Origin of the sequence: Reinekea blandensis MED297 (genome assembly GCF_000153185.1) — a bacterium.
Taxonomy (GTDB): domain Bacteria; phylum Pseudomonadota; class Gammaproteobacteria; order Pseudomonadales; family Natronospirillaceae; genus Reinekea; species Reinekea blandensis.
Genome location: NZ_CH724152.1, coordinates 307,155 through 422,497 on the forward strand (window position 1 = coordinate 307,155; position 115,343 = coordinate 422,497).

Below are 115,343 nucleotides of genomic sequence, written 5' to 3' on the forward strand. Positions count from 1 at the left end.
TCAGGCAGACCACAGCAAGCAGAATTATCAGCCAGGTTTGGCGATGGGTCATAGAAGAAGGCCTTGTTTGGGTCGTCGTGAAACGACCCTTTATTTTTTCTTTCAGCGTGACGGAAGATTCCCGACGGGTCTATCCCCCCTTGGTCGAGGGAGATACGGACCCGTCGGAAACAGAACGTCAGGATTGAGGCGCGATCGTCGTTCGTGCATGAATCCATTTCTGCACGAGGTAGGCGATGACTCCGGCGCTGATGCCGGCAACATCGGTGACCAGGCCGCCTTCAATCATCAGGAACGCGGCGATGACCAGCAGTACCCGAAGATACCAGGGCGCCGCGTAGCGGAGGAACCATGCCTGAACGCCCGCCGACAGCAGATAGACGCCGACCAGAGCCGTCGCCAGCGCGCGTGCCACGGACAGGACATCGCCGTCCATCAGCAGTGCGCTGTTGTAGAAGAACATGAATGGCACAATGAAGGCCGCCAGCCCGATTTTGAACGACGCAACGGACGTGGCCATGGCCCGGGCCCCGGATATCCCGGCGGCGGCGTAGGATGCCAGCGCAACCGGTGGCGTGATGGCAGACACCACGGCAAAGTAGAACACAAAGAAATGAGCCGTCAGCATGGGAATACCCATCTGCACGAGGCCGGGCGCGACCACCGAAGCGGCAACGGCGTAGGCGGCGGTCGTCGGCATCCCCATGCCGAGCAGAATGGCAATGCACATGGCGAAGAACATCGCCAGCAGTTGACTGGCTTCGGCAACGCCGAGCAGCAGTGAGCTGAACCGGGCGCCGACGCCGGTCAGGGAAATGACGGCCACGATGACACCGGCACAGGCACAGACGACGATGATCTGAATCGACATTAATGCCGCCAGCTCCAGCGCTTTGAGGATTTCGTGAATGCCCATTTTATTGGGCGACAGCCAGCTGATAACCGCCGCCGAAACCGTGGCAAGCGTGCCAGCGCGAATGACCGAATACCCCATAAACAGCGCTCCGATCAGGATCATGATCGGGACGAACAGATACATCTGGCGGAGCAGCCGGCGCAGAACCGGCAACTCATCTTCACGCATGCCGCGCATCCCGGTGCGGGCCGCTTCCAGATCCACCATGAAGTAGACGGACGCAAAATACAGAATGGCGGGAATGACCGCCGCAATGGCAATTTCGGTATAAGGAATGCCGGTAATTTCGGCCATGATGAAAGCACCGGCGCCCATGATAGGCGGCATGATTTGCCCGCCGGTGGAGGCGGCCGCTTCAACAGCCCCGGCCGAGGTTTTGCTGTAACCGACTTTTTTCATCAGCGGAATGGTCAGCGATCCCGTTGAGACCACATTGCCGGCGCTGGTGCCGTTAATCATCCCCATCAGACCGGACGCAAATATCGACACTTTGGCCGGACCGCCGCGAGCGCGGCCCGCCAGCGCGAAGGAAAAGTTAACGAAGTAATCGCCGACCTTTGATGCCTGCAAAAACGCCGCAAAAATGATAAACAGAATGATGTACGTTGATGAAACGGCGGTCGTTGGGCCGAGAATGCCGGCGTCGGTGTACACCTGCGAAAAGAACCGCTGCACGCTCAACCCCGGGTAACTGAGGAAGCCGGGCAGTGACGGTCCGACAAAAACATAGCCCAGAAAAATCAGTGCAATTGCCACTAGGGCGTAACCGGCTAGGCGACGGGTTAACTCGAAAATAAGCATGGTGCCGGCCACGGCCGCAAAGGAAATGCCCACGGGCGCAAACGACGTACCGGTACTCATGCGAATGGACGTTGCAAAGACCGATACCAGGTAACTGGCGACCGATACGGCGCAGATAGCTAACACCAGATCCGGCACTGAAAACTGATGGCGCGGTTGCCGGTGCAGCCAGCTCAGCACAATGGCGCAGGCGGTAACCGCCACCAGGGGCCAACCGAAGTGCCACGTTTCAATGTTTGCCGGAATGCGCAGCGCGCCCCCGGCCAGTTGGTTTTGCATCAGCGCGGTCTGGACCAGAACGTAAATCGCCGGAATCAGTAACGCCAGACCTATCCAGGTGGTGATGCGTGATCGCCGATCGGACGTTGACGTTTCCGCGAACGCCCGTCCGGAAAACAAAATGAACCCGAGCACCGAGGCACCGCAAACGTGAATGATGCGAAACGCCCACGTCTCCAGCGGCGCGATGTTCAGGGTGTAAAGGTGGAAGGCTGAGTAAAAAATGCAAAGCAGCATCACGCCCAGCAACAGGGGCCCGCGAAACATCCGTCGGTTATCTTCAATCGGTTCGTTGTCGACGCCTTCGGCGATGACCGGCTCGACCAAGTCGTCCGGGCGGGCATGAGGACTTTGGTTATCGGAATGGGTCATAGGAACACTCATCTCATAGTCAGGTTGGGGTGGCCGACCGACCACCCGTACACAGGGCCGTTACTTAATCTGGCTGCTGTCGATGGTGTATCCGTTTTCGTTGAACCATTTCGCGGCACCGGGGTGCCAGGGGATGACGGTGTTCTTGTTGAAATTTGCCGGAACCGAAGAGCGGGCCGAGTTGTGAATGGACACCATCTGATCGTTGTTTTCCATGGTCAGTTTGGTGGCTTCATAGACAAAGCTGTCCGGCAGCGTGCAGTCCGCAATAGCGAAGTTCCACATTGACACTGCGCGCGCATCGCCGGTCAGAGTGGTGTAGGTGCTGGCGGGAATGGTGAACTCCGCGACCGGGAAGGCGGCGGTAATCTGGTTCAGTTCGTCTTGGGTGAACTCAATGATGTTCACGTCGGTCTGGACTTCAAGCTGGCTGACGGCCGGAATCGGAATGCCCGCAGCGAAGGCGATGACATCCAGCAGGCCGTCCTGCAGCTGGCTGCCGAGATCCGACCAGCCACCGTTACGACGGTCAAAGTTGACTCCGAGTGTTTCCAGCATGGCGGGGAAGTAAGTGTCGGACGTTGAACCGGCCGGTCCGAACCCGATTCGGGCACCGTCCGGAATGTCAGCAATGCTGGTAATGCCGGAGCTCGACAGCGCAGTCACTGAAAATGGCGTTTGATACATCGGGAACATCGCACAGACGTTGTCCATTTTCAGCCCCGGTGCCAGTGGGCTGTTGCCATTCATGGACTCTCGGGCCGGGCCCATGGTGGTCAGACCAAATGCCACTTCGCCGGTGTGCACCAGTGCCATGTTCTGCATCGGGCCGCCGGTGATTTCCGAGCCGCCCCCGACGCCCAGGTTTTCGGCCACAAAGTTGGCCCAGCCGGTGCCGTAGGCGAAGTAGGTGCCGCCTTGGCTGGCGGTGCCGACGGTGAACGATGTCGGCCAGCCTTCTTTGGAATGGGCATCGGCACTGGCCGAACTGACGCAAATGACGGATGCGGAAAGTGCCATGGCGGCCACGGATCGTAAGGTTTTCATAGGGTTCTCCGATATTGTTTTTGTTGTCGGTAGTCTTTGGACCTGTCATCAGGCCCGGGCTCTCTGCCCCGGCAGACCATGATCAACACGGTCTTTTCCGGGATTGCGGTTTGACGAATAGCAACGGCTGCGCCAACCCTCTGAACGGCCCGGCTGGTGGGCTTGGCGTGGTTTTAGGCAGGCGGAAATTGGTGGGAAATGACCAGTCGGTTGAGAGCGTTTGGGTGGAAACTGACCCATTTCAACTTGCGGGCCATGCGCTCCCTCTAACGGCTCCTGTTGGAACCGCGTTCCACTGAACGGATGACGATTTGACGTCGGCTGTACCCCTTCAGGAGTACTCTGGTTTTAATCGACCGTTCATTTTAGTGACACAGTCCAAATAAAAATCATTTGCAAGTTGAATCCCCTGTCTATACTGCGTTGACGTTCTTTTTGAACAGGTGAACATCGGGAATGGTCAGTCATCCCATGCGAGCACACGAGTTACTGCACCAGTTTCTGGTCAGCGACTCGGATCTGGATTTGATTGCTGAGTTTGGTCAGCACAGTGACGTGCGGGTGTCTGATCTGATTGACGATTTTTACCAGTGGCTCGCTAATCAGCTCTGGTATCAGGAATACTTTTCTGACGGCGTTCCCGGCCGGGTAAAAAGTTTGCAGCAAGCCTATTGGGAAGACTTTTTGACCGGGCATGTCAACGATGCCTACATCGAACGACGCATTCGTGTTGGTGAAATTCACGCGGCCATTAACTTGCCGGTCAGCGCTTATTTGGCGGGCATGAACTTCGCACAAAGCTGGTTTTTTGCCAAAGCTCGACATCTTTACCGGCGCAAACAGCGGTGTCTGGATGTGCACGGGGCCATCAGTCGTTTGATTCAGATGGACTCCAACATCGTTATGCAGGTGTACGCGGCCAAATCCATGCAGACCATTCGTGAGCAAGGCGAGTTGACCGAAGCAATTGTGTCGGAAGCCACGCGGGTTGCCTCGATTGCCGCCAAGGGTAACTTCAATGTCCGCTACGAGCGTCAGGCACCGGAAGACGGTTTGGAAGCGCCGATTAACCAGTTGATCGCGTCGTTGCATCAGGTGACGCAGCAGGCGTTGGAAATTGCGGAAGGCAATTACGAAATTCCAATCACACCGGCCGACGACGATGACGAGCTCGGCAAAGCCATGCAGCAAATGGTGCATTCACTGCAGGAAGTTGGTCAGATGGCCGGGGCCATCGCCAAAGGCAATTACGACATTGAGTTGAAGCCGCGTGGCGCTAAAGACACGCTGACCAAATCGCTGAACCAGATGGTTGAAAGCCTGCGCGAGTTCCGTCGCTTCAGTGAACGTGAAAAATGGATTAAAAGTGGTGTGGCTGAGTTAGCCGTTGCCCTTCGTAATACACAATCCATTGCCGGTTTGGCGGAGGAAACCATTCAATTTGTTACCCAGTATGTCGATGCGGCCGTGGGTCTGTTTTATCAGATCGATTCAGAGCAAACCGCGACCATCACCGCCGGCTATGCCTGTCCGGCATCGGTCGCATCACGCCGGGTTCGGCCGGGGGAAGGTCTGGTTGGTCAGGTATTAAAAGACAAAGCTCCGATTCGGGTCAGCGATGTTCCAGCCGAGTATCTACCAATTGCTTCCGGGTTGGGCTCAGCTGATGCGGCTCAAGTGCTGGTGTTTCCGGTCATCGTCAACAACGCGGTGCAGGGCATTCTGGAACTGGGCACCATGGGTTCCTTTAGTGATGACCATGTGGATTGGCTGTATCAGATTTCAGAATCCATTGGTGTGGCGATTCGTACCGCTGAGGATCAGGCGACCGTGCAGTCGTTGTTAGAAACCACTCAAGAGACATCCGAAGAGCTGAAACTTCAGCAAGCGGAACTGCAAAGTGCAAATCTGCAACTGGAAAAGCAAGCCCTGGCCCTGAAACATTCCGAAGAGGCGTTAAAAGAACAGAAGTCACAGCTCGAACAATCCAACCTCGAGCTGACGAATAAAACCGATGTACTGGAGCAGCAAAAGGCGGACCTGGAACAGGCGAAGTTGGCATTGCAGGCCAAAGCCGATCAGCTCTCATCGACCAGCCGATACAAGTCGGAGTTCCTGGCCAATATGTCTCACGAACTGCGGACACCACTGAACAGTCTGTTGCTGTTGTCGCAGTCGCTGATGAAAAACCGCGAAGGCAATTTGTCCGAATCGCAACTGGAAGACATCGGGATTATTCATCGCGGCGGGCGCTCACTGCTGGATCTGATAAACGACATTCTGGATCTGTCCAAAGTCGAAGCCGGTAAGCTGCGTTTGGAGTACACGGACGTCGATGTGCATCAACTGGTTGAGGAAATTACTGCGCAGTTTAAACCGTTGGCCGATGAAAAAGATCTGGCTTTTAACGTCGACGTGGCGATGCCCGAAACATTTCGTTTGCATACCGATCGACAGCGCTTGCGGCAAATTCTGAACAACCTGATTGGGAATGCGATTAAGTTTACGGCCGAAGGTTCGGTCACCTTGACGATTGCGGAAAACACCGATGGCCAACTGGCGTTTACCGTCGAGGACACCGGCATTGGTATCGAGCAGGCACAGCACGACTCTGTGTTCGAAGCTTTCGCACAGGTCGATGGCACCACAAGCCGGCAACACGGTGGAACCGGCTTAGGGCTGACCATTTCGCGGGATCTGGCCAGTTTGCTGGGCGGTTCCATTCACCTGACCAGCGAAGCGGACGAAGGCAGTCGCTTCAGCCTGGTATTGCCGCAGGATTCGAAACCCCTGGCCGCCAGTGCGCCTGCGACGGATCTTTCCCGGATTGACAATCCGACGCTGCGGCCGTTACCGAACGATGAATACCTATTAATCATCGAAGACGATCCGTCGTTTGCGGCCTATCTGGAAAAGGCGGCCCGTAAGCAGGGGATGTCTGCACTGGTGACCGGTTACGGTTTGCAGGCGTTGAGCTATTGCTTGCGCAAACCGCCCGGTGCGGTAATTCTGGACCTGGGCTTACCGGATATCGATGGTTGCGAGATTCTTCAGGTACTGCAAAACCTTCAGCATCACCGGAACATTCCGGTACATGTCATTTCTGCGCTGGATGACCCGGCCCGGGCGATGCAACTGGGTGCCGAGGAATATTTGGCGAAACCGATCAATCTTGAACAGTTAAATCAGGTTTTTGAGACTATTTCAATCGGCACGCGAGACACCCTGTCCGCGGCTTATGCCGAAGCCGATGCTTTTATCCGCAACCTGACTACAAACGGGCAGCCGTTACCGGCGACGTCAGAGACGCCGGTGTCTGAGCCTCAGCCATCGTTACGGAGTGAACCTAAAGTTCTGGTTGTCGATGATGATTTAAGAAACACCTACACCTTATCGAAAATTCTGAGCAACGAAGGTTTTCGTGTCTCCATTGCGGACAATGGTCAGTTGGCCCTCGATAAACTCAGCAAAGACAGCAATATTGCTCTGATCCTGATGGACATCATGATGCCGGTGATGGATGGCTACGAAACCATTGCGCGCATCCGAGCCCAGCATTCAGAGACGCTGCCCATCATTGCCTTAACCGCGAAAGCCATGCCGGAAGATCGACAAAAGTGCCTCAGCGCCGGTGCGGATGATTATCTGCCGAAGCCTGTGGATCTCGAACAGTTGTTGGTTAAAGTTCGCGGTTGGATTGACGGAACGGATGCATCGAAACGGGCTTGATGTGACAGAAATCCGTCAGACTTTACGTCAATTTTTACGGTAAATAACAATGCTTCCCGTGTCCATCTTCTAAACTTTTTAATGCCAACACAACAGAGATCCGACAGCATGGAACAACCTCGGTTGCCCCGCAGTGATTCAACGGTCATACCGATTCGTCCACAGGTCCTGGTCGTTGATGATCGCCCGGATAATCATCGTGCTCTGGAACACACACTGGCGGCCATGAAAGTCGACATTGTTCACGCTTACAGCGGACAGGAAGCGGTCTCTCTGAGCTTGCGAACACAATTCGCGGTGATTCTGATGGATGTGATGATGCCGCAGATGGATGGCTTCGAAGCCGCCGAACTGATTCGGCTGAACGATGAAACGCGCTTAACGCCCATTATCTTTTTGACCGCCGCCGACCCGAACTCTGAGCTGGAAGATCGTGGCTATCAACTCGGTGCTGTCGATTACATTTGCAAACCGGTGCGCGAACCGATTTTACAGGCAAAGCTTCAGGTGTTCCTGGAACTGGCGAATCATCGTCATTTGATTTACCAGCAGTTGACCGATCTGGAACGGTTGGAGAAACGCAACCAGTTGTTATTGAAGTCCATTGGCGAAGGTATTCTCGGGCTATCGACGGATGGGCAGGTAACTTTTTCCAACCCGGTAGCTCAACAAACGCTTGGCATGAGTGAGCAGGAACTGGAAGGGCGTTCATTCAGTGACATTGTCTACCACGGCGATGCCGAACAACCGCTGGTGACCTGGGAGTATTTGCCGGCCCGACTGGCCTGTGAACAGGGGCAGGCGTATCACGAGCGCATCGGTGTGTTCTGGGATCGCGCCGGACAGTTGCTCCCGGTTGAATACAAAGCCACACCAATGATGGTCGATGACGATTTAGCCGGCATTGTCATCGCTTTTCAGGACATTACGGAACGACGCCGCACCGAAGAACAGCTGGCGCGACTGGCGCAATACGATGCACTGACGGGGCTGGTCAACCGCAACGCCTTTAACGGCTTGTTAAAAAAAGCTTTGTCGCGTTCGGCCCGTCACGAACAACCGTTAGCTTTGTTGTTCATCGACCTCGATCAGTTTAAAACCATTAATGATAATCATGGCCATGAGATCGGCGATAGCCTGTTGCAGGAAGTCGCCATGCGCTTGACCGATTGCGTTCGTAATGGCGATATCATCGGGCGACTGGGTGGTGATGAGTTTGTCATCATGTTGGAGTCTTTGCAGGCCACCAAAGATGCCGCCCGGGTATCGCAATCGGTATTGGACGCACTGGAAGCGCCGTTTACGATTCGTGGGCATCAGATTTTTATCGGCGCCAGCATCGGTATTGCCGTTTACCCGGATTCGGCATTGACCGCACGGGAACTGTTGCGCTGTGCCGACATTGCTATGTACCGCTCAAAAGAAGAGGGGCGGAACCGGTATCGATTCTTCACCGATGAGATGCAGGAAAGTGTTCGTGAGGCGCTGCAACTGGAAATTGATTTGCGCCGCGCTTACCGTCAGCAGGAGTTTGATATTTACCTGCAACCGAAAATATGTATGGCGACGGAATCGGTCATCGGCGCGGAAATTCTGATTCGCTGGCCGCGACCGGATGGCTCTTTTTTACCCCCGGATGTGTTCATCCCGAAAGCTGAAGAGATGGGGCTTATTCACGACATTGGTGAATGGGTGTTCCGGGAAACCTGCGATACCATTCGCAGCTGGCAGCAACAAAACCGCATACCGCTGGATTTCACATTCGCGATCAACATCTCCATGCGACAGTTACATACCGGACACCTGGCGGAGGACATCGCAGCCATTGTTAAAGAGGTTGGTATTGACCCGAACTGCCTGGAAGTGGAAGTCACTGAAAGCATCATGATGCAGGACCCGAGAGTGACCATCGACGCGTTGAACGCCTTGCATCAACAGAAGATAAAGATTTCCATTGACGATTTTGGCACCGGGTATTCGTCGTTGTCGCACCTGCGACAGTTACCGATTGACGCCATTAAAATTGACAAATCGTTTGTGCAAGCGCTTGAGTCCGACGGGCAGGCGGACGCCATTGTGAACACTATCATCAGTCTTGGTCATAACCTGGACATGCGCGTCATTGCCGAGGGCATCGAAACCGAAGCAAACCGGCAAGCGTTAACGGCGGCAGGGTGCGATGTGGCGCAGGGGTACTTTTATGCGAAGCCTATGTGTCGCGAGGATTTTCTTGACTATTTAGATCGCTATTCGGCCTCCTCCAGCCACTCAAGTGATTAGGCTTGTTCAGTGAGGGCCCATAAAAGGTACATTTCTGCGTTATTCATGAACTGTGGTTGCTCCAATCTATTTCATTTTTTTTGAAACAAATCAGTGCCGATGTTTTAAAAATTTAATCCCAGAAATTTTTTATTTTATTCTGAAAGTTCCTTATCTGTTAAGTTAGCTACTTTATCCATGTTGTGTTCTTTTCTTGATCGGTCATCTCGAGCGTATCTATAAAAAATCGATTTTTTTACTTATTAAAGCTAAGCAAAAGTCTCGCCGTGGCGTTAATTTTCTGCAATCTTATGAATCAGTTTGTGCGCCCTATCGAAAATATTGAAATTAAAAAATTAACCTGTTTATTCCAAGTTGGAATGGTTTTATGTTGAAGCCCGTGCTCGGTTTTATTGTCTGGCTGAGCATTCGATCAATACGAGTTCAGCAGTAAAATCGGAACACTCACAAACGCCTGAGTCGATGATCTTTGTTCAACGGATTGAGAGTTGAGCCCTATTGCTTGAGCAGTTGCCTGTTACCAGCTCGGTGTGCATGACTTACATCGAAGTCTGCGTAGTTGTCATGGAGGTATAAAAACAGTCATTTATTGAAGAAGGATTTGGGAACAATGAAACAACAATGTCCTCATCGTTCTTTGCCCTCGCAATGCAAAGACACAGTGAAATTATTAAGCCTGAGTATGGGGGTTGCGCTTGCGACCTTCGCCATGAATGCCCAGGCCGAGTGTACTTACTCGGTTCAGGATGATTGGGGCTCGGGTTTTGTCGCCAACATTACGGTGACAAATGACACTGACAGTTCGGTCAGTGGCTGGGAAGTTGCCTGGCAGTATGACGGCAGCACCAGCATCGTCAACGCCTGGAATGCGGCGCTGTCTGGCTCGAACCCCTATACCGCGATGGATATGGGTTGGAATGGCACACTGGCACCCGGTCAAAGTGCCACCTTTGGTTTTCAGGGCAGTGCCGGCAGTACTGTATCTGATGTCACCGGTGATTTGTGTGGCGATACCGATCCGACAGACCCAACTGATCCAACGGACCCGACCGATCCAACAGACCCGGTCGATAACACGGTCTTCCGTGTCGAAGATGGTAAGATTACGAAAGATGGCGAACCCTACCCGATGCAGTGTGGCGCTTGGTTTGGCCTGGAAGGTCGGCATGAACCGTCCGATGATGCCAGCAACCCGAGTGGCGCACCGATGGAACTGTACATGGGCAACACCTTCTGGGCGAATGGCAATCAGGGTACGGGCCGTACCATTCAACAGGGTATGTCTGAAATCATAGCCAAAGGCATTAACACCATTCGCTTGCCGTTGGTTCCACAGACGTTGGAAACGGACAATCCTCAGGGCGTGTCGTCAGTCTTCAAGAACCACCCAACGGTTCGCGCGGATAACTCTCGTCAGGCGTTGGAAGATTTCATCAAACTGGCCGATGAGAATGACCTGAACATCATTCTGGATATTCACTCCTGTTCTAACTATGTCGGTTGGCGCGCCGGTCGTTTGGATGCGACACCACCTTACGCCGATAAAGATCGTGATAACTACGATTACAAACGCGAAAACTACGCCTGTTCTGCGGCCGGACCGGGTGTGACGGTTCATGAGTACAACGAAGAGCTCTGGTTAGATACGTTGCGTGAACTGGCGGGTCTCTCTGAGGAACTCAACGTCAACAACATTCTCGGGATCGATATCTTTAACGAACCGTGGGATTACACCTGGGACGAATGGAAAACGCTCTCCGAAAACGCTTATCAGGCCATCAATGAGGTCAATGAAGATGTGTTGATTTTCGTTGAAGGGGTGGGCAGTGAAAAGTCGGACGGAACGGAAATAGCCCACGGTAATCCTGACCTGAACCCGAACTGGGGTGAGAACTTCTTCTCGGCCGGCGATAGCCCATTGAACATTCCGAAAGAGCGCTTGGTTCTGTCGCCACACACATACGGACCGTCCGTCTTTGTGCAGCCTCAGTTTATGGATCCGGCACAGCCACAGTGTGAAGGATTATCTGGCGATGAAGCCGGCGATGCGGATTGCAATGTGGTGATCAATCCAGATCTCATCAAACAGGGCTGGGATGAACACTTTGGTTATCTGAAAGACGAAGGCTATGCCATCGTAATCGGTGAGTTTGGCGGCCACTTTGATTGGCCGGAAGTCGCACCGATACGGGATCAGGATCGCTGGGGTCATGTTGCCGCCGGGGTCGATGAACAATGGCAGAACACCTTGGTCGATTACATGGTCGAGAAAGACATCGAAGCCTGTTACTGGTCCATCAATCCGGAATCCGACGACACCGGAGGCTTGTATCAGCATGCCTATGACCCTCGCACGAATGAATCCGGTTGGGGCGAATGGTTGAGCTTTGATGAAGAAAAATGGAACCTGTTAGAACGACTGTGGGATTAAAAGTCGTTTACTAAATCCTCTGTACCTTTAAGCGAGTTTGGCCTGCATGACGCAGGCCTTTTTTGTGCCTGTCGTTTTTGTATTGAGTCTCCTGATTCAAAGACATGGCTTAGCGATAACTTTTGAAATCGATTGTAACGCACCATCAAACTGGACGCTGTTTTTGCTCTGTAGTGTATTAAAAATCTTTGATCGGCATTGTGGTTTGAGGTGTTGTTTACTTTGGACGATGTGGCTTTTCATCCAGGCAGTGAATTCTCTGGCTCAGGCCTGGTCGGTTGTGGGATGGAACGATGGCTTGAGTGTGAAATGGTCGTGAAGTGACGGGATGCTGAATGGTAAAGGCGCGGAGTCTGACTCCGCGCCTGTAATGATGGCTAAGATTGATTACTGGCCGAGACAGGATGGAATGGTGAAGTTGCCACCATGGCCGCCCTGCAGGCCGAAGGTGGTGCTGCCACCTGACGATAATGTACCGTTGTAGGAGACATTGCTGGCCGTCAACGTCAGCCCGTCGCTGGACAGTGAGGTGTTAGCGCCCCAGCTGTTGACGACGGTGATCGGTTGGTCGAACTGTAAGGTGACGGTCCATCCGTCAACCGGTTCATCGCCGGCGTTGGTGACGGTGGCGGCACTGATCACAAAGCCTGTGTTCCAAACATCGGCGCCGGGGACTTCGCATTGAATGTCCTGATCCGGAACAACAACGTCTTCAATCTGGAGGGTCAGGGTATCGGTGGCGCCGATTTCCTGTCCCTGCTCATCGGTGGCCACAACGTCAACGACCCAGGTGGTTGGCTGGCTTGGCGTATCGAGTGTAACCGGGCCGTCTCCGACTCGGCTAGACGTTAACTGATTGTTGACGTAGACGTTGACACCGGCGGCATAGCGGATGTCCAGCATCAGCGTGACAGTGCTGTCCACTGCGACGGTACTGTTGTCCGCCGGTGAGGTAATGACGACAGCGGGAACCATCGGTTCATCGACATTGATGGTCACCTCGGCCGGAGCGGAGTCGGCTCCGTCATTGTCGGTTACCACATACTGGAATTGATCAGTCCCGAAAAAACCTGAATCTGGTTGATAGGTCGCGCTGCTTCCGGACAGTGAGACTGAGCCATTCGATGGCTGACTTGTGAGTCGAACGTCGGTGACGGTGCCATCACTGTCTTGCCCGCTCAGGGTTAGGGTAACGGCAGACTCAAATGCGGTGTCGACCTGAATGGCATTGGCCGTTGGAGCGCAGTTGATGCCACTGTCTGCGCCGCAGCCCGGTGAGGGTTCCTCACCCCAGACCAGCGTATTGCCATCGTACAGGGCGATTTTATCGGCCAGCACAAAGCTGTTGCTGTAGTTATCCCAACTTGGGTCTGAAGTGTTATCCCATTCGGCAGCGTTGGTGTTGGTTGGCAGCGACAGACGGAACTGCACTTCTTTTTTCGACTCTGACTGCCCACCGGGGTAAATATCGACCCCGGCAAAACTGACTTCAGCGTAGTACAGATTGTCGCGCCAGTGGGTCAGCCCGGTGACTGAGCTCGCCTGGTTGTAAGCGGTCGATACTGAAACGTCCGTTGCCTCGTAACCGGCCGCCATTTCCTCGGTAAGGTCGACCCAGTAGCGGAACTTAAGTTGATCGGTATTACGTGACGGCCAAGCCGAGCGGTTGTGCGTCAGCGTGGCGATCTCGATATGACGCGGACCACTGGCATTCACCTTGGCTTCAACAAAAAATTCGTTGTCGCGTGGTTCGGGCATCGGGAACTGGGCGTCATCTATCGGCTGCCCACCAAAGTCTTTCCACAGTCGGGCGAGGGCACCGGTAAAGCCGGCGTTGTAATCGGTGGCGACTTCGTTCTTCACGTAATCGCCGCGATCGTTTTCAAAGGAGTCATCCAACCCGGGTCCTCCGACCAGCGCACCGACCAGCGTATGCCGGTTGTCCGTGGGCACCGACAAGCTGTCCGCCCAGGCGCCGTGTGCCGTGCGGTGGTGCGGTGCGGTCGGGTAGACATCACCATAACCGATCAGGTAGCTCATGTTCATCGGGTTATCACCGAGCAGATACTCGATCTGAGATCGCGCAAAGTCGTAATAGGTGTCGGCCTTAACAGGCTTTTTGTTGGCGTTTTTCAGGTAATCGGAGTACACCAGTGCCAGAAACGAGGTGTTTGAGGTGTAGCGCGCCGCACCCCAGGTATCGAGGAAGGCGAGGCCGCCGGGTGTGTAACGAATGCGTTCACCGTTGTAGCCGGTGGTCCAATAGTCGAGCCAGCGTTCCGCATCGGCTTCGTATTGTGCATCACCGGTCAGTTTGGCGAGCAGCACGTAGGATCCATAGCCTTTGTCATCCCAGGCCTGTCCCCATTTATAGCTTTTGATGGTACTTTGCGGTTCGGTATTAAGGTTGTCGTACTCGTTGATGGCTTTGGTCAGATAATCCGGGTTGCCGGTGGCCTGATACAACCAGGCCGCACCCCAGACCAGTTCATCCTGATACCCACTCCAGGAATTATAAAACGCCTGCGCATCGGTGATTGAATCGGAGTACTTTCCGCGATAGGTGTCGGCGAACTGATACAGCTGTTCGGCATGGGTCAATAGGTTTTGGGCGTATGCTGGATCTGTCGTTTCAAACACCATGGCGATGGCCGCCAGCGCCGCTGCAGTTTCGCCTGCCAGATCGGTACCCGGATTGGCTGCATCGATTTTATAACTCGGTCGGGCCATCGGCATCACTTCGGCTGAACCCCACCAGGCGTGATCGACTGAACCCTTACCGACCTGACCGTAGAACTCGTTCGGGCCGGTGTGTGCTTTGACAAAATAATCGGCCACAAACCGAAGGTTATTTTTAATGTGGGGCAGTTGTCCGGTTTGTTCATAGGCGTCCGGGTTTTCAATCACACCCCAGGCTAGCATGGTGGCGGTCGCGGCCATCGGGAAGCCGAACTTCACATGATCGCCGGCGTCGTACCAGCCGCCGGTCAGATCGACGTTGTTGTCGGCACCGTCTGTTAAGGCGCTGTCTCCACGCCATTCAACACGGTTCCAGTCCGGGAGCTCTCCGCTCTGTTGTGCTTCGTAAAAGTAAATGGACTTTTGCAGCGCTTCGCCGTAGTTCTCAGCGTAAGCATAAGACGTGCTGGCAATGGCGATTGCTAAAGCCAGTGTAGGTTTGTAGTTCATATCGCATCTCGCAAAATTTCTTGTTGTTTCGTGAGTGCCGTTGTTGCGAGGCATTCACCACTGTGTTTGAGCGATAAAACGGAACAGGCCGTTGTTTTTTGGGGTCCTTCCAATGACAGCCTGTGCAATCGCTTGCCTTGCGGTCGACCGTGACATTCATGGCGGTCGCACTATATCAACAGCTAATAACTGTTCCAACTTGGAACTATTTTCGTGAGGTTTTATGGTTGTAGTCTGAAAAAATCTAATTAAATCAAAGTCTTGGGACCTGATGGCGGGTTTGCTTTTAGAAACAGGGCTTAATAATTATCAGGAAAAACAAAGGCTTGGCGATGTCGCGTGCAACATCGCTTTTTATCAAAAATGAGGACTCTATCTAAACCGTACCTGAGTAAGTTATAAAACTGTGCGGCAGGTTACGGTATGAATGTGAACCGGGAAGGCCGTCGTTCTGCTATTCATTTATCGAAAAGAATGACGTCAGTTGTGCGGCCGAATCCGGGTCGGATAAAACGTCCAGCACGGCTTTCATGTACTTGAGTTCCACCTTTAAATGATCGAGCGACATATTGTTCAGCAATGGGGATAGCGGACTTAACGTCGCCGTGGGTTTGTTACGCCGGATAATGCGTTTCAAATGCCGGATATCTTCTTCCAGAAGCTCGATGTGACTTTTCAGTTGGCTGATCGCCAGATCTGTCGGCAGGACATGCAGAAAAGATAATCCCAATGTTCTGGGGTCATCGTTAAACCCGCTGATGAACTGCTGTACCTGCTCATACAAACGTTCTTTGCCCTTTGAAGTCAGCCGGTACTCGTTACGCTGCGGTTTGCCGGCAGAGGGCGCTTTATTTTTAATGTATCCGTGATCAGCCAGCCAGCCTAATCGATGATAAATGCTGCTGACGCTGATGTTGGCCCAGCGATTCAGTTCTCGTTCTTCAACAAAGCTTTTGATTTCGTAGCCGTGCTGATCGTTGCTGAACAACTGACCAAGGATGATGAGATCGCATCGATTCATGTCTGTTCTCTGCTTAACGGATGTCTGTTTTTATTTTGCAAGCAGCTTAATCAGTTTTTATCGTAAAAGACAGGATCAATCCTGAGTCTCTTCTGGTGCATAGCGCATCAACTGCTCGTGCAATCGTTCGTACCTAAATGGTTTTGCTAGGAAGGCATTCATACCAGCGGCTATGGCCTGCTGACGCATGTCTTCGCTGCTGTTCGCAGTGATGGCAATGATGGGGGTGTGAGTATCAAAATGTCGGATCAACTGTGCGCATTCAAAGCCGTCCATGCCGGGCATTTGAATGTCCATGAGGATCACGCGGTAGTGGCCTGACTTTGCACAGGCTAAAGCCGTTTCGCCACTTTCCGCGATATCGACGGTAAAGCCGATGCGTTCGAGCATGGCGTTGGCGATTTTTTGGTTAACCGAGTTATCTTCCACGAGTAACACCTGGCCTTTGCCGCCCGCGGCTACGGATTCGGGTTCTGCAGGCGGCGGCGTTGAGACCGGCCTGGCAGGAGGCAATGGCAGTGTCAGCGTAAAATCGGTGCCCTGGCCAGGCTTGCTCGTGACGGTTAACGATCCACCCATCAGTTCCGCCAGACGCCGACTGATGGCCAGGCCCAAACCAGAGCCACCGTATTGCCGCTGCGTGTCGCTCTCGGCCTGTTGAAACGATTGGAAGATCGCCTCCAACTTATCTGCGGGGATACCGATGCCGGTATCACTGACGCGCCATTGAAACTGACCATCTTCCTGCTTTTGTACCGCCAGGACGATCTGGCCATGCTCAGTAAATTTAAACGCGTTGCTCAACAGGTTAAGCAGTATCTGACGGATTTTGTGACCATCCGCCATGACCCAGCAGTGTGATGACCAGGTATCAGGCAGTAACACTCTTAACAGGAGCTCGGCGTCGACAGACTGGGGGTAAAAGACAGCTTCGATGTCCCGGATCATTTGTATGAGATCGCAGGGTGCCGGCTCAATACTGATTTGACCGGACTCAATACTGCTGAAGTCGAGCACATCGTTAATCTGCGTTAACAGGGCTTCACTGCTGACCGCAAGAGAGTTCAGCCAGGGCGATGGTTGCTCTGCTTCATGCTGCATGAGTTGAACGGAACCAATGATGCCGTTCAGTGGCGTCCGCAGTTCGTGGGACATCGTGGCCAGAAACTCGGACTTGGCTTTGCTGGCCTGCTGTGCGCGATCCGCTAAACGGCGACTGTAGGACGCGACCAGTCCCAAAAACAGCATCAGTATCAGAATGGTCAAACCAAGTGTCACCAGTTGAGCACGGATGCCTTCATACTCCACGACCACATTGTCGCTCATTCGCAGGTAGTCCGCGTAGCTGACGGCATACAGATTAACGATGTCGTCCTGAAAGGTTTGGCTCCACTTGCTGACCGCCGTTAACAACGTTTGTTGGCTGTCAGCGGGTAACTGATAAAGCATTGCTTCATGTTGTTCAAAGGTCTCGATAATTTCGGACAGAAACGGCGAAATCTCTTTCATGGTCTGGGTGTTGGGCAGCAGATTTTCCGCCAGCAGAATATCAGCGCGGTTCCAGACCAACTCCAGTGCCAGGCTGGCGTCCAGTTGATGCTCCGGTGTATCGTCCATGGTCAGTTCGTGCAGTTCGAAGCGCAACCGTTCCAGCTCAGTTTGCAGTTGCGACAGATGCCAGGGCCTATTGTTCAGATACTGGTTTGACAGGTTATTGATCTCGCTGCTCAGCTGAAAAACCGTAAAAATCAGCCAGGTCAACGCCAGAGTGCTGAGCGATACTGTGAGCCACAGGGCAAGGTTAACCCATTTGCGTGGCAGTTGAGGAAGGGCCGATATCTTCATCAATCAGTCAAGCACCTCAAGGGTTTGCAATTGCCAGACGGCCCAGGGGGTCAGGACATTAATCGGAGTGGCCTGATCGTCTGCAAAAAACGGAAAAATCAACCAGTAGGGGCCACGATCCCGGATCGGCATGGGTTCACCATTTCGTAGAACGGCAACGAACGCCTGCGCCTCAATTGCTTCTTTAAACGGGATATCCGAAGAGTAGCGGTTCAGCGCGATGGCGCGTATCTGATCCGGAGATTGCGCCACTTCAGCAAACAGATCTTCCAGATAGATGCCCTGATAGGTCGCCGGTGGTTCGTCCCCATCCCAAGGTGTGGCTGTCGTCAGCTCTGCCGGTGCCATGGACAGAAGGTCTTCCTTACTGAAGGCGATTTGGTTTGTGTCGTCGACTGCAATAACCAGATCGACTGCGTGCACGATTCCGGCGCCGAGCAACAGGCAAATGGCGATCGCAGTTCTTAAGATAGCCATGATTTCGTCTCCAGAGTCTTTTTCAACCTGGCCAGTACCTCGACCGGTTGAGTTAAATGTTTTTCTTTAGTGTAGTGGGTGAAGTAAAGCAGAAATCGGGCCCTGTGAGGTACTCCAGATGAGATCGGTTCCGATTATTGGTCTGTAGCGAAGTCGATACAGGCGATATTCTGCGCATTTGATCTTCTTAGTTATAAATGATACCTGTTATCATGACTTTAAACAGGTCATTTTTGCAATGTCGAACTGAGTCCGGCCTTCGATGCCGGGCATGACATTCACAACTAGATCTTCCGTCCGGAATGACGGACGTCATACAGAAAAGGATTCTCAACGTGCGAGCGGAACTCAGAGCCACCATTATCGATGTCTGCAATCGGAAAATTGCCGCCAAAGGCGAGTCGGTGGGGGTGTCATTTTATGCTTTTTTCAAGAATCGGAATGATCAACCGGCCTTGCTCATGGAAGCCGCACGCTGGTGGATTGAAGCGCATCAACTGGACCATTTCGAAAAAGCCACCAAGGTAAAAGCCTTGGTTGAATCCGGAGCCTGAGCAGGCTACATCGCACACCAACTCAACACAGGAGTCATGGACATGAGTCGTCAGTTTTACTCGTTGGATTCCACCTTTGAAAAGTTACTGAATTATTCGCGCGTCGTTGTCGACGATGAATGGGTGTTTGTTTCCGGTTGCTCGGGTTTTGACTACAGCGACATGTCCATCGCCGACACCATGACCGAGCAGGTTGAGCAGACCTTTAAAAACATTCAATGGTGTCTGTCACAGGCGGGCGCCGTCTTTGAAGACGTCGTCCGGATTCGGGTGATAGTCGCCGATCGCGACCATTATAACGAAGCCGCGACGGTGATCGGTCGCTATTGTGCACAAGCCAAACCGGCCAACACGACCTGGTTTGCAGAGTTACCCGACCCGCGCATTAAAATTGAAATTGAGGTGACGGCGAAAAAACGACGATGAGTCACAGGCACCGGTAACACAGCAGGGAGGTCGATGATGGACAGTATTGGATTGGTTTTTGGCGTCATGGGGATGTCGCTGGGCACCATGGGCTTTGTCTTCGGGCTCGTCGCCTTCAACAAGGTGGCGCACCTTGAAAAGAAAATAAAAGAACTGGAAGCGGATTCTGACCGGAGAGATCTGGATTAATCCGACAGCCTGTCATTTTAAAAGTTCGACCGCGAATTGGGCGGGTGCTGGATGAGTGAGACGAAAATATGATCGAAAAACATCTGGTTTGGGATGCACACGCCTGTCTGCCGCTGCTGCATGACACCGATGTGACCGCGCTGCTGCAACACCGCGATGCCGGGGTGGATGTTGTCTCGGTGAATGTTGGTATGGACTTTAATCCGGTCGCCGACATTCTGCGGATCATTGCCTGTTTCCGGAACGTCATTGAACGGCGCAATCAGGATTTTTTGTTTGCCGAGTCGCTGGCGGATGTCGATCGCGCTCAGGCAACCGGCCGGTTGGCGGTCAGCTTCGATCTGGAAGGCTCGATGATGCTGCAGGATCGTCCGGAGTCTGTGGACAGTTTTTATCGACTGGGCGTTCGTCAGATTCATCTGGCGTACAACCGCAATAATTCTGTTGCCGGCGGTTGTCACGACAAGGATAGTGGGCTCACACCGCTGGGCCGAGAAGTCGTCAGCGCAATCAATGACGCGGGCATGATCATGGATTGTTCTCACATGGGTGAACGCAGTGCGCTCGACGTGATGGCCTGCTCAACAAAACCGGTCAGCTTCAGCCATACCAATGCCGCCGGTATCTTTTCGTTCGGGCGGTGTATCTCCGATGATCTCATGCAGGCCAGTGCCCGGACGGGCGGCGTTATCGGCATCAGCGGGGTGAACCGATTTTACGGTCAGGCGCTGGTGACTCCGGCGTTACTGGTCGACCAGATCGATTATGTCGTCGACCGCGTCGGGATTGAGCACGTCGGTATCGGGCTCGATTACATGTATCCGTCTGAGGTTGATGATAACCCACCCGGATTAGACCGTGGCTACTGGTGGCCAAAGTCAGCCGGATATTTTTCCGGCCTGCAGGCCATTGATGTGTTGCACCCATCCCAGTTAGGTCAGGTCGTAGGCGAAATGGTCGCTCGTGGCTACACCGCCGAGGCTATCTCGGCGGTGATGGGCGGCAATTTCTATCGAATGGCACAACAGAGTTGGTGTTAGTGACTGAACTGCCCGATCTGGCGATAGATATCAAGTTTTTCCAGCGACGCCTGTTGTTGCTGCTGAATGTCTTTCAGGTCTTCCACCAACTGTTTCAGGCGCGTTAACAGCGGGTCTTCACTGGTTTGATCAAAGTTCCATCCGTCGGGCAGGTTATCCAGAAAACGATGTTCTGCGGCGTCGGGTGTCCAGACATAGTGCGTTTCCTGCACATTAACGCGGGTGCTGACATCGAGTTTTGCCTGCATTCGCTGAACAATCAGTTGTTGAGTGTCCGAGCTGAACTGCTGCACCGAACGCTCGATTGTGCGTTCCGTCTGTGTCTCGATTTCACCTTGCATGGCAACGGTAAAATCGGGCGCATTCTCCTCGTTACGACGCTGCAATGGCCGTTCTTGGCCCGCCATTGCCAGCAGGTTGTTTCCCTCGATTCGGACGCGGGTCTGATCGTTACGGTTTTGGATGCGTTCATCCGTTGACGCCTGAAAAAAGCCCAGCGGGTTCATGCGGGTGAGTTCGACGCCATCGTCATCGATGAAGCCCAGCTCGGTGTGAGTCACAAAGTTACGCAGATTCAGCTCTTGCATGACCGCTACGGCACCGTCTTCCATCAGAGCGGCTCCGCTGTTTTTCACCTGTGCCATCAGTTCACCGTCATCGCTCAACAGGTTGTACTCGGTCGAGGCTCTGCTCAGGGATAAAGCCCCGAGCCCAACGTCGGAGAGCGAGCGAATACTCGACTGCCCCTGATCATCGAACTGCCAGAATCCCAGCTTCTGGAAGGCGGCATCGCCTTCATCAATCCAACCGTTGCCGTCATCATCAAGCTCGGCCAGCTCCTGATAACCATAGCCGCTGGAAGGACCGAACATCTCAGTGCCGTCATCAATGATGCCGTTCCCATTGCGATCAAACACCAGATAGCCGGAACCGGACGACGTCTTGGCAATGCGGTCCATCGTGCCATCGGCATTCAGATCGAAGTCGAACACTTCATCACTGAGTTGAACGCTCTCACCGTTCAGATTGATGGCCAGAGGATCGATCAGATCGACATCGCCAACAAACCGGTTGACCTGCTCGCGCTCGGTTAAACGGTTGAAATCGAGTTGCATCAGGAAGTTGATTTCACGTCCGTCGGCGGTCGTGACAGTGCCTTGTGTGTTCATCTGAATGGCGTTTTCAGTCGTCACTTTTTCGATGGTTGTGATGTCAACATAGGTGACGTCCGCTGACTCACCGAGCGTGCCGGACGGTCCCGCTCGTCTGATTGTAAAGTCACCCTGCAGGGTATGTTCGCTGACGGTACTGAGAAGTGATTGACCAAGGTGACTGAGCGTGGTGCCGTCGGCTTGAGAGACCAACGATGCGGTTTGTACGCCAAGCTGGTCACTGTGTTTGGTGGTCAGTTCGAGTGTGACACTCGCTTCCCGATCGGCTGATCGGCTTCGCTGTAACAGTGTTTGCTGCTGTGCATCCAAAATATCCGCTCCCTGATCCAGCATTTGCTGAGTTTCTTCCCGGGTGAGCGTCGATATCTGTTCCTGGCGCACCTGTTGCCGTTCGGTAGTTCGCTGTTGGGCCGCCTGGCTGGTGACATCGCTGCTGACAATACGCATGAGCTTTCCTTGGACGTAACGATACAAAAGGGGTATCGACCCGTTCCCGGAAAAGCTTGATTCATTTTGAGTATCATTTTGTAAAGCGAGGCTTTATCGGCCCTTCAGCGCTGGTTCGGCGTCTGGCAGGCAGCAATGAAGGCTTGAAACAGACGTTGATCGGCCTCGATGCGCTGGAACTCTGGATGCCATTGCACACCCAGACAAAAGCGGTGTCCGCAGGACTCGATGCCTTCAATCACGCCGTCCGGGGCGACCGCGTTGATTTTCAGTGTTTCCGGAAAGCGCTCGGTGCTGACCGATTGATGATGTGAGCTGTTCACGCCAAACTCATCCGCCTGGCAAATTTGGTGCAGCCGTGTCCCCGGCATTATTTGAACGGAATGGGCCTGCTGATACCCATTGGGGTTCTGGAGCGATCCGGAAGGGCTATGCTCCAGCGCCTGAGGATGGCTTTCCGGGATGTCCTGAATCAGGCTGGCACCCAACACGACGGCAATCAGCTGTTCGCCACCGCAGATACCCAGCACCGGCTTGTCGTCTCTCAGTGCCCCCTGGACCAATGCCATTTCGAAAGCGGTTCGTTGCGGTTTTAACTGAACACTCGGGTGGGTGTTGTTAGCACCATAGAGTGCCGGGTCAATGTCAAAGCCTCCGCCGGTAATGAGCAGACCATCGCAAACCGATAAATAGCGTTCCACTGAGTCGAGATGGGCGGGCAATGCCAAAGCGATAGCGCCGGCATCATGAATGGCATCGGCATAGTTTTCCCGCAGGGCATACCAGGGCGTATGGGCGTAACCGCCGGCCGGTTCTTGATCGAGTGTGATACCGATGATCGGGCGCATGAGTAGCCTCGTTTACTGTGCCAAATTGGCGCGTTTAGATGAAATTGCGTGCTCTTTTTTGGTGCGCCACGGCTATTCTGGTGCAGGTTATTCGTCAGAGTCAAAAATGTTATACGACTGATCCACGCGTCGTCCGGTCTTACCGGCGCGCAACGCCGCCTGTTCCTGAAAGTAAACCTGAGCCGGTTTTCCGTACAGCACGAAATTAATCAGTAACAGAATCAGAATGGCCGGAAAGAGCGGGGAGGCTGAGTGAAACTGCCACATGTTCAGCAATAGATAAGTCACTGCCCACGCGCTCCAGAGCCGCCGTCCGGATAAATAACCATTGAGCATGGCAACGGCACTGCCAATGGTGATCAGCGAATGGAGAAACGATAGGGCAATCTGCAGTTCAAAATCAAAACGATGTTCCGAAGAAATGTGCAGCAGGTCGATGCCCTGACTGGCAATCAGGGTGACCAGCAACAACGCTACCGACGACGCGATCAGAAAGTAGCATACCGCACCAATGCCTTTCATCTGTCAACCAAATCTCCGAGGGTGTGTCACTCGTGTTCCAAGAAGTATGCCAGACTGATCGCTTCGGTATCAGATTGTGAGCGGGTGGTTTGTTGGCGCCAGGCGAATGTGCGGCATGTCAGAACAATCTGACTTTTCTCTTGTCAGTGGCTGGACATGCTGCCTATAGTCTGCGAAGGGCCAAAAGAAATAACAAAAGCAGACCTTAATTCACGCAGTTAGCAGGACGCCATATGGATTACAAAAACCCTCGATACGTCAGCCGGATCACCAAAGATACCTTTGCCTTGGTGCTGGCAGGCGGAAAAGGCTCACGACTTCACGAACTGACCAACTGGCGGGCGAAACCCGCACTGTATTTTGGTGGCAAATACCGGATTATCGACTTTCCGCTGTCGAACTGTGTCAACTCCGGCATTCGGCGGATTGGCGTGCTGACGCAGTACAAGGCACATTCTCTGGTTCGGCACCTGATGTCAGGCTGGGGCCACTTCCGGCGAGAGCTCGGAGAGTTTGTTGAAATCATGCCGGCCTCGCAACGGTATTCGGAAGACTGGTATCTGGGCACCGCCGATGCCATTTATCAGAACCTCGATATCATTCATGCGGAGATGCCTAAATATGTGATGATTCTCTCGGGGGATCACATCTATAAAATGGACTACGGCCCGATGCTGGTGGCCCATGTTGAAAGCGGCGCCAAAATGACCGTCTCCTGTTTAGAAGTGCCCACCGAAGAAGCCGCCGGCGCTTTCGGGGTAATGAAGGTCGATGAGAACAACCGGATCATCGGTTTTGAAGAAAAGCCCGCACAGCCCTCAGAGATTCCCGGACAGCCGGGGATGACTTTGGCCTCCATGGGTAACTATGTTTTTGATACAGAGTTCCTGTTTGAGCAGCTGCAGATTGATGCCGCCGATCGGAACTCAACCCGGGACTTCGGTAACGATGTCATTCCGCGGGTCGTTGATGAGCACCATATTCTGGCGTATCCGTTTCGGGATATGGAAACCGGCGCTCGTGCCTATTGGCGTGACGTCGGCACGCTCGACTCGTTCTGGGAAGCAAATATGGAACTGGTGCGGACCACGCCTTCGTTGGATATGTACGGGCCCGACTGGCCGATCTGGACGGCACAATCGCAACTTCCGCCGGCTAAATTCGTGTTTAACTCGGACGAGCGTCGGGGCATGGCTGTCGATTCGATGGTCTCCGGTGGGTGTATCATTTCCGGTGCGCACATTAACCGCTCGATTCTGTTTTCACAGGTGCACGTGCATTCTTACAGCGAAATCGACAATACCGTGATTCTGCCGCGCGCAAGCATTGAAGAAAACTGTCGGATACGTAACGCGATCATTGATCGCGGATGTCATGTGCCTGCCGGATCGGTCATTGGCTACGACAGCGAACAGGATCGAAAAAATGGATTTAGGGTCACTGACAAAGGTGTAGTACTGGTAACTCGAGGTATGTTGGGTCAACCGGAAGGTTTTGCCTGATTCCATCATTTAGGTGCGGCGTTAACGTCGCACCTTTGGTTATTTTTCCTGCCTCTTCCTGAAAAAGTTTCAATCAAACGGTCTTTCGCCATCGTTTTTTTCGGTTTTTGGTTTGTTCAAAGTCGGTGTTGAACTCATGCCGTCAGAAAACGATTAGCCATTCCTTTTATAAAATTTCATACGGTTCTTTTTGCTCAGGTTGTTCACTGGCTGGCGTCGTACCATGCCGGAAAAATGGCGATTAGGTAACCCTAAAGAGATAGCTTACTGGCGTTTCGTTGGCGTTTTTTGTCAGGGCGGATTTGAACGTCTGGTAAAAGTTGACAATCACACAAGTGACGTCTTCATTTAAGACACGGATTTCCTTTATCGCAGATGTTCTCAGGTTTTTGGGCACGATGACGATAACAAGGTTAGTTTTCGGTAATGCAGTCCGTGGTTGCTAAACCGAAGTAGGCGTGTTTCTGGAGGCACTATGAACCTGAACTCAATCAGAACAAAATACACAACCGGTTTCATCGTCATTGCCGCGATCATGGCGATCAGCGGTTTGTTCAGTTTTAATCTCATTCGTACGCTGTCCGAGGCGAACGTTGAGTTTTCGCAAAAGTTTAATCCGGCCATTTCTGCGGTATTAAATGCGGACCGAGATTTATATCAGGCACGAGAAGCGGTATTGATTACATTGCTCGAACCTGAAAGCGCTGGCGACCTGTTCTCTACGTACAAAGAAAATGCTCAGCAGGCTTATGATCGCATGTACGCCTACCGAGATTTTCTGATTGATCACCCGGATGTGATCCAGGTGATCGAAGGGTTTGATGACGCATACAATGAATGGAAGTCCGTCAGCACAGAAGTCTTTAACCTTGTTGCTTCAGGAAACCTTGAGCAGGCGAAAGCTCTCAGCAAGGGAGCGTCAAGCGAGGCGTTCGAGCAGGTTCGAGAATTTTATAATGTGGCTGGCGAAGCGGCGGATGCTCGTGGCTTGGAAATGGGTGCTGAGGTGACCACCTTGGCAGAGCGGCGATCCACCAATGTCTTAGTTTTTTTATTGTTTACCTTTGTTCTAACGGTTGGAGCTGGCTATTACGCGCCGCGTAAAATGTCGTCGGCGATTACTAAACTGACGTTTGAACTGAAAGGGTTAAACGGTGGTGATGGGGATCTTACCCGACGAATTCGCAGTCAGCGTAAAGATGAAATTAAAGACCTTGCCGATGAAATCGATACGATGTTCGATGGACTGGTCGATCTGATAAAAGGTGTTGCGGATCGTTCTACGCTGATGACTGAGAATGTCGGGGAAATGGGGGTGAGTGCTGAAAAAGTACAGGCTTCCAGTCGTGAACAGCAAGAATCTATCGATATGATTGTGACGGCGGTGAACGAAATGTCTGTGGCGATCAAAGAAGTGGCGCAATACGCGCAAACCACGGCATCGGATATCGGCGAGGTTAATTCTCTTTGTGAAGAGGGTAAAGGCGTCACGGTTGATTCGGTAAATCAGATTCAAACGGTATCGACGGTCGTCCGTGAAGCGTCCAGTTCTATTGAAGATTTATCAGCCAGTTCGGATCAGATTGCGTCGGTTCTGGACGTTATTCGCGGCATTGCTGAACAAACCAATTTGCTTGCACTGAACGCCGCCATTGAAGCCGCACGCGCCGGTGAGCAGGGTAGAGGGTTTGCGGTGGTTGCCGATGAAGTTCGTACGCTGGCCAGCAAAACCCAGGCATCGACCGATGACATTCAGAAGATGATTGAGTCGTTACAGAAAGGGGTTGCGGGAACGGTAAAAGCGATTGAGAACGGATTAACGGCAGTATCGGCCTCCGTTGAAAAGACCGAATCGACGATGGCTTCATTGGAGCAGATTGTCGAGGCTGCGCAGCGGGTGGAAAGTGCCGCGATGCAGATTGCCACCTCTACTGAGGAGCAAAGTCAGGTCGCTGAAGATGTGAATACAAACCTGGTTCGGTTGTCAGACCTGGGTAGTACCAGTTTCGAACTGGCGTCATCGAACTCGGAACGTGCTCAGATTGTCTCACAGGCGGCAAATGAGTTGCACAGCAGTGTTTCCCGCTTCAAACTGGTGGACTAATGCCGCACAGTCGTTAGGTTTTTAACATGCTAACACGCCTTTGGTTGGTGATGCTTTTAACCTCGGGGGTGACGCTGGCCGAGGTTATTCAATTAGGGACCAATGAAGACCCCCCTTACCAGATGGTTACCGATGGGGGGTTGACCGGACTGGTGACGGAGTTAATGACTTGTGGACTCGACCATGTCGGTGCTGAATGGCAAATGAACCTCTATCCTTGGCGTCGATTACTCATGGATTTGAGCAACAATGAGTTGGACATTGTGTTCAGCCTCGACGACGGTATGTTTGGTGACAACGGTTTTCTAAGCAGTGTGCCATTGGTTCTGGAAAAGTGGTTCTGGTACAGCCAAAGTGGTGGTCAGCCTGAGTTGGGAGACAGCATCGCTGTCGTTGTTGAGTCAAACCAATCCCGATGGTTATCTGAACAGGGATACTGGAACCTGTTTTCGGTTTATTCACTGGAAGCGGCGCTCAAGTCGTTAATCGCCGGGCGGGTCGAATACGTGTTGGCGGATGCAGGTTCGGCTAAGGTACTGCTCAATAAATCTTTGGTGAATCATCAGTTGGAAGCCGAGTTTTACCGTTTCTCCACTCTGAGTGCTTATTTCTCTCCTGAGTTTTCTTCGACAAAAGGTGACCTGATCAGCGAGTTAGACGAAGCGCTGCTCGACTGCGAACCGGTCGGTATGATTCTCGATTCCGAAACCCTGGGCCGTTCGGAAGCCTTGACGGCGCGATTGAGTCATCTTTCAGCGTTTGCGGGAGAAGTGGATCGATTGCAGTCGGTTGATGCGGTGTCTGAAAATTTGGCTGAATTGGATGAAGACTGGAAGCAGTCAGTCGACAATGGTCAGCAGACGCCACTGATGAAAGCGGTGTTAAATAATGCACTGTCCGTGCAACTCAAAGCACTCAATGAAAAAGAGGGTGGGTTGATTACTGAGATTCTGTTGACGGATCGGTTCGGGCAGTTGGTGGCAACCAGTCAATTAACATCTGATTACTATCAGGGCGATGAGGCGATCGTCATCTCTGTTTTGGAAGCGCATCAACCGTACATCAGCCCCTTGTATTATGATCGCTCCACGGAACAGTTTCAGGTCCAAATCAGTTTGCCCCGTTTCCATGATAATCGGTTGTTGGGGGTATTGGTGTTCGGAGTCGATGTGCAGCGGTTGTTTCAGCTCACAGACTGACAACAATCGGCTAGCTGTTCGACTCTTCTGTGTTGACCGTTTCCATCGAGCATGGACTGGTGTCTTCCATCCGGAACTCGACGCGTCGGTTTAATGATCGACCTTCTTCCGATTCGTTGCTCGCACGGGGTTGAGATTCACCATAACCGGTCGCCGTCAGGCGTTGTTCGTCGATGCCCAGTTCAATCAGATAGTCGCGAATAGCTTGCGCCCGCTGATCCGACAGCGACAGGTTATAGGCTTCAGATGCCGTACTGTCGGTGTGCGCTTCAATCTGGATGTTGATGTCCGGGAACTGACGAAGGGTGTTGGCCGCCTCCTGCAAACGTACACGGCTTGTGTCATTCAGTTGCGCCGAGTCAACAGCGAACTGAATGGCATCAATGGCGCCATTGAACTCTGCACATACCGGCTCTGGAGGGGTGATCGGTTCAGGTGCAGCCGGTTCCGGTATTGGCGTGGGTTCTGGTAGCGCGCGATGGTCGGGGTGGCGGGTAAAGTAACGCCCGAGGGAAATAGCCAGCATACTGGCATCGTTGTCGAAGCCGTCGTAGGCCGCCCGGGCAAACCAGGTTTCATTAATTCGCCATTCCACGCCAATGCCCAGATTCAGTTGCACCGGTGTCTGTTTCTCATAAGGAATGCGATCATCAGAAACGGAGTTCGTAATGGCGGATAAGCCGACTCGGCCAAAGACATCCAGCGGATGTTCGGCTCCACGCAAGTAATAACTCGCGGCCATGGTCGGAATCTGATACCGGATGGTGGCATCGGCAATATCATCCGCAATCGCGGGATTAACGTTACCGAGACCGGCTTCTCCTGTGTAAACGTAAGAAATTTCTGCACCCCAATGCGACATGAAGCGCCAGCCTGCAAAAACCTTGTACCCCCAGTCCCGATCGTCTTCAACATAAAAACCACCGGAGCTGCCTTCGGGGGATACTTCGGTCAGTCCGGTGCCACCACCAACATACCAGCCTGATTTAAACTGAGCGTCAGCGGTCTCCAATGGACCATCTTCTTCGGCATCCCAAGCTTTCCAGACCAGTTCCGGATCGGCGACGACCATTTGCGCTGCGATGCTGTCATGGGCAAACGTATGGACGGACGTCAGTCCGATCAACGACATCAAAAAAGGAGCTCGTAACTTCATGAATGCTTACCTGCGACGACGCAACAACAGCAACAGTGGTAACAACAGGCTCAGTACCGGTTCAAAACTGCCCACGCCGGACACGGCCGTCTTAAGGCCTTCCTCCGGTTGCAGACGGTCGTTAATACCGTCGTTGTCGAAATCACCGTTTTCCAGTTTGTCGTTAAACTGATCTCCGTCGCTGTCGACGTCTCGATAGTTGTACAGGCCATCGTTGTCCAGATCGAGCAGTTCATGTGGTTGACCGGGAACGGTACCGTTGGGCACAGTCGGGTCGACAGCATCAAACAACCCATCCTGATCCCGGTCGGTCGGATCATCCAGAATACCGTCGTTATTGGCGTCGATTTCAGCCAGCGAGAGCAGGCTGGACAATGATTCCTGCAGATCGGTCAGCGTGTCGCTGTCACTGTCGTAGTCGTGAATGTCCGGCCAGCCGTCATTGTCGGTATCCACCGGGGCGAGGGTCAGCAGTGGCGCGTTTGGTTGGTCGCGCAGACCGTCCATGTCTTGATCGACCGACTGGTCGCCTTGGTATTCCACGCTATCCGGGATGCCGTCGTTATCCGAATCGAGATCGTACATATCAACAATGCCGTCTCCGTCAGTATCCGGCTGCTGTCCATCGGGCGCTTCAATGCTGTCTGGAATGCCGTCGCGGTCGGCATCCGGTTGATCATCATTGTCGGGCAACGAACGTAGACTGCCAGCGCGCAGAAACGCCCAGGAATCGAGTTGATTGTCCCCGAGGTCGGCCAGTCCAATAATGAGGTGATTCACTTCGCCTGGGTTGACGGTCGCGGTGCAGCGAATCAACCTGGTGAAACCGTCCATTTCTGTTGGATAAACCGCACTGGAAGGTGACTCTCGGTGACCATGGTCATTAACGCTCAAACCCGGATCATTATTGATGTAGAGCTCCGGGTTTACGGATGGTTTCTGTTCACCGAAAAGTGGTGGGTATTGAGTCGAGTCGTTTACCGTGTTGATGCTGAACAGTTGTCCGTCAGGCGTGCGGGCACAGTTCTCGCCGTTGACCAGAATCTGCAGGCGATCATTGTACCGGGAGTGAACATACTCGTTGTACTCCTCGGAACCAAAAATGAAGTCCAGCGTTAAGGCATCAAACTGGGGGGTGAATTCAATTTCCAGTTTGGCCAGATCGTAAAGCTCTGAGCCTAAGTCTTCATCGTCCACCGGGCTGTCGGACAGCCGGGTCGTGGCTTCGTCGTCGTTGTTTGGGCTGGCAACAACTCCTTTCACCTTGCCTGTACTTAACAGAATACCTGTTTCGAACGTCGGATCGAAAAGGTTGCCAAAATCCGAAAACACGCCCAGTTGGACGGGCTTGCCGCTGAACTGAAACGTCTCAATGTCCAGATTGCTGCCAAGCAGTGTGCCGATCGTTTGTTCCAGCGTGAGGGAGTCGGAATCGAGGTCGGTAACGGTTTGTGCTTGAGCGCCAAGGGTCAGTAGCGCAGCAAGCGGAGCCAGGGCAAAAATCGGGAGTTTCACTGAAGGTGTCCATTTTTCAGAATAATCGGCGAGAGAATACGGTTAAATTGTGATCTAAACCGCAAACTGCTTCACGTATTGCGAAATGTGTCATGGTTTTGTCGTGAAATCATTCATTTCGAGACTCTCATGTCTGATTCGCTGTCGTGTTTGTTAAATTATGTAAATTAAGCGGCGGTAAACCTAAGGAATCTTTGCACAAGTCAGGCTTAATACCGCGCAACGCTGCTGAACTGACTCTCCTTGTTCGACAAGGTATGCTGGCAATCCTAAGCTTCCTGTTGATCCGTATAAGGCATACCAAACTCGGCAACTCTGAGGCAGCGTGAATGAAACGATCATTGATGTGGTTTACCCAGGATCAGCGTCTGGATGACAACCCCGCACTGCGATTGGCCGCTGAGGCTGACGAAATGCTGTGCGTGTTCGTTGTTGAACAGGGGTGGTTTCAGTCCCGTCGATACCAGTACCCGCAGATGGGGCCGCACCGATGGGTTTTTCTGCAACTGAGCCTCAGTGAACTGAATCAACGCCTGCAATTGCATGGTCAGCGGCTACTGGTGGTCTATGGTCAGGCCGAGGTGGAGATCGGTCGGCTCGTTGAACGCTATGATATTAATCGCGTGGTACGTGCGCGTTCGCCTGGCACCGATGAACTTAGACAGTGGCGTTGGCTGGAAAGCCAGTTCCCGGAAACGGAGTGGTGCCAGGCCGATGCTGCAACCCTGTTCGAAGACGACCAGGTTGCCGGTCTGAGCCGTTCCTGGCCCATGTCTTTCTCGGCATTTCGACGTCTGGCAGAACGATGGGTGGTACCCGCTGTGACGGCCATGCCTCAATTGCCAAACACAATAACCCAACAGATCAGCCAACTGACTTTACCCGATTGGCTGCCGAATGCTCGCGCCTCACACTCGATGTTTGATGGTGGCGAGAGCGAAGCCCTCCGACATCTCGACTGTTACCTGGCTTCAGATTACCCGCAAACCTACAAGCGCGATCGCAATGCCATTGACGACTGGGACAGTTCGTCGAAGATGTCCCCCTGGTTAAACGCGGGAAACCTTTCAGCCCGACGACTGAAACAGAAACTGGATGAATACGATCAACAGCACGGCGCGAGTGACGGAACGCATTGGCTGTTTGTCGAGCTGCTTTGGCGCGAGTATTTTCAATGGTTGGCCCAATCCATTGGCACTAAGCTGTTTCATTTCCAGGGCTTGAGTGAGCACAAGCCGCTGACCAGCTTTTACAGCGACCGTTTTCGCAATTGGCGCGAAGGCAACACGCCCTGGGCGATAGTGAATGCTTGCATGCGACAGTTAAAAGAGACCGGCTATCTCTCCAACCGTGGGCGACAGATTGCCGCCAGCGCACTGGTTAACGAACTGGCCTTAGATTGGCGATATGGTGCCGCCTGGTTTGAGTATTGTCTGGTGGATTATGACGTGGCGTCCAACTGGGGGAACTGGCAATACATCGCTGGCGTGGGTACGGACAGTCGCGGTGGTCGGCACTTTAATATCGATAAACAAACCGAACTGTTCGATGCCGACGGATCGTTCAGAGCTCGCTGGGCCGCTGACGCTGAGCCACAACCCCTCGACACACTGGACCCAACCGGATGGCCGATAGCCTATCGTTAAGCCCAAAATACCAAGCGCTAAATAAACAACGGCACTTGACGGCGACCCAACTGTCACTGACGATACTGACTTGCAGCCCGCAGCCCGCAGCCCGCAGCCCGCAGCCCGCAGCCCGCAGCCCGCAGCCCGCAGCCCGCAGCCCGCAGCCCGCAGCCCGCAGCCCGCAGCCCGCAGCCCGCAGCCCGCAGCCCGCAGCCCGCAGCCCGCAGCCCGCAGCCCGCAGCCAACCCAACAAGGACTTTCATGGACATCATTCGAGCAAAAGACTTTACCGCTGAGCGTTCCTGGGGCGCGAAAGAAATCGCAAACATGAACGGGATTACCACGCGACTGCATTGGACAAAAGAGCCTTATCGCTGGCACGTCAATGATGGCCAGGAAGTCTTTGTCGTGCTCGATGGCGTGGTCGATATGTTCTACAAAGAGCAGGGTATTGAGCGTTCGGTAACGTTAGAAGTCGGCGATATTTTCTACGCATCGGTGGGTACCGAGCATGTGGCTCACCCGAAGGGCGAAGCTCGGATTTTGGTGGTTGAAACCGAGGGCAGTGTTTAGAGCGCTGTGATCCAGCAGCTTCGATGCTCGCTAGTCTCCTTAACATTGATTTGAGTACCGTAAACACCTCGGTTTAATCCCATTGCCTCGGGCCTGTTTGCTAAACTTCTGATGTGCGAGATTCAGTTTGTCCTGAGTTTTCAGGGCATGATCTGGTAGAGGAGAATAACGCCATGATAAAACTGACCCGACTGGTGCTCGATGTGTTAAAGCCTCATCAACCCAACTCGTATGCCTTTGCCACCCGGCTGGCCGAAGTTAAACCCGGGCTCGTCGTGAACCTCATGGTAGTTGAAATGGATGAGCATACCCATACGATCCAGCTTGAAATTGTCGGTTCTGATATTCCCCTCGATGAGATCGAAGATGCCATTAACGAGTTAGGTGGTTCGCTGCACAGTATCGATGAAGTCCAGGTTGAGAACACTACTGATGACTCATCGGTGGGTGATGCCTGAGATGATGACTTGGCGAGCGCTGCAGCAGGCTTTGGAGATCTCCCAAAGCGATGGTCTGATTCGCCGCTATTTTGTCGTTAACGGGTTTGATGGCGCACTGACGATGCTCGGGATTCTGGGTGGGTTTTACATGAGCCACACCGAAGATCTGCACATTGTTATCAGCGCCTGCCTTGGCGCCGCCATTGCGTTGTTTATGAGTGGACTCAGTGCGGCCTATATCAGTGAAGCCGCCGAAAGTCAGAAGGCCTTAGCCGAAACTGAGCAGGCGATGGGGAAAAGCCTGAAAGATTCCGCTCATGGCCGAGCGGCACGATGGGTGCCCTGGCTGGTGGGCGCCGTGAACGGCTTATCGCCTTTGGTCATTGCGCTGATAATTCTGATACCCGTGTTCGTGCATCAGCCCGGCATGGCCTACTCACCTCTTGTGCTTTCGATAAGTGTTGGGTTGGGGTTAATGTTTTTGCTGGGCTTTTTTCTCAGTCGGGTTTCGCAGACCCATTGGTTACTCGGTGGTGTAAAGGCGCTCAGTGTCGGCTTACTGACCTTGGCGATTATTTTGCTTTTGGAATGATTGGCTGGGTTTTCGAACACGCTGACAGCTCGCCTTGAAAACCCCGAGCGGCGCACCAGATTGTACAACAGCGCCTTTTTAGAACGATTCCGCTCTTTGATTGGCCCGCTGTTCTGAAATCTCAAAAAAAGAGTCCTCAAACCACAAAACCTGCCCCCACACAAAACACCACCACCCAAAGCGGCGACCAACGCGCTACACGTAAAATACTCAATCCAATTAGAACCACCGCCAAGTCTTCGGGTTCTGCAGCCGCGCTGGTAAAAATCGGGTCATAAAGCGCCGCGCCCAGTATGCCGACTACCGCAGCACCGATGCCGGCGAGTGCGTCCCGTGCCCCGCTCATCGCTGAGACTCGTTGCCAGTAAGGCAATACCGCAGCCAGTAAGAGAAAACCGGGTAAAAAAATGGCGAGTACCGCGACGGTGATGGTTGCGCCGCCGCCCATGTCTGCGCCTAAAAAGGCGGCAAAGGTAAATAGCGGCCCTGGTACGGCTTGTGCGGCGCCATAGCCGGCCAGGAACGTATCTGCACTGACGTGTCCGGTTGCCACGACTGACGATTCCAGTAACGGTAGTACCACATGACCACCGCCAAACACCAATGCTCCGGCCTGATAAAAACTCTGTGTTGCAGCGATCAATGGATTCAGATCACTGATCAGCGGCAACAACAGAAGCATCAGTGCAAAGAGCGCGGTGAAAATACCACTTAGGATTGGCTTGGGTTTTATTAAGAAGTTAGGTGTGGCTGTCTCTATGGGGATGTTGAGTAAAAAGCGGCCGAAAACCGCGCCGCCAACAATGGCGATTAACTGCCACCAGGGCGAATGGGTCAACAGCAGCAAGGCGGCTACGGCGATGGCGAGGAGCTGACGTTCTCGGTCCGGGCACAGGTTGCGGTGCATGCTGAGCACCGCATCAGTGACGACCACGCAGGCCACCAGTTTTAACCCGTGAATAACGGTGTCGGCCAATTCCGCCGGTAATCCGGGTAGGGCATAGTAGAAAGCAATCAACAGTAATACAGAGGGTAAGGTAAACGCCACAAAGGCGGCCAAAGCACCTGCCCAACCGGCTCGTAGCCAGCCCAGACCAAACCCGACCTGGCTGGAAGCCGGCCCGGGCAAAAACTGGCACAACGCAACCAGTTGGCTGTACTGGGCTTCGCTCAGCCATTGTCGTTTGTCGACCAGCTCGCGCCGGAAGTATCCGAGGTGCGCAATCGGTCCGCCAAAGGCGGTCAGACCCAGTCTCAGGAACACCAAAAATACTTCCAACACACGGGGCTTCTGTGGCTGAGTGGTTGATGGCATCGCGTGCTCCGGGTTCAATCCGACGGTCGAACCGACCAGTCTAGGGCATCAAGATGACGGTTTTATGTGCCCGAACGGTCTGCGGCCATCGTTTCGGCCTTAGCCAGCAGGAGGCGATCAAACACAAAGGGGCCAAATGGAAGCACGGCACCAACGATCCCCGCCGGCAACGCCCAGATGGGTAAGCGGGTCGCAAGGGTTACGACGGCCAACAGCACAACATACCCGAGGAAGAGTACGCCGTGCGCCATACCCACGATGGAGACCGCCTGGTCGATTCCGAACTGATACTTCAATGGCATGGCCACGCCGAGCAACAGTAAAAAGGAGAGGCCTTCAATATAGCCAACGCGGGCCAGGAATCGGATCATGAGGGGTGCCTGTGAGTCAGTTATTTAGGGGTCGCAATGATAATGGATGTCATTTCCAAACGCGAGTACAGGTCGTAAGCGGAGTCAGTCGCATTGCCAGCCTTGCAGCTTGGCGATAGACTGCGGGTTCGCCCGATCACGGTGCTCAGAGGGAGGGGGTATGTCCGAGTTCAATGCTTCAATCATGCGATTACCGCAACAGGGAATGGCGCACCACCATCCTTTCCATCAGATTGTGATCGGCGTGTCGGGTCAGGCAGAATTTGAGGTAGAAGGTCGTGGAGACATCGTCGACATTCGCCGTGCCTGTCTGGTCCCTTCCTGTTTTGAGCATCATTTTTGCGGCATCGACGATAACCGCGTTCTGGTGCTCGATATTCCGGAGCTGGATACCACCTACGTGCCCGAGCCGGTGGTGAATGCGCTCTTTGAACGGGCCGGTTATCTGCGCTTTGACCCGGATCTGACGGCGCTGGTACAAAGCGGCGTCCGTGAGTTGCAGCGATTCCCCGACGATGTAGAGTTGACACGTCACCTCAGCGCCACCTTGCTGCTCAGTGCTTATCATCGTCTGGCCGATAAAACTGACCTGCCCATTTCGCAGGGAAGGCTCGATCAGGATCGGTTAATCCAGTTTGTCGAAGATCATCTGCACGAGCGCATCAGCATTCATCAATTGGCGGCGCTGGTACATCTCAGCCCCAGCCATTTCCAGGTCTGTTTCCGTGATGCCTTCGGTGAAACCCCGCACCAATATGTGCTGAAACGTCGGTTGGATCGGGCTCAGCAACTGATTCTCGACAGCCGGCAAAGCCTGAGTCAGATCGCCGAGCAATGCGGTTTTTCCAGTCAGGCTGCGATGAGTAATGCCTTCCGTAAACACCGCCAAGTCACGCCAGGCCAACTGCGCCGCCAATGATCGATACTAAACGTACCTAACAGATCAGTGATCGAGTTTCTCTGACCTCACTTCGGAGTCTTCCGACTTCCCGTGTTTTTTGTAAAACCGGCGAAGTTTTTTGCAATACAGGTCATCAAACCTTCATTACCTTGGTGCCTCCAAGACAATAATAACGACCCGTTGGTGAAAACTCTGCGTCATCCGGGTCTGGAACGGCCATCTTCTATACTGGGCCGTGTATCCATTAACTGGAGAGAAAACCATGTTTCATCCTTCAGATGCGTTTCAGGCGACACGCACCGGGCAGACCAGTGCCGACCTGAAAGCGGCCATTACGTCAAACTACGCGATCCCGGAAGACGATTATGTCCGGGCCTTGTTAGAACTGGAAAACGATCAGCATACCGATCACGCCACCGTTGCGACTCAGGCTACGTCGCTGATCGCACAGGTACGCGCCTCCGACAGTGCCGTTCATATGGTCGATGCCCTGTTGTTGGAGTACAGCCTGGATACGCAGGAAGGCATTTTGCTGATGTGTCTGGCAGAAGCGTTAATGCGCGTGCCGGATGATGCCACCGCCGAAGCGCTGATCAGTGACCGGTTAGGCATTGCCGATTGGAAAAAACATTTAAAAAGCAGTGATTCCGTGTTGGTGAACTCAGCCACCTGGGGGCTGATGTTAACCGGTCGGGTGGTCACGCTCGATAACAGTATCGATGGGCGTCCGGGACCGGTGATCAATCGTCTCGTTAAACGACTTGGGGAGCCGGTCATACGTCAGGCCATGAACCGCGCCATGGGCATTATGGGCAAGCATTTTGTGCTGGGTCGTACCATCAAGGAAGCGTTCAAAAACGGTCGCAAGAACTTGAAAGGCGGGTACACCTATTCCTTCGATATGCTGGGTGAAGCGGCGCTGACCCGTGACGATGCCGAACGCTACCGTCAGGATTATCTGCAGGCGATTCAGTTTGTCGGTTCACAGAACCGAGCTGCGGGCGCGTCCGGTGTCGAGCAGCCGTCCGTCTCCATTAAGCTCAGTGCATTGCATCCTCGTTATGAAGTGGGCCAGCGCCAACGCGTCATGACGGAACTGGCCGATGCGGTTATGAGTCTGTTGGTCGAAGCTCGCGAACAGCAGGTGGGCATTACCATCGATGCTGAAGAAATGGATCGATTGGAACTGTCGCTGGAATTGTTTGAAAGCCTGTACCGCGATGAGCGCGTCCGCGGTTGGGGCAACTTTGGCTTGGTCGTTCAGGCCTATTCAAAGCGAGCGTTGCCGGTGCTGGTCTGGTTGGCGGCGTTGGCACGGGAGCAAGGCGACCGTATTCCGATTCGTTTGGTCAAAGGCGCTTATTGGGACAGCGAGATCAAGCTCTGTCAGAAAGCCGGGCTTGCTGAATATCCGGTGTTTACCCGCAAGGAGTCAACGGACTTGTCGTATCTGATCTGCGCTCGTTTCCTGTTCAGCGATGCCGCTCATGGTCACCTGTACCCGCAGTTCGCAACTCACAACGCGCACACCGTGGCCAGTATTCAACTCAGTGCAACGCATTCCGATTTCGAATTTCAGCGTCTGCACGGCATGGGCGATGCGTTGTACAACGTGGTATTGGAACAGATGGTTCAGCAGGAAAAATGCAACCCGATCCGGATTTACGCGCCGGTCGGTGCGCACAAAGATTTATTGCCCTACCTGGTACGTCGATTGTTGGAGAACGGCGCCAACTCATCGTTTGTACACCGGCTGGTTGACGCAAAAACGCCGATAGAAGATCTGGTTCAGCACCCGGTCGAGACGTTGATGAAGCGAACGAGTCTTCGCAACGGGCTGATTCCGTTGCCGGAAGACATTTATGGCGACGTGCGTAAAAACTCCAAAGGCGTGAACATCGATATTGACAGTCAATGGGGTCCGTTCAAACAACAGATTGATGCTTTTATGACGGAGAGCTGGCAAGGCGGCGTGATCGTAAATGGCGACACGCCAGACGATCGCGAACCCGCGCCGATTCATTCACCCTACGATCGCCGTGAGCAGGTGGGCAGCGTGCGCTGGGCAGACGAAGCCGACGTGACTCGAGCCATTGATAGTGCGCAACAGGCGTTTGAGGGGTGGCGACGAACGCCTGCCGAAACCCGCGCGGCCGCATTGGACAAAATGGCAGACCTGATGGAAGCTGACCTCGCGTTGTTTACGGCCCTGTGTCACCGCGAAGCCGGCAAGATCATTCAGGACGGCATCGACGAAGTGCGCGAAGCGGTCGATTTCTGTCGTTACTATGCCGACCAGGCACGACAGAATTTTGCCGAACCGATGGTTATGCCCGGGCCGACCGGTGAGTCGAATGAACTTTATCTGGAAGGTCGCGGTGTCTTTGCCTGCATCAGCCCCTGGAACTTTCCGCTGGCGATTTTTATCGGTCAGATATCGGCGGCGCTGGTGGCGGGTAATACCGTCGTGGCTAAACCGGCCGAGCAAACCACATTGATCGCGTCCCATGCCATTCGTCTGTTTCATCAGGCGGGTATCCCAACGGACGTGCTGCATCTGTTACCCGGCGTCGGGCCGGTCATTGGTCAGGCGATTATAGCGGACAAGCGCATTGCCGGTGTCGCCTTTACCGGGTCGACCGGAACCGCCCAGCGCATCCATCAGACATTGGCATCGAAGCCCGGACCGATTGTGCCGCTGATTGCCGAAACCGGTGGTCAGAACGCGATGATCGTCGACTCTACCGCCTTGCCGGAACAGGTTATTAAAGACGTCGTGCATTCGGCGTTTACCAGTGCCGGTCAACGTTGTTCCGCATTGCGCGTGCTCTATGTGCAGCAGGACATCGCCGACAATCTGATGACGCTGTTGCAGGGCGCGATGCAGGAACTGACGCTCGGTGATCCATCCTTGCACGAAACCGATATCGGCCCGGTGATTGACGAAACGGCCCGACAGAAACTGCAAGCGCACATCGATGACATGCGCGCGAATGCGGAACTGATTTTTGAAACCCCGATGCCTGACGATTGTGCGCAAGGCACCTTTGTTGCGCCCATCGCGTTTCGTATTCAGCATCTGTCGCAACTGGACGAAGAGCATTTCGGACCGGTTCTGCACGTCATTACCTATAAGGCAAGCGAGTTGGATGACGTCATTGCGCAGATTAACGACAGCGGTTATGGCTTGACGCTGGGGATTCACACCCGTAACGAAACCACTGCGCGGTATATCGACGAGCGCGTTCGCGTTGGTAATGTTTATATCAATCGAGATCAGATTGGTGCTGTTGTGGGTGTGCAGCCCTTTGGTGGTCAGGGTTTAAGTGGCACCGGCCCGAAAGCCGGTGGGCCGCGCTACCTGTATCGGTTTGCGACGGAACGTACCCGAACAATTAACACCACCGCCGTCGGTGGCAACGCGACGCTGCTGTCTCTCGAGTCAGAGCAGGTCTGATCGCAACCCATTCGGACGCAGATCCGGATGAATCCAAAGAGTCGTGATGTGTCTCGGCGCTTTGGATTCTCATGAGGGCCTGTCAGCAGGCCCAAAAATCATAAGAAGAAGAGAGTACAAAGCTATGATCGAAAATTCCCTGGCGATTACGCTGACGTTTATTGTTTATCTGGTCGGGATGCTGGCCATTGGGTATGTCGCCTATAAGCGCACCACCAGTTCATCGGATTATTTTTTGGGTGGCCGTTCTTTAGGGCCGTGGCCGGCGGCGTTAAGTGCCGGGGCATCGGACATGAGTGGTTGGTTGCTGTTGGGCTTGCCGGGCTATGCGTATCTGGCCGGGTTTGAAGCCATTTGGTTATCGGGCGGTTTGCTGGCAGGTTTCTGGTTAAACTGGTTGTTCATGGCTAAGCGATTACGCACCTATACCATCGTGTCGAACGACTCGCTGACGTTACCAGAGTTTTTTGCTAACCGTTTCCGCGACAACAGCAAATTGCTGCAGACGATTTCAGCGTTCTTCATCCTGCTGTTCTTTCTGTTCTACACCAGCTCCGGTTTGGTGGCCGGCGGTAAACTGTTTGAGACCGTTTTTGGTTTGAACTATTCCTGGGCCGTCATCATCGGCACAATCTGTGTGATTTCTTATACGCTCTTTGGTGGTTTTTTAGCGGTGTCCTGGACCGATTTGGTACAGGGGCTGTTAATGGCCGCAGCCTTGTTGATTGTTCCGGTGGTGGCGTTGACCAGCGGGGATACCGATGTCGGCATTTTTGCCGGCATGAAAGCAACCAATCCAGAACTATTGAATATGTTTACCGGTACCGATGGATCGCCACTGGGGTGGATCGCCATTGTGTCGCTGGTTGCGTGGGGGCTGGGTTACTTTGGTCAACCACACATCTTGGCACGTTTTGCCGCGGTTCGGTCAAACAAAGATATTCCAACGGCACGTCGTATTGCCGTCATCTGGTCGGGTGCCTCACAGATTGGCGCTTTGTTTGTCGGGTTTGCGGGCCTGATGTACGTGAACGCCAACATGGGTGGTCAGATCGACGATGCCGAAACCATCTTCATGGTACTGGTTAATGCCCTGTTCCATCCGATTGTTGCCGGTGTGTTGCTTGCTGCGATTCTGGCCGCCGTAATGTCCACCGCGGATTCTCAGTTATTGGTGTCATCGTCGGCGTTAGCGGAAGATTTCTATAAAGCACTTTTCAAAAAAGACGCCAGCCAACAGGATATTGTCCGTGTCGGTCGTGCAGGCGTGATTGTGATTTCCCTGATCGCACTGTCATTGGCCCTGTCGCCGGATAACACGGTACTCGGATTGGTGTCTTATGCTTGGGCCGGTTTTGGCGCCGCATTCGGTCCGGCCTTGTTGTTGGCTTTATATTGGAAACGCATGACACGTAATGGCGCACTGGCGGGCATTGTTGTTGGCGGTCTGACCGTGGTGCTGTGGAAGCAGTTCGGCGGCGGTCTGTTTGATGTTTATGAAATTGTGCCGGGCGTTCTGTTCAGTACGGCGGCCATCGTCATCGCTACCCTGGCCGGTGGTGAGCCGGACGCAGATGTCCAGGCTGAATACGAAGCGATGGAAAACAACCTGGATAATGACGGTGATATCCCGGTGACGGCGCGTCACTGAGTATTGATTGCACATCCAATCGAGCCGGGCTGAGTCCCGGCTTTTTTGTGTCGCCTCAGGTTTGTTGTTCGGCGTGCTTTTTAAAGTTCTCTAAAATTGCTTGCCAGCCGGCGCGTTGCATCTCAGGATCGTTTTCGGTTTCACTGTCGAACTGCGTGGTTACCTTGATGTGATCACCGTCTTGGACAAACTGAGTCGACACCTTTCGGCCGTCCAACAACGTATAACTTAGGTGTGACCCTGAAGCGACCTCTTCGTAAATGGCTTCAAAATCAAATCCCATGCTGCCGTCTTTGGCTTCCATGCGTGACACCATACGGCCACCCGGTGTCAGTTCCACTTTGGCCCAAGGGCAGCACCAATCGTCGCTCGCGAAGTTCCATTGTGTGATGTGTTCCGGCTGGGTATAGCATTCCCAGACGGTCTCCATCGGCGCGTATACCAGGGTGCTTATTGTGAGTAGTTCAGATGTGTTGGCCATCTTAATATCCCGGTGGTTTTGGAAACAGCAGTATAGACCCGAGTTCCTGCTGTCTACCATATTTCCATAACCAGGGTATCTGAGTTGAAGTCTTATGATGCTTCACTAACAACGGCTTCGGGTCGGTTTGATTTATGACGTTCTTTTTTTAGTGGCTCGATTTTACTGTGTTTTTCATATAGAAAACTCAGTACCTGAGATCGCAATTGATAGTAATCGGTCGACTCCGCCATGGCGATCCGATTACGGGGGCGGGGCAAGTCGACGGTTAAGATCTCGCCAATAGTGGCCGCGGGACCATTGGTCATCATCACTATCCGGTCCGACAACAGCACCGCTTCGTCAACATCGTGCGTGATCATGATGATGGTATTGTTCAACTGTTCCTGAATCTCCATAACTGAATCTTGCAAGTGGGCTCTGGTCAGAGCATCGAGTGCGCCGAATGGCTCATCCATCAACAGAATTTCGGGCTTCATGGCCAGCGCCCGTGCAATTCCGACGCGTTGTTTCATCCCTCCGGAAATTTCTGAGGGACGTTTGTCGGCGGCATGAGTCATGTGTACCAGATTCAGGTTGTGATGGATCCATTCTTTCATTTCGCCTTTGGACATGGTGGATTTGAACACGGTTTTTACCGCCAACTCTATGTTCTGGTAAGCCGTCAACCAGGGGAGTAACGAGTGGTTTTGAAACACTACCGCCCGTTCAGGGCCGGGCTCGGTGACTTCCTTACCGTGCATCACCACGCCACCACGGGTGGCTCGGTTGAGCCCGGCCACCATGTTCAGGACAGTTGATTTGCCGCAACCGGAATGTCCGATCAATGAAATGAATTCGCCTTTTTTAACTTTCAGGTTGATGTCCTGAACGGCACAGAAAGGGCCATTTTCGGTCGGAAACTCGATCCCGACTTGTGACAGTTCTAATAAAGTGTGTTCCATGCTGACCTCGCAGAATTGGAATGAATGTGTTCAGCGTTTGGGTGGATGTTTTATCGCAGCACCTGGGATTTATCCCAGGACGCGGCTTTTTGTAACCAGAGCATGGCACGGTCGAGTAAGAAACCGACCAAGCCGATGACTAACACCGCTGCCAGAATACGCGACAACGATTCTGAACTGCCATTTTGAAACTCATCCCAAACGAACTTCCCCAAGCCCGGGTTTTGCGCGAGCATTTCAGCGGCAATTAAGACCATCCAGGCGATACCGATCGACAGCCGCAAGCCGGTAAAAATCATTGGAACGCTGGCGGGCAGTACAATTTTGCGCACGTGCGTCAGGCTTTTGAGCTTGAGTACGCGAGATATGTTATTGAAATCGGATTCAATGGAAGCAACACCGACAGCGGTGTTCAACAACGTGGGCCAGAGGCTGCACAAAGTGACGGTAATCACGGAGGTCACAAACGACTTTTCAAACATCGGGTCATCAGAGACATAAACCGCACTGACAACAATGGTCACCAAGGGTAACCATGCCAATGGTGATACCGGTTTGAGTACTTGGATGATCGGGTTGGCCGCCATGTACACAAACTGATTCAACCCAATCAGAATACCCAGCGGAATAGCGATGGCACTGGCCAACAGGAATCCACTGAGCACAGTAATCAAACTGGTCCCGATCTGACTGATAAAGGTTGGCCGACCATTAAAGTCACGGATGCGTACTTCATAGTTAGGGTCTTCAGCCAAACGGGCAGCGTTGCGTTCTTCCTGTCGTTCATAAAAGGCTTGTTCCCGAACCTGCTCATCGCTGTGTTCTTGCCACAGTTGCCCGAATTGCTGGAATACAGCCTGCGGTCCGGGAAATGAGCCCAGCGACGTTTCAATATTGGCGGCAGCGGCCGACCAGAGCAGTAAAAACACACCGATACCCAATAAGGGCGCGGTCACGTTCAGTAGCCGTTTTGAAAGTCGGTTGAGCAGCCGGGGCAGTCGTGAAGGTAGGCTGATGAGTTGAGATTGAGTGGTCATAGTGCACCTGTTCCCGTGGCAGCGATAGCACTTGGGCAATCGCTGCCTCTGAATGAGTTAGAGTGTTTCGTCCGTCAGTCCGATATCAAACTGCCTGAGATAATTCACCGGCTGGCGACCATCAAAGGTAATGCCATCAATGAACTCATTTTGTGGTGGCTTAAAACCGGTTTCCGTTTCAAAGTCCGGGAACTCACTGGCGACGAAATCACCTTCTTCGAGTAACGCCCTTGCGGCCGCGGCGTAGATGTCGGGTCGATAAACTTTTTCAGCCGTCTCGAAATACCAATCATCGGTTTTAGGTTCGCTGATCTGTCCCCAGCGGCGCATTTGTGTCAGGTACCAGATGGCATCAGAGTAGTAGGGGTAGGTGGCATTATATCGGAAGAAAACGTTGAAGTCGGGTACCGATCGTACATCGCCTTTTTCATACTCGAAGGTGCCGGTCATGGAGTTAGCGATCACATCATAATCTGCTCCGACGTAATACGACTGGCTCAGAATTTCGACAGCCTCCGGGCGATTTGCGTTGTTGTTCTCATCGAGCCATTTGGCTGCGCGTATCAGGGCTTTGGTAAGCCGAATGGTTGTGTTTGGATAGGCTTCGGCAAACTCGGCTGTGATACCGAATACTTTTTCCGGGTTGTTTTTCCATATTTCATAGTCGGTGATGACCGGGACGCCAATGCCTTTGAAAACGGCCTGTTGATTCCAGGGTTCACCAACGCAGTAACCGTAAATAGTGCCGGCTTCGAGGGTTGCTGGCATTTGCGGTGGCGGCGTGACTGACAGCAGAACATCGGCTTGCAGTTGTCCGGTGGTGTCTCCCTGATGAGGTGCATAGTATCCCGGGTGAATGCCACCGGCGGCCAGCCAATAGCGCAGTTCATAGTTGTGTGTAGAAACGGGGAAGACCATGCCCATGTTAAACGGTTTACCCTCAGCGGTATAAGCATCGACTACAGGTTTTAAGGCACTGGCTGGGATGGGGTGTACAGGGCGGCCATCGTCTAGTTTTTCGATGTACGGCAGCATGTCCTGCCAGACATCATTCGATACGGTAATGCCATTGCCATTCAAGTCCATTGAAAACGGGGTAATGATGTGGGCTTCCGTCCCGTAGCCGATCGTCGCCGCCAGGGGTTGGCCGGCCAGCATATGCGCGCCGTCGAGTTCGCCGGTGATGACGCGGTCGAGCAGTACTTTCCAATTGGCTTGAGCTTCCAGTTCGACATACAGCCCCTCATCTTCAAAGAAGCCTTTTTCATAGGCGATAGCCAACGGAGCCATGTCGGTCAGTTTGATAAACCCGAACTTCAACTCTTCTTTTTCGGGCCAGCCGACGTCAGCCCAGGCACTGGTTAACACACCGATGGATACAGCACAGAGGGCGGCGATTTTTTTGCTCAGCATTTTCTCTCTCCAAAAAAAAAAGACGCCAATAGCCCATCGCGCGGATGAGGTATTGGCGTCTTTGCCGATTTTTTTAATTCTTGATTTTGACTCTCAGACATCGTTGTCTGGGTTGACGAGTTCAAAGCAGAAGCTATGCCAATGTTTGAAATCCTCAACTGACGGGTAGTTTCGGCGAAAGTTGATTTTAATTGTGTGCTATTAGTGAACATTGCCACGGAAAGGCGCACTAACTTGTCGCGTCTTTTGCTGGGGTTTGTTCCCTTTTTTGCATCAGTTTGCTGTGGGAAACCTGTAAAACCGTCCTCTCACGTGTATGGCATAAGCTGTGCTTTCTATTAACGATACAAAACTATCGAGCAATGACGCTCATCCGGAATGGTGTTAACCAACAACATTCGGGATGGGCGTTTTTTTTATTGGGTAAGGTTATGGATTCTCAAAAAACGACAACGCACACCACCTGTCCTTATTGTGGTGTTGGCTGTGGTGTCAGTGTGCGTGGCGGCGGCAGTCAACGCCGTCCGATTATTGATGCAACATCGGACCATCCAGCAAACCAGGGTCGATTGTGCAGTAAAGGCAGCCAATTGTCGGCAACGTTGGAGGATCGTCCTCGCCTGCTTACGCCGATGGTGAATCATCAACCGGTCACTTGGGATTCGGCTCTGGATTCTGTAACTGAGGCTATCCGCGACTGTGTGGACAATTACGGGCCGAACTCCGTTGCCTTCTATTTAAGTGGGCAGTTGTTAACAGAAGACTACTACGTTGCTAATAAGTTAATGAAAGGCTTCATTGGCAGTGCCAACGTCGATACTAACTCCCGGCTGTGCATGTCGTCCGCAGTGGCCGCCTATAAGCGGGCCTTTGGATCGGACTCAGTACCTACCTGTTATGAAGATGTTGAACTGACCGATTTGTTGGTCGTGGTGGGTTCCAACATGGCCTGGACGCACCCGGTATTGTATCAGCGCATCGAAGCGGCTCGAGTGAAACGTCCTGAGTTGAAAGTTGTGGTCATTGATCCCAGAGCAACCGCAACGGCGTCGCAAGCAGATATGCATCTTGCCCTGAAGCCCGGAACCGATGGTTACTTGTTTACAGGTTTGTTGACTTACCTGCATGAACAGGGGTTGGCTGATGATGAGTTCATTGCCAATCACACAAAAGGATTTCGTGAAGCCTTAAAGCAGGCGCGTTATTCGGTAGTGGAGGTGGCGCAGCTCTGTCAACTCCCGGAACATCAGGTGCGTGACTTTTATGAACGATTTATAACAGAAAATTCTGTCGTCTCTCTATATTCAATGGGCATCAATCAATCCAATTCCGGTACAGATAAATGCAATGCAATCATCAATGCCCATCTGGCCAGCGGTAAGATTGGTAAGCCCGGGTCGGGGCCGTTTTCTATTACCGGTCAACCCAATGCCATGGGTGGGCGTGAAGTTGGTGGGCTTGCCAATATGCTGGCTGCGCATATGGATTTCTCCGATGAGCATTGCTCTCGGGTGGGCGCCTTCTGGGAGGCAACCAACATGGCTCGCCAGCCGGGTTTAAAAGCACTCGATATGATCGACGCCATCGAGCAGGGAAAGATTCGGTTTATCTGGATAATGGGAACCAATCCAGCGTTATCGTTGCCAGACAGTCAGCGAGTTAAAAAAGCGCTTTCACAGTGCAACACCGTTGTTGTCTCTGATTGCATTGCCAACACCGAAACGACGGCACTGGCTAATATTCTGTTACCGGCAACCACCTGGGGAGAAAAAAATGGCACTGTGACTAACTCGGAGCGACGTATTTCTAGACAGCGACCGTTTCGTACCGCTCCCGGCGAGGCTAAGCACGACTGGTGGGCCATTTGTGAAATCGCCAAGCGATTGGGACATCAGTCGGCGTTTTCGTATTCTCACCCCAGTACCATCTTTGATGAACATGCTCGGTTAACTGCTTATGACAATAACGGCCAGCGGGATCTCGATCTGAGCGGGCTGGTGGGACTGACGCAACAGGCATATGACGAACTCACTCCCATTCAATGGCCGGTGAACGCCGAGCACCCAAACGGTTGCTCCAGGCTGTTCACCGATCATCAATTCTTTACGCCGGACAGAAAAGCGAACTTTGTGCCTGTTTCTCCTAAGCTACCTGAACTGTCAGGTGAAAACGAACCGCTGGTGTTGAATACGGGCCGATCGCGAGATCAGTGGCATACCCGGACACGCACAGGATTGGCTTCAAAACTGAACAGCCATGAGCGATGGCCGACGATTTATTTAAACCCGGATGATGCAACCACTCTGTCAGTAACCTCTGGGCAGCTCGTGATTCTGGAAAACCAACGGGCTCGGGCTTTTGGATTCGCTGAAGTTGATTCTGCACAGTTGCATGGGTCCGTGTTTTTGAGCATGCATTGGCATGATCAGGTCGCTTCTCGGTCTGGCTGCAACGCCTTGACGGATTTCATTAGCGACCCACACTCGGGACAGCCACAGTTCAAACAGACCCGGGTTTCCTGTAAACCAGCGACCATGGCCTGGTGGCGCATTCGGTTGAGCCAACTGCCTGAGCTATCCGATGATCGTGATTATCACTGGATCATTCCGATTAAAAATGGTGTGGTGACGATCGAAGCCTGGCAAAAAAAACGGCCCGTTATGAACGAAGGTAATCTTGAAGACGACAACCATCAAAGATTCCAAACGGCCTGGGTTGAACCGGAAAAACAGAAAAATGCCTATTGGCTCGACCAATCCGTCACTGCAATCGTCATTGAATCGCGAGAACTGAATTTGGCCGAACTGAATCAGTTGATCCTGAGCTATGAGCAGTCAACCTCGCCAGCGCGGATCAGTGGTGAACTCATTGCATCGGACGGTCATGAACTAGGACGCAGAATCTGCACTTGTTTCGAAACGCATGAAGCGGATATCGACGCCTTTCTGGCGGACCATCCGTCGGCACAGATGGACGAGTTAACGAGGTCGTTAAAATGTGGCAGTCACTGCGGCAGTTGTCGACCGGAGCTACGCCAACGAATACGGGCATCGGAACACAAGAGCTTTGCTGATTCGCTTGCTGCTAAATAACAATCGGATCGTTTCGGTATCGTGGTTTTTAGAGGGAACTCTGTAAGTTACCCCAATTGATACCAATGCTTACCATCCCCGGCGGGTTGCCATTTTTGCTTTTTCGCCAGCTCGGGTTTCAGGTAGGGGTACTCAGCCGCGCTGTCTACAGACTCTCGCACAAGCGCCATGTAATCTCGATGATCCATATCCCGCCATAGTCGAGGAGGACGATTGTGTTGTTTGTCCCATTCACGAGTGGTTGGGTCTAAGTGTCGGTAAGGCTCCAGTTCGGGTACATCCGGTAATGGTCGTGAAACGTCCATAAAATGCTGAAAGAATTCCCAAAGCAGGCCCACGTACCAAGCCTGTTTATGCGGCGCGCCATAGACAAGACCTTCTTTGCTGTACTTGTGTGACAGATACAGCTTACACATGGCACGGTTGCCCCCATCCCACATCGTTGTAGTGCGTGCTTCGAGTTCTTCGAAAGGAATGTCTTTGGTGTGACCGTTTTTATCGAGTGAGCGAAGGACACCAAGGTCTCGACGTAGAGCGGAACCCGTCATGAAGGGTGGATCAAAGAAATGAGAAAGTCCGGATAGCTGTAGGAGTTTGAAAAAAGCATAGTAGATCGGCGTTAGGCCAAAAAAAACGAGATAGGCCTCGTCACTATAGAAATCTAGATAATATTTGAAAAAGTACTCTACCCCTCCTCCAATAAAAATAGCAGCTATTGAACCGCCAAATATGATAAATATGTATATTACTAGAGCTGTTAGTCCCGTTAGTACTCTAAATAACCAAAACCAAAATGAGGGTAAAAGAAGTACATTAGGAAATAGGAACTTTGCCGGTGAAAAACCGATGAGCTCGTCAGTATTGATAATCTGTTGGGTTTCAAGGCGACTATGAGGCGTCGTCAGTTCCTTATTGAGATGTTCATGAACCCCACCCAAGCTATCTAGAGCAAGATATTCATGGCAGTGACTTCCTTTTGGAATTGGTGTGCCTCCAACCGAGAGCACTGTATGGCGGGTACTGTGTGTTGCCGAACCAACGTTCGCCTGTCGACTGTGAGGGTTCCCGGTCAGGGTCTCGTAGCCGATAGCCGTGGATCGATAACTGACCTCCGGGAACTGTTTAATGCGTTCTTCCAGCGTTTTACCTTTGCGGCCGAGCATTTTTACCCGATCGAAAAAGGTTAAGTTCGGCTTAATAGCAGCTACTTTCCGGCTCTGGCAGAGCATTCTGTGTGCCATTATCCCAATTGATACCAGTGCTTACCTTGACCTGATGGTGCCCATTGTTGGGTTTCCGCAGTCTCTGGTTCCAAAAACGGATAGGCTTTCGCAGCGGTAATCGCCTCATCAACCATCTGTTTGTAGGTCTCCGAGTCCATATCCCGCCAGTAGCGGCTAGGTCGGTTGTGGGTTTTATCCCACTCCCGGGTGGTTGGGTCTAGGTGTCGATATGGCTCAAACTCCGGAACGTCAGGCAATGGCCGAGAGACGTCCATAAAGTGCTGATAAAACTCCCAAAGTAACGCTGGGTGCCAGCCGTCGACGCCGCCTTCCCCGACTAAAAGACCGACACCTGTAGGTCGATGCACCATCGAGAGTTTGCGTGTCTGACTGCCGCGACCGGTCGGAATCATGGTGTTGAAGCCTCCGAATTCTCGGAACGGAAGATCGGCCCACTCTTTGTTGTTATTGAATAATCGGATCATGCCGGTATCGCGCTTGATGGCACAGAACATCGGAGTCTTTTTTGGATCAAAGATTCGGTGAAAGTCCATCTTTTGAGCTTTGTCCAGAAGCTTGTCCAGTGGATACAGCGCAATGTAGCCCCAAATTGGCCACAGGAATTCATCTTCTAAAAAGAATAAAAGTCGTAGGGTAGGTATCACGCCATCTAAAAAGAAATTTAAGAGTAAGGTTCCACCAAGTATGATCGGCATGAAAATTACCAGACCTTTAATAGGTAAAATAAAAAGTATGGATAGCCAAAGTGACGGATAGAGCCCTATGTTAGGGATGATAAACGTACCGGGGAAGAAGCCATGCTCTGCCTCTTCATACCTTTCATTCACAAAGGTTCTTCGATTTGTTTTGTGCTTTGCTAAGTCTAGAAGGTGTGATTGTTTAACTTTTTGCACATCGAGCGCGAGGTACTCATGACAGGCTGTGTTGTTTTGAAGCCTCTGACCACCCAAACCTTTGTGTTTCTTGGAAACTTCGGCCGGCTTTAGCGGAGGGTGTGGCACCTCGACGTCAGGATGTTTTCGGTTTACCGGCAGTTGGTCATAACCCATCGCTGTATTTGAATAGCGAATGTCGGGAGTGATTGACACCCGATCTTCGAGTGAGAACCAGAGTTTGGAGGGAATAGATAACGACTCGGTCATGTGCCAGCCTTTTGCTGTGAAACGAGAGTGTTTTTTTAACGTCAACTGGTGCTAATTTAGCCCATCTGAAACCAGTGCTTACCTTGACCTGATGGTGCCCATTGTTGGGTTTCCGCAGTCTCTGGTTCCAAAAACGGATAGGCTTTCGCAGCAGTGATCGCCTCATCGACCATTTGCTTGTATGTCTCCGGGTCCATATCCCGCCAGTAGCGTTCAGGTCGGTTGTGTTGTTTATCCCACTCCCGGGTGGTTGGGTCCAGGTGTCGATATGGCTCAAACTCCGGAACGTCAGGCAATGGCCGAGAGACGTCCATGTAGTGCTGATAAAACTCCCAAAGTAACGCTGGATGCCAGCCGTCGACGCCGCCTTCCCCGACTAAAAGACCGGCACCTGTTGGTCGATGCACCATCGAGAGTTTGCGGGTCTGGCTGCCACGTCCAGTCGGGATCATGGTGTTGAAACCTTCAAACTCTTGGAAGGGCAGGTCGGCCCATTCTTTGTTGTTATTGAATAATCGGATCATACCGGTGTCGCGTTTGATGGCACAGAACATTGGTGTTTCCTTAGGATCGAATATTCGGTGCAAATCTCTTTTTTGTGCTAAATCCAGCAATTTATTTATGGGGATGATGGATAGGCAGCCCCAAAAAAACCAATCAGGCGTGTCTGATAGAAAAAGAATGTCTTTTATCGTTGTGCTAAGACCTACAGTGGTAATAATGTAAAAATAAGTAACCGGCATCACTATCGGTAGTAATAACAGTAGTCCTTTCACAGGCCAGCTGGTCAGCATTAGAATCCACAATGAGGGGTACATCGTAATATCCGGAATAATCTGAGTCCCTGGCATAGAACCATGCTCTTTTTCTTCATGCCTCTCACATAAAAAAACTTTTCTTAATACCTTTTTTTCAAGCGATTCTCGAAGATGAACGAGCTTGCTCATCTGTACATCTAAAGCTAAGTATTCATGACAGCGAGTACCTGGCTTCAATAACTGTCCGGATAGCCCTTTATGTTTCTTATTGACCTCGCTCGGTTTAAGCGGGGCTTCTCTAGATGTTTTATTTCCAAGAATAGGTTTTGTTGACAGGTTGTTATAACCAACAGCAGTGCTGGCATAACTAACAATTGGTGTAGCGTCTACTCGATCTTGAGTGGTGTACCACGCTTTAACTGGAATGTTAGTCAAGTGAACCTCGCAAGCATATTAACTTATTGAAAAAAAATACAAGTACAATCATTTTTCAACTTCTAACTCATGCCGGCCAACAACCCAACCGATATCGTCATTCCAGCTATCGTCGTTGTCACTGTTGTTAATGGGTAAACTTGTACCATTTGGCATGATGTGTCGAACAAACAACCGGAACTGGAAGTTGTGTATGATGTCTATCCATAAAAATGAAGATACATCGGGTAGGTTGAAATTATAACGGATTCGAAGTCCGGTGGGTTGCTCGTTGGATCCCAGCAATGTGATTTCTTTCAATTTTTGCTCTAGCTCTTCTTCGGTAAAGTCTTTGTCATGTCGATAACTGCCATACCTCCGATTGTTGGAAACATCCGCGTAACTTGCTGTAAGTCGCCATTCTAGTGAGCTTTTTTCGTTAACAAAGGCCGGGTGACTGATTTCGACGGTCACTTCATAAGTCTCTGAATGCACTTCGCGATGTGAAAAGCTTACCGACGGACAGAACAACAGGTCCTGCAGTTCGTTAAACACTTTTTCGGCACTATTTAGATCGTCGTGATCAAGTCGATTTTCTTTATCTTTTGCGAATGGACAGTGTTTTGCCCAGGCTTCAAATCGACTATCGGTTAACCAAGTTGCAATGAGGCCGGCGAGTACAGCAGCGCCCGCGAGTATCCATCCCCAAACCGGTATCCAAGCTGCTACCGGGACAATGGCATTGCTGGCAATAAAAAAACAAGCCAGAGAAGCTACACCTAAGAGTCCAGAAAGAGCCGTTGCGATTGCCGCATCATGATCATGTTTATGAGTTAAATCTATGGTGCTAATTGCACAGTCCACGGCGGCAATGGCAGCAACACCAAGACCCATAAATCGATACATGGGGAAGGATAATGGAATCCCTTTGATTGACACGGTCACGGTTCGACTAGCTAGCGCACCGATATGTCCACCTCTGGACGATAACATTAAAATTAAACGGTCAGAGCCTTTCCAGGCTTCGAGTGCTTCAAGTGTGGCGGCGGCAACAAAAGCGGTATGTTTTGCCAGTAAGTACTTTGCACTTCTATTGTGTCGACTTTCGTTTTGGAGGCCTTGAAGGGCTTGCCCAAAGCTAAAAACTTCAAGTATCAATAAGGCCGATGGGATGCTTCGATAAATATTTCGAAGCGCACTTTGACTTTTCGCTTTCTGATGCAGCCGATTCGCCATGTCTTCAGTCCAAGATGTCTCGGGTACAACGATCATGCGCACTTTGGACGTATATCGAGTAGCGGAACCATCAGTGTTAGAAACCTGTTCACGAAAAACATCGGTCCACCGCAGATCTGGTGTGTCGAGATTTGGACCGCGATAGGGTCGCAGATCGGTCAGTGTGTTGCTGCCAAGTCGATTTCCGGCTTCGTCGGTCACGTCAATCCAGCGCATACTGCCACTTTTGACTTCACTACGAGTTTGAGCTCTGGCTTGACGTCGCTGGAGGTTAGTTGTGTTCTCCAGACCGAAGAGCTGTTTTATGCGGTATTCACCCGGAGCGATGACACCGTCCATCGCTGCAGCTTCTTCCAAAATATGCACTTTGGATAGTACCGGTAAGCCGGTTGCTTTGCTGACTTTAGTAAACAAGTTGTCGATATCGATCGTCGAAGGACTGCTATTTTTCAGATCATAGTGTTTTTTGTAGTTGGAAAGAACTAAGAGGAACCGATCGACGACATCCGGGACACCGACGCTGGGTTTTTTCATCAGCCCAGCGACGGTTTCGGCGTTAGGGGCATGTGCGCTTAACAGCAGGTCGATCGAAGCTTGGTAATCGCCGACTCGCATCTCGGGGCTGTCGATTGAATCGGATTTTTCAGCGGTGAACACGTCTGGTGAAGTGACATCGATATCGCTGTCACTAGGGAATAGCCAAGTATGTGCCTTGTGGTCCTGACAGGCAAGCGCTTCGATTAAGTCGAGCCCATTGCTCTGTTCTTTTCTTTCCGCTTCAACGGTTTCCGGCAGATCATAACTGTAGTCCTGAACATTGGGATCAGTCAAAACCAAGCTTAATGCTTCACTGGTTTTTGCCCATAGCTGGCTGTAGGTTAGAGCTGGTAACCATGCATAGTCTTCCAAGCAGTCCCAGAACGTGAGCGCGTGGCTGCAAGACTCATATGGATTTTCCTCGTCCAATAGGTATTTGATGAGGCTCTTTTGTACATGCCTGAAGTTGTCACGATACTGCTTACGGACATCAACATGTAGCCAACGTTTAAGCGCATCCGAATCAATGTTTTCCTTGGCATCATTCAGATAATCGCGCGCGTCTGAATCGAGCTTTTCAAACGATTTCTCATCAAACAACATCGGGTAGATGATTTGTGCCATTTGCGTTGTCTGTGCAAAATCGTTATGAGTGGCCGAGGCATCGAGTCCAAACTGTGTCGCATTGATGGGTTCATAGTTTGAAGCGTCTTCGGCTAACGAATCTTTGCGCAAAGACTGCTGAAACTGCCCCTGAGGCGTTTGACCAGCACCATTCATATCGCTAATGATTTCTTCTATTTTAAGGTGCGTGGTGACCATGGCGGCATTGAGTAAGTCGACATATCCCACGGGGTCCTGAACGGTTAAGACACCATCGGTCATGTTGTTTTGGTCACACAGAGGGGCCCCCATGCGTTGTTGGCGCTGAGTATCGACGTCGCCGATGGGAGTATCTGGGTTTCGCAGAGTTAGCCATTGACCTACCTTAATATCGCTAGGGTTGCCTAATCCGTTTCGGTCAGAAAGTGCCTGATAGCCCTTACAAAATGAGTATCGTTGCGCGATGCGGCTGAGATTTTCGCCATCGCGTACCCAGTGTTTCAGTCGCGGATCCTCAGGGTTCATTCCACCCAGACTGCAAATGCGAGCCCAGGACCATTGTGTGTGTGAAAAGGCCACCTGTATTTGGGCAGCTTCACCTTCCATGATCGTAGGCAGGGTAATGTGGTCAACACTTAGACCAGTCGCGGGTCGATGATCAAGCGTCTGTTGTATCTGAAGGTCAATACCCCGGAGTTGCTGTGCCTGGTCGGTCACCTCGTATTCGTGCCATAAGTAGCCGTTGATAAAGATGTAAAGCCAACCTGGCGGCAGTGGAACATCCAGAGCTTGGCCTTCTTCAGCATCCGGTGCCTGTAATGCTACGCGGGTGGACGTCAGGGTAAGCTCTGCGGAACCCTCGACTTCGTCATCGGGTTTGGATTCATAGAGTCCGAGAGGTAGTAGAATCTTTCCTCCATCCTGGGCTGGTTCGCTGAGCATTTTGTAGTAGCGGCCTCGGCGGATCTGACGGATCGTATTGGTTATTATGGTCACGAGGCGCCTCCATCGGTTAGGGTTTGGCTATACGCGCTGTGCTCGTCTTCAGAGTCGGACAGAATTTCTAATGTCGTTCCGGGGGTTATTGGCCCTTCGGTATTCCACTCAAAACCATCTGGACCGTCTCGGGATTCCAGCTCATCAGAAGCCTTTGTACTTTTGGGGAGGGGCGGTAGGCCAATGTCTTGAATCAGAGGCATAGGCGGCGTGTTTTGATTATTAGAGACCATCATGTCCATCGCTCGGGCCGCTGGGACACCTTCAATAAAGACATTACTGCTACCCATGATGAATGAGGCTTCACCACCTTTGGTGCCAGACTTAACGCCTTTCTTGTTGCCCGGCTCATCGCCCCGGCTTTTACTGAATGTGCTGTCTTTGGTGCAGGCCGGCTGTCCGTTGATGAAGACAGTACTGGCGGTGTTGGCGGCGTCTTTGCTTTCTGCCACATTCGGATAGGGAATCGGTACGACGGAGTTACCTATTCGGGTCAGGCAGACATCAACGGTGTTCAGAATACCGCCACTGTCAGCATGGACGGCGGTACGGCCGTTTATCAGGACACTGTTTTTACTCATCTTCTCTCCTTGACTCGGTTACGAAGCCGTTCGGCTCCAGGTGAATCGCTCCATTCCTTCATGAGCGATACACACGGGTAGTAGATGGCCGTTCCAGTAATGATGAAACAGCATGGCAAGTGGCAGGGCGCAAACCCCTGGAGTACCGATTGTTGCGGCCAGTGCGATGTCATTCTGACTATCCGGGTCCGGCCAAACCCTATTGCCGTTCGGTTGAGCATTGTTCGCCTGCCGAAATCGATAAAGCTCAATTTCGGTCGCAGCGGAAACTGGAAGGCCATGGAGCAGCGGACGGGAATAGGCATCGTGAAGTGACTGCGTGATCGCCCTCAGCGCTTGTGGTGTTTTCTGTAAAGGATCGTCGCTGGCAGGTTCGGTTGCCTGAGCGACGAAATAAGCTGGTTGGTCTTTGTGTTCGAACATTATCGCTGTGATGAGATCGGTGCTGTAAATTCCCTCACTGCGAGCACTGCAGGCAAGTTGTGAGCGGTTCGCTTTCAATAATTGGTTGCCGCAACCAACGTGGGATGACAGCCAGAGCCAAGTGCCTCGTCGGTCTGCACAGTTGGCTTCCCATTGCTGGAGGGTTTCGGCCAATGTGACTGAGCGAATACAGTCGTTGGTTGAGAGCTTTAGTGCGCTCTGCAGGCTGCTGACTATTAGGTCCGGCCAGAACCCGGTCAGAACCAGATGCGTCTCTGGCGTAAGTTCCATGGCGACAAGTTTGGGGAGCAAATCCTGACACAGCAGGCTCAGTCTTGCATGATCATCCATCACGGCTGCGTCAACAGTCGGTGCGGCGAGTATCGGGTACTCACTGCCATCGGCTTCGGTTAACCAGTTATCCATTTCGGTAAAACCGCACAGCCCGGCTTGTGCGTTTGCCAGGCCAATGTCGATACGATCGGTTTGAGGGAGCACCGCGGCACCATCGGTGATATGCAAATGGGACAGTTGAGCATAATGAGTCTTCGAATCGCTCATGCTGAGACCTCGGTTGCGGTTTCGTATTTCAGATCGATGTTTTCGGCCGTTAATCTGAACTGCACGGATTGATCCGAGAGTGGGTTCCATTCGATGGCCGCGCGCCAAACCAATGCGATGGTGTTCTCATCGGTATCGATTAACAGGGTGTCGCAGATTGGTACGAGCCTCTGTATTGACGATCCTCGCTTGACCAACAGACGTATCTGATCGGTCAGATCTGGCAGTTCAAATTCCTGAACATGTTCATGAAAGCCATTAAGTCGAACCCTGGCACCGGCAGGGTAACTGTTGAGCTGTTGATCGCGGGGTGCGCAGTTAAACAATCTTTCCGATACGTTGGTGGGATAGGGGCATCGGCCTTCCAATGCCGCATCCGCATCGAGTGAACTAAATGCTTCGGCTCTGGGTGTCCAGAGCATACTAACGGCTCCGAATCCGGCAGGGTCGGGTCGATCGTTGATGCCTTTCAGAAACGGCGACGTCTCAAAACAGGGCATCTGGTACGAAGCGTTGTGTTTGGCGGCCGGGAAAAAACCACATCCAATCGGGTTGGCATCGTACTGTTTGGTTTTATCGTTTTGGCTGGTAAAGCGACCGCCAAAGGCATGTTCCCATGTCACCGGTGTGGCCTGAACCTGAGCGGGTTTGCCCGGAACCCAGCCAAAAAGCGTGCGCTGCCATTGTCGCGGACCGAACACGTCAATGGATTTCTGTATTTTGGGTTGCGTGTCGATGCTTATTGAGAGTGTTTGTTGTGTCGCGCCCTCAGTGGGAAAGACCGTTCCGGATAACAGCCATTCGAAACCCGATTTAAACGGAACCGTGTCCGCGACCGATTCCAGGCTGCCGGATTCTGGATCGTCGCCCCGATACGTGTCAGCCTGAACAATCGGGCAGTCATCAGCGGACAAAGGATAGAGTTTGCCTTGTTCATCCCAGCGGAACCCGATTTTAACGGTACAGGTGAGTTGTTGTGTTCTGTTCTGCCCCCAACCGGGTGTCACGTCTGCGGCCCAGGGGCTGAGATTATCAAGCTGCATGGCGATCCTGTGTCAGTAAGAGGTTGTCGTTGAGGTAACGTAGTTGCGTGTGCAGCCAATGAGTCGATAAGTCCGGCCACAGGCGTCCGGTGAGCTGACCGAGGTGTAGCCAACCGGTTTTTTGCCGAGTCGCCGACTGCGTCATCAGCCAGGCAGCAAATGCCGCGGGAGTTTTGTGTTGTCCGGCGGTGAGCGGTGAGGACGGCAGGGGGTAATCGGTTGGCAGTATGAAATGAAGCGGTGCGTTATCCGGTGCCCGGTGACTGTCTGCATCGGCCACAGCGGGTTGCTTTGGTAATGCCTGTCCGGTCCATTGTTCGAGTACCCAGGCCGAGTGGGCGTTAAAGTGCGGTATCGACAGTTTTTTTAAGAGTTCCGCTTGCATGGCCGGTGAGGGATCAAAGACCGCAGCCCAGAGATGTTCGGGTGATTGGTCGCAGTGTTGCAGAAAGACAGATCGACATGACTCCGTGGCCGGGAGTGCACTGAGCAGCCAATCGTCGTGACCCGCCGCATCGCTTTGCAGGTGTTGCAGCAGGTGGGTGGCGGCGGATTCTGGTGCTAACACCAGAGTGCGCTGAATGTTGTCACTCGCATTCAGTTGTTGCTCTGGTGTAACCAGGCGAACCGGCCAGGCGAGCTTGCTATGATCAGCGCAGTAACGCAGCGTGCTGTCATCCCACAACAAGCTATTAAGACATTCAGGCAGGCGAGGCAGTAGCCCGGATGCAATGACTTGATCGCGCTGGTTGTTCGACAAGTTCGTCGATGAGGCAAGTATCAGCGGTCGCAACGCTAACGGCGGATCTTCGTCTTGATCCAGCATGGCTTGTAAATCTTGCAGGGCCACCTGGTACGCATCGGTCGACTGACTTTGCAGGCAGGCAATCTGCGCGATGGTGCGTTGTTCAGGCTTTTCTGGCCACTGAGTCATCAGATAATCCTCTGCCGTTGATGACAGAATCTTCAGACTTGCAAACAGACGTCGCTCAAGGGTCAGTAACGGGCGTAAGGCGCCTCCCGTTGCCCAAAGTTGATCGCGTTTTTTAAAGAGTTGAGCCGCTTGCTTCAAATGACGATCAAGCTGAGAACTGTCCTTAGCACTCAACATGGTCAGTTTAACTCGACTCGGCCGCCTAACAGGCGATTGTTGCCGCTGGCTTGAGAGGTGATGTCCTCACCTTCCAGGGTGATATCACCATCGCTGCTGAGGCTCAGGGTCTGCTTGCCAACTTGCAGTTTCAGGTGATTTGGGCAGTTTAGCACCCAGCGCCCGTCAATCTGGCGAAGGGTTGGCTGTGGTTCATTACGTTGCTGGAAATGTTGTATGACAGCCAGGCGTCCATTGAGTGGCTGAACCATCACCGGGTCGCCAATGCTGAACTGATGTACAGACTGCATACAAGCTTCGATGGCGTATTCCGAGCCTTGCCAAAGAACATGAGTGACAAAGTTGTTGTCAACGGTTGCGACTTCAGCCAGTACAGGTTGATTCAGAGGAAATGCAGTTGATAAAGGTTGAGCAGCCATGAGGATTCCTTCTCGGCATTAACAAATGAGCGTGTTTCGGGACGCGTACTGAACGGGAGTGGGTTGGGCGGCACTGAATCGGTCCCTAAACTTCCTCTGTCCAGGACGGTTGGCGTGAAAGGTCCTGCTCGCACGCCATGCGGCGTACTGTAAAAGGTCGCGAGTCGGTTTTCCAATGAGATGTTCAAACTTGCGGCCTGGCTCTCAGAACTGAGGTCGAATCGTGTGAAAGTTGCTTGCGCAACGACCGGTCCACTTTCCAGACAATTGATGACAGGCATCTGAAGGCCTTCCGGTCTTGGACAGCAAACGATGCGAATAATGAGAGCCTGCACTGTTTAGACAAGTCTCACAGTTTGGAGGCGTAAATCTTTCCAATCCGCTGAACTCGGTAGATTATTCTGGAAATTGAATAACACTGAGTTCAGGGATGTTCCCTGACCTGCGCGTTATCACTCTTGTCGACGAGCCAGCATTCCGTTCAGCCAGATTGATGCAGATATCTTAACCTGTAAAAACTGGAGGTCTTTATGGCCATAGGCGACGAACTGTCGAGTATTGATTTTGAATCGATGATCGGCGGTCCTCTGAATGCGGTTGTCCGTGCACAGGCACAATCCGCACAAACGTCCGTTGATTTCATTAAATCAGTTGGATTTGAAGAAGACAGCAACACCCCCACCATGGTGACATTCAGCTACATGAAGCCGATCGAATCGAAAGACGAACAGGGCAATGTCACCGTGACCCCGACAAAATACGATCTGACCGTCCCCTTGCTGACGATGCTGCCGATACCCTTTATCCGGGTCGAGGAAACCACCATCGCATTTAACGCGAAGATTAACTCGGTGCAGGAATCGACAACATCCAGTTCCCACGATCTCAATACCTCCCTGTCGGCTAAGGGCGGCTGGGGACCGGTATCGGTGAAAGTCAGCGCGAGCTACAGTTATAAAAAATCGACCAGCTCGACGTCCAAGGTGGAAAAAACCTATTCCCTCGCGGTTAATGTGAAAGCCGTGCAGGATGAACTGCCGGCCGGAACTGAGAAGCTTCTGAGTATTCTGGAAAGCTCCATCGGCGAAGTACCTGCTGCCTGATCTGAGCCCGAAAGGGCTCTTTCCCTAACTAAAGAGAACGCTTATGTCCGATTTAAGTGAAGTGCTCGGTTCACTGATGATCTCGCTGGTGCACGCCCGTCGCATGGCGGATGAAGAAACCGCGGCCGTTGCGGAGTATTACAAAGACCACCCGTTGTTGGAGGGAATGAGCCTGCCCCGCGTCCGGGTGCCTGAGTTGACCATTGACCTGCCAGTGACCATCGACGAGTACATCGCCCCAAAAGATGCGGCGTTTGATACACCCGGCAACATTCATAAAGCTCTGATGAGCCAGCTGAAAACGACATTGGACGATGAAGACATTCTCAGTCGTACCGGGTCCTTTCAGAATATTTTTGATCGCGAAGTCAAAAAGAAACTCGATCGGCTGTCGGAGCAGCAAAAGAATGTACAAGGCAAAGTAAGCCGTGAAGCCATGGTCAGAGCCGTTGATGATGCCTTGCAGGCGTCATTAGCCAAGGCGGATATCGATCGCGAGTTGCCGCCGGAAAAGAAACAGACGCTGACCCAGGCGATTCGTCATCGGGTGTCGTCGGTTGCCCTGAAGGCCTGGCCATCGCACAGTAAGTTTAAAACTTCCGCTGTCACCAGTGACGTGAAAGAACGTGCGAACCATGAACTGGCGGTAAGGTTGAACGTCACCTTGCGTGAAGAAGGCCTGGAATGGTCCTCTGGGCAAACCCGGGACGGTGCTGTTCACAGCCGGTTGATGCCGGAATAATGAACTCGATTATCCGGGAAAAAATCCTGTCGCAGCTCGCGATCGTGGGACGGCTGGTGGATCTCTATCAGCAAAAGGACGCTCGCTTTGCAGTCTCGGTGATCGACTGGGTCGAGCAGACCGAAACCGAGCTGGCGCCGTTTCGACTGCCACTGGTGTCCGAGTTGTCCGGCTTGCGAGGGATGATGGCGGCCACGGCGGACGGCTATGTCGAACCATCCGTCGCGCAAACCAACAGCCGCTCAACGCGAAAGCAGATCTCGGCCACTTATATGGTGTTGTTGCAACAGGCGGAACAGCGTCTGCGTGAGAAAGTCCTGACCATCGATGCGGAGCTTGATGAGTATCGCGACAAACTGTCGCAAGTGCTTGCCGTGGCGTCGGAACAGCAACCACTGCCGGCGCCGGACGTGATGTCTACCCAGTACCTGGATCAACTCTGGCACCAGGTCAGTGCCAGTCAGAGCAATAAAACGCTGGTGTTGTATCTGCAGGCACGGATGTCCGAAACGGATCGGCGGTATCTGCTGCAGGATCTGGTGGGTCATCTTCTGGGGCAGGTGAGCGCACAGGCGTGATCAATCTGAGTGCGAGTCGCTCCTTTATTCTGAGTTTAAGCATCATTCTGAGGCGATTGTTCGTTAATATGCACTAAAAGTGCGCTTTATTGGTGAGTGCGCGATAGCAATGTCCCGTTTTTAACGCCTAATCGGAGTTGGCGGGTTTGTTGCATTATCTGTCCAACTGGACAACTTTTAGGTTTGCTCATGGACTCAGTCACTTCTCATCTGCGCAGCACCGCCGGGTTCTGCGAGCACGGTCCTTCAAACTGGCAGTTACACCCGAAAGGGGCGCTGGCAGGTGTGCGGCTGGCCGTTAAGGATCTGTTTGCGGTGGCCGGCTATACCAACACAGCAGGCAATCCGGACTGGCTGCGTACACATGGTCCGGCGACCAAGACGGCCGATGCGGTGCAGCGCCTGATGGATGCGGGATCGGTCTTCTGTGGCTTTACCCAAACCGATGAGCTGGCGTACGCGCTAGAAGGTAACAATGAGCATTTCGGTAAGTCTGAAAACCCGAAATTACCCGGGCACGCCTGTGGCGGCTCCAGCATGGGTTCGGCGGCGGCGGTTGGGTCGCGTTGGGCGGATGTCGGACTGGGAACGGACACCGGTGGCTCCATTCGTGTCCCGGCCAGTTATTGCGGCTTGTATGGTCTGCGTCCATCTCATGGCGTGGTGTCGACGGATGGATTGATTGGCTTAGCTCCACGGTTTGATACGGTCGGTTGGTTTGCCGGTGATGCGGCATTGCTGCGGCAAGTCGGTGAGGTCCTGTTACCTGCGGACCGGCCAGTTGGCAAACCTGATACGCTGAGTGTCGATCCGTATCTGATGTCACAGGCGTTAGGACATTGTGGTGAAGCGCTAAACACAGTGATTGATCGGTTGTCCGGTGTTTTCGGCCAGACTCGCACGGTTGATCTGGGTCTGCAACAGCGGTTCGCCAACCTCAATGACGTGTTCCGGGTGTTGCAGGGACGTGCTATTGCTCACTATCACGGCGATTGGCTGAATGCGACACAGCCTACGTTTTCGAAACCAATCACGGAGCGCTTGCGAATGGCACTGGCTTTGACCGATGCTGAGGTTGAGCAAGCCGAGTCTCAGCGACAGGCCTTCCATGCGCATGTTCAGGAGCAGCTTGGCGACGATGGTGTTCTGTTGTTGCCAACCACACCGTCGACGGCGCCAAAACTGGGCGAAGATACCTCGGAGCTGCGTCCTAAACTGCTGACATTGACCGCCATTTCAGGCCTGACGGGCAGCGCACAAGTGCATTTGCCGCTGATGCCGCTGGCCCGAAAACATCATCCATCCCGACCGTACGGATTTTCACTGTTGATGCCGTCCGGTCAGGATCACACGCTTTTGCGTCTGTCCGAAGCCGTGACAGATGCCTGGAACCTGGGAGTCTGATGCCATGACCCAACAAATCGCTTTTACAGCACCTCATTGGGCCGCGACCGAAGCCGGACTGGAAATACTGCAACGCGGCGGCACGGCTACTGAAGCCATGGTGGCTGCAGCCGCGGTCATTTCAGTGGTGTATCCGCACATGAACTCCATTGGTGGCGACAGTTTTTGGCTGGTGCACACCCCCGGTGATGAGGCGCCACTGGCGATTGATGCCTGTGGTCGTGCGGCCACGAACCTGTCGGCTTACTCCAAAAAAACGCAACTGAAAAGCCGCGGCGGCGAGGCATGTATTACACAGGCCGGCACCATTGCCGGTTGGCAGACCGCGCTCGATCAGGATCCACGAGCGTCACTTGAGCTGTCGGTGCTGCTTGAGCCGGCCATCCGTTGGGCCGAAGGCGGTATCATCGTGACGCAAAGTCTTGCCGATGCGGTACGCAAAGTGCTCGATGAAGGTCAGGCGCCGGAGAGTTTTCGCGAGCTGTATGCACCGGACGATAAGCCGCTGGCACCGGGCGACAAATTCATGAACCCGGCGCTGGGTGCGACCTTCAGAACGCTTGCCGAAAATGGGCTTCGGGATTTTTACCAGGGCTCTGTCGCTCAGCGGATTCAGCAAGCGCTGAAAGCCATGGGCAGTCCGTTGTCTGAACAGGATCATCGCCAGACTCAGGCCGATGTGGTAACCCCTTTAAGTGTGTCATTGACCGGACTGCGGTGCTTTAACTTGCCAGCGCCAACGCAAGGTGTGCACTCGCTGCAGATTCTGGCACAGGTCGACCGACGACGATCGGAAATGACCTCGAAAGCGGATTGGGCTCATCTCATCATTGAGGCAACCAAGCAAAGCTTCGCCGATCGCCCGGTGATCCTGGCCGATCCACATACTGTGCCCAGTGCGTATCACGACGCCCTCAGTGATGCCGTTCTGCAGAGTAAAGCCGACCGTATCGATATGGAACGCGCCCGTGAATGGCCTTTCCCGAGTGAACTTGGCGATACCGTCTGGATGGGTGCTCGTGATGCCAGCGGCCAATTGGTCAGCTTTATTCAAAGCATCTATTGGGAGTTTGGTTCGGCCAATGTAATTGAAGATGCTGGCTTTGTCTGGAACAACCGGGGCATCAGCTTTTCGCTGGATGCCGGCGATATCAATGAGCTGCTACCCGGCAAAAAACCACGCCACACGCTGAACCCGGCTATGGCCCTGTATGACAATGGGCAGCGGTTGAGTTACGGCACCATGGGCGGGGAAGGGCAGCCGCAAACGCAGGCAACGTTGTTTTCCCGCTTCGTTTGGCAAGGGGCGTCCTTAAGTCAGGCCATTGCCGAAGGCCGTTGGTTGTTGGGGCGTACCTGGGGGGATGTCGATGACGATCTGAAAATTGAAGCCGACCTGGCTGATGAAATTGGTGAAGAACTGACCCGGCGCGGCCATCGCTGGCGTCAGGTTCCGGCCTGTAATGAGATGATGGGACACGCCGGGGCGATTTTCGATTCCGGCTCCGAAGTGAGTGCGGCGACCGATCCGCGCTCCGATGGTCGAGCGGAAGTGGTCTGACTGCTTCCATGTACAATCAAGAAACAATAAATCTAATTAAAGAACCGTGAAGAGAGTCTGATATGAATGAAGTACTGAGTTCCTGGCCCATTGTTTTAGCGCTGACCGGAACGGGTGTGTTGGCTGGCGTTCTGGCCGGTCTGCTTGGCGTCGGTGGCGGCATTGTGATTGTGCCGGTGCTGTATTTTCTGATGCAGGGGTTTGGTGTCAGTGCGGCCTCGGCCATGGCCATTGCAACCTCCACCAGTCTGGCGATTATTGTTCCGACGGCCATTTCTTCAGTTCGCGCGCATTATCGCAAGGGCAATGTGGATGTCGAGTTACTGAAGTTCTGGGGCGCCATCATTCTGCTGGCGGCCATCTTCGGCAGTCTGATTGCCAATGCTGTGTCTGGCACCTTCCTGACCTGGATGTTCGGGATTATCGCGGTTCTGGTCAGCATTAATATGCTGTTTCGGTCGGGTGCGCCAGCATTGTTTCCGACGCTGCCGGGTAAACCCGGACAAGCGTTAATGGCCACATCGGTTGGCGGTTTGTCGGTGATGGTCGGCATCGGCGGTGGCACCATCGGGGTGCCGCTGCTGACCTCTTTTAACGTGGCAGCGCACCGTGCGGTTGGCACAGCGGCCGCCTTTGGCTTGCTGATTGCCCTGCCCGGAGCCTTAACCTTGATGGTGGTCGGTGAGACGCCGATGGATGCGCCGGTCGGCACCTGGCGGCTGTTAAACCTGCCAGCACTGGCGTTAATTGTTCCGCTCACGGTATTGTTTGCACCGGTTGGCGCCTGGTTGGGTGCTAAGCTGAACGCAAAAGAATTGAAGAAAGCCTTTGCGGTTGTGCTGTTTTTCACCGGCACCCGCATGCTGATTCAAGCAGCCGGAGTTTGAGCATGACCGATCCAAGAACATTGAATCCACCGCCCCGTTTGTTGATGGGACCAGGCCCCATTGACGCCGACCCCCGGGTTTTACGAGCTATGTCGGCACCGTTGATCGGCCAGTACGATCCGGCCATGACCGGTTTTATGAATGAAACCCAGGCACGGTATCGTCAGGTGTTCAGAACCCAGAACGCAGCGACGATGCTAATCGACGGAACCTCACGCGCTGGCATCGAAGCGGTACTGGTCAGTGCGCTTCGTCCAGGCGATCGGGTGCTGGTCCCGATCTTCGGTCGCTTCGGGCATCTGCTTGCTGAAATTGCTCAACGTGCCGGTGCAGACGTACATACCATTGAAGTTCCCTGGGGCGAAGTGTTTGAACCAGAACAGATCGAAGCCGCCATTCGTAACGTTCAACCACGAATGCTGGCCATCGTTCAGGGCGATACCTCAACCACCATGTGTCAGCCACTGGAAGAGCTGGGGGCGATTTGCCGGGCGCACGACGTGTTTTTTTATACGGACGCCACAGCTTCCATCGTGGGGAACGATCTGCGTGCAGATGACTGGCAATTGGATGCCGTGTCCGTCGGCTTGCAGAAATGTCTCGGCGGGCCATCCGGTTCCGCACCGGTTACTTTAAGCGACCGCCTGGTCGATTGGATGCGGCAACGCCGAAAGGTCGAAGCGGGCATTCGTACTGAAGCGCATCAGGATGGCAGCGAGCCGTTTATCCGATCCAATTATTTCGATTTACCGATGATTCTCGATTATTGGGGCGAGGAGCGTCTGAATCATCATACCGAAGCCACCACCATGTTGTATGGTGCGTCAGAATGCGCGCGTCTGGTGATTGAAGAAGGGCTCGATCAGGCCATTGAACGTCACCGCCAACACGGTGACGCCATGTTGGCTGGTGTGCAGGCTTTGGGCCTGAAACCCTTTGGTGATCTCAACCATAAAATGAATAACGTGGTGGGCGTGGCCATACCGGACAGCGTGGATGGTGATACGGTACGCGCTCAGATGCTTACCGATTTCGGTATTGAAATCGGCACCTCCTTCGGACCCTTGCATGGAAAAATCTGGCGCATCGGGACCATGGGTTACAACGCGCGGAAATCAGCCGTGTTACAGACTCTGTCTTGTCTGGATAACTGTCTGGCTGTGAATGGTTATCGAGGACCGCGCGGGGAGGCGGTGCAAGCCGCCTTGGAGAGCTATGCGCATGCGTGATGTCAAACATCGAGCCATCGCCGAAACCATTCTGGATCGTTGCGATACTCTGGCGGCGATCAGCGAGTTGCCCGATGGCATCCTGCGCCAGTATCTGACCGATGAACACCGCCGCGCTAATCAGCAAATGGCTGATTGGTTTGCATCGGCCGGGTTGCAGACCTGGCAGGATGCGGTTGGAAATCAATGGGGACGGTTACCCGCTGCTGACGAGGATGCGCCGCGGTTAATCATTGGTTCGCACCTGGACACCGTACCCTATGCCGGCGCTTACGATGGCATTCTTGGTGTTCTGCTGGGGTTGTCTCTGCTGGAGTATTTCAGAGAACAACCGGCCTTACCGTTTCATCTGGACGTCGTCGGTTTTGCCGATGAAGAAGGCTCGCGCTTTGGTACCACTCTGATCGGCTCGCAGGCACTGGCCGATCAATTTCAGCCCGCATGGCTCGATATCCCAGACCGCAATGGGGTTCGCATGGGTGAAGCCATGCAGCAGTTTGGCTTGGACCCGGCCCTTGTGCGTGAGGCGAGGCTCGATCCGGAGTCGGTACTGGCCTACTGGGAGGCGCACATCGAGCAAGGCCCGGTGTTGGAAGCTCAGGGTTTATCCTTAGGCATAGTGACCGGGATTGCCGGTGCCAAACGCGCGCGGGTGCAAGTTCGGGGTCAGGCGGGACATGCCGGCACCACCCCGATGCGATTGCGGCGCGATGCACTGGCCGGGGCGGCGGATCTGATCGGTGTTATCGAACGCATCGGGCAACAGGGCGTATCGGGCGATGTTGCAACGGTGGGCGATGTGGCCGTGCGACCCGGCGCTGCGAATGTCATCAGCGGCCAGTGCGATTTGCAACTGGACGTACGCTCCTTAGATGATGCCCGCCGTGATGCCATGATTGAAAAGATTGAACAGCAAGCCGAAACGTTGGCACGCAGTCGTCGGTTAAGCATCGAGTTTGATTGGTATCACCATGCACCGGCGGTACTGTGCGATGACACTGTTCGCGAGCGACTGACCCGAGCCGTCGAGCTTACCGGGACCATTGCCTTTCCATTACCGTCCGGCGCGGGACACGATGCCATGGCGGTGGCTTCTGTCGCGCCGGTGGGCATGTTGTTTATGCGCTCGCCCGGTGGCATCAGTCATCATCCGGATGAATCGGTCATCGACGAAGATGTTGCGCGTGCGTTTGAAGTGCTCATCGAAGCCGTGCATCAGCAGGCTCAACGCTCTTAATGGTGCATGACGTCGAAGAAAAAAGCGCCACTCAGATCCTGTGCTATAGTCATTTGAATGTTGGTCAACCGGCGTCAGAATATTGCAACGGAACGCGCTTCTGAACAATGGCGTTGCAGCCCTGGTGTTGCTTCTGGTCTTTTCTTTCCTACTCGTCCTGTTGGTCTACTGGTCGCGGGGCGTTGCGCTGTTCGAAAACAACCTGGCTGACGACTATCAGCTTCGCTTCGAGTATTTGCTGGACTCCGACGCAACGACCCTTGAGCAAATATCTGAATCTGTCTTTACCGAGGGGCAGATGAATAAAACACCGTCATCCTTCGGTGTGCACAACCACTGGTATCGGCTGACGCTGAGCAACGATGATCTAGATCGTGTTGATCTGCGCCTGATTTTTGATAACCCCACGCTCGATGCTTTGACCATTTATGTAATCGATCAAAATCCATCTGATTCAGCCTCTGCGCGCCTGGGTGATTCAGTGGATAACGTTCCGCTCGCACAGCGTGCACTGCCGAGTTTCGCGTTTCAGATTTCCGCCGGAGAAACCACCCAGGTTTGGTTGCATCTGCAGACGGTTGGCTCTTCACAACTGTCGATGCGTTTGTTGACGGAAGATCAATTTCATCAGTTTGAGAAACGAATTTATCTGTTGTGGGGCCATTTTGTTGGCATCCTGATCATCATGGCGGCCTATAACGCGGTGCTGTACTCGGGTGTACGCGATACCACCTTTCTGCACTACATCGGCTACCTGGTTAGCATTATGTTAATGATGGGGACGATTCATGGGTATGGATACCTGATACTTCCTGTGCCCGTACAACTGTTCCTCAGTCACTACATCGTAGCCGTGCAGAGTGCCGTTGGATTGGCCACGCTATTGTTTGCGCGCACCTTTTTGCGTATCAAACGCGACTCATTGCGCCCTTATCAGTGGTATCGATTCATTTGTGGTGCGTTGTTGGGGTTGATTGTTCTGTCGTTTCTGTTGCCGGAAAATCTATCGGCGCGAGTTCTGCTGGTCATGCAGTTGCTGATCTATGTCTCCGTCGCGATGATGATTGGGTATCGGTTTCGTGAACGTTTCCGCTGGACCCGATATTACGTGATTTCATGGCTGCCGTTTTTTACCGGTGCGTTGATCGGCATGTGGCTGTTCGGGGGGCTTGTCGAGTATTCTTTCATCACTCGCCATGCACTGATGTTCGGAATGATTCTGGAAATGATCCTGATCTCAATGGCCTTGGCTGACCGGATGAGTGAAGCGGAACGTTTCCGATTGTACAACGCGACTCACGACAGCAAAACGGGTTTGGCTAACGACTATTACCTGGCGACGAAACTTGAACAGTTGGCGAAGGAGTCAGCCCGTGGGCTGGCCTTAGTTGGGGTTAAGCTGACTAACTATGAACAGATCGGCTCGTACCTGAAAGAAGATCAGCGGGTAACGTTGCTGGTGTCATCAGCGGAATGGTTTGAACAACGTATTGATGAGTATAGCGAGCTGCTGACACTCGATCCTCGGAATGAAGTCCGCACGATTTTGTATAACGATTCATTGCTATTGTATTTGGTGGCTCTGAACAACGAAGATGAACTTAGTGAGGTCTTGCATCGGCTGGAGGGCCAGCGAAGTGTCCAGAACGATGTCTTACCCTTTCGATTGAGTTGTGTGTTTGTTGGCCGTTTTCTGGATCATTGGGATGGGAACTATCAGGCCGCTATTAACAGCATTCGTCAGAGTGTTACTACAGCCATCGAATCAGATCAGCGCGTCGTCATTTATTCTGAAGCCAATCAGCAGGCCGGTTTACGCCGACTTCAACTGGCTCAGGATCTTGAAGATGCATTGGAGCAAGATGGTCTGATGTTGTATTTGCAACCTCAGCAATATATTGACGGACGTCAACAAGCAAACTGTGAAGTGTTGGCCCGTTGGTCACACCCGGTGTTGGGGATGATCCCGCCCGATGAGTTTATTGGCATCGCCGAGCAGACAGGATTGATTGGCTCATTAACTCAATGGGTCATTGGCGAAAGTTTTGCCATCAGTGAACAACTCAGGCGGGCAATCGGTGAACCGGTACAGTTGTCGATAAATATTTCAGCCAGTGACCTCTCGCATCCGGAATTTTCCGAGTGGGTGATCCGAGAGGCCGTATCGAGAGGTATTAACCCCGGCAACTTTATACTGGAAGTGACAGAGACTGCGCACAATCAGAATCAGGCGATGTTTCAACGCAATCTGATAAAGCTGAATGAGGCCGGGTTTATGTTGGCCATCGATGATTTCGGCACCGGCTACTCATCGCTGACCTATGTCAGTGATTTCCCATTCTCAGAACTGAAAATTGATCGCTCATTGATATCTGAAATGGCCTCGTCGGCCCGCCAGCAAAAGATCATCCGGGCCACCATCGACATGGCACACGGTTTGGGTCTGGTGGTGACGGCCGAAGGCATAGAAGATGAGGCGACTCTGAAGGCCCTGGCAACCATGCACTGTGAAAAAATTCAGGGCTACTATTATGCCCGGCCAATGCCGGTTGCTGATTATCTGGCCTGGGTTCAAACCCGCATTGAGGCTCTGTAACAGCACCTTATTAATGTATTACGGTAACTGCAGTCTCGAGCAACAAGGAAAACAGATAAGAAGTAAGCGGATTATTATATAAAAGGGCAACTCAGGTAGAGTGCCCATTTTATAGCAGTAGATGTCTGAGTTACTTTACAAATTAAGTGATGCGTTATTGTGTAAACTCATATTTAAGATAAAACTTAAAAATATGCGGATCGTTATAAGAGTTCGGTACTGCTCGGTCAATCGTTTTACTGGTGCTGTTGTCTACTCCGTCACCTAAGCCCGAAATCAAATTAAGTTCATATTCCTTAATTGAAATGCCATCACTATCGAAAACCTTTTTACCATAAAGGATTCCCATGTCAGTAAAGTCGATGTTCCTTCGCCAGTCCACTTTTTCTGGCTCGATTTCTTTCATTTGAATGGTGCCTGAATCGATATTTGAACTGACAATTTGAAAGCTATCACCTTTTTGGATGGCGCTGACAATTTCATCATCATAAAGATGACTGTCATACCATTCATCAAACTCAACTTTGTTGATTAGACTAAGCTCATCATTTGCCCATTCATAAATCATGAGCTCTTTTTGAGTGGCATGTAAAAGATCGGTCACAAGAAAGCTGCGTTCTTCGTGTTGAAATAACTTGAGGTTTGGCCTGGTTTTATGATCTTTAAAATCGCTCAGGCTTTTTAATGTCGTGATTTCAGTGCTGTTCCATTGACCATCAATATTCTCGACGAGTTCAAACTTAGAATCTTTATTAACAATAAACTGTGGCTTTGCAGCGTTCACCTGAAAGGCGAAAGTGACATCGTCCTGATAAACAATATCGCCGTTGTCAGAGTAGATGACGAGTTCATTCGCTAGTGGTTCATAATAAGCGGTACTTAAAGATATTAAATAGAACCAACTGGAGCCTGCCCGTCCAAAATCCGAATCGAAAGCTTCTTTTGTCTCAAATACTTTGGTTAGTTGAAGCTCATTGTTCACCACTTGTGCTTTGCCAATGGCGATCCTACTGGTCTTTCCAGGATCATAACCAAACAGATAGTCGTCACCTGAGGAGTGCAAGTTTAGTCTTTGCCTTCGGTCATCGTAACACGGCGCATTTATCAATCTGGGTTGGGCAATAGACGCCAGCTGCCCCGATTGATTGTCAATAAATACAAGGTGTTCGCCTCCAGACTCCCAGTGATCAATCATGCCGAGATAATCCGTTCCTCGATGGCAGCTGCGATTCCAATACACATCTTTTAATGCATTACCGTTGCTGTCGAACAGTTTTAGATCATTAATGTTGCCATTCGCATCGATAAATTTAGCCTGATCTTGATTCAGATAAACCAGAGTGGCGTTTTTAAGGTTAGTCGTGCTGATCCAGTGGTCCGGGGTGGAATCTACTTCCGTTTCTTGGCAACCAAACAGTGTAAGGGTGAGCGCAAGAGTGAGACTGCGATTGATCAAAGTTTGTTTTCCTTAACAGGGAGCTTTAGAGGGTGGCTTTTGCCAGTAACTTAAATGTTCTTGCGGAACTAAAAGCGGCGCGGATTCTATCAGTTTGTTGGTTTTTCGGTACTGAGAAATGGAAACTTTTTAAACGCAGTTCACATTTCCTTTGCTAACAGCGTATTAACCCAAAAAGGCCTGCTGAGTTGAGTGTGGTGTGACCAGTTCAAGGCTGTGTTTTTGGAGGCTTCCAAAGCCTGTCTAGCTTTACATCTTTGTGAAGGTCGAAGAGCAACGAGTGACATCTCTGGTCAGGATGCTATTCTGATTTGACCTGACCGCATGGTCAGCTTATTGGTACGGTAAGTGCTAAGAGAATAATAACAATGATTAGACAGCCATGGACCACTAATGCAGGTTCACCCAGCTAAAATGGCTGCAGGCTGTCGCCGGAGAGAATCAACGTGATCACATTTCTATTGAATCAGACACCGGTCCAGATCCATGAGGCGGCACCATCGCTGAGCGTTTTGGATTGGCTGCGCACCAAAAGCGCACAACGCGGCACCAAAGAGGGCTGTGCCAGTGGCGATTGTGGTGCTTGCACTGTCGTCATTGGTGCACCGGGTGACCATGGCGTTGAGTATCGGCATGTTAATGCCTGCCTGATGCTGGTCGGACAACTGCATGGTAAGCATTTGATTACCGTGGAAGGACTAAGCGAGCCGAGTGCTCAAACACCGGAGCAACTGCATCCGGTACAGCGAGCGATGGTGGAATGCCATGGCTCGCAATGCGGGTTTTGTACACCCGGCTTCATCATGAGCATGTTCGCACTGTACATGAACTTTGACCAATGCCCGCCGCGTGACACTGTCATTGCGCATTTAGGCGGTAATCTGTGTCGCTGTACCGGGTATCGCCCCATTCTTGATGCCTGTGAGCGCATGTACGAGTACCCCCGCAGCAGTGACACCTTCCGCCCTGCGGCTCAGGCCTTCTTTGACGCTCGTCAGCCGACGCCGGCGGTAATGAGCGAAGGACCTCGTCAGTTTACCGCACCGGAATCACTGGCCGAGTTGCTTAAGTTGCGTCAGCAATGGCCGGACGCCCGCCTGATTGCCGGCGGAACCGATCTGTCACTGGCCTTTACTCAGGCGTTGGAAACGCCCGCACAGGTGATCAGTCTGACGGACGTTGCCGAGCTTCAGCAGATGACCGAACACAACGACTGTCTTGAGATCGGCGCCGCCGTCTCTTACGAGCGCTTCCTGCCCACGCTGTTACAGCATTACCAGGAAGCAGAAGAAATGTTTCACCGTCTGGGCTCGAAACAGATTCGTCACAGCGGCACGCTGGGCGGCAGTCTGGGCAATGCCTCGCCTATTGGCGACCCGGCCCCATTGCTGTTGGCATTACAGGCCGATCTGCAACTGGTCGGTCCCGGCGGTTCGCGTTGGGTGCCCGTCAGTGAGTTTTTCCTGGCTTATCGCGAGACGGTATTGAAGGACGACGAAGTGATCGCCTCGGTTCGTGTACCAAAACGCCGTCCTTCACAGGCGCTGTACTGCTATAAAATTTCTAAGCGCATTGAAGATGACATTTCAACGGTCTTGCTTGTGCTCTCTTTCGATATCACCGACGGCCACATGCACAACGTTCGCTCCGGTTTTGGTGGCATGGCGGCGATTCCGATGTCTTCGGAGTCGCTGAATGCAGCGCTGGAAGGACAACCCCTGACACTCGATACCCTAGAGCAAGCCGGCCAGGTATTAGCCGATGACTTTAACCCGATGTCCGATGTGCGGGCGACTCGCCAGTACCGATTGCAGGTTTGTCAAAATCTGTTGCTGCGTGTCGGTTATGAACAACAGGCCATGGCTCAGGTGAGGATTCAACATGCGGCACTTTGAAACCCGACTTCCCAAGTCCTCACACAATGCGGTAGGACGACCCAGCCCCCACGACAGTGCCGTCACGCAGGTGACCGGCCGGGCACATTACATTGATGATCAGCCTCTGCCGGCGGATGCCCTGCACGCCTATCCGGTCTTAGCACCGGTGGCCCAGGGCACTTTGAAACAGATTGACTCTGCCGAGGTTGAGCAATGGCCCGGAGTACTTGCGGTACTCACCACCGAAGACATTCCCGGTCGACGGGACATCGGTCCGGTGTTTCCCGGAGACGTCTTGCTGGTGGAAGACCGCATTCACTACCACGGGCAGCCGGTGGCAGTGGTGGTGGCCGAGTCCTATGAACTGGCGCGTCGTGCCGCTCGCGCGGTGTCGGTTGAAGTGGACGCCGAAGCCGCACAATTAACGGTTCAGAAAGCCGTTGCCGACCAGCGCTGGGTGCGACCGCCCTTTACGCTGACCCGAGGCGATATTGATCAAGGTTTCGCCGGCTCTGACCATGAACTGGCCGGCGAAATCAGCCTTGGTGGCCAGGAACACTTTTATTTGGAAGGCCAGGTTGCTCTGGTCTCACCGACCGACGATGGTGGCCTGTTTGTGAAATGCTCCACCCAGCACCCGAGTGAAGTTCAGCATCTGGTTGCGGATGTGCTGAATAAGCCGATGCAGGCGGTTACCGTGGAAATGCGACGCATGGGTGGCGGTTTTGGCGGTAAAGAAACCCAAGCGGCACAATGGGCCATTCTGGCGGCCATGGCGGCCGACGTGACCGGTCGGACCGTAAAGTTGCGGTTAGCGCGTGCGGACGATTTTCGATTGACTGGTAAACGACATCCCTTCTGGAATCGGTATCGGGTGGGCTTTGATGACGAGGGTCGCATTCAGGCCGCCGACATCGAGGTCAATGGCAACTGCGGTTACTCACCGGACTTGTCCGATGCCATTGTCGATCGCGCCATGTTTCACGCTGATAACACCTATTTTTATGAGCAGGTGCGCATTACCGGGCACCGTGCTAAGACCGATACCGTCAGCCATACCGCCTTCCGCGGCTTTGGTGGTCCGCAGGGCATGATCGTCGCCGAAGCGATTATGGACGACGTTGCCCGGCATCTCGGAAAGGACCCGGCTGACATCCGGCGGGTGAATCTTTATAGCCCGGGTCGGGATCAAACCCCTTACCATCAAACCGTCGATCAGTTTGTCGTCGGTGACATGATGCAGAAACTGATGGACGAGGCGGATTACACCTCCCGACGACAGGCCATTGCCGAGTTCAATCGAACCTCTCCGATCATTCGTAAAGGGTTGTCTATCACTCCGGTGAAGTTTGGTATTTCTTTTACCGTTCAGCATCTGAATCAGGCCGGTGCGCTGGTACATGTCTACACCGACGGTTCGATTCATCTGAACCATGGCGGTACCGAAATGGGGCAGGGGTTGAACGTTAAGGTTCAGCAAATAGTGGCGCAGGCATTTGGTGTGCCGCTGGCGTCCGTCGGTGTTTCGGCAACTCGTACAGACAAAGTACCGAATACCTCCGCGACAGCGGCGTCGTCAGGTTCCGACCTCAACGGCATGGCGGCCTTAAATGCAGCCAACACCATTAAGCAGCGGCTGATAGAGTTCCTGGTTGAACGCGACGGCGCGGACCCCGACTCGTTTGTGTTTGAGCAGGGGCAGGTGCAGTACGACCAGGGCAGCCTGACGTTTAAGGAGCTTGCCAAGGCGGCATACGAAGCGCGCATCAGTTTGTCATCGACCGGTTATTACGCGACACCGAAAATTCATTTTAATCGAGCAGAAGGCAAGGGCCGTCCGTTTTTCTATTTTGCGCATGGCGTGTCGATGACGGAAGTCGAAGTCGACACCCTGACCGGCGAACAGGCCGTGACGCGCGTCGACATTTTGCACGATGTCGGACATTCCCTGAACCCGGCCATCGACATCGGCCAGATCGAAGGCGGTTTTGTTCAGGGCATGGGTTGGTTAACAACGGAAGACCTGCGTTGGGACGACCAAGGCGCGCTGGCCAGCTTTGGTCCGGCCACCTACAAAATTCCGGCGATCGGCGATATGCCCGCCGAGTTCAACGTGCGCCTTTATGACTCAGAGAATCCGGAAACGACCGTGTTTCGTTCAAAGGCGGTTGGGGAGCCACCGTTCATGTTGGCCAACAGTGTCTGGTGCGCCATTCGCGATGCAGTCTCGAGTCTCTCGGACTACCGATTCTCGCCACCCTTAACGGCGCCGGCGACGCCGGAATCGATTTTGGCGGCGGTTACCGCAACTCGGGCATGGAGCTTGCAAAAGCAGGAGCATGACGATGCTGAATAAACACACTCAAGGGTTTCACCCTCAAACCTGGTCGCAGGCAATTGCACAGCTCGAAACGCAATCGGTGCCGTATGTTTTGGTGACGATTCTGGGTACCGCCGGATCCACACCTCGTGAACAGGGCACTAAGATGGTCGTCACCGCTGAGGATATTTTCGATACCGTCGGTGGCGGACACCTGGAGTTTCGCATTGTGGAACAGGCGCGGGCACAGCTGATCGAAGGTCAGTCGGCGCAGGATCTACAGCATTTTCCGCTTGGCGCGAGCCTGGGGCAGTGCTGTGGTGGCTCGGTGTCGGTGTTGTTTGAATGCTTTGTGCCTGAGCGCTTGCCGGTGGATGTGTATGGTGCCGGTCATGTGGGTCAGGCGCTGATTTCATTGTTGGCGGGGCTGCCCGTCCGTGTGCGATGGATTGATGCACGGGCCGAACTGTTTCCGCCGACATTGCCAGCGAATGTGCAAACCATTGTTGAACCGCAACCTGAAGATGCAGTCGCCGATGCCCAACCGGGAACGGCAACCGTCGTACTGACGCACAACCATCAACTGGATTTTGCCATTGTCGAAAAAGCACTGCGGCAAGGCGCCTCGGCGTTTCTCGGTGTCATCGGTTCGGATACTAAAGCCAAACGGTTCCGGATGCGATTGGCGCACAAAGGCTTTACTGACGAGCAGATTGCAAACCTGACATGCCCCATCGGGCTGTCCGAGGTCCCCGGTAAGCGGCCGATGGAGGTGGCGATTTCTATCGCAGGCCAGTTAATTCAGCAGTATCAGAACGAGTTACCGAACGCACAACGAGAGGGCTTGCAGTGGCGCGAACTGCGGGGTGTTCTGCAAGCCGATGAACCCACATTGGTTGAGGTAAACCATGACTGAACATTGGTTTCGCAGCCGTCGAGTCGCCCTGCCAGATGGCATCGCACCGGCGTCTGTCTGTGTCGATCAAGGTCGCATTGTGGCCATTGAGGCTTATGAGGTCGACACCGGAGTGTCCAACTTGACGGATCTGGGCGATCAGGTGTTGATGCCTGGGTTGGTGGACAGCCACGTGCACATCAACGAACCCGGTCGAACCGAATGGGAAGGCTTCGATACCGCAACCCATGCCGCCGCCGCTGGTGGGATTACCACGGTAGTCGATATGCCGCTGAACTGCAGCCCGGTGACCACGACTACCGATGCCCTTGAAGCGAAGTTGGCAGTGGTCGGCGATAAACTGTGGATCGACACCGCCTTCTGGGGCGGTGCCACGGCGGATAATCTGGAAGACTTGCCGGATTTATTGGACGCAGGTGTGATGGGCGCAAAGTCGTTCACTATCCATTCTGGCATCGACGAGTTTCAGTTTGTGAATCGCGAACAGCTCAAAACCGCGATGCATGAAATGGCCAAACGCGGGTTGCCGCATCTGGTACACGCCGAAGTCGATCATCATCAAACGCCGCCGATGGAAATCGCTTCCAGCTACCACAGCTTTCTTAAAACCCGACCACCACAATGGGAAAACGACGCCATTGCGATGGTGATTGAGGTAATGCGCGAGTTAAGAGACGAAGGTTTAATGCCGCACGCGCACATTGTGCATCTGAGTTCCGCCGAAGCGTTGCCGATGATTGCCTCGGCGCGCGACGAAGGTTTAAAGCTGACGGTCGAAACCTGCCCGCATTATTTAGTGCTGGCTGCTGAAACCATCCCCGATGGTCAGGCATCGTTTAAATGCTGTCCGCCGATCCGGGAGCAAACCAATCAGGAACAACTTTGGCAAGCCCTGCTCGACGGCGTGATCGATTGTGTGGTCTCCGATCACAGCCCCTGCACGCCGCAGTTAAAAAATTTAGACAGTGGTGACATTGAGAAAGCCTGGGGCGGAATCAGTGGTTTGCAGTTTGGTTTGTCACTGATCTGGAATGCGGCCCGCGAGCGAGGTATCGATCTGGACACTGTCGTCCGCTGGATGTGCCAGCAATCGGCGGAAGCGGCCGGGTTGAGCAATAAAGGCCAGATTCGCGTTGGCTATTACGCCGACTTTTGCGTTTTCGACCCGGAGGCTCAGTTCACCATCACACCGGAGATCATCCACCATCGCCATAAGGTGTCGCCCTATGTTGGAACGACCCTGTACGGCGTGGTGAAGGCGACCTACCTCGCCGGGCACGCCATCTATCAGGACGGTGAGTTCATTGGCCGGGCCACAGGCCGGCCGCTGCTAAAAACGGAGTCGATATGACGCTCGATGAACTGAACCAACTTTCCGGTGAAGCCGTCGCCAAAGAGTTTGAAACCTGTTGTGTGTCGCGCCGCTGGATCAATGGCATGGTCAACGCGCGGCCATTTCATTCGATTGATCAGTTACTGAATTGCGCGGATCGGCTCTGGCAACAGGCCAGTGAGAACGACATTCGCGAAGCCTTCGAAGGGCACCCGCGTATTGGCGATGTGAATACCCTGAAAGCCAAGTTCGCCAACACCGCAAAAACAGCCGGGCATGAGCAGTCAGGCATGTCGCTGGCCGACGAAGCGGTGATTCAGGCGATGAAAACACTGAATGATGAATACTATGAGCGCTTCGGTTACATCTTTATCGTCTTTGCCAGCGGCAAGAGCGCGCGCGAGATGCTCGATATTCTGAAGCGTCGTCTGCGCAATGATGCAGAGACCGAACTAAAAATTGCAACCACCGAACAGGGCAAGATTACCCGCTTGCGTTTGCGCAAATTATTGGGAGCCGATCATGACTAAAAGCCCGATCACCAGCCACGTATTAGATACCGCAACCGGCCAACCTGCCGCCGGTTTGCCGGTGCAGTTGTCACGGCTCGAGGGCGAGACCTGGCAGACGGTGGATGAAGCCATCACCGATGCCGACGGGCGCATCATGACTTGGCGGGTGCCGGATCAGGATCTTGGCTTTGGCACCTATCGCCTGCGGTTTCAGTTGCAGTCGTATCTGGGTGACAGCGCCTTTTATCCCTACGCCGATGTGGTGTTCGCGTTGGCCGATGAACGGCATCACCATATTCCATTGCTGTTGTCGCCTTTTGGTTATTCCACTTACCGTGGTAGCTAGCAGAAGCAGCCTCCGGTCAACGGGTTTGGAAGCTCGCGGTGAATCCCTCCTTGGACACTCGCCAAAAAATGTCCTGTTTTTGGACGTTTTCCAAACCCGTTGACCAAAGATTGCTGTCATCGGATGAATGTCGAGTGTCCGAGGCTATCTAACCAAAAAGCGCAGCGATAAACGCGAATAAAAAGAGAGTATTTACATGAGCAGTTATTTTTTTGAAGTCGTCCATCTGATCCTGCGTTACTTCCATGTCATCGCCGGCATTGCGTGGATCGGTGCTTCCTTCTACTTCATCTGGCTGGACAACAACCTGCAGGAACCACCGCAGTGGAAAAAAGATAAAGGCATAAAAGGGGATCTTTGGGCCGTGCATGGCGGTGGCTTTTATGAAGTGGCCAAGTACAAACTCGGCCCCGAAGAAATGCCGACGACCTTGCACTGGTTTAAATGGGAGGCCTACACCACCTGGATAACCGGCGCGTTGTTGTTGACGCTGTTGTATTACGTCGGTGCAGATGCCTATCTGTTGGATGCCTCCAAAAGCACTATGAGTGCCGCCGCCGCGATCGCTGCCTCCATAGCCAGCATTGTCATCGGCTTCCTGGTGTACGAAGGTTTGTGTCGCACACCCTTGGTTGAAAACGGTCGTGGATTTGCCGTGGTCACCGTTGCCTTGCTGGCTATATGGACCTGGGGGTTAGACTTGTTCCTGGCCGACCGGGCCGCCTACATTCATGTCGGTGCGCTGATCGGAACCTGTATGGCAGCCAACGTCTTTACCACCATCATTCCCGGCCAACGATACATGGTCAATGAAATTGCCCAAGGCCGAACCCCGGACTCGGCACCGGGGCTAAAAGGCAAGCAGCGTTCTGTGCACAATAACTACGCCACCTTGCCGGTCATTTTCATCATGCTCAGTAACCACTTTCCGTTTACCTACGCGCACCCATTTGGCTGGCTGGTGCTGGTGGCATTGTTCATCAACGGCATGTGGATTCGTCATTACTTTAATTTGAAGCACCAGGGGCAACACAAACCCTCGGTGTTGATCGGTGGGTTGATTGCATTTTTTGCCATCATGCTGGCCATTGCCCCGTGGTCTAGCTTGGCGAACCAAGATGCGACCGTTCAGATTCATGTTTCAGACGAACAGGCCTGGAATATTGTGCAGACGCACTGTACCGAGTGCCATGCAACGACACCGTCGTCGGAGCTGTTCAGTGCCGCCCCGGCTGGCTTTGTACTGGAAGATTTAGCACAGGTCCGCGCAGCGAAAACTCAGGTGCTGCAGCGTGCAGTGACCGTCGGCGACATGCCGCTGGGCAACATGACTCAGATGACAGGCGAAGAACGGGCACAGTTGGGCGCTTGGCTGGCAGGTCAGCCTTAACTCTTAAAGGGTTAGCTCTAATTAGTCGTAAATGAAAAAGCGTTACGACAATTTGTAGACCCCTCGTTTGGCTGTACAGGCCAAGCTAGGGGTCTGTTCAGACAAACCGGCCGTTAGCTAACAAACCTCTGCGTTCCGTCAGGCTGGCCTCCCACTGTTTCCTCGTTGTCAACCTTATGAACTCATCTGACAAAATGCGGTATTCCATGCAGCTTTTTTCGAATATGCCTGACTTATGATGCAGACGCCGTAAAACTCGGAAAGTACACATTGAGTTGAACTAATTAAAACCCATAGAACCTCTAACATGCGGCTTCTGGGCGCCACTTGATTTCGAAGAAAACCGCACAGGCCACTTTTAGGATAATCAAATTGACAGAATAGCCTGAACCGCCGATTATGACTGGAGCTGGTGGCAGATCTGAGAAACTCACCGTTCCATATATGCCGCACCATAAGAAAACCGCAGGTGCGGTATAAGAAACTTTTATGAGTAGCTATGAACTTTGATATCTGCTTCAACTTTGATTTCAGGGATTTGAGCAATGAGGACATCATTGAGATCTTTGATGAAATTAAAGATATAAATTCTGTCGATGATCAGGGTGATACGCTATTACTTTGGGCATGCAAAGAGTATAACCTCCAGTTGATTGAATATGCTCTATGTCGTGGTGGTGATACTAACTACCTAAATGAATGTGGGGAAACTCCAGTTCAAGAGGTTATAAATATTGCTGAAGACAGAGAAGAAATTGCTTTAGCTATCTTACAAAAACTCATTGATGCTGGAGCGAATCTGGAAGTCAGAGGGTTTATGAAGAAAACGGCTTTTCTGAAGGCATGTAGCCGCAACTCCAAAAAAGTAATTGAGTTACTCGTGAGAAATGGAGCTGATGTAAAAGTTACAGTTGAAGAAGATGGAAAACTGCTAGATGGTTGCTTTTATGCAGACATCTTTGGTGAAACACCTGAAATCAGAAGATATATTGGTCGGCTAGTGAACTCATAACAAGAAATTGTTGTACAAGCCCGCTCAAGAACCGCTTACGCGGCGGGCTTCGGACTCGTGACCTCGCCGCAAAATAAAAACGTTACAAGGCAAAAGCTTGAGGAAATATCTATCAATTAGTTTCATCGCTATTTTGCTTAGTGCTGTTGCATGCTATTTCAACAGTCCAACCGCAAGAGCTTGGTTTAGTGAGGAAAAGTGGGAGTATTTCGGCAAGCTAAATGTTGTTGATAATGGTCGGTACGAAATGGTTGCAAGCCTGAAATTCTACATTAAAAAAGGAATGTCTAAGGCAGAAGTTATAGATGTGTTGGGAAGGCCAGATGAAATCGAGGGTAACGTATATAAATACAACACAGGTTACTTTTGCATTAATTGTGACTCGGGCGACATAAGCTATTACATATTAAGTTTTGAAAATGGGAAAGTTGCTGGCATTCATTTCTTGGCTTAATTGCCTTGTAATCAAGAGTGGCTGGTCCAAGCCCGCTTAATACCGCTGTCGCGGAGGGCCTTTGACTCACTATCTTTCGCGCCAGCACAAAAATGTTAGATGCAAATGAAGAAACTAATCCTACTACTATTTGTTGCTGCTTCAGCTCATGCAAGTGAAAGAGTGTATGGAATTTACTCTAGCTTGGAAGTTAATCCTGATTCCGGAGATATTGGTGGAATGGAAGTTTTGATATTGCATGATGGACGTCCAGGGGAATGTAGTGATTCTGCACTCGTACAAGTTGCAGAAGGCTGGGTACAAATGCCAGCCTTGGTAGATTGCTGTCATTGTTCAAAAGAAAGTGTTGAATTTGTAGTTCCTAAATTAGGCAATTTTAGAGGAGTCATCATCGATGGTGTACTCGAGGGTGAGTTTATTGACTCCGGCTGGAGGCATTCACTACCTAAGGGCAATAGCTTCTGGCAGTAAATCACCTAGCCAATTGTAGCACGCAGCTCGTTCCGGGCTTTTGACTCAAAACTCACTGGCGTTCGTTTTTCACCTGTGTACAAAGGCGTTACGAACAAGGAAGATGATGGACTCTATCAAGAATTTTATTCAACTGACCAATGATATTGCGACAGCTGGACAGCCTAAGGAAGTAGAGTTTAAGGATATAGCTGAGGCCGGATATAAGTACGTTGTTAATATAGGAATGCTTGATCACCCACATGCGGTAATGTCAGAAAACAAAGCTGTTGCTGAGCTGGGGTTAACATATGTACATATTCCAGTCGCGTTTGACTTACCAACCAAAGAGCAAGTTCGGTTTTTCTGTAATTTAATGTCATCGCTTAAAGGTACTAAGGTATTTGTACACTGCATAATGAATTTTAGAGTTTCAGCTTTTATGTATCACTACTTGTCAAAGGTTGAAAAGCTTCCAGAAACTGAAGCTAAATCATTAATGTTTGAATACTGGGAGTTAGACCCGGTATGGGAAGAACTTATGTCCTGGTCATCCGAAGACATCGGCTTGTAACAAAGCAATGTTGGGCAGTCCCGCCAACCGCTCTCGCGGCGGGCCATCGACTCACGATCGGTCGCGGCAGTACAACGGCGTCAACTTTTAGGTAATCACAAATGCTCGATCTTATACAAAGTCTTTATCACTCTAGAGAACTTAATAAACACAAAAGAGTACAGCGAGAAAAAGATAAATACCAGGATGTAAAAGCAGTTGATCTTCTGAGTAGAATTAACGAGTTAGAACAACGTCATGAACAACTTAAATTAACAACATTGGCATTGTGGTCTCTGTTGAGGGATCATTCAGGTTTACTGGAATCAGACTTAAAGAAATATGTCGAAAAATTAGACTTACTTGATGGACATAGAGACGGCAAATATTCCGACAATGAAACGCTTGAGTGCAATGGTTGTGGTCGAAAGATTCTGTCAAAGTCGTTGTCTTGCCCTTATTGCGGTGGCCGAGTGAATAGAAAGAATGCTTTTTCAGGTATATAAACGTTAACAAGATGCTGTTGCAAGTTTCTTGTTAAATAACTGCTTCGCGTAGGGCCAAGGAGTTTTCTCCTTTGTCGCTCACCTCAAAGTTGAACGTAAGGTGTGTATGAAGAAGGTCTTTCTCAGTAATTTGTTTTGGATTAATTTGCTGGTTTTGATCCTTCCAATTGCACTTCTTGTACCTTCAGTTCAGGGGTTGTTGGAGTCTAGTCCATATATTGCGATGTCATTACTGCTCGTAATAGGAGGTTCTAATTTTCTTGCAGTAATGCTAATTGTTTTTATTTTAAATGGAGCATATGGCAAATGGATAGCCATTTCGTCATTTGTATTGTGGGTTGTAGTCGCAAGCCAGGGTGTCATTGGCTTTTCTTTGTCGGTATTTGTTACTACGGGTTATTGGGTATACCAAAGGAAGTTCATTATTAGGTATAGCAGTGAGATGAGTGGTAAATCCGAGTCTACCTAACAAACCAAAGCTGTTCATACTCGCCATAAAACCGTACTTCGGCGGGCATTGGAGTCGCTACCACACGCCCCGAGAAATAAAAGCCTTTAGGGGGTAGGAGATTACGTGGACCTCATTCTAATCGAAGGGCTGCCGGGTAGCGGAAAAAGCACAATGGCAGAAACGCTGTTTAAGGCTGCTCAAGCTAGGGGAGTGCAGTCTAGTTGGTACTTAGAAGAATCAACAGATCATCCGGTACACCCCGTTGAACTTAAGAAAAGCAAGTACAGTACTGACTTCCCTGAACGTTGCCTGAGGAAATGGTCGTCATTTATCGCTGATAACAAAGATAAGGAGCACCTTTTCATCCTTGAGGGCAGTCTGTTTCAAAGTACTGTGCGTTTTATGTTGGAAGGTAAGAATGAGGAACTGGTTGCTGACTATTACAAGGCCTGCCAATCAATACTCTCGGCTGTGCATCCTAAGTTAATCTACTTGCGTCCTGTGGATGCGAAAGCTCACATTGAATGGGTTATGGCGTATCGAGGCGAAGAGTGGACGACCAAAGTTGCAGAGTATCTCGAAAAGACGCCTTATTGTGCTGATAAACATTGGCAAGGAGAAAACGGATTGCTCTCCTTTTGGTGCAAGTACGCGCTGCTTTGTGACTCACTTGCCGTACAAACAAGTATACCATACCACACTGTTAACGCAGGCTTTGGATACTTTGAACGTCAGTTTGATGAAGCCATGAGTCATATCCGCTCAGAAAAGGGGGTTGATAATCAGGTGCTAGGGGCTTGCTAACGCTGTGTATAAATGCCGCGAACCTCTAGCTCGGTTTCGGACACTTTGTTTCATGGGGACTCAGCCCGACCAGATCACTCTGTTACCGAACGTTAAGCTAAATAAAGCCGCACGGTTTTTTTATTGTGCTGAGTTATAACCAGCAACCATTTTCAGAAGCGTGAAACCTAAAGTTTTTAGCCGCAGATCACACTTTTTCTTTCAGATCATCGTTCGAAAAATTATCCCCTCAGGTTCCCTGACAACTCGCCGATAGCGGCTATAGTGAAAATGAAGCTTGTCAGGATGATGATATTGATGCCGAGTCAACTCAAAGTCGTCGCCGTCTACAGTTTGGCCGTGATAGGGGTGGTTTACGCCGCCGTGCAACAGCTTTGGCTGATGGTGGTGTTATTGGCGTTATTTGCGGTCGCCACAGGGTGGTTGTTGTGGAATGAAGCCCGCAAAGCAAAACACCTTTATGACTCCCGAGCTGAGCTTCAGGCGAAAGAAAGTCAGCATCGGTTCGATACCGAGGTCGCTCGGTTGGAAGCCATTATCGATAAGTTAACGCCAGTCTGGCAGCGGCACATCCAGTCGGTTGACGGTCAGTTAAATGACAGTATTGGTGCAATGACAACACAGTTCAGCACTCTGTCGGGTGAAATCGGATCGGTGATCAACTCGGACTACTTTTCAGAAAGCCATGGGTCACAACACAGCATCGACAGCGATAAAAAAATGCTGTCCGACTTGTTTAATGAACTGGCCGTCATGAACAAATCCAAGCAGGAACAACTGTCGCATCTGACCAACCTGGTTGAGCACACCAAAGACTTAAATACCTTAGCCAGCGACGTTCGGAAAATTGCAGAGCAGACCAACTTGCTGGCGTTGAATGCAGCCATTGAAGCCGCGCGTGCTGGTGAGTCCGGTCGCGGCTTTGCGGTGGTTGCTGACGAAGTCCGTTCGCTGTCGACGCAGTCCGACCAAACCGGTGAACGCATTACCGAGAAAATCACCGAACTGAACGATCGAATGTCGAAGTTTCATCAGCTCAGTAAAGAGTCCACCCAACAGGAAAGCGACGCCTTGGAGGGTGGCGAAATGACCCTGCAGCGCGTCATCGATAACCTGGAGGGGCGGGCTGCGGATATGCGGGAGCAGGGCATGAATATGGTGTCCATGGGCGAACGTGTTACTCAGGAAATACAGGAGATTCTGGTGGATTTTCAGTTTCAGGATCGGGCCAGCCAAATGTTGGGGCAGATTGTCACCAGCATGGACGAACTGCATGAACTGATTGAACAGCAGAAAACCGCTCGTCAAAACGGCGAAGCGCCACCGCCGATCGATGTGGATGTCCTGCTGGATACTATGAAAGAACGATACGTTGCGACCGAGCAACACCTTGAACACGGCGGTGAAGACGACACGCCGACGGATCATGCAGACAAAGGTTCCATTAGCTTCTTTTAACGCTTGAGGTGAGTTGTATGGCAAAACGAATATTAATCGTGGACGATTCCGCTTCCATCCGGCAGGTGGTTTCAATCGCCTTAAAGGGCGCCGGATACGATGTGGTTGACGCCAGTGACGGCAAAGATGCCCTGACCAAGCTGACCGGTGAGAAGTTCAACCTGATCATCAGTGACGTCAACATGCCGAATATGGATGGCATTACGTTCCTGAAGGAAGTGAAAAAACACCCCCGCTATAAGTTTACACCGGTCATCATGCTGACCACCGAAGCCGGTCAGGCAAAAATGGCTGAGGGCAAGGCCGCCGGTGCGAAAGCCTGGGTGGTTAAGCCCTTTCAGCCTGCCCAAATGCTGGATGCCGTGGCGAAGCTCTGCTCGCCGTAGGAGGAACGCATGAACGCTGCAGTCGAGGTGGAGGGCAAGCTCGTTAAGGTTACGCCGGGTGACGAACTGAACATCTATACGGCGAATGATCTGCGTGACGAACTGACCGAGCGATTACATGGCGTCAGTCAGGTCAGCGTTGATCTGGCACAGGTTTCAGAAATGGACAGCGCAGGTTACCAATGGTTGGTGGCGGTCAAAAATCTGGGGCCCCGTTATACCGTGTCTTTTGTGAAACTCAGTGAGCCGGTGAAAGATTTTCTGTCACTGCTTGGCGTCTTGTCTCAGTTTGATGGCAGTGCCTCTGAGGCGGAGGAGGACGCATGAGCGAAGAGTCCGTCCATCACATCTTCCAGACCGAGGCGGAAGAACTTCTGGTTGAAATGGAAGACGCGTTGCTGGCCCTGGAAGACGACCCAACGAACCAGGAACTGGTAAACTCTTTATTTCGCGCCATGCACACGATTAAAGGCGCCGCTGGCGTGTTCAACTTTAATCACATTACCGAGTTTACCCACCCGGTTGAAACCGAAGTCGACCTCATTCGACAGGGGCAGCGCACCGTCGACTCCAACCTGATTGCTACTCTGCTGAAAATTAAGGACCACACCTGGGCGCTGGTCGAATCCGCAGTTGATGGCGATGGCAGCCTGAGTAATGCGTTGTACGAAACCGGAGAGGCGTTACTGCAAGAGCTGCAGGGAGAGCGCAGCGTTGCTCCGGCCGCAAAGGCGAACACTGCAACGTCCTCAGTTGAACGCGCACCAGAATCGTCCACTTCCAACGGTCACAGCCGAGCGAACCCCATCGAGGAAATGTTTGCCCACGACTTTCACGACGATGACGAGCCGCCTGAAAGTGATGGCAGGATGGATAGTGATCAGTGGTTTATTTCATTGGATTTTCAGGCCGATGCGCTACGAAATGGTTTGGACCCGGCGTCGTTTATTTCGTACCTGTCCAATCTGGGAGACATCAATGACATCGTCACGCTGACGCATCGGGTACCCTCTCTGGAAAAGGCCGACTTTGAGTCCTGTTATCTGGGGTTTCGAATTGCCTTTGTCAGTCAGGCGAGCAAGGCCGACATCGAGGCTGTCTTTGAGTTTGCGTTAGACGATTGCACTGTCTCAATTTTGCCTCCACACAGTAAAGTCGCCACTTACCTGAAACAAATCGAAGACCTTCCGGAGCTGGAATCACTTCGCTTGGGAGACATCTTGCTGTCCATCGGCGCGGTGACGAAAGCGGAGTTGGAACGCGCCTTGAATCTTCAGTCATCGGATGAAAACGGGGCTACTGAAGAACGGAAGAAAATCGGTGAGTTGCTGGTTGAACAGAAAGTTATTGAACAACCGGTGATTGAGCGAGCGCTGAAAAAACAACAGAAGTCGCGTGAACAATCTCAAACCATCCGGGTGGATTCTAATAAACTGGGGCAACTCATTAATCTGGTGGGCGAGTTGGTGACCTCCAGCGCAGCGATGAAAATCGTGGTTGAACGCTATCACATGCGCGATGCTGACGAAGTTGTCGCGGGCATGGAGCACCTGGTCGAGGAAATTCGCGATCATGCCCTGCAACTGCGCATGGTGCAGATAGGCGATACATTCTCCCGATTTCGCCGTGTGACACGCGATGTCTCCAATGAGCTTGGAAAGAAAATCGATCTGGTGATCAGTGGTGGTGAATCCGAGCTCGATAAAACCGTCGTGGAAAAAATTAATGACCCGTTGACGCATCTGGTTCGCAACGCGCTGGATCACGGTATCGAGCTGCCTTCAGAGCGCTTGGCAGCGGGTAAGCCGGAGGCAGGCACCATCACCCTCAATGCCTTTCATGATTCCGGACACATTGTCATTGAAGTGATCGATGACGGCCGAGGGCTCGACCCTGAAAAAATCCAGGCGAAGGCAGAAAAGGTCGGCTTGATCGAACCGGGCGTAACCTTAAGTCGCGCCGAGATCTTCCGGTTGGTTTTCGAGCCGGGTCTCAGTACCAAAGAACAGGCCAGTAATCTTTCTGGCCGCGGTGTCGGTATGGATGTGGTACGACGAAACATCGAAGCGCTGCGCGGTTCGGTAGAGCTGGACAGTAACGTCGGCAAAGGAACACACATCACCATCAACCTGCCGCTCACCTTAGCCATCATCGATGGCTTTATGGTCGGTGCCGGGCATGAGCGCTACGTCATTCCGTTATCGATGGTTGAAGAGTGTGTCGAGTTTAATAACGGTGATTGGTATGAAGAAAAGGGGCAGAGCAACTTTATCAATCTTCGTGGTGAAGTGATGCCTTTTGTACGCCTGAGAACCTTCTTTCAGGTACCACAGCGGCAACAACGCCAGCACCGGGAATCGCTGGTGGTGGTGCGCATGGGCCGCCACAAAGCCGGCTTTGTGGTCGATCAACTCTTCGGTGAACAGCAAACGGTGATCAAACCACTCGGCGATATCTTCCAACACCTCAAAGGGGTCAGCGGCGCTACCATTCTGGGCACCGGTGACATCGCACTTATTCTGGATGTCCAGGGTCTGTTGACCCTGGCCGGGAATCAACACGCTCACCACAGTCAGGCAGTCGTGGGTTCAGAGGCGAACGAGCACACAGAAGGATAACTCTCATGTTTAAGAACCTTACTCTCAGTATGCAGATCACAGGCGGCTATGCCTTGGTGCTATTGTTGCTGGTGATCGTTTCGGTCTCGTCCTATGTTGGACTGACACGTGCCGTCACAGGTTTTGACGATTACCGCAATCTGGCACGGGACGCGAACCTGGCCGGTCGGATTCAAGCCAACATGTTGATCGTTGAAACCGAAGTGAACGCCTATATTTTTCAGGGCAATGAAGAAGCACGAACCAATTTCCAGACGCGGTATGAATTGTTGCGGGAGTTGGTCGAAGAGGCGCAGGAGGAAATTAATAATCCGGCGCGTGCCAAGCTGGTCGATGAAATTGACGAAGACTCTGTCGATTACCGAACCTACTTTAACCAGATTACCGGTTTAATTGACGATCGTGATCAGGAAGTGAATGACATTCTTGTGCCCATCGGTCAACGGCTGGTCACCGCCGTGTCTGAGATGATGCATTCTGCGTACTCAGACGGGGAGACTGACATAGCCTACCGTGCCGCCGATGTTCTCGAAGCTATATTGCGCGCTCGGTTGGCTGCATCGAAGTTTCTCGAAGACAATGAAAGATCGAACCTGGACAGCTCTTTGAGCTACCTCCAGGATGCCCGAGCTGTTCGTCTTGAATCGTTGCGCTCGTCAGTGTTTGACACCGCACGCCGGGCTCAGGTGGTCCAACTGGAAAATGATTTAAAAGCCTATGAGCAGGGGTTAAACAATGTCTTCGAGACCATCTCAGAACGCAATCGGCTGATTGAGGATGAACTCATCCGTATTGCCTCCGAAGTCTCCCATGAAACTGAGAATCTGAAACTGTCAGTTCAGGAAGATCAGGATACTCTGGGGCCGATTGTCGAACGGCAGAACGAGCAAACCGTCCTGACGGTCGTCATCGTTTCCGTGGCTGCGGTGATTGTCGGTCTGTTCCTGGCTTGGTTCCTGGTGCGTGTCATTAAGCGACCTTTAGGCGGTGAGCCACGCGATATGGAAACCATTGCGCGTCGTCTTGCCGAAGGTGACCTCAGCATGACGTTCGAAAACCGTGAAGGCGCCACCGGGGTTTACAAAGCCATGATGGAAATGGTCGACAGCCTCAGTTCGGTCATTGCCGGTGTTCGATCCGGCTCTGATAACCTGTCCAGCGCCTCACAACAGGTCAGCAGTACGGCACAGAGCCTCAGCCAGGGCGCGACCGAGCAGGCGTCCGGTGTCGAGGAAACCACCAGTGCGGTGGAAGAACTGAATGCCTCCGTTCAGCAGAACTCAGAAAATGCCAAAGTCACCAACGATATGGCCACCTCGGCTGCTGAAGAAGCCCGACAGGGCGGAGAAGCCGTTGACCAGACCGTGGCCGCTATGAAACAGATTGCCGATAAGATTGGTCTTATTGAGGACATTGCCTATAAAACCAACTTGTTGAGCTTGAATGCCGCCATTGAAGCGGCGCGTGCTGGTGAGCATGGTAAAGGCTTTACCGTTGTGGCGTCTGAGGTACGTAAGTTGGCGGAAAACAGCAGTATGACGGCGCAGGAAATCAACAAACTGGCGACAGAGAGCGTTGGCATCGCTGAAAACGCCGGACGGCTGATTTCCAACATCGTACCGAACATTCAGAAGACATCCGATCTGGTTCAGGAAATTACCTCATCGTCTGATGAACAGGCGATTGGTATTGCCCAAATCAATGACTCCATGTCTCAACTGGATAAGGCAACGCAACAGAATGCTTCCGCGTCGGAAGAACTGGCTGCGACGGCAGAAGAACTGAACGGACAGGCCAATCAGCTCTTGGAATCTGTCGAGTTCTTTAAACTCAGCCAGACGCAAACCGGTACACGCATGGCCTCACCAGCCAAGCCGGCCTCGTCTCGATCGGCGGGTGACTATTCGGCGCCGGACAGTAAAGACTTTGAGCGTTTTTAATCCGACGGGGAGTGTCGTATGAACGTATCATCAAAAGACGCCGGTCATCTGTCGGACACGGCTGACGTCAGTCAGTACCTGACTTTTCAGGCCGGTCAGGAAACACTGGCCATTGCGATACTGGATGTGAAAGAGATCATCGAAATTGAAGCCATTACCCGGGTTCCGATGATGCCGGATTTTATCTGCGGCATTATTAACCTTCGTGGCCAGGTGGTGCCGGTAATCGATTTGGCCCGGAGGCTTGGGCGCGACGCTTCGGTGACGACGAAAAAGTCCTGTATTGTGTTGGTGGAAGTGCATCACCAGGGCAGCAGTCAGTTCATTGGGATGATGGTAGACGAAGTGAACGAAATCCTTGAGATTGATGAGCAGCACACCCAGCCGCCCCCGGAGTTCGGTACGGATATCCGCACTGACTTTATTCAGGCGATGGGGCGCGTGGATGAACGATTTATCATCTTGCTGGATGTGAACCATGTATTGTCGGTGTCGGATATCAGCGCCTTGAGTCAGGTGGTTAAACAGGCGAAAGCCGAATCGCTGACGACACAGGATTCTGATTCCGGTGACGCATCAGATGCGTCTTAGAGTCACCGATGACCATGACCGCAAGGGTAAGCACCGGCCCGATCCTCCACGACCGTGACTTTCGCCGTGTTCAGAAACACCTGTATGAACACGCAGGCATTCATTTGTCGGACGGTAAAAAACCGTTGGTCGCCAGCCGCCTGTTGTCCCGGTTAAAAGCCTCCGGGCTGTCGACCTATGCTGATTATATTGACCACACACTGGATAATCCGGAGTCTGCCGAGCATCAGGCTCTGATCGACTCGCTGACGACCAATGAAACCTATTTTTTTCGTGAGCCCGAGCACTTTACTTTTCTGGAACAGCTGCTGGCCGAACACCGGAACAAAAAGCACTGGCGCATCTGGTCCGGAGCTTCATCCACCGGTGAAGAAATTTATTCGCTGGCCATGGTGCTGGCGGATCATCTGGGTTTAAACGGTCAATGGGAAGTGGTGGGAACGGACCTAAGCCACAAAGTCATTGCCGAAGCGGTGCGCGGTCACTATCCAATGTCACGGCACGAAGGCATTAGTTTGCAACGGTTAAAACGCTATTGCCTGAAAGGTGTCGGGCCGCAGGAAGGCACGTTGCTGATCGACGATGCATTGAAGCGGCATGTGCGTTTTTCCATTCGAAACCTGATGCAATCGACACGCAGTGAAGAACGGTACGACATCATTTTTTTACGCAATGTCATGATCTATTTTAATAACGCATCCAAACAAACGGTACTGAACAATGTACTGCGTCAACTGAAAGTTGGCGGCTACTTTTTTATTTCGCACACTGAGTCGTTAATGAACACCACGCATCGGCTCGAACCGGTTAAATCATCCATCTATCGGCTGACTGAATGAAGCTTCCCGAGCACTTCCGATCGATGAGTATGACCACCATTGCCGCCGGTGAACATTTTGTCACCCGGCGCAAGGAAGTGGTGAAAACCCTGTTGGGCTCCTGTGTGGCAGTGTGTCTGTTTGATCCGAAAAACCGGGTGATCGGGATGAACCATTTCCTGTTGCCGGCCGATCGGGTTCGGGCCGATGAAGTCATGGCGACGCGGGCCGGTTTTTACGGGATCAATGCTATGGAGTTGTTGATCAATGCTATGCTGAAAAAACAAGCGGAGCGTCGGTTTATGCAGGCTAAAGTGTTTGGTGGAGGCAATGTGCTGAAACCCAAAGATGGTTTGAACCAAGCCTATGAAATCGGCCGCATTAACATTGAGTTTGTCCGTGAGTTTTTGCAACGGGAACATTTGCCGATTGTCACCGAAGATGTGGGCGGGCAACACGGCCGGGTCATCTATTTTGATGCCACCGATTATTCGGTGTACCGAAGTTTAATCGATTCGACGCAGGAACGTACGGTTCGAGTCCGTGAAACACAGTTGCTGCATCGTGCTGAAGAACAAGTCAAACAAGAGGGGGATAACGTGCAGATCTGGAATGAGGATGACGTATGATCAACGTTGCGATTGTTGATGATTCCGCCGTTGTTCGTCAGGTATTAACGCATTTGATTTCCGACGCGCCGGATATCCATCTGCTCGGTGCCGCTCGTGATCCGATTTTTGCAATGAAACTGTTCGAGAAACAATGGCCCGATGTGATCATTCTCGACATCGAAATGCCCCGAATGGATGGCATTACCTTTCTCAAAAAAGTGATGGCCGAACATCCGACCCCGGTGGTGATTTGTTCAACGCTCACGGACAACGGTGCGTCCGTCACCATGGAAGCGATGTCTTCGGGGGCGGTCGACATCATCACCAAACCAAAGGCGGGCCTCAAAGGCTTCCTTGAAGAGTCAAAGAGCCGCCTGTTGCAGGCGATTCGCGCGGCAGGCAAAGCGCGCGTGCGGAAAATGCGACTCAGTGGCGGCACGCAGAGCCCCATGCCGGTCACGCCGAAGTATACGGCGGATCAGGTCATTCCAGCGTCGACCAAAGCCATGGATGAAACCACCGACCGGGTCGTGGCCTTGGGTACATCGACCGGTGGCACGCACGCCCTTGAACAGGTGCTGACCCGGTTGCCGGTCACGACCACAGGTATTGTGGTCGTGCAGCACATGCCGGAACAGTTCACGTCGGCCTTTGCTGAGCGCCTGAACGGACTGTGCGCAATGCGGGTGAAAGAAGCTGAACAAAACGATCGCGTCATTCCTGGTCAAGTGCTCATTGCCAATGGTGGTAAACACATGATGTTGCATCGCAGTGGAGCTCAGTATCGGGTCCAGCTGAAAGACGGTCCGTTGGTCAGCCGGCATCGTCCGTCGGTGGATGTACTGTTTCGATCGGTCGCTACCTCAGCAGGTAAAAACGCATTGGGTATTATCATGACCGGAATGGGCGACGACGGCGCTAAAGGGTTACTGGAAATGCGTCAGGCGGGCGCTCGCACCTTTGCGCAGGATGAAGCCAGTTGTGTGGTTTATGGTATGCCTCGAGAAGCAATGAAGATTGGTGCTGCCGGCGGCGAGTTGGCCTTGGATGATGTGCCCAGGGAAATCCAGCGGTTTTCCGGTTGAGTACGGCGGGCCTCAGGTTCTGCAAGCCGTGACGGAAACCATTACCGAACCGGATAAGACTCGACCAGCGTCGCAATGATCGACTGTGGATCGTCAGTGTCCGACGTTAAAAAGGTTTCATGCACTCTGACTGCCAGTGCCGCGCGCTGACTGGCAGCCGGTGGCACATAGCCATCAGGGAACGATTGCGCATGGCCGTTTAAAAACTCCATGGCAGACTTTATAGCGGCGGCGCTTCGCCGGCTCTGATCGTTTGCGTAAGAAAACTCCCAGGCGTCGATGCGTTCAGCCATGACGTCACTTTCGTCCTGGGTTTCAGCGCCTGTCGCGGCCAATACCCGGCAGTCGTATTGGCGGCAGGTTTCCGGCCGGTCCGGATAAATGCTGCAGCCACCGTCGATAAACATCGGGCAATGACCCTGCTCGTTATACCCCAGTAAATCAAACCCCTCAGGCAGTCCCGGTGCGGGAAACAGCAAATTGTCGGGGATACGAGTGCGGGCGGCGTTATCGGTTGGCCGAACCAAAATAAATTTGGATGACGTACAACAGCCCACACATTCACCACAGGGCACGTTGCCCGACTGCCGGCCTTTCATGGTGTCGATGAAGTCTTTCAGCCATTGAGAAAACTCTCCGGCGTTGATTTGAGTCTTCATATCGCCTCCTGGCTGCTCGATGGGTTGTCCTTTGATGCTTTTTACGGGATTTCTTAGCCATCCTGACGCCTTAACTGCGACGTGTCTACTTATGGAAATGCAAGCGTCACCATGGAGGCTGTTGGCTATCTGGTCAGATGACGATACTCGAGGGGCGCCATGTCGTGTGTTTTGCGAAACGCGCGAATGAAGCCGCTTTCACTTTGATATCCGCACATATAGGCAATCCATTTCACCGGTTTGGACGAGTTTTTCAGATAGTCTTCTGCCCGGCGCAGGCGCAGTCGTTTCAGATATTGATAGGGAGGGATGCCAAACTCCTGATGGAACAGGTAGTTGAGCTGGTTTGTCGTAAGACCAAAATTGACAGCAATGCTTTCGGTACTGAGTGATTCGCGAATATTCACGTTCAGAAAATTCAGAATGCCGTCCAGCCGTGAACGGACGTTTTGCTGGGCTTCGTTGGCAGGTACCAGGTGCAATCGACAGGCGCTGTATAGGTAGTGGCAGTAAGTTAACGAATCGTAGCGGCAGCGTTGCAGACAATGTAGGGCATCGTCAGCAAACTGTTGTGGCGTGAGTGGCCCGCTCCAGCGAAAAACGGACCCGTCTTCTGAGCGCTGGGGTTCTTTGATCAGAAACGACAGAACAATGCATTCGTAAGGCGTGCCTTGATCATCACTGTGGATGGTTTTATCACCTTCATGCATCCAGATGACATCACCCGACGTGACCGGGATGGATTGTCCATCTTGTTCCAGAATGGCCCGACCCGATAAGATGATCTCAAATTCTTCATGGTTGGGTTTGATGGTTCGTGAGGCAAAACGCTGATTGCCGGTGCGAAACGGCATCAGCGCCCAGAGCCCAATCACGTTGCTGGTCGACAAGGGTCCATCTCCATCAATGAAAATGAAACCTTGCCACAGTCGCTAAAAAACCGGAACCCGAAATGGGTTCCGTTCAGAGGGTAAGGCGTTAAAAGCCCGTCGCGCTGATTTCAAAAATTGAATAGCCCCACAGGTTTCCGTCACTGCGTTGAAGCAGGTTCAGGCGTACATAGCGTGCCTGTTCATCCAGTTTGAACTGATCACTCCTGTTACCGAACTGGCCACCGTTTTTTAACGCGCTCAGGTTCCAGTTAACACCGTCGGTGGAGACCAGTACTTCATACTGAGCCGCGTTGGCCGCTTCCCAATCGATACTCAATGACATCAGCGTTTTAACCGCACCTAAATCCACCTGGAACCATTGGCCATCATTCTGATGAGTGCTTTCCCAGCGTGTGCCACCGTTGTTGTCGATAGCAAAGTCGGCGGTCTGTAATGACGTGGATGCACTGGCACTGGTGAACATGAGCGGGGCTTCGACGGGGTCAGGTGTCGAACCATCGGCCGGCTCACCATAGACTTCCCATTCATAGACGGAGTAGCCCCACAGGTTTCCGTCGCTGCGCTGGTCGTTGCTCAGTTTCAGATACCGGTACTGACCGGAAAGCGGGAACGCATCGGTACGGGCGCCAAAAGCCCCGTCGCGGTGTGTATAGAGCGTGGTCCAGGTTTGGCCATCTGCGGAACCCTGCACCCGATACTCAGCCGCGTTGGCCGCTTCCCAATGCAACTCACTGTGGCTCAGGGACATGGCATGGCCGAAGTCCAAAACCACCTCAGCGGTGGCCACATCAAATGCCGACTCCCAGCGTGTGGCCGGATCGGTGTCGTTGATCAACGTGACCGGTTGAATCGCTGACGAGGTCGTCACGGTCGCGCCAGGTGCCACGTTCGTTGGGTTCGGATCGGTGGGACCATTGCCGCTGGTAAAGCTGATGGCAATGGTATGGTTGGCGTCGATGTTGTTGAAGGTGTATTGGTCGACCGCTCCGACGGACACACCATCAATCAAAACGTCCGCAATCGATTCTCCCTCGGCCGGTGTGAACGTATAGGTTGCGCTGTCGTCTTGACTATTGGAATAACGCACGCCACTGGCCGGTGTCACACGGCCGTTGCCGTCGAGCGGTAACACATAGATACGGTAGGGCTTGTGGTCGATGGCCATCAGCTGGACATCGGTGACTTCAACAAGACCGCCTGCCGGTGGCCGGAAGAAAAACTCAAAATCCCGTTCACCCATTGGCGGCGTTTGCTGGAACTGATTAAAAGATTCGTACACCCCGTCGGTGGAGCTGGGGGTCCAATCCATTAAGGTTTGACCGTCGCCGAAGTTGACTTTGAACTGATCCAGGCTGCGCTCAGGTGAGTTGTCACCGGCGATTAAGACTTCTTTCACTTCAAAGAATTCGGGAATGCGAACCGAAACCGACAAATCCTGGCCCTCAGATTGACCGTCATTGCCGCTGGCGCGAGTGTCGAGAGAGCCATCTACGGCACGGCTGGCGACGCCCCACCAGTCGGTTTCCCAGCCATCACTGACGCTGACGAGATTGGTCGCATCCATGGCGGCAACCAACGGTTCACCGGTGCCCAGATAGTCGGTTCGTCGCAGGACGACGTTATCAAGGGTCAGCCCTTCGGTGCCTAAGTTGCCCATCAGAAACGCCAGCCGACCACTGCTGTTCATGCCGGCGTAATCGAAAACAAACTGATAGGTTTGCGGTGTTGTGCTCAGACTGAGGGTTTCTTTCAGCGACGTCATCGCCGGTGAGGGGTTGAGGTCGTCTTGCGAGACGCGCACCACCAGGTCGCGATTGGCACTGGCGTGTGCGTCGAAACTGAGTTCATAGCGGTAGTCTCGCTCCAGCGTAAAGCCGTTTTGGTGGAGTTGTACGGAACCTTCATCGGCACCAGCGTCGGTCAATGTCATTGTTAACGCGCCGTTGTCGGCGGTGAATACCGGGTCCGCGCCGTTGAAGCTTTCGGTATTCCAGCTTTGCAGGGCGTCGCTGAAGTCGCCGTTGTTCAGTACGGTGGTATTCGGATCCTGCTCGACGGTCCCGGCGGGCATTGGGTACTGGTCGGGAACATCTTCGAAGGCTTTGAACTCCAGTAGCCAAATCGGGTTGGCTTTGTCGATACGCCCTTTGGTGACCAGCTTCAGATGTCGGTAGGTTTTATTGATGGTCATGGTGTGTGTTGACCAGATCGCTGCTGACTGTTCTCGGGTGGTGACCAGCTCCCAATCACCGCCGTCGGTTTTGCCGTAAATGTCATAAGCGGCGGGAAGGTTCCAACCCCATTCAATCCACAGGTAATCGATGTTTTTGTTAGCACCGTAATCGATGTCGATCCAATGCAGCTCATCGTCGGCGGGGGTGGACCATTTTGAGCCGACATAGCCATCGGCGGCATTGTCCGGCCCGTTACTGCGATAGTCGTCGGGATAACCATTGTCTTCCCAGGCATCACCGGTGACCGAGACAGGGGCCAGCCAGCCGCGCAGGTTGTAGAAGCCACGGGTGTTGTTGCTGTCGCGGAAGAAACTGTACTTTGAATTGTCGACATACTTGGCCGTGGGTTCGCTATCCGGTAACGGCCAATGGGCGACATAATCCACCAGGAAGTCGGTGCCTTCGCGACCTATGTTGGCAGCCATGCCATCGACATCGATGTACTCGTACTGGCGGATGCCCTGTTCATCGACATAAGAGCTGCCCGTAGCGTTGGCGACGTTCGGGTCCGTCGACCACTTCAGGTAGTGGCCCACATCCGGCCATTCCACATGACTGATGGCGTGGTTCAGAATCATGCGCATAGGGGTTACGTACGGCCATGGCTGATCGTCGCCCTGGTTGTCACGGGAAAAGGTTTGGGTCAGCTGACCGTTGACGTACCACTCAACTTTGTCTGGCGTTTTGATCACGCCGTAGGTGTTGTAGCTGTTGCTTGGATAGGGAATGCCCAGGTTCTGATACGACAGTCCAACGCCGCCATGAACGGTATAGGGTGCGGTCCAAAAGGTTTGTGGCAGCAGGTCCGGGTTGGCGCCGGTAAACTCGACGATGTCCAGTTCCTGACAGGCGGTCCAGCCGACGTCCGGGTAATTGCCCAGCAGCCACCACGCCGGAAATTCCGCATGACGTGCCGGCGGCATCTTAAGGCGGGCTTCAAATTTGCCGTAGGTGAAGGTGGTGTCGTCGGTGATCTGAGATTCTATGCGTCCGGAACGAATGAACAGCGGTTTGCCGTCTTTGTTGTAGAGGTCCTGTATCTCGCCATCCATGAACCGGGCTTTGAGATTCAGCGCGGCCCCATCGAGCGCTCCGATGTCGGGTTGGCCGCTGCGAATGGTCCAGTCCGGGCTGGGGTATTCAACATCCTGGTAATCAATGTCTTCGCCATTAACGAAAATGTCGGACTCGACTTTCCACACATTGCGATTCAGCGTGGGGCTGTCGAAGTGATCGACGAAATCGGTGTTGATGTTTGGGTTGGCCCAGTAGGGGTCGTTATAGTCCAGCGCGTTGGTCGAGGCGGCGCTGGATAGCAGAATCGCCGCCCCTAATAAGCTGATGTGATGGTTCATAACTGCTCCATTATTATCGTTGTCAGAAGAGTCTGATGATTGAGTGCGTCGGTATCGATCGAGCACGAGCCATGGAGTCTATCAAGGCGAAAACCGCGCAATGGCGGTTAATCTATGACCAAAACGGCAGATGATTGACCAAAACTGGAAAAGGTTGCCCTCGCGTGGAAGGCTTAAGCGAAACGGTCGAAACGAAATGGCGACAGGTCGACGGACGGTCTCTGATCCAAAACGAGTTCGCTTAAGAGCACACCGGTGGCGGCGCTTTGGGTCATGCCCAGATGACCGTGACCAAACGCCATGGCAAGTCCGGGTAAGGTCGGATGTCGGGCAATGATGGGCTTGGAATCCGGAAACGACGGTCGAAACCCGAGCCAATGATGTGATGGTGTGAGGTCGAGACCCGGTAACAGATTGTTAAGGCGCTTGTGTTTACGTTGGATCAGTCGGTAATCGGGCGGTGCATCGAGCCCGGCAAATTCTTCGCCGGTGGTCATCCGCAGACCTTCGGCCATTGGCGAGACAACAAACTGCTCTTCGACATGCATGATCGGACGCGTCAGTGCATCCGTGACCGGCATCATCAGGTGGTAGCCGCGCTCGGTTTCCAGTGGCACCTGTTCCCCCAGCGTTGCCAGCAGGCGCTGTGAATAAGCGCCGGCACACAGACATACCTGCGCATGAGACAAGGAGCCTTGATCCGTCTGTACGGTGACGCCATGTTCGCCTGCTTGCAAACTCTGAACCTGGGCCCGGTGAAATGTGGCTCCGTTTGTTCGCAGATGCTCGGCCAACCGATTAAGGAGATGATGAGGCTGACGAACCCGAAGCGAGTCGGTTTGTAAAAAACCATGTTTAATTCGGGTTCCAACGGCAGGTTCCAGATCGCGGACTTCATCCCCGGTCAGGCTTTGCCAGCCAAGACCCGCCTCATCGAGTGCGGCTGTTTGCGCCATCTGTCCGTTAAAAGCCGCGTCGCTCTCGAACAATTTAAGCCAGCCCGTGGGTTCAACCAGATCGTTCAGGCGGTGTTGCCTGACCACTGCCTGCCAGCTTTTTTTGGCGTGACCATTCAGTGACAGGGTGGCTCTGGCATTGGCATCCGCACGAGTTGGATGAGACTCTTTCAGGAATGCCCACAACCAGGGTGCCGCAGTTGGCAGGTAGCGCCAGTTCAGCTTAAGCACCGAATTTGGATCAAACAGACCGTGCAGGCCTTCTTTCCAGATGCCCGGTTCTGCGACCGGACGATAAGAGGCAAACGACAGCACACCGGCATTGCCATAGGAGGCCTGGTCAACATCGCCGGGCAGGGTCCGGTCAACGAGGTGAACGTCGCGTCCGGCCTGTTGCAGATGCAGTGCAGTCATCAGGCCGATGATGCCTGCACCGATGATCAGGTGTGTGTCTTTGTGCGTGGCGCTCGGCTGGCTTGGCATGCCGTATCTCCATTGATCAGGCCCTAACAGGCTGCTAGACCCAAGGTAGGCTGTCAAGGTTTCAGCGTTGTTGGGTGGCACAGGAGACGTTGGCGGGGGTTCTGACTCGCGTTCGACCACGGCTGGTTTTTACGAAGCCTTGATCCGGAAAAGGTGCATTCGCGCCTGGCAATCCGTAAAGTAGAACCAGATTCTCAATGGAAACTCAGAATGAGCTTGCTGTTTCTTTACCTTGCCATTGCTATCGGCGTGTCTTTCTTGTGTTCAATCTTAGAAGCGGTTTTGCTGTCGGTGACGCCCAGCTATGTCGAGTCACTCAAGACCGACCAACCAGCCAAGGCGAAACGTCTGGTTCTGGTGAAGCAGCGTCTCGATGAAAGTCTCTCAAGTATCCTGATCCTAAATACCTTTGCGCACACCATGGGTGCCGCCGGGGTGGGCTCGCAGGCGCTTCAGGTGTTTGGTCCGGAGTGGGAAACGCTGATTGCTGTCGTGCTGACATTGGTCATTCTCTATTTTTCCGAGATTATTCCGAAAACGCTGGGTGCGACCTACTGGCGCGGCCTGGCACCTACAGCGGCACTGATCATCGGCTGGTTGACCAAGTTGGTGTATCCCTTGGTCTGGACCGCAACCCGGTTAACGAAGCTGTTTGGTAAAAGCGAGCAGAATGAAATCACCCGCGAAGAAATCATTGCCCTGGCGTCACTCGGCCATAAAGACGGGACGCTGTTCCGGCAGGAAAACACCTATCTGCATAACCTGCTCAGTCTGCGGGATGTGAAAACCGAACAGATTCTGACACCGCGTTCTGTGGTGCACATGCTGCAAGCCGATTTAACCGTGACCGAAGCACTGAATGCCTCGCAAACCGCTCAGTTTACCCGCATACCGGTTTACCGCACCGATATTGATGACATCGTTGGTAAAGTCATTCGCGCGGATTTGTTTGAAGCCGAGCGAAACGGGCACGGCGATCAACGCATTGGCGATCTGGTGAAAGGTCTCTTCCGTGTGTCGGAAAAGTTGCCCGTGCAGAGCCTTATTGACTTGTTCATCCGGCAGAAAGCCCACCTGTTTCTGGTCGAAGATGAGTTCGGGCAGACGGTAGGTGTGGTGTCCCTGGAGGACGCTATCGAGACGCTGTTGGGCCGGGAAATTGTTGATGAGAGGGACACCGTAGAAGACCTTCAGGAACTGGCCCGAACCCGCTATCGGGATCGCTTACGAGAGGAAAAACAGCGGGGACAGTGATCCCCGCGTTGCGTAGCAGCCTGTTTAAGAAGTCTGCTAATCGAGCTTGATGAATTTCTGCATTTGTTTCTGCATAAAGCGGGTCGCCCGAACCGGGGCCAGTCGGTAGAACCGATCCATGAAACGTGAATCCTTGCCGATGAATACGCGCGGCCGGTTGGATTCAATCGCCTCGATCATCTGTCGGGCGGCGTCGGCTGGCATAGTGCCTTTGGGTGCGCCTTTCGGCGGGTTCGCGGCGTCTTCACCGTCACGTTTCACGCCCGAGTTTTCGGTGATGTTGGTCATGATCGCACCCGGAAAAACGACCGTTACACCGACGTTGGTATCCACCAACTCTGCATACAGACCTTCGGTCAATAACTTCAGTGCGGCCTTGCTGGCACCGTAAACCACCTGGCCCGGTACTGGAAAGAAGCCGCCCATCGAGCTGACGTTCAGAATGTGTGCCTGCGGCCGCTCCAGTAAGTCGGGCAAGGTGGCCTGTATCAGGTTCAACGGCCCGTAAAAGTTAATATTCATCACGCGTTCAATGGTTGCCTGATCCAGGTTTTTTACGCGGATGAACGGTTGAATGATACCGGCGTTGTTGATGATGCCGTCGATTTGACCATGCTGTTGGCGAATCTCATCCACAACCGCAATGACGGCGTCTTTATCAGCAATATTAACCGTATGTGTGCTCAGCCCATCGGCCTGCTCTCCTGCCAGGCGGCGGGTTTCCGCCAGTGCTTCTTCATTGATGTCCAGGCCGGCGACCCGGGCACCGAGCGCCAACAGTTGAAGGGTCAGTTCCCGGCCGATACCGTTGCCGGCGCCGGTAACGATCAGGGTTTTGGATGCAATGTTCATAGTGGACTCCAGTCATGACAAAAAAGCGACGTACCCCACTCCGGACGGCACAGACACCGACGTTGTTCAGCGGTCTGATTTGCTAACCCCGGGGCAGAATGTCAAAACGTTTATCGAGTGGTGAAAGACGTTCTGAAGCCTTTCGCCAGTGTTGGACGATAATTCTGTTAAGACTCTATAAACTATCGACAGCAAAGTAAAAACACTGACAAAAGCCCCAATGTGTAAAGGGTTTTGGGAGCTCAGACGAGAGGGTGACGGCATATGAAGTCTTTAAACCGAACATCACGGCGTAGCGTTGAGTTGATTGAATCGGCCATGCTGAACCTATTGCAGGAATCCTCATTTAACAAGATCCGCGTCGCTCAGATTTGCCAGCGGGCAGGCGTCAGCCGGCCCACTTTTTACGCGCACTTTGCTGATAAAACCGATGTGCTTGCCCGTCATATCGCGATGCAGTTGGAGCCGGTGGCACTGGCACTTCAACAGGTTCCTGTGGGTCGTTCAGAGTTAGCCGCGCGTGAGGTAATCCGGGTGTTCTTTGCGACCTGGCAGCGTTGGCATGACGATTTTGAAATGTACCAGCACAACCATCTTATCGATCTGGTGAAAGCGTATTACCTGCAAATTCAGTTTGAGTTTTACGAACATAAACCGGAGTTGAATACTCAGTTTACCCGGTCGCAGGCGGAAACCATGTTTGCCTACTTTACCGGTGGTTTGTTTTCGGTGCTGGAATGGTGGATTGAACAGGGACAGGATTTGTCGGTTGAGCAAATCACTGATCGGGTCTTGTCGCTGCTTCCTGTGGGCGAATCCTGAGACGACTGTGACGCAACGGCGGTTGTGGCATACTGCCGGATACCTCAAGCCACCCGGAATGTTAAGGATGAACATGCAAACCCGGTATTTTTTGATTGGTCTCATGAGCTGGTGCAGTCTTGTGAGCGCCGATGAAGGACCTTTGACCGATGCTGTCTATGAACAACTGATGGCTGAAATCTGTGCAGCCAACACCGAACCTGTGAGGCGTCAGACGACTCAGGTCTTCAGCTGGACCGACGAAAACGGTCAGGTCCATTTTGGTGATCGGCCTCCGCAAGCGGTCGACGCCCAGGTCGAAACGCTGACCGGTCAGAGAGATTACTTTGATCTGACCATTGAGTTTGCCGACGGTCCGACTCAACCTGAGCTGGCCAATTCTCTGGAAGTGAACGGTCGGGCCATTGCGCAGGCGATGGCTCGATTGGTGCCCAAAGGTCAGATGACCAAGTCCGACGTGCAAATGCACGTCTTTGTGTCACGTTCGGGTTTCCGGTCTTATCAACGGCAAAAGGCGCCTGCGCTCTCACCCCAGACGGTCGGGTTCTATTCGGCACTCGACAACAGTGTGGCCGTCTGGCACAGCCAGAACCCGGACCTGACCCGAGAGATTGCGTTACATGAGGCCACTCATGTGTTTCAGGTTCGCAACATGGGCATGTTGCCCGCCTGGCTGGTAGAAGGCATGGCCAGTTATTTCGAAAAGCTGACGGTCAGTGGCCAGAGCAAGCAGGTGGTCGTTTCAGAGCAGTGGTTGGGCTGGTTCCGATATTCCGGTCAGGTGTTGAGCGTTGAAGACTTACTGGTGGCTCAGTACCAGCACTGGCAGGGACCGCAGGGGGCGGCCTATTACGCAGGGTCCTGGGCGTTGGTGTATTTCCTGATGCAGTCTGAGCACCGGGCCATCATGGAACAGTATCTGACATTGGTCAGTGCGGAGAAATGCGACGATACGCCACCGTCCGAGACACTGGCGTTTTTCAATCAGGCTTACCCCGGTGGCATCGCGACGCTGCAGACCGATCTTTTAGCCTGGTTAGCCGGCCCGCACCGGGTACCCAACTATCATTAGCCCGATTAACGGGGCGGGTCGATGCGACCATTGAGGCTGGTGTTGACGCGATACCAGCCGGCAATGGAGTAACGATCCCGTTTGGCCGGACGCACCTCATGCGGAAACTCTTCACTGAGAAAAATTGCCAGCGTACCGAATCCCGGTGTGACCTGGATGCCCTCGATGTCCGTCTCGCTCTGGTACAGAACCATTTCACCGCCGTCATCGATATGCCAATCCGGATTCAGATAAGTCACGACGGTTAAGATCCGATTCGCCTCGCCACGAAAGGCGTCCATATGGCGCTTGTAAAAATCGCCGGGTCGATAGTGCGCATAGTGACTTTCAAACGAAAATAGCCCCATGAACAGACGTTGGTTCAGGTAGCGCTGCAGACGCCCTGTCCAATTCAGCCAGGTTTGTGCCGCCTGTGACTCGCCTCGAATCCAGCAGATGGTGTCTGTGCGGACGAAGTCGTTGGTCAGGTAATCGTCCTTGCGACCAATACCGGCGCGTTGGAACTCATCGTCTCGCGTTTGATGCAGGTCGAGCAGCAACTCGTCGGCCATGGCCAAGGGTAAGGCGTTGGGTTGAATGCTGAAACCGCGATGGGTCAAGTCGTCGGCAATGCGCGCGAACAACGCTTCATCGTCGAACCCGTCGTTGGATGACGAGAGCGGTAACGATGTAATCATAGGCAGGGGTTTCTCTGTGATAAAACCTTTCACGACGTGTGCGAAGGCGGACAGGCTATATAGCGTGCTCCGCATTTCCGGGCAAGCATTTTTATCTCTGCAAACGTAAATTTATGGGGCTTATAGCCGATTCGGCTTTTGCGTTTGATTTATTCTGACATTGGGTTATAACTCAGCAATCGACGTTTGAATCCAAAAGGGGAAGGGGTCCATGGTCATAGCAGGGCAGAGTGTTCGGCCGGGACAAACGCTGCAGCTTGAGCTGCCGGTTGCGAAGCTCTACACCGATACCGACGTCTGTATTCCGGTGCACATCATTCGCGGCCGGAAGGACGGCCCGACCGTGTTTGTCTCGGCGGCGGTCCATGGAGACGAACTCAATGGCATTGAAGTTGTCCGTCGTCTGATCCAACAGAAAAGCCTCAAAATTTCCTATGGCACACTGATTCTGGTGCCGATGGTGAATGTTTATGGGGTATTGAGCCAGAGTCGGTATATGCCGGACAGGCGCGACTTAAACCGCAGTTTCCCCGGATCGGATAAAGGTTCGTTGGCCGCTCGCGTGGCCGACATTTTTCTCGATGAGATCGTGCGGCATTGTGACTATGGGATCGATCTGCACACCGGGGCGATTCATCGCTCTAACCTTCCTCAGATTCGCGCGGACTTGGGCGATGAGTCCACCCTGGCGCTGGCGCGTGAGTTTGGTGTGCCGGTGCTCTTGAATGCCAACATCCGGGATGGATCGCTGCGTCAGGCCGCGGTGGAAGCCGGCTGCCGTATTTTACTTTACGAAGCGGGGCAGGCGCTGCGCTTTGATGAGCTGTCCATCCGGGCCGGCGTGCGCGGCGTCACGAATGTTCTTTCTCACCTTGGCATGGTGCGACGCAAGCGCCGACGTGAAAAAGTAACGCCTTATATTGCGAACAACAGCACCTGGTCGCGTGCCAGTGCCAGTGGCATTGTCCGTGATCGCAAGAAACTCGGTGACTGGGTAGAAAAGGGCGAAGCCCTGGCGGAAATCGGCGATCCGTTTGGTCGGGTGATCGGTACCGTCAATGCGTCACGCGCCGGCATTGTCATTGGCAAACAAAACATTCCCTTGGTGCAAGAAGGCGATGCCATGTTTCATGTCGCTTGGTTTTCAGAACCCGAAGCCGGCACCAGTATTGTCGAGCACTTTGAAACGCTTCAGGAAACCATTGAACGGTAGGTCAGGTTGGCACCTGCGCAAACCAGCGTTTCCAGGACCGACGAAAATTACTGCGGTCGGGGATGTCAAAGTAGGCTGCGACGTCTGCGCTTGAGTAGTGCCGATCCTCCATCAGCTCAACGGCCTTGTACAACCGGCATTCATCGACCAGATGTTGGTAGCTGGTGCGATGTTTCTTCAATTTACGCTTCAGGGTCGCAGGGCTGATCTGAAACTGTTGAGCGACCTCGGAAAGCTTGGGTGGCTGTTGCAGGTTGACTCTCAGTTCCTGCCGAACTCTGTCGATCAGAGAACTGGGACTAACCGCCCGCTCTGAAGCGTGGATCAAGGCGCTTTGATAAAGACTCTCGGAGCGCTGCGTTAACGGGCATGACAACATTGCTGACGGAATCGCCAACGAGGTGCAATGGGCCTTAAAAGCCGGCACAAACCCCAGATTCTGTTGAAACGCCAGGAGATGTTTGGGGGCTTTGCCGGGTAACGCTAAGGTCCACGGCAGTGACTGATTCAACTGCCATTGGTAGAAGGACACCAATGCCATGACGCTGTAATTGATCAGCCATAACCACAGCGCGACATTGCGATGGTTAAACAGATTAAACCGGTCGTGAAAGTACAAGCGCAGTCGTGCTGGCGTTTCCACCATCTGTATGTCTGTTAATGGCAGCCAGTTGTGCTGGTGAGTGATGAAGTGATGCAGGCTGTCGCCGAGTGTCGGTGCTTGCGACAACAGTTGACTGAGCACGGGGTCATGACCCGGCAGCAATTGTCGCCCGATACTGAAGGGCGCATCCGGTTGTGCCAGTTGATGGCTGTTGGCAATCACCGTGTAGAGATCGGCGGGACTCAGTTTCTGGCCCTGAATCAGCTCACGATAGAACAGCGGTGTTCCGCGCAATAACTCATCGGCTGCCCGACCACGTTGGCGTCCATCGTCGATGATAAACGCAGCGCCCTGTTGGAACGTGAGGATGCGATCGTCCTGTTCGATCCAGCGATCACCCATGACTTGCCGAGGTCGCAAGGTGAGCGCGGTCAGGTGACAACGACAGCGACTGAATGGCTTCGTCGGTGCTGGCAAAAACGCTCCCCTGCAGTTTAAAACGAGGTTCGTTACCCTTGGAGCTGAGTGGCCAGCGCGTGGACGTCAGTACCTGTTGAAACCGCTTCACTTCGGCACTGACATTGGTGCTCGATAGGTTGGTGATTAACAGTCCCAAACCATCATCGCTGATGCGAAACAGGGTTTCTCCTTCGCGCGAGTTCAACAACAGCAACTCTGTCCACCGAAGGCGCAGATCGGTCGTTTGCTGAGTGGATTGTGACCGGCTCCAATGTTCATAGTCGAGCCATTGAAATTGCAACAGACACACTGGATCTGGCGATGCATTCAATCGGGTTGGCAGTTCCCAGGCATAGGGCAGGCAAGTCTGCAAATCGACGGTCATTGATTTTTGAAACATCAGGGATCGCCGTTGCATTAATAGATTAATCAGGCTTTGTTCTCGACTCCATAAAAACAAACCCACGGTCAAGCACAACACGCCCAAAGGAAAGGATTCAAGCCAGGCATCCAACCAAGCGTCCTCCGGAAACCGGATGATTTCATCAATGACATCCTGCATTCCGCTGATCAGCATTCCAATGAACCCGGCGGCGAGCCAACAGGTCGTCGCGTTATTCTGCCGTACCTGCAGGATGACTAGAAACCAAACGGCAATAAACAACACCAGGCTAGATTCGCCAAGGACATCCAGGACGCTGATATCGTGAACAGGTTTGACATGACCCAGCTGATAGGCGATGAGCCACTGGTAAATGAGCAGGCAAACGGTGCCGACAATCATGTATCGCCAGGGTTTGAGGCGAATGAGCTTTTGAATAATCCAATGCATGACTCAGTACTTACTAAAAAACTGATGGTTGTTATAGATCCCCTCTGTTGCAAGCCGATGACGCCATTGTGCAAAGTCGTCAAAAAAGTCAGATCAGCTCACCTAAGAAGCCGTTAATGTGCTTTGGAAAAACGATTGGCGATAGTTTAAAGGGATTGTTGCGGGTTTGATCGATAAACACAGAGTTAAATTGGCTCAGACGATGGATTTTTGTGCAAAAAAAGACCGCGACTTTGCCCCTCATTCCCTGTGCGCTCATGACAGGCCACAGGATTGTCATAAAGCCTCATTAGGTTGGCGATCCCGTACTTACCCCTCAACGGAGATCACCGTATGAATAAATTGAGTTTCGTGTTACCCATCGCGACTGGTCTGTTACTCGGCTGTCAAAGCATGACCATCAGTGAAAACCCCAACAATAAACTGAGTGTCTCAACCGTACAGACTGACAGCAGTTATGATGACATCGCGGATGGTGTGGTTTGGCAGTCTGAACAGCACGCTGGCCACTATCTGATTGTCACGGCCGAAGGTGATGGCGTATTGGTTTACGATGAGCAGGGCCGTGAAGTGGCGAGTGCGGACGATGAAGCACTGTCAGCCGATCTGGTTTACGACCTGGCCGGGTCTGATGTGTTGGTTTTCGCTCAGGAGGATGCTGAAGCGCTGAGCTTTTATCGCTTTAATCCTGCCGCTGATGAGATGCTTCAGGCTGCAGGCGATTGGCCATTACCGTTTGCGCCGTCCGGTGTCTGTTTCTATAAAAATCCGACCACGCAGTCGGCCACTGTAACCGCCATTTCCGAAGCCGGTGACGTCGCCCAGTTTAAACTTATCGTTCGCAATGGCCAGGTCATCAGTTCGGTCCTAACAAAAGAAGGAACACCCAAACCCGTGCGAGAATTCAACGTTGGTGGTGAGTTGAGTTCCTGCGTCATCGATAGCCGGGACGCCAAGCTGTACATCGCGGAACAGAACGTCGGTGTCTGGGTCTATGGCGCTGATGTGGAAAACGTAAAAGATCGACGGCTACTAGAGACGGTTGCCCCGTTGGGACATCTTATTGAAATTGAAGATATGGACCTAACGCTGCAAGAGGAAGGCAACAGTGTTCTTTGGGTCGCGGATGAAGGCGCCGGATTGGTCGCCCTGCAAACGAATGCGGACACGAGCTTCATTGGGGCCTTGAGTGTCGAGGGTTTTGATGAAGTGAAGCTGGTCAGTGCAGCTAATGGCGGACTTTGGTTGGGCAATACTGAGCTCGAAGAACCTGTGTATCAGTGGGTGTCCAATGCTCAGGTAAGCCTGGCATTAAATACTCCGGATTTACTAAAAACCATCGTATCTCCATGGGAGGTATCGGTCGGCGATGTCACTCTGGTTCGGGTGACAGGTGAAACCGACAGCGTTGATGACGATGGCGACGCTGCTGACGACGCTGCCTTTTGGCTGAATCCGGAGGCACCGGAACACTCTGTGATTCTCGGTACCAATAAACAGGGTGGTTTGATGGCGTACAGCCTGACAGGTGACGAATTACAGTATCTGGAAGGCGGTGAACCGAACAATGTCGATTTGCGCACGGTTCTGACGGCAAAAGGAATGCGGGTCATCGCCGGCGCAACCAATCGTGAGTTGAATACCCTCGCGTTTTACGAAGTGCAGGCTGCAAACACGGACACACCGCTTCACCCTTTGCCAGTGACCGGACCGTTTGTCCACAACGACGCTCATGAAGCCAAAACCGAGTTGAACGAAGTATATGGGTTCTGTATGGGCATCGTCGACGATCAATTGTACGCCTACGCGAATGGTAAAAGTGGTCGTGTGGAGCAGTGGCAAATTGATGTTCAGGGTGCCGCGGTAGTTGCGCAACGAGTACGTACCTTAAACGTGCCATCTCAGCCGGAAGGCTGTGTGGTCGATGATCGCACCGGTACCTTGTATTTGGGTGAAGAAGATGAAGGGATCTGGGTATTCGATGCGCGCGCGGACGGCTCTGTTAGCGGCGAGAAAATCATAGCGATTGATGGTGAATACCTGGTCGCCGATGTTGAGGGCTTGACGCTGGTGAACAACGAGCATCAGCATTGGCTGATTGCATCCAGTCAGGGCAACAACACCTATGCGGTTTATGACATTGCGGCGGACTATGCACCGATCGGACATTTTGCGCTCATCGAAAACGGTTCGGTTGATGGTGCCAGCGATACCGATGGCATTGAGCTGGTTACCGGTTACATCAGCGAACAGTATCCCGATGGCATCTTCATTGCGCAGGACTGGTATAACATTGATGAGCGATATGAGACTGAGAATCAAAACTTTAAACTCGTCTCTTGGGCGACGATCGTGTCGGCTTTGAGTGAGTAAATCGATTATTGAGGACATCAACGCCTGACCACGTCAGGCGTTTTTTGCCTTCGCGTTGATGTCTTATTATTGATCGCGCGTGTCCGATTAACCAACAGAGTGATGCAATTGGTTTCGAGTATAAGACCAATGCAATGCGTCGTTCATTTACCGATAAAAAACCGGACCTGTCGCCCTTCATTCAGAGGATTTATAGGCCTACTTCTCATTTTTTTTAAGACACCATTGGTATTGTTTTTCAGGTGCTTGGCAACAACTTTTGCGATCAGGCTTTATGTCATAACACTGCGCATTCGCTGTTAAAGAGCACTAGAGTCATTGCACAAATCAGTGTCTGCTTTTTTTAAGACGGTGACCTCAATTGGTTTGGCAAAGTTCGAATGCTTTCCCTCCGACGCCAGACCATGCAGTTGAATAGAACCGGTCTTTCTTAATAAAAAAGTACGAACGCATCCGATTGTGCTGATTCTGTCTGTTGAACGTTCGCTTGATCTCAGTGTTGCAAGTTTCATTTTCGCGCAGGAGTTGTCGAATCGGGCGATCAAATAATGAACCTAGGGCCGTGTTAACTGGCCCTAATATGAGGTCGAGTGATGAAAACAGGTTTATCGAACCTGGGGCGGTCAATCTCGGAAGCACAAAAACAACTGGGCACGCTGGTCAGTGTCGGTGGATTTATTTTGGCTTCCGGAATGGCTTCTGCCACGGTGTTTCAAGCAGAAGATTACAATGTTTATTTTGATACCACGCCCGGAAATACCGGGGGTGTTTATCGTAGCGAGGATGTGGATATTGAAGCGACCACCGATAATGGCGGTGGCTACAATGTCGGTTGGGTCGCTGCGTCCGAGTGGCTGGTGTTCAATAATCTGAATATTCCCGTTTCCGGGCGCTATAACGTCAGTGTGCGTGTCGCCAGCGGCGTGGGTGGACAGCTGTCGACCGATTTAAACGGCGGGTCCGTGGTGTTGGCTCAGTTTGAGGTGCCCAATACCGGAGGATGGCAAAACTGGCAAACCCTGACCAAAACCGTAGAAATCGGTGCCGGTAATTACGATCTCGGAGTTTTTGCCACCACGGGAGACTGGAACCTGAACTGGATTGAAGTGGTGCCGGTAAGCTCAGGTAATAACGTGGCTTCCATCAAGCAGCATTGCAGTTTCACCGGCTGGTCGATTGATTTGCCGGTCGGGTCCTATTCTTTGGGTGATCTTCAGGCTCGTGGCTTGGTGAATAACGATGCTTCCTCCATTCAGTTGGATACGGGTTTTGAAGCGGTTCTCTATGACAACGCCGACTTCACCGGCAACTCGGTCACGGTGAAAGCGTCGGACGACTGTCTGGTCGACAATGGCTTCAACGATAAAACTTCGTCCGTGGTCATTCGTAAATCGGACGTTTCAACACCGGGTGAACCGGGTACCGCGAATGGCCGTCACGATCGTTTGAAAATCACCAATGCCTGTAATGAACCACTGTGGGTGCAATGGCAAACCGCACCGACCGTTACCTTTGACGGACCGAACCGAAAACGGATTGAACCTGGCCAGTCATACTCCTACAGCATCCCCGACCGTGGATTGCCTTCGATGCGTTTCTGGCCTGGCTTTGGCTGTGATGCAGACGGTCACAACTGCCGAGTGGGGGCCAGCGGTGGACCGCCGGATCTGGGCTTTACCTGTCCACCGGAAGGCTGTTCACCGCCGATCGACTCCAAGTTTGAAGCCTCCTTCGGGTGTATTCCCGGTGTGAATGAAGCGGAGTGCCATGCCAACCCGTCCGATCCTTCGAACAAACTGGGGCGCTTGGATTGGTGGAACTCCAGTATGGTCGATGGCTTTACCACCCCGATTAAAGTTGAAGTGGAAGGCTATTGCCCGGTCAATGACCCTGGTAACGCCGGACCGGGAGGACCAGCTGGTGGTGTCATCGATTGTTCAACGTTGAGTGTTTCGGAATGCCCGACGGCCGAAAACCTGAGCACCAATGGTCAGTTCCCGCACCTGGCGAACGTAAACATGCAGTTGATCAATCCGAATACCGGACAGGTTGCCGGCTGTTACTCACCGGCAGGACGTCTGACTTACAATCACTGGCCTGATGGCACCCCGACCTATCACCCAACCGATGCCGAAGCTGTTATGTACACCTGTCCGACGCCGCCGGTGTCGCCAACGCGGTGCAGCTCTGGCCCGGCAGAGTACACGCAATACAAAGAGATGATCCATCGGCATTGCGAGACCTACGCCTATGCGTATGACGATGGTTATGGGTTGTCGACCTGTCCGGCTGATACCGCACTGAAATACGAAGTGACGTTCTACTGCCCGCAGTAGTTCATACGTCGATTGTTTGAAACGCAACACGGGCGGTCGTTATGACCGCCCGTTTCTTTTTTTCATCTTACCGTGTTACTTCGCGTCTTATGTGATTCCACCTCACGCAACTCTTGGCAGCATGGATGGTAAACACCGTTGCCCGATTGAACTTAACGAGTGGTCGGATATCGAATGGTCAGCGAAAAGAGAAGTGTTAAACTTTATCCGATCTAACCCAGTTCATCTTCACCACTAAAGAGGCATCAGTATTGGCTGATTCACACACGATAAACTCCGTTCCGACCTATTTGATCACCGGATTTCTCGGTGTGGGAAAAACCTCGGCGGTGTTGCATCTGTTACGCAATAAACCGGAGCAGGAACGCTGGGCGGTTCTGGTCAATGAGTTTGGCGAAATCGGCATAGACGGAGCGTTACTGACGGCGCAATCAACGAGCGAGTCGGGCGTTTTTATTCGCGAAGTTCCGGGGGGGTGTATGTGTTGCGCGGCGGGTGTTCCCATGCAGGTGGCACTGAACGAGTTGCTGAAGCAGGCCAGGCCGGATCGGTTATTGATTGAACCGACCGGCCTTGGTCACCCCAGAGAAGTGCTCGATGTTCTGACCAGTGAGCACTATCAATCGGTGTTGGCGGTTCAGCGAGTGGTCACACTGGTGGACGCTCGCAAACTGTCGGATGAGCGCTATACCCGCCACGAGACGTTTAATCAGCAGATTGCCATTGCGGACATCGTTGTGGGTAACAAGGTGGATCAGTATCTACCTGAGGATCGCGAACGGTTAAGGGCCTATGTTGCGGATCGGGCGCGCCCGGACACGGAAGTGGCGTTTACGGAGTTTGGTCGGCTGGATCTGGATCGACTCAATGGTGCGTCTGCATCGTCTCAGCATTCACACCCTATTCATCATCATGCCCATGAAGTGCAAACCTCGTTGGTTGGGGAGCCGCCCTTCCCCGCGTCAGGGATCATCCGGGCGGTAAACGAAGGCGAAGGCTATGTCAGTCAGGGGTGGCGGTT

Annotated in this window: 91 protein-coding genes (2 of these 91 cut by a window edge); 55 read left to right on the forward strand and 36 right to left on the reverse strand. The window is 52.7% G+C overall.

Annotation, left to right across the window (positions count from 1 at the left end):
• From MED297_RS13105 to MED297_RS13115, 3 genes are all read right to left on the reverse strand, one after another.
• Positions 1 to 52: the 5' end (the start) of a sensor histidine kinase gene (locus MED297_RS13105; protein WP_008045652.1), read on the reverse strand. Its footprint begins 1,775 nt before the window's first position; the window shows 52 of its 1,827 coding nt (coding positions 1-52); its start codon is at positions 50 to 52; the stop codon falls past the left edge of the window.
• 126 nt (positions 53 to 178) lie between these two features.
• Complete coding sequence (locus MED297_RS13110) at positions 179 to 2,368, reverse strand: TRAP transporter permease (RefSeq protein ID WP_008045657.1); 2,190 nt, start codon at positions 2,366 to 2,368, stop codon at positions 179 to 181.
• A 60-nt stretch (positions 2,369 to 2,428) separates the two neighbouring features.
• Positions 2,429 to 3,415 (reverse strand): TAXI family TRAP transporter solute-binding subunit, encoded by a 987-nt coding sequence (locus MED297_RS13115; protein WP_008045659.1) that lies wholly within the window; start codon positions 3,413 to 3,415, stop codon positions 2,429 to 2,431.
• Between the two features lie 471 nt (positions 3,416 to 3,886).
• Here MED297_RS13115 and MED297_RS13120 point away from each other — a divergent pair, with 471 nt between their 5' ends.
• From MED297_RS13120 to MED297_RS13130, 3 genes are all read left to right on the forward strand, one after another.
• The gene (locus MED297_RS13120) at positions 3,887 to 7,144 is read left to right on the forward strand and encodes a response regulator (protein WP_161599305.1); all 3,258 of its coding nucleotides are present in this window, start codon (positions 3,887 to 3,889) and stop codon (positions 7,142 to 7,144) included.
• A gap of 108 nt (positions 7,145 to 7,252) precedes the next feature.
• Positions 7,253 to 9,424 (forward strand): GGDEF/EAL domain-containing response regulator, encoded by a 2,172-nt coding sequence (locus MED297_RS13125; RefSeq protein WP_008045664.1) that lies wholly within the window; start codon positions 7,253 to 7,255, stop codon positions 9,422 to 9,424.
• A gap of 610 nt (positions 9,425 to 10,034) precedes the next feature.
• Positions 10,035 to 11,855 carry a cellulase family glycosylhydrolase gene (locus MED297_RS13130; RefSeq protein ID WP_154650936.1) on the forward strand — a complete coding sequence of 607 codons (1,821 nt, stop codon included), beginning with the start codon at positions 10,035 to 10,037 and terminating at the stop codon, positions 11,853 to 11,855.
• Between the two features lie 387 nt (positions 11,856 to 12,242).
• On the opposite strand, the gene MED297_RS13135 is transcribed toward MED297_RS13130, so the two are convergent.
• From MED297_RS13135 to MED297_RS13150, 4 genes are all read right to left on the reverse strand, one after another.
• Entirely contained in the window at positions 12,243 to 15,044 is a 2,802-nt protein-coding gene (locus MED297_RS13135) for a glycoside hydrolase family 9 protein (RefSeq protein ID WP_008045668.1), read from the reverse strand.
• Between the two features lie 454 nt (positions 15,045 to 15,498).
• Positions 15,499 to 16,065, reverse strand: coding sequence for a PadR family transcriptional regulator (locus MED297_RS13140; RefSeq protein ID WP_008045670.1), 567 nt, complete (start codon positions 16,063 to 16,065; stop codon positions 15,499 to 15,501).
• Positions 16,066 to 16,140: 75 nt separating this feature from the next.
• Positions 16,141 to 17,910 (reverse strand): ATP-binding protein, encoded by a 1,770-nt coding sequence (locus MED297_RS21380; protein WP_008045672.1) that lies wholly within the window; start codon positions 17,908 to 17,910, stop codon positions 16,141 to 16,143.
• A gap of 3 nt (positions 17,911 to 17,913) precedes the next feature.
• Complete coding sequence (locus MED297_RS13150) at positions 17,914 to 18,387, reverse strand: putative pterin-binding protein (RefSeq protein WP_008045674.1); 474 nt, start codon at positions 18,385 to 18,387, stop codon at positions 17,914 to 17,916.
• Between the two features lie 335 nt (positions 18,388 to 18,722).
• On the opposite strand from MED297_RS13150, the gene MED297_RS13155 reads away from it, so the two are divergent.
• From MED297_RS13155 to MED297_RS13165, 4 genes are all read left to right on the forward strand, one after another.
• Entirely contained in the window at positions 18,723 to 18,941 is a 219-nt protein-coding gene (locus MED297_RS13155; protein ID WP_008045675.1) for a DUF6500 family protein, read from the forward strand.
• A gap of 42 nt (positions 18,942 to 18,983) precedes the next feature.
• Entirely contained in the window at positions 18,984 to 19,367 is a 384-nt protein-coding gene (locus tag MED297_RS13160; protein ID WP_040557226.1) for a RidA family protein, read from the forward strand.
• Between the two features lie 33 nt (positions 19,368 to 19,400).
• Positions 19,401 to 19,556 carry a hypothetical protein gene (locus MED297_RS22450; RefSeq protein WP_008045677.1) on the forward strand — a complete coding sequence of 52 codons (156 nt, stop codon included), beginning with the start codon at positions 19,401 to 19,403 and terminating at the stop codon, positions 19,554 to 19,556.
• A gap of 68 nt (positions 19,557 to 19,624) precedes the next feature.
• Positions 19,625 to 20,596 (forward strand): dipeptidase, encoded by a 972-nt coding sequence (locus tag MED297_RS13165; RefSeq protein WP_008045679.1) that lies wholly within the window; start codon positions 19,625 to 19,627, stop codon positions 20,594 to 20,596.
• Here MED297_RS13165 and MED297_RS21385 read toward each other — a convergent pair.
• From MED297_RS21385 to MED297_RS13180, 3 genes are all read right to left on the reverse strand, one after another.
• Positions 20,593 to 22,215: a BAR domain-containing protein gene (locus MED297_RS21385; RefSeq protein ID WP_008045682.1), complete on the reverse strand. Its 1,623-nt coding sequence runs from the start codon at positions 22,213 to 22,215 to the stop codon at positions 20,593 to 20,595. The genes MED297_RS13165 and MED297_RS21385 overlap by 4 nt on opposite strands.
• A gap of 104 nt (positions 22,216 to 22,319) precedes the next feature.
• Positions 22,320 to 23,063: a gamma-glutamyl-gamma-aminobutyrate hydrolase family protein gene (locus MED297_RS13175; protein ID WP_008045683.1), complete on the reverse strand. Its 744-nt coding sequence runs from the start codon at positions 23,061 to 23,063 to the stop codon at positions 22,320 to 22,322.
• 87 nt (positions 23,064 to 23,150) lie between these two features.
• Complete coding sequence (locus MED297_RS13180; protein ID WP_008045686.1) at positions 23,151 to 23,585, reverse strand: hypothetical protein; 435 nt, start codon at positions 23,583 to 23,585, stop codon at positions 23,151 to 23,153.
• Positions 23,586 to 23,818: 233 nt separating this feature from the next.
• Between MED297_RS13180 and glgC the strand changes: the two genes are divergently transcribed.
• The 3 genes from glgC (at position 23,819) to MED297_RS13195 (ending at position 28,390) form a co-directional block, all read left to right on the forward strand.
• Entirely contained in the window at positions 23,819 to 25,087 is a 1,269-nt protein-coding gene (gene glgC, locus MED297_RS13185; protein ID WP_008045688.1) for a glucose-1-phosphate adenylyltransferase, read from the forward strand.
• A gap of 475 nt (positions 25,088 to 25,562) precedes the next feature.
• Positions 25,563 to 27,191: a methyl-accepting chemotaxis protein gene (locus tag MED297_RS13190; RefSeq protein WP_008045691.1), complete on the forward strand. Its 1,629-nt coding sequence runs from the start codon at positions 25,563 to 25,565 to the stop codon at positions 27,189 to 27,191.
• A gap of 26 nt (positions 27,192 to 27,217) precedes the next feature.
• The gene (locus tag MED297_RS13195) at positions 27,218 to 28,390 is read left to right on the forward strand and encodes a transporter substrate-binding domain-containing protein (RefSeq protein ID WP_040557227.1); all 1,173 of its coding nucleotides are present in this window, start codon (positions 27,218 to 27,220) and stop codon (positions 28,388 to 28,390) included.
• Between the two features lie 10 nt (positions 28,391 to 28,400).
• Here MED297_RS13195 and MED297_RS13200 read toward each other — a convergent pair whose 3' ends face one another.
• Together MED297_RS13200 and MED297_RS13205 are read right to left on the reverse strand one after the other, a co-directional pair.
• Positions 28,401 to 29,546: an OmpA family protein gene (locus MED297_RS13200; RefSeq protein WP_040557228.1), complete on the reverse strand. Its 1,146-nt coding sequence runs from the start codon at positions 29,544 to 29,546 to the stop codon at positions 28,401 to 28,403.
• 6 nt (positions 29,547 to 29,552) lie between these two features.
• Positions 29,553 to 31,061 carry a choice-of-anchor L domain-containing protein gene (locus MED297_RS13205; protein WP_008045698.1) on the reverse strand — a complete coding sequence of 503 codons (1,509 nt, stop codon included), beginning with the start codon at positions 31,059 to 31,061 and terminating at the stop codon, positions 29,553 to 29,555.
• Positions 31,062 to 31,390: 329 nt separating this feature from the next.
• Between MED297_RS13205 and MED297_RS13210 the strand changes: the two genes are divergently transcribed.
• The 4 genes from MED297_RS13210 (at position 31,391) to MED297_RS13230 (ending at position 34,294) form a co-directional block, all read left to right on the forward strand.
• Positions 31,391 to 32,707, forward strand: a complete 1,317-nt coding sequence (locus tag MED297_RS13210; RefSeq protein WP_040557229.1) for a DASH family cryptochrome — start codon at positions 31,391 to 31,393, stop codon at positions 32,705 to 32,707.
• Between the two features lie 243 nt (positions 32,708 to 32,950).
• Entirely contained in the window at positions 32,951 to 33,262 is a 312-nt protein-coding gene (locus MED297_RS13220; RefSeq protein ID WP_008045701.1) for a cupin domain-containing protein, read from the forward strand.
• A gap of 173 nt (positions 33,263 to 33,435) precedes the next feature.
• On the forward strand, positions 33,436 to 33,720 hold the full coding sequence (locus tag MED297_RS13225) for a DUF211 domain-containing protein (RefSeq protein ID WP_008045702.1): 285 nt from the start codon (positions 33,436 to 33,438) through the stop codon (positions 33,718 to 33,720).
• Position 33,721: 1 nt separating this feature from the next.
• Positions 33,722 to 34,294: a VIT1/CCC1 transporter family protein gene (locus MED297_RS13230; protein ID WP_040557363.1), complete on the forward strand. Its 573-nt coding sequence runs from the start codon at positions 33,722 to 33,724 to the stop codon at positions 34,292 to 34,294.
• A gap of 136 nt (positions 34,295 to 34,430) precedes the next feature.
• Here the strand turns inward: MED297_RS13230 and chrA are convergent, their stop codons facing one another.
• Both chrA and MED297_RS13240 read right to left on the reverse strand, forming a co-directional pair.
• Positions 34,431 to 35,609 carry a chromate efflux transporter gene (chrA, locus tag MED297_RS13235; protein WP_008045704.1) on the reverse strand — a complete coding sequence of 393 codons (1,179 nt, stop codon included), beginning with the start codon at positions 35,607 to 35,609 and terminating at the stop codon, positions 34,431 to 34,433.
• Positions 35,610 to 35,671: 62 nt separating this feature from the next.
• A complete protein-coding gene (locus tag MED297_RS13240) occupies positions 35,672 to 35,980 on the reverse strand; it encodes a DUF3817 domain-containing protein (protein WP_008045709.1) in 309 nt (102 codons plus the stop codon).
• Between the two features lie 160 nt (positions 35,981 to 36,140).
• On the opposite strand from MED297_RS13240, the gene MED297_RS13245 reads away from it, so the two are divergent.
• From MED297_RS13245 to putP, 3 genes are all read left to right on the forward strand, one after another.
• The gene (locus MED297_RS13245) at positions 36,141 to 36,899 is read left to right on the forward strand and encodes an AraC family transcriptional regulator (RefSeq protein ID WP_008045710.1); all 759 of its coding nucleotides are present in this window, start codon (positions 36,141 to 36,143) and stop codon (positions 36,897 to 36,899) included.
• A 244-nt stretch (positions 36,900 to 37,143) separates the two neighbouring features.
• Positions 37,144 to 40,338, forward strand: coding sequence for a bifunctional proline dehydrogenase/L-glutamate gamma-semialdehyde dehydrogenase PutA (gene putA / locus MED297_RS13250; RefSeq protein WP_008045711.1), 3,195 nt, complete (start codon positions 37,144 to 37,146; stop codon positions 40,336 to 40,338).
• Between the two features lie 124 nt (positions 40,339 to 40,462).
• Positions 40,463 to 41,989, forward strand: coding sequence for a sodium/proline symporter PutP (gene putP / locus MED297_RS13255; protein WP_008045712.1), 1,527 nt, complete (start codon positions 40,463 to 40,465; stop codon positions 41,987 to 41,989).
• A gap of 55 nt (positions 41,990 to 42,044) precedes the next feature.
• Here putP and MED297_RS13260 read toward each other — a convergent pair whose 3' ends face one another.
• The 4 genes from MED297_RS13260 to MED297_RS13275 all read right to left on the reverse strand — a co-directional run bounded on the left by MED297_RS13260 (position 42,045) and on the right by MED297_RS13275 (position 45,864).
• Entirely contained in the window at positions 42,045 to 42,470 is a 426-nt protein-coding gene (locus tag MED297_RS13260) for an SRPBCC family protein (protein WP_040557230.1), read from the reverse strand.
• Between the two features lie 92 nt (positions 42,471 to 42,562).
• Positions 42,563 to 43,414 carry an ABC transporter ATP-binding protein gene (locus MED297_RS13265; protein WP_008045714.1) on the reverse strand — a complete coding sequence of 284 codons (852 nt, stop codon included), beginning with the start codon at positions 43,412 to 43,414 and terminating at the stop codon, positions 42,563 to 42,565.
• Between the two features lie 50 nt (positions 43,415 to 43,464).
• Positions 43,465 to 44,451, reverse strand: coding sequence for an ABC transporter permease (locus MED297_RS13270; protein WP_008045715.1), 987 nt, complete (start codon positions 44,449 to 44,451; stop codon positions 43,465 to 43,467).
• Between the two features lie 57 nt (positions 44,452 to 44,508).
• Complete coding sequence (locus MED297_RS13275) at positions 44,509 to 45,864, reverse strand: CmpA/NrtA family ABC transporter substrate-binding protein (RefSeq protein ID WP_008045718.1); 1,356 nt, start codon at positions 45,862 to 45,864, stop codon at positions 44,509 to 44,511.
• Between the two features lie 431 nt (positions 45,865 to 46,295).
• On the opposite strand from MED297_RS13275, the gene MED297_RS13280 reads away from it, so the two are divergent.
• On the forward strand, positions 46,296 to 48,956 hold the full coding sequence (locus MED297_RS13280) for a nitrate reductase (RefSeq protein ID WP_040557231.1): 2,661 nt from the start codon (positions 46,296 to 46,298) through the stop codon (positions 48,954 to 48,956).
• A gap of 47 nt (positions 48,957 to 49,003) precedes the next feature.
• Here the strand turns inward: MED297_RS13280 and MED297_RS13285 are convergent, their stop codons facing one another.
• Genes MED297_RS13285 through MED297_RS13325 form a run of 9 tightly spaced genes read right to left on the reverse strand, consistent with a single transcriptional unit; the run spans position 49,004 to position 60,024 of the window.
• Positions 49,004 to 50,197 carry a hypothetical protein gene (locus tag MED297_RS13285; protein WP_008045722.1) on the reverse strand — a complete coding sequence of 398 codons (1,194 nt, stop codon included), beginning with the start codon at positions 50,195 to 50,197 and terminating at the stop codon, positions 49,004 to 49,006.
• On the reverse strand, positions 50,197 to 51,342 hold the full coding sequence (locus MED297_RS21390; protein WP_008045724.1) for a hypothetical protein: 1,146 nt from the start codon (positions 51,340 to 51,342) through the stop codon (positions 50,197 to 50,199). The genes MED297_RS13285 and MED297_RS21390 overlap by 1 nt, the downstream gene beginning before the upstream one ends.
• A 56-nt stretch (positions 51,343 to 51,398) precedes the next feature.
• Complete coding sequence (locus MED297_RS22455; RefSeq protein WP_154650939.1) at positions 51,399 to 52,535, reverse strand: hypothetical protein; 1,137 nt, start codon at positions 52,533 to 52,535, stop codon at positions 51,399 to 51,401.
• Between the two features lie 48 nt (positions 52,536 to 52,583).
• Complete coding sequence (locus MED297_RS13300; RefSeq protein ID WP_040557232.1) at positions 52,584 to 55,886, reverse strand: toxin VasX; 3,303 nt, start codon at positions 55,884 to 55,886, stop codon at positions 52,584 to 52,586.
• Positions 55,883 to 56,467: a DUF4150 domain-containing protein gene (locus MED297_RS13305; protein WP_008045731.1), complete on the reverse strand. Its 585-nt coding sequence runs from the start codon at positions 56,465 to 56,467 to the stop codon at positions 55,883 to 55,885. The genes MED297_RS13300 and MED297_RS13305 overlap by 4 nt, the downstream gene beginning before the upstream one ends.
• Positions 56,468 to 56,485: 18 nt before the next feature.
• On the reverse strand, positions 56,486 to 57,451 hold the full coding sequence (locus MED297_RS13310; protein WP_008045733.1) for a hypothetical protein: 966 nt from the start codon (positions 57,449 to 57,451) through the stop codon (positions 56,486 to 56,488).
• Positions 57,448 to 58,494, reverse strand: a complete 1,047-nt coding sequence (locus MED297_RS13315) for a DUF2169 family type VI secretion system accessory protein (RefSeq protein WP_008045735.1) — start codon at positions 58,492 to 58,494, stop codon at positions 57,448 to 57,450. Before MED297_RS13315 ends, MED297_RS13310 begins: the two co-directional genes overlap by 4 nt.
• A complete protein-coding gene (locus MED297_RS13320) occupies positions 58,484 to 59,605 on the reverse strand; it encodes a hypothetical protein (protein ID WP_008045736.1) in 1,122 nt (373 codons plus the stop codon). The genes MED297_RS13315 and MED297_RS13320 overlap by 11 nt, the downstream gene beginning before the upstream one ends.
• Positions 59,606 to 59,607: 2 nt before the next feature.
• On the reverse strand, positions 59,608 to 60,024 hold the full coding sequence (locus tag MED297_RS13325) for a hypothetical protein (protein WP_008045738.1): 417 nt from the start codon (positions 60,022 to 60,024) through the stop codon (positions 59,608 to 59,610).
• Between the two features lie 530 nt (positions 60,025 to 60,554).
• Between MED297_RS13325 and MED297_RS13330 the strand changes: the two genes are divergently transcribed.
• The 9 genes from MED297_RS13330 (at position 60,555) to MED297_RS13370 (ending at position 71,361) form a co-directional block, all read left to right on the forward strand.
• Positions 60,555 to 61,127 (forward strand): DUF2589 domain-containing protein, encoded by a 573-nt coding sequence (locus tag MED297_RS13330; protein WP_008045739.1) that lies wholly within the window; start codon positions 60,555 to 60,557, stop codon positions 61,125 to 61,127.
• A gap of 43 nt (positions 61,128 to 61,170) precedes the next feature.
• A complete protein-coding gene (locus MED297_RS13335; RefSeq protein WP_008045740.1) occupies positions 61,171 to 61,869 on the forward strand; it encodes a hypothetical protein in 699 nt (232 codons plus the stop codon).
• The gene (locus tag MED297_RS13340; protein ID WP_008045741.1) at positions 61,869 to 62,447 is read left to right on the forward strand and encodes a hypothetical protein; all 579 of its coding nucleotides are present in this window, start codon (positions 61,869 to 61,871) and stop codon (positions 62,445 to 62,447) included. The genes MED297_RS13335 and MED297_RS13340 overlap by 1 nt, the downstream gene beginning before the upstream one ends.
• A 189-nt stretch (positions 62,448 to 62,636) precedes the next feature.
• Positions 62,637 to 63,851, forward strand: coding sequence for an amidase family protein (locus MED297_RS13345; protein WP_008045742.1), 1,215 nt, complete (start codon positions 62,637 to 62,639; stop codon positions 63,849 to 63,851).
• Between the two features lie 4 nt (positions 63,852 to 63,855).
• Positions 63,856 to 65,412: a gamma-glutamyltransferase family protein gene (locus MED297_RS13350; protein WP_040557368.1), complete on the forward strand. Its 1,557-nt coding sequence runs from the start codon at positions 63,856 to 63,858 to the stop codon at positions 65,410 to 65,412.
• A gap of 62 nt (positions 65,413 to 65,474) precedes the next feature.
• The gene (locus tag MED297_RS13355) at positions 65,475 to 66,299 is read left to right on the forward strand and encodes a sulfite exporter TauE/SafE family protein (RefSeq protein ID WP_008045744.1); all 825 of its coding nucleotides are present in this window, start codon (positions 65,475 to 65,477) and stop codon (positions 66,297 to 66,299) included.
• A 2-nt stretch (positions 66,300 to 66,301) separates the two neighbouring features.
• Positions 66,302 to 67,528 (forward strand): pyridoxal-phosphate-dependent aminotransferase family protein, encoded by a 1,227-nt coding sequence (locus MED297_RS13360; protein WP_040557233.1) that lies wholly within the window; start codon positions 66,302 to 66,304, stop codon positions 67,526 to 67,528.
• Positions 67,521 to 68,765: an allantoate amidohydrolase gene (locus tag MED297_RS13365; protein ID WP_040557234.1), complete on the forward strand. Its 1,245-nt coding sequence runs from the start codon at positions 67,521 to 67,523 to the stop codon at positions 68,763 to 68,765. The genes MED297_RS13360 and MED297_RS13365 overlap by 8 nt, the downstream gene beginning before the upstream one ends.
• Before the next feature lie 82 nt (positions 68,766 to 68,847).
• The gene (locus MED297_RS13370) at positions 68,848 to 71,361 is read left to right on the forward strand and encodes an EAL domain-containing protein (protein WP_008045757.1); all 2,514 of its coding nucleotides are present in this window, start codon (positions 68,848 to 68,850) and stop codon (positions 71,359 to 71,361) included.
• A gap of 154 nt (positions 71,362 to 71,515) precedes the next feature.
• Here the strand turns inward: MED297_RS13370 and MED297_RS13375 are convergent, their stop codons facing one another.
• On the reverse strand, positions 71,516 to 72,817 hold the full coding sequence (locus MED297_RS13375; protein ID WP_008045758.1) for a hypothetical protein: 1,302 nt from the start codon (positions 72,815 to 72,817) through the stop codon (positions 71,516 to 71,518).
• Between the two features lie 446 nt (positions 72,818 to 73,263).
• Here MED297_RS13375 and xdhA point away from each other — a divergent pair, with 446 nt between their 5' ends.
• The 21 genes from xdhA to MED297_RS13480 all read left to right on the forward strand — a co-directional run bounded on the left by xdhA (position 73,264) and on the right by MED297_RS13480 (position 95,248).
• Positions 73,264 to 74,712, forward strand: a complete 1,449-nt coding sequence (gene xdhA, locus MED297_RS13380; protein ID WP_050762921.1) for a xanthine dehydrogenase small subunit — start codon at positions 73,264 to 73,266, stop codon at positions 74,710 to 74,712.
• Positions 74,699 to 77,050 (forward strand): xanthine dehydrogenase molybdopterin binding subunit, encoded by a 2,352-nt coding sequence (xdhB, locus tag MED297_RS13385; RefSeq protein WP_008045762.1) that lies wholly within the window; start codon positions 74,699 to 74,701, stop codon positions 77,048 to 77,050. The genes xdhA and xdhB overlap by 14 nt, the downstream gene beginning before the upstream one ends.
• Positions 77,040 to 77,930 carry a xanthine dehydrogenase accessory protein XdhC gene (gene xdhC, locus MED297_RS13390; protein WP_008045764.1) on the forward strand — a complete coding sequence of 297 codons (891 nt, stop codon included), beginning with the start codon at positions 77,040 to 77,042 and terminating at the stop codon, positions 77,928 to 77,930. The genes xdhB and xdhC overlap by 11 nt, the downstream gene beginning before the upstream one ends.
• Positions 77,923 to 79,281: an allantoinase AllB gene (gene allB / locus MED297_RS13395; RefSeq protein WP_008045765.1), complete on the forward strand. Its 1,359-nt coding sequence runs from the start codon at positions 77,923 to 77,925 to the stop codon at positions 79,279 to 79,281. The genes xdhC and allB overlap by 8 nt, the downstream gene beginning before the upstream one ends.
• On the forward strand, positions 79,278 to 79,793 hold the full coding sequence (gene uraD, locus MED297_RS13400) for a 2-oxo-4-hydroxy-4-carboxy-5-ureidoimidazoline decarboxylase (RefSeq protein ID WP_008045768.1): 516 nt from the start codon (positions 79,278 to 79,280) through the stop codon (positions 79,791 to 79,793). The genes allB and uraD overlap by 4 nt, the downstream gene beginning before the upstream one ends.
• On the forward strand, positions 79,786 to 80,121 hold the full coding sequence (uraH, locus tag MED297_RS13405) for a hydroxyisourate hydrolase (RefSeq protein WP_008045770.1): 336 nt from the start codon (positions 79,786 to 79,788) through the stop codon (positions 80,119 to 80,121). Before uraD ends, uraH begins: the two co-directional genes overlap by 8 nt.
• Before the next feature lie 196 nt (positions 80,122 to 80,317).
• The gene (locus tag MED297_RS13410; RefSeq protein ID WP_008045772.1) at positions 80,318 to 81,511 is read left to right on the forward strand and encodes a urate hydroxylase PuuD; all 1,194 of its coding nucleotides are present in this window, start codon (positions 80,318 to 80,320) and stop codon (positions 81,509 to 81,511) included.
• Positions 81,512 to 82,010: 499 nt separating this feature from the next.
• Positions 82,011 to 82,523 (forward strand): ankyrin repeat domain-containing protein, encoded by a 513-nt coding sequence (locus MED297_RS13415; RefSeq protein WP_008045779.1) that lies wholly within the window; start codon positions 82,011 to 82,013, stop codon positions 82,521 to 82,523.
• 559 nt (positions 82,524 to 83,082) lie between these two features.
• Positions 83,083 to 83,448, forward strand: a complete 366-nt coding sequence (locus MED297_RS22115) for a hypothetical protein (RefSeq protein ID WP_154650941.1) — start codon at positions 83,083 to 83,085, stop codon at positions 83,446 to 83,448.
• A 103-nt stretch (positions 83,449 to 83,551) separates the two neighbouring features.
• On the forward strand, positions 83,552 to 84,001 hold the full coding sequence (locus MED297_RS13425; protein ID WP_008045783.1) for a protein tyrosine phosphatase family protein: 450 nt from the start codon (positions 83,552 to 83,554) through the stop codon (positions 83,999 to 84,001).
• A 101-nt stretch (positions 84,002 to 84,102) separates the two neighbouring features.
• Positions 84,103 to 84,486 (forward strand): zinc ribbon domain-containing protein, encoded by a 384-nt coding sequence (locus MED297_RS22120; RefSeq protein ID WP_154650942.1) that lies wholly within the window; start codon positions 84,103 to 84,105, stop codon positions 84,484 to 84,486.
• 574 nt (positions 84,487 to 85,060) lie between these two features.
• Positions 85,061 to 85,741 (forward strand): P-loop NTPase family protein, encoded by a 681-nt coding sequence (locus MED297_RS13435; protein WP_154650943.1) that lies wholly within the window; start codon positions 85,061 to 85,063, stop codon positions 85,739 to 85,741.
• 753 nt (positions 85,742 to 86,494) lie between these two features.
• Positions 86,495 to 87,199, forward strand: a complete 705-nt coding sequence (locus tag MED297_RS22735) for a methyl-accepting chemotaxis protein (protein ID WP_237613446.1) — start codon at positions 86,495 to 86,497, stop codon at positions 87,197 to 87,199.
• Positions 87,200 to 87,216: 17 nt separating this feature from the next.
• A complete protein-coding gene (locus MED297_RS13445; RefSeq protein WP_040557241.1) occupies positions 87,217 to 87,585 on the forward strand; it encodes a response regulator in 369 nt (122 codons plus the stop codon).
• A gap of 9 nt (positions 87,586 to 87,594) precedes the next feature.
• Positions 87,595 to 87,912: an STAS domain-containing protein gene (locus tag MED297_RS13450; RefSeq protein ID WP_008045797.1), complete on the forward strand. Its 318-nt coding sequence runs from the start codon at positions 87,595 to 87,597 to the stop codon at positions 87,910 to 87,912.
• A complete protein-coding gene (locus MED297_RS13455; protein ID WP_008045801.1) occupies positions 87,909 to 90,203 on the forward strand; it encodes a chemotaxis protein CheA in 2,295 nt (764 codons plus the stop codon). Before MED297_RS13450 ends, MED297_RS13455 begins: the two co-directional genes overlap by 4 nt.
• 5 nt (positions 90,204 to 90,208) lie before the next feature.
• Positions 90,209 to 92,143, forward strand: coding sequence for a methyl-accepting chemotaxis protein (locus MED297_RS13460; RefSeq protein ID WP_008045803.1), 1,935 nt, complete (start codon positions 90,209 to 90,211; stop codon positions 92,141 to 92,143).
• Positions 92,144 to 92,161: 18 nt separating this feature from the next.
• Positions 92,162 to 92,734, forward strand: coding sequence for a chemotaxis protein CheW (locus MED297_RS13465; RefSeq protein WP_008045804.1), 573 nt, complete (start codon positions 92,162 to 92,164; stop codon positions 92,732 to 92,734).
• 8 nt (positions 92,735 to 92,742) lie between these two features.
• Positions 92,743 to 93,573 carry a CheR family methyltransferase gene (locus MED297_RS13470; protein ID WP_008045806.1) on the forward strand — a complete coding sequence of 277 codons (831 nt, stop codon included), beginning with the start codon at positions 92,743 to 92,745 and terminating at the stop codon, positions 93,571 to 93,573.
• Positions 93,574 to 93,596: 23 nt separating this feature from the next.
• Positions 93,597 to 94,181 carry a chemotaxis protein CheD gene (locus MED297_RS13475; protein WP_154650964.1) on the forward strand — a complete coding sequence of 195 codons (585 nt, stop codon included), beginning with the start codon at positions 93,597 to 93,599 and terminating at the stop codon, positions 94,179 to 94,181.
• On the forward strand, positions 94,178 to 95,248 hold the full coding sequence (locus MED297_RS13480; RefSeq protein WP_008045810.1) for a protein-glutamate methylesterase/protein-glutamine glutaminase: 1,071 nt from the start codon (positions 94,178 to 94,180) through the stop codon (positions 95,246 to 95,248). The genes MED297_RS13475 and MED297_RS13480 overlap by 4 nt, the downstream gene beginning before the upstream one ends.
• Positions 95,249 to 95,289: 41 nt before the next feature.
• Here the strand turns inward: MED297_RS13480 and MED297_RS13485 are convergent, their stop codons facing one another.
• From MED297_RS13485 to MED297_RS13500, 4 genes are all read right to left on the reverse strand, one after another.
• Positions 95,290 to 95,907, reverse strand: coding sequence for a YkgJ family cysteine cluster protein (locus MED297_RS13485; protein WP_008045812.1), 618 nt, complete (start codon positions 95,905 to 95,907; stop codon positions 95,290 to 95,292).
• A 125-nt stretch (positions 95,908 to 96,032) separates the two neighbouring features.
• Entirely contained in the window at positions 96,033 to 96,797 is a 765-nt protein-coding gene (locus tag MED297_RS13490) for a helix-turn-helix domain-containing protein (protein WP_008045815.1), read from the reverse strand.
• Between the two features lie 88 nt (positions 96,798 to 96,885).
• The gene (locus MED297_RS13495) at positions 96,886 to 100,389 is read right to left on the reverse strand and encodes a discoidin domain-containing protein (RefSeq protein WP_008045816.1); all 3,504 of its coding nucleotides are present in this window, start codon (positions 100,387 to 100,389) and stop codon (positions 96,886 to 96,888) included.
• 173 nt (positions 100,390 to 100,562) lie between these two features.
• Positions 100,563 to 101,828, reverse strand: a complete 1,266-nt coding sequence (locus MED297_RS13500; protein ID WP_008045820.1) for an NAD(P)/FAD-dependent oxidoreductase — start codon at positions 101,826 to 101,828, stop codon at positions 100,563 to 100,565.
• Between the two features lie 210 nt (positions 101,829 to 102,038).
• On the opposite strand from MED297_RS13500, the gene MED297_RS13505 reads away from it, so the two are divergent.
• On the forward strand, positions 102,039 to 103,082 hold the full coding sequence (locus MED297_RS13505; RefSeq protein ID WP_008045825.1) for a CNNM domain-containing protein: 1,044 nt from the start codon (positions 102,039 to 102,041) through the stop codon (positions 103,080 to 103,082).
• Positions 103,083 to 103,118: 36 nt separating this feature from the next.
• Here the strand turns inward: MED297_RS13505 and MED297_RS13510 are convergent, their stop codons facing one another.
• On the reverse strand, positions 103,119 to 103,934 hold the full coding sequence (locus MED297_RS13510; RefSeq protein WP_008045828.1) for an SDR family NAD(P)-dependent oxidoreductase: 816 nt from the start codon (positions 103,932 to 103,934) through the stop codon (positions 103,119 to 103,121).
• A 264-nt stretch (positions 103,935 to 104,198) separates the two neighbouring features.
• Between MED297_RS13510 and MED297_RS21395 the strand changes: the two genes are divergently transcribed.
• A complete protein-coding gene (locus MED297_RS21395) occupies positions 104,199 to 104,756 on the forward strand; it encodes a TetR/AcrR family transcriptional regulator (RefSeq protein WP_008045830.1) in 558 nt (185 codons plus the stop codon).
• Positions 104,757 to 104,823: 67 nt separating this feature from the next.
• Complete coding sequence (locus MED297_RS13520) at positions 104,824 to 105,828, forward strand: DUF4124 domain-containing protein (protein ID WP_008045832.1); 1,005 nt, start codon at positions 104,824 to 104,826, stop codon at positions 105,826 to 105,828.
• Between the two features lie 5 nt (positions 105,829 to 105,833).
• Here the strand turns inward: MED297_RS13520 and MED297_RS13525 are convergent, their stop codons facing one another.
• Positions 105,834 to 106,505, reverse strand: a complete 672-nt coding sequence (locus MED297_RS13525) for a 2OG-Fe(II) oxygenase (RefSeq protein WP_008045833.1) — start codon at positions 106,503 to 106,505, stop codon at positions 105,834 to 105,836.
• 211 nt (positions 106,506 to 106,716) lie between these two features.
• On the opposite strand from MED297_RS13525, the gene MED297_RS13530 reads away from it, so the two are divergent.
• Positions 106,717 to 107,718 carry a succinylglutamate desuccinylase/aspartoacylase family protein gene (locus tag MED297_RS13530; protein WP_008045834.1) on the forward strand — a complete coding sequence of 334 codons (1,002 nt, stop codon included), beginning with the start codon at positions 106,717 to 106,719 and terminating at the stop codon, positions 107,716 to 107,718.
• A gap of 1 nt (position 107,719) precedes the next feature.
• Here MED297_RS13530 and MED297_RS13535 read toward each other — a convergent pair whose 3' ends face one another.
• Both MED297_RS13535 and MED297_RS21400 read right to left on the reverse strand, forming a co-directional pair.
• Positions 107,720 to 108,724, reverse strand: a complete 1,005-nt coding sequence (locus MED297_RS13535) for a helix-turn-helix domain-containing protein (RefSeq protein ID WP_008045835.1) — start codon at positions 108,722 to 108,724, stop codon at positions 107,720 to 107,722.
• Positions 108,717 to 109,613, reverse strand: coding sequence for a hypothetical protein (locus MED297_RS21400; RefSeq protein ID WP_008045836.1), 897 nt, complete (start codon positions 109,611 to 109,613; stop codon positions 108,717 to 108,719). The genes MED297_RS13535 and MED297_RS21400 overlap by 8 nt, the downstream gene beginning before the upstream one ends.
• Before the next feature lie 333 nt (positions 109,614 to 109,946).
• Here MED297_RS21400 and MED297_RS13550 point away from each other — a divergent pair, with 333 nt between their 5' ends.
• The 3 genes from MED297_RS13550 to MED297_RS13560 form a co-directional block, all read left to right on the forward strand.
• The gene (locus MED297_RS13550) at positions 109,947 to 111,986 is read left to right on the forward strand and encodes a phytase (protein ID WP_008045837.1); all 2,040 of its coding nucleotides are present in this window, start codon (positions 109,947 to 109,949) and stop codon (positions 111,984 to 111,986) included.
• Positions 111,987 to 112,579: 593 nt separating this feature from the next.
• Complete coding sequence (locus MED297_RS13555; RefSeq protein ID WP_008045839.1) at positions 112,580 to 114,322, forward strand: carbohydrate-binding protein; 1,743 nt, start codon at positions 112,580 to 112,582, stop codon at positions 114,320 to 114,322.
• Between the two features lie 251 nt (positions 114,323 to 114,573).
• A protein-coding gene (locus tag MED297_RS13560; protein WP_008045840.1) for a CobW family GTP-binding protein crosses the window boundary here: on the forward strand, positions 114,574 to 115,343 show its 5' portion. The gene runs 253 nt beyond the window's last position; only the first 770 of its 1,023 coding nucleotides appear in the window; its start codon is at positions 114,574 to 114,576; the stop codon falls past the right edge of the window.

Excerpts from the sequence above, each read along its gene's own strand:
- MED297_RS13110 (WP_008045657.1), bottom strand. The coding sequence starts at position 2,368 with ATGACCCATTCCGATAACCAAAGTCCTCATGCCCGCCCGGACGACTTG.
- MED297_RS13115 (WP_008045659.1), bottom strand. The coding sequence starts at position 3,415 with ATGAAAACCTTACGATCCGTGGCCGCCATGGCACTTTCCGCATCCGTC.
- MED297_RS13120 (WP_161599305.1), top strand. The coding sequence starts at position 3,887 with ATGCGAGCACACGAGTTACTGCACCAGTTTCTGGTCAGCGACTCGGAT.
- MED297_RS13125 (WP_008045664.1), top strand. The coding sequence starts at position 7,253 with ATGGAACAACCTCGGTTGCCCCGCAGTGATTCAACGGTCATACCGATT.
- MED297_RS13130 (WP_154650936.1), top strand. The coding sequence starts at position 10,035 with ATGAAACAACAATGTCCTCATCGTTCTTTGCCCTCGCAATGCAAAGAC.
- MED297_RS13135 (WP_008045668.1), bottom strand. The coding sequence starts at position 15,044 with ATGAACTACAAACCTACACTGGCTTTAGCAATCGCCATTGCCAGCACG.
- MED297_RS13140 (WP_008045670.1), bottom strand. The coding sequence starts at position 16,065 with ATGAATCGATGCGATCTCATCATCCTTGGTCAGTTGTTCAGCAACGAT.
- MED297_RS21380 (WP_008045672.1), bottom strand. The coding sequence starts at position 17,910 with ATGAAGATATCGGCCCTTCCTCAACTGCCACGCAAATGGGTTAACCTT.
- MED297_RS13150 (WP_008045674.1), bottom strand. The coding sequence starts at position 18,387 with ATGGCTATCTTAAGAACTGCGATCGCCATTTGCCTGTTGCTCGGCGCC.
- MED297_RS13160 (WP_040557226.1), top strand. The coding sequence starts at position 18,984 with ATGAGTCGTCAGTTTTACTCGTTGGATTCCACCTTTGAAAAGTTACTG.
- MED297_RS22450 (WP_008045677.1), top strand. The coding sequence starts at position 19,401 with ATGATGGACAGTATTGGATTGGTTTTTGGCGTCATGGGGATGTCGCTG.
- MED297_RS13165 (WP_008045679.1), top strand. The coding sequence starts at position 19,625 with ATGATCGAAAAACATCTGGTTTGGGATGCACACGCCTGTCTGCCGCTG.
- MED297_RS21385 (WP_008045682.1), bottom strand. The coding sequence starts at position 22,215 with ATGCGTATTGTCAGCAGCGATGTCACCAGCCAGGCGGCCCAACAGCGA.
- MED297_RS13175 (WP_008045683.1), bottom strand. The coding sequence starts at position 23,063 with ATGCGCCCGATCATCGGTATCACACTCGATCAAGAACCGGCCGGCGGT.
- MED297_RS13180 (WP_008045686.1), bottom strand. The coding sequence starts at position 23,585 with ATGAAAGGCATTGGTGCGGTATGCTACTTTCTGATCGCGTCGTCGGTA.
- glgC (WP_008045688.1), top strand. The coding sequence starts at position 23,819 with ATGGATTACAAAAACCCTCGATACGTCAGCCGGATCACCAAAGATACC.
- MED297_RS13190 (WP_008045691.1), top strand. The coding sequence starts at position 25,563 with ATGAACCTGAACTCAATCAGAACAAAATACACAACCGGTTTCATCGTC.
- MED297_RS13195 (WP_040557227.1), top strand. The coding sequence starts at position 27,218 with ATGCTAACACGCCTTTGGTTGGTGATGCTTTTAACCTCGGGGGTGACG.
- MED297_RS13200 (WP_040557228.1), bottom strand. The coding sequence starts at position 29,546 with ATGAAGTTACGAGCTCCTTTTTTGATGTCGTTGATCGGACTGACGTCC.
- MED297_RS13210 (WP_040557229.1), top strand. The coding sequence starts at position 31,391 with ATGAAACGATCATTGATGTGGTTTACCCAGGATCAGCGTCTGGATGAC.
- MED297_RS13220 (WP_008045701.1), top strand. The coding sequence starts at position 32,951 with ATGGACATCATTCGAGCAAAAGACTTTACCGCTGAGCGTTCCTGGGGC.
- MED297_RS13225 (WP_008045702.1), top strand. The coding sequence starts at position 33,436 with ATGATAAAACTGACCCGACTGGTGCTCGATGTGTTAAAGCCTCATCAA.
- MED297_RS13230 (WP_040557363.1), top strand. The coding sequence starts at position 33,722 with ATGATGACTTGGCGAGCGCTGCAGCAGGCTTTGGAGATCTCCCAAAGC.
- chrA (WP_008045704.1), bottom strand. The coding sequence starts at position 35,609 with ATGCCATCAACCACTCAGCCACAGAAGCCCCGTGTGTTGGAAGTATTT.
- MED297_RS13240 (WP_008045709.1), bottom strand. The coding sequence starts at position 35,980 with ATGATCCGATTCCTGGCCCGCGTTGGCTATATTGAAGGCCTCTCCTTT.
- MED297_RS13245 (WP_008045710.1), top strand. The coding sequence starts at position 36,141 with ATGTCCGAGTTCAATGCTTCAATCATGCGATTACCGCAACAGGGAATG.
- putA (WP_008045711.1), top strand. The coding sequence starts at position 37,144 with ATGTTTCATCCTTCAGATGCGTTTCAGGCGACACGCACCGGGCAGACC.
- putP (WP_008045712.1), top strand. The coding sequence starts at position 40,463 with ATGATCGAAAATTCCCTGGCGATTACGCTGACGTTTATTGTTTATCTG.
- MED297_RS13260 (WP_040557230.1), bottom strand. The coding sequence starts at position 42,470 with ATGGCCAACACATCTGAACTACTCACAATAAGCACCCTGGTATACGCG.
- MED297_RS13265 (WP_008045714.1), bottom strand. The coding sequence starts at position 43,414 with ATGGAACACACTTTATTAGAACTGTCACAAGTCGGGATCGAGTTTCCG.
- MED297_RS13270 (WP_008045715.1), bottom strand. The coding sequence starts at position 44,451 with ATGACCACTCAATCTCAACTCATCAGCCTACCTTCACGACTGCCCCGG.
- MED297_RS13275 (WP_008045718.1), bottom strand. The coding sequence starts at position 45,864 with ATGCTGAGCAAAAAAATCGCCGCCCTCTGTGCTGTATCCATCGGTGTG.
- MED297_RS13280 (WP_040557231.1), top strand. The coding sequence starts at position 46,296 with ATGGATTCTCAAAAAACGACAACGCACACCACCTGTCCTTATTGTGGT.
- MED297_RS13285 (WP_008045722.1), bottom strand. The coding sequence starts at position 50,197 with ATGGCACACAGAATGCTCTGCCAGAGCCGGAAAGTAGCTGCTATTAAG.
- MED297_RS21390 (WP_008045724.1), bottom strand. The coding sequence starts at position 51,342 with ATGACCGAGTCGTTATCTATTCCCTCCAAACTCTGGTTCTCACTCGAA.
- MED297_RS13305 (WP_008045731.1), bottom strand. The coding sequence starts at position 56,467 with ATGAGTAAAAACAGTGTCCTGATAAACGGCCGTACCGCCGTCCATGCT.
- MED297_RS13310 (WP_008045733.1), bottom strand. The coding sequence starts at position 57,451 with ATGAGCGATTCGAAGACTCATTATGCTCAACTGTCCCATTTGCATATC.
- MED297_RS13315 (WP_008045735.1), bottom strand. The coding sequence starts at position 58,494 with ATGCAGCTTGATAATCTCAGCCCCTGGGCCGCAGACGTGACACCCGGT.
- MED297_RS13320 (WP_008045736.1), bottom strand. The coding sequence starts at position 59,605 with ATGTTGAGTGCTAAGGACAGTTCTCAGCTTGATCGTCATTTGAAGCAA.
- MED297_RS13325 (WP_008045738.1), bottom strand. The coding sequence starts at position 60,024 with ATGGCTGCTCAACCTTTATCAACTGCATTTCCTCTGAATCAACCTGTA.
- MED297_RS13330 (WP_008045739.1), top strand. The coding sequence starts at position 60,555 with ATGGCCATAGGCGACGAACTGTCGAGTATTGATTTTGAATCGATGATC.
- MED297_RS13335 (WP_008045740.1), top strand. The coding sequence starts at position 61,171 with ATGTCCGATTTAAGTGAAGTGCTCGGTTCACTGATGATCTCGCTGGTG.
- MED297_RS13340 (WP_008045741.1), top strand. The coding sequence starts at position 61,869 with ATGAACTCGATTATCCGGGAAAAAATCCTGTCGCAGCTCGCGATCGTG.
- MED297_RS13345 (WP_008045742.1), top strand. The coding sequence starts at position 62,637 with ATGGACTCAGTCACTTCTCATCTGCGCAGCACCGCCGGGTTCTGCGAG.
- MED297_RS13350 (WP_040557368.1), top strand. The coding sequence starts at position 63,856 with ATGACCCAACAAATCGCTTTTACAGCACCTCATTGGGCCGCGACCGAA.
- MED297_RS13355 (WP_008045744.1), top strand. The coding sequence starts at position 65,475 with ATGAATGAAGTACTGAGTTCCTGGCCCATTGTTTTAGCGCTGACCGGA.
- MED297_RS13360 (WP_040557233.1), top strand. The coding sequence starts at position 66,302 with ATGACCGATCCAAGAACATTGAATCCACCGCCCCGTTTGTTGATGGGA.
- MED297_RS13365 (WP_040557234.1), top strand. The coding sequence starts at position 67,521 with ATGCGTGATGTCAAACATCGAGCCATCGCCGAAACCATTCTGGATCGT.
- xdhB (WP_008045762.1), top strand. The coding sequence starts at position 74,699 with ATGCGGCACTTTGAAACCCGACTTCCCAAGTCCTCACACAATGCGGTA.
- xdhC (WP_008045764.1), top strand. The coding sequence starts at position 77,040 with ATGCTGAATAAACACACTCAAGGGTTTCACCCTCAAACCTGGTCGCAG.
- allB (WP_008045765.1), top strand. The coding sequence starts at position 77,923 with ATGACTGAACATTGGTTTCGCAGCCGTCGAGTCGCCCTGCCAGATGGC.
- uraD (WP_008045768.1), top strand. The coding sequence starts at position 79,278 with ATGACGCTCGATGAACTGAACCAACTTTCCGGTGAAGCCGTCGCCAAA.
- uraH (WP_008045770.1), top strand. The coding sequence starts at position 79,786 with ATGACTAAAAGCCCGATCACCAGCCACGTATTAGATACCGCAACCGGC.
- MED297_RS13410 (WP_008045772.1), top strand. The coding sequence starts at position 80,318 with ATGAGCAGTTATTTTTTTGAAGTCGTCCATCTGATCCTGCGTTACTTC.
- MED297_RS13415 (WP_008045779.1), top strand. The coding sequence starts at position 82,011 with ATGAACTTTGATATCTGCTTCAACTTTGATTTCAGGGATTTGAGCAAT.
- MED297_RS22115 (WP_154650941.1), top strand. The coding sequence starts at position 83,083 with ATGAAGAAACTAATCCTACTACTATTTGTTGCTGCTTCAGCTCATGCA.
- MED297_RS13425 (WP_008045783.1), top strand. The coding sequence starts at position 83,552 with ATGATGGACTCTATCAAGAATTTTATTCAACTGACCAATGATATTGCG.
- MED297_RS22120 (WP_154650942.1), top strand. The coding sequence starts at position 84,103 with ATGCTCGATCTTATACAAAGTCTTTATCACTCTAGAGAACTTAATAAA.
- MED297_RS22735 (WP_237613446.1), top strand. The coding sequence starts at position 86,495 with ATGAACAAATCCAAGCAGGAACAACTGTCGCATCTGACCAACCTGGTT.
- MED297_RS13445 (WP_040557241.1), top strand. The coding sequence starts at position 87,217 with ATGGCAAAACGAATATTAATCGTGGACGATTCCGCTTCCATCCGGCAG.
- MED297_RS13450 (WP_008045797.1), top strand. The coding sequence starts at position 87,595 with ATGAACGCTGCAGTCGAGGTGGAGGGCAAGCTCGTTAAGGTTACGCCG.
- MED297_RS13455 (WP_008045801.1), top strand. The coding sequence starts at position 87,909 with ATGAGCGAAGAGTCCGTCCATCACATCTTCCAGACCGAGGCGGAAGAA.
- MED297_RS13460 (WP_008045803.1), top strand. The coding sequence starts at position 90,209 with ATGTTTAAGAACCTTACTCTCAGTATGCAGATCACAGGCGGCTATGCC.
- MED297_RS13465 (WP_008045804.1), top strand. The coding sequence starts at position 92,162 with ATGAACGTATCATCAAAAGACGCCGGTCATCTGTCGGACACGGCTGAC.
- MED297_RS13470 (WP_008045806.1), top strand. The coding sequence starts at position 92,743 with ATGACCATGACCGCAAGGGTAAGCACCGGCCCGATCCTCCACGACCGT.
- MED297_RS13475 (WP_154650964.1), top strand. The coding sequence starts at position 93,597 with ATGAGTATGACCACCATTGCCGCCGGTGAACATTTTGTCACCCGGCGC.
- MED297_RS13480 (WP_008045810.1), top strand. The coding sequence starts at position 94,178 with ATGATCAACGTTGCGATTGTTGATGATTCCGCCGTTGTTCGTCAGGTA.
- MED297_RS13485 (WP_008045812.1), bottom strand. The coding sequence starts at position 95,907 with ATGAAGACTCAAATCAACGCCGGAGAGTTTTCTCAATGGCTGAAAGAC.
- MED297_RS13495 (WP_008045816.1), bottom strand. The coding sequence starts at position 100,389 with ATGAACCATCACATCAGCTTATTAGGGGCGGCGATTCTGCTATCCAGC.
- MED297_RS13500 (WP_008045820.1), bottom strand. The coding sequence starts at position 101,828 with ATGCCAAGCCAGCCGAGCGCCACGCACAAAGACACACACCTGATCATC.
- MED297_RS13505 (WP_008045825.1), top strand. The coding sequence starts at position 102,039 with ATGAGCTTGCTGTTTCTTTACCTTGCCATTGCTATCGGCGTGTCTTTC.
- MED297_RS13510 (WP_008045828.1), bottom strand. The coding sequence starts at position 103,934 with ATGAACATTGCATCCAAAACCCTGATCGTTACCGGCGCCGGCAACGGT.
- MED297_RS21395 (WP_008045830.1), top strand. The coding sequence starts at position 104,199 with ATGAAGTCTTTAAACCGAACATCACGGCGTAGCGTTGAGTTGATTGAA.
- MED297_RS13520 (WP_008045832.1), top strand. The coding sequence starts at position 104,824 with ATGAACATGCAAACCCGGTATTTTTTGATTGGTCTCATGAGCTGGTGC.
- MED297_RS13525 (WP_008045833.1), bottom strand. The coding sequence starts at position 106,505 with ATGATTACATCGTTACCGCTCTCGTCATCCAACGACGGGTTCGACGAT.
- MED297_RS13530 (WP_008045834.1), top strand. The coding sequence starts at position 106,717 with ATGGTCATAGCAGGGCAGAGTGTTCGGCCGGGACAAACGCTGCAGCTT.
- MED297_RS13535 (WP_008045835.1), bottom strand. The coding sequence starts at position 108,724 with ATGGGTGATCGCTGGATCGAACAGGACGATCGCATCCTCACGTTCCAA.
- MED297_RS21400 (WP_008045836.1), bottom strand. The coding sequence starts at position 109,613 with ATGCATTGGATTATTCAAAAGCTCATTCGCCTCAAACCCTGGCGATAC.
- MED297_RS13550 (WP_008045837.1), top strand. The coding sequence starts at position 109,947 with ATGAATAAATTGAGTTTCGTGTTACCCATCGCGACTGGTCTGTTACTC.
- MED297_RS13555 (WP_008045839.1), top strand. The coding sequence starts at position 112,580 with ATGAAAACAGGTTTATCGAACCTGGGGCGGTCAATCTCGGAAGCACAA.